Source organism: Methylophaga sp. F-2 (genome assembly GCF_056859315.1).
On sequence record NZ_JBSXOF010000019.1, the window covers coordinates 343,764 to 459,106 of the forward strand.

Annotated in this window: 107 protein-coding genes, 1 tRNA gene and 1 pseudogene (2 of these 109 cut by a window edge); 28 read left to right on the top strand and 81 right to left on the bottom strand. The window is 42.4% G+C overall.

The window, feature by feature from the left end:
• The 6 genes and pseudogenes from AC13DA_RS11025 to AC13DA_RS11050 form a co-directional block, all read right to left on the bottom strand.
• On the bottom strand, positions 1-443 hold the 5' portion of the coding sequence (locus AC13DA_RS11025; RefSeq protein WP_284451153.1) for a sulfite exporter TauE/SafE family protein. The gene continues 364 nt to the left of window position 1, outside the view; only the first 443 of its 807 coding nucleotides appear in the window; the start codon lies at positions 441-443; the stop codon falls past the left edge of the window.
• Positions 444-446: 3 nt separating this feature from the next.
• Positions 447-1,598: an FAD-dependent oxidoreductase gene (locus AC13DA_RS11030; protein WP_284451308.1), complete on the bottom strand. Its 1,152-nt coding sequence runs from the start codon at positions 1,596-1,598 to the stop codon at positions 447-449.
• Positions 1,599-1,616: 18 nt separating this feature from the next.
• Positions 1,617-1,787 (bottom strand): annotated as a pseudogene (locus tag AC13DA_RS11035) (rubredoxin); the annotation flags it as partial.
• Positions 1,784-2,920, bottom strand: a complete 1,137-nt coding sequence (locus AC13DA_RS11040; protein ID WP_284451152.1) for an acyl-CoA dehydrogenase family protein — start codon at positions 2,918-2,920, stop codon at positions 1,784-1,786. The pseudogene AC13DA_RS11035 and the gene AC13DA_RS11040, both read right to left, overlap by 4 nt.
• Positions 2,921-2,955: 35 nt before the next feature.
• Positions 2,956-3,507: an OsmC family protein gene (locus AC13DA_RS11045; protein WP_284451151.1), complete on the bottom strand. Its 552-nt coding sequence runs from the start codon at positions 3,505-3,507 to the stop codon at positions 2,956-2,958.
• Between the two features lie 485 nt (positions 3,508-3,992).
• Complete coding sequence (locus AC13DA_RS11050) at positions 3,993-4,448, bottom strand: protein tyrosine phosphatase family protein (RefSeq protein WP_284451150.1); 456 nt, start codon at positions 4,446-4,448, stop codon at positions 3,993-3,995.
• Between the two features lie 224 nt (positions 4,449-4,672).
• Between AC13DA_RS11050 and AC13DA_RS11055 the strand changes: the two genes are divergently transcribed.
• Positions 4,673-5,611 carry an amidohydrolase family protein gene (locus AC13DA_RS11055; protein WP_284451149.1) on the top strand — a complete coding sequence of 313 codons (939 nt, stop codon included), beginning with the start codon at positions 4,673-4,675 and terminating at the stop codon, positions 5,609-5,611.
• Here AC13DA_RS11055 and AC13DA_RS11060 read toward each other — a convergent pair.
• The 3 genes from AC13DA_RS11060 to AC13DA_RS11070 are packed head-to-tail and all read right to left on the bottom strand — an operon-like array spanning position 5,608 to position 8,195.
• A complete protein-coding gene (locus AC13DA_RS11060) occupies positions 5,608-6,153 on the bottom strand; it encodes a DUF3750 domain-containing protein (protein ID WP_482945947.1) in 546 nt (181 codons plus the stop codon). The genes AC13DA_RS11055 and AC13DA_RS11060 overlap by 4 nt on opposite strands.
• A gap of 6 nt (positions 6,154-6,159) precedes the next feature.
• The gene (locus AC13DA_RS11065; RefSeq protein ID WP_284451147.1) at positions 6,160-7,533 is read right to left on the bottom strand and encodes an ATP-binding protein; all 1,374 of its coding nucleotides are present in this window, start codon (positions 7,531-7,533) and stop codon (positions 6,160-6,162) included.
• On the bottom strand, positions 7,533-8,195 hold the full coding sequence (locus AC13DA_RS11070; protein WP_007145076.1) for a response regulator: 663 nt from the start codon (positions 8,193-8,195) through the stop codon (positions 7,533-7,535). Before AC13DA_RS11070 ends, AC13DA_RS11065 begins: the two co-directional genes overlap by 1 nt.
• 187 nt (positions 8,196-8,382) lie before the next feature.
• Here AC13DA_RS11070 and AC13DA_RS11075 point away from each other — a divergent pair, with 187 nt between their 5' ends.
• The 3 genes from AC13DA_RS11075 to AC13DA_RS11085 are packed head-to-tail and all read left to right on the top strand — an operon-like array spanning position 8,383 to position 14,129.
• The gene (locus AC13DA_RS11075; RefSeq protein WP_284451146.1) at positions 8,383-9,537 is read left to right on the top strand and encodes an efflux RND transporter periplasmic adaptor subunit; all 1,155 of its coding nucleotides are present in this window, start codon (positions 8,383-8,385) and stop codon (positions 9,535-9,537) included.
• A gap of 12 nt (positions 9,538-9,549) precedes the next feature.
• Entirely contained in the window at positions 9,550-12,720 is a 3,171-nt protein-coding gene (locus AC13DA_RS11080) for an efflux RND transporter permease subunit (RefSeq protein ID WP_284451145.1), read from the top strand.
• Positions 12,717-14,129, top strand: a complete 1,413-nt coding sequence (locus AC13DA_RS11085; protein ID WP_284451144.1) for an efflux transporter outer membrane subunit — start codon at positions 12,717-12,719, stop codon at positions 14,127-14,129. Before AC13DA_RS11080 ends, AC13DA_RS11085 begins: the two co-directional genes overlap by 4 nt.
• A 66-nt stretch (positions 14,130-14,195) precedes the next feature.
• Here AC13DA_RS11085 and AC13DA_RS11090 read toward each other — a convergent pair whose 3' ends face one another.
• Genes AC13DA_RS11090 through AC13DA_RS11105 form a run of 4 tightly spaced genes read right to left on the bottom strand, consistent with a single transcriptional unit; the run spans position 14,196 to position 17,451 of the window.
• On the bottom strand, positions 14,196-14,420 hold the full coding sequence (locus tag AC13DA_RS11090) for a cysteine-rich CWC family protein (protein ID WP_284451143.1): 225 nt from the start codon (positions 14,418-14,420) through the stop codon (positions 14,196-14,198).
• Positions 14,410-15,498, bottom strand: a complete 1,089-nt coding sequence (locus tag AC13DA_RS11095) for an EAL domain-containing protein (protein WP_284451142.1) — start codon at positions 15,496-15,498, stop codon at positions 14,410-14,412. The genes AC13DA_RS11090 and AC13DA_RS11095 overlap by 11 nt, the downstream gene beginning before the upstream one ends.
• A complete protein-coding gene (locus tag AC13DA_RS11100) occupies positions 15,480-16,487 on the bottom strand; it encodes a response regulator (RefSeq protein WP_284451141.1) in 1,008 nt (335 codons plus the stop codon). Before AC13DA_RS11100 ends, AC13DA_RS11095 begins: the two co-directional genes overlap by 19 nt.
• Positions 16,488-16,530: 43 nt before the next feature.
• Complete coding sequence (locus tag AC13DA_RS11105; RefSeq protein WP_284451140.1) at positions 16,531-17,451, bottom strand: GGDEF domain-containing response regulator; 921 nt, start codon at positions 17,449-17,451, stop codon at positions 16,531-16,533.
• 191 nt (positions 17,452-17,642) lie between these two features.
• On the opposite strand from AC13DA_RS11105, the gene AC13DA_RS11110 reads away from it, so the two are divergent.
• Together AC13DA_RS11110 and AC13DA_RS11115 are read left to right on the top strand one after the other, a co-directional pair.
• Complete coding sequence (locus tag AC13DA_RS11110; RefSeq protein ID WP_284451139.1) at positions 17,643-18,947, top strand: ABC transporter substrate-binding protein; 1,305 nt, start codon at positions 17,643-17,645, stop codon at positions 18,945-18,947.
• Complete coding sequence (locus AC13DA_RS11115; protein WP_284451138.1) at positions 18,944-21,679, top strand: ATP-binding protein; 2,736 nt, start codon at positions 18,944-18,946, stop codon at positions 21,677-21,679. Before AC13DA_RS11110 ends, AC13DA_RS11115 begins: the two co-directional genes overlap by 4 nt.
• Here AC13DA_RS11115 and AC13DA_RS11120 read toward each other — a convergent pair.
• The 13 genes from AC13DA_RS11120 to AC13DA_RS11180 all read right to left on the bottom strand — a co-directional run bounded on the left by AC13DA_RS11120 (position 21,676) and on the right by AC13DA_RS11180 (position 37,447).
• Positions 21,676-23,445: an ATP-binding response regulator gene (locus tag AC13DA_RS11120; RefSeq protein ID WP_284451137.1), complete on the bottom strand. Its 1,770-nt coding sequence runs from the start codon at positions 23,443-23,445 to the stop codon at positions 21,676-21,678. The two genes, AC13DA_RS11115 and AC13DA_RS11120, sit on opposite strands and share 4 nt — an antisense overlap.
• Positions 23,445-24,062, bottom strand: a complete 618-nt coding sequence (locus tag AC13DA_RS11125; RefSeq protein WP_284451136.1) for a response regulator transcription factor — start codon at positions 24,060-24,062, stop codon at positions 23,445-23,447. Before AC13DA_RS11125 ends, AC13DA_RS11120 begins: the two co-directional genes overlap by 1 nt.
• A gap of 121 nt (positions 24,063-24,183) precedes the next feature.
• Positions 24,184-24,351 (bottom strand): hypothetical protein, encoded by a 168-nt coding sequence (locus AC13DA_RS11130; RefSeq protein WP_284451135.1) that lies wholly within the window; start codon positions 24,349-24,351, stop codon positions 24,184-24,186.
• Between the two features lie 176 nt (positions 24,352-24,527).
• Entirely contained in the window at positions 24,528-24,824 is a 297-nt protein-coding gene (locus AC13DA_RS11135; protein ID WP_273180390.1) for an EF-hand domain-containing protein, read from the bottom strand.
• Positions 24,825-24,908: 84 nt separating this feature from the next.
• The gene (locus AC13DA_RS11140; RefSeq protein WP_482945948.1) at positions 24,909-26,057 is read right to left on the bottom strand and encodes a cysteine desulfurase family protein; all 1,149 of its coding nucleotides are present in this window, start codon (positions 26,055-26,057) and stop codon (positions 24,909-24,911) included.
• 238 nt (positions 26,058-26,295) lie between these two features.
• On the bottom strand, positions 26,296-27,717 hold the full coding sequence (locus AC13DA_RS11145) for an efflux transporter outer membrane subunit (RefSeq protein WP_482945949.1): 1,422 nt from the start codon (positions 27,715-27,717) through the stop codon (positions 26,296-26,298).
• A 10-nt stretch (positions 27,718-27,727) separates the two neighbouring features.
• Positions 27,728-30,913 carry an efflux RND transporter permease subunit gene (locus AC13DA_RS11150; RefSeq protein ID WP_284451132.1) on the bottom strand — a complete coding sequence of 1,062 codons (3,186 nt, stop codon included), beginning with the start codon at positions 30,911-30,913 and terminating at the stop codon, positions 27,728-27,730.
• Between the two features lie 28 nt (positions 30,914-30,941).
• A complete protein-coding gene (locus AC13DA_RS11155) occupies positions 30,942-32,099 on the bottom strand; it encodes an efflux RND transporter periplasmic adaptor subunit (RefSeq protein ID WP_284451131.1) in 1,158 nt (385 codons plus the stop codon).
• A gap of 180 nt (positions 32,100-32,279) precedes the next feature.
• On the bottom strand, positions 32,280-32,891 hold the full coding sequence (locus AC13DA_RS11160; RefSeq protein ID WP_284451130.1) for a TetR/AcrR family transcriptional regulator: 612 nt from the start codon (positions 32,889-32,891) through the stop codon (positions 32,280-32,282).
• A gap of 76 nt (positions 32,892-32,967) precedes the next feature.
• Complete coding sequence (locus AC13DA_RS11165; RefSeq protein ID WP_284451129.1) at positions 32,968-34,998, bottom strand: molybdopterin-containing oxidoreductase family protein; 2,031 nt, start codon at positions 34,996-34,998, stop codon at positions 32,968-32,970.
• A 164-nt stretch (positions 34,999-35,162) separates the two neighbouring features.
• Positions 35,163-35,357, bottom strand: coding sequence for a hypothetical protein (locus tag AC13DA_RS11170; protein ID WP_007145096.1), 195 nt, complete (start codon positions 35,355-35,357; stop codon positions 35,163-35,165).
• A gap of 140 nt (positions 35,358-35,497) precedes the next feature.
• On the bottom strand, positions 35,498-36,529 hold the full coding sequence (locus AC13DA_RS11175; RefSeq protein WP_284451128.1) for an AraC family transcriptional regulator: 1,032 nt from the start codon (positions 36,527-36,529) through the stop codon (positions 35,498-35,500).
• Between the two features lie 3 nt (positions 36,530-36,532).
• Positions 36,533-37,447 (bottom strand): GGDEF domain-containing protein, encoded by a 915-nt coding sequence (locus AC13DA_RS11180; RefSeq protein ID WP_284451127.1) that lies wholly within the window; start codon positions 37,445-37,447, stop codon positions 36,533-36,535.
• Between the two features lie 371 nt (positions 37,448-37,818).
• Between AC13DA_RS11180 and AC13DA_RS11185 the strand changes: the two genes are divergently transcribed.
• The 9 genes from AC13DA_RS11185 (at position 37,819) to AC13DA_RS11225 (ending at position 48,443) form a co-directional block, all read left to right on the top strand.
• Positions 37,819-39,660, top strand: coding sequence for a TonB-dependent receptor (locus AC13DA_RS11185; protein ID WP_284451126.1), 1,842 nt, complete (start codon positions 37,819-37,821; stop codon positions 39,658-39,660).
• A gap of 5 nt (positions 39,661-39,665) precedes the next feature.
• Positions 39,666-40,316, top strand: coding sequence for a TonB-dependent receptor domain-containing protein (locus AC13DA_RS11190; RefSeq protein WP_284451125.1), 651 nt, complete (start codon positions 39,666-39,668; stop codon positions 40,314-40,316).
• Between the two features lie 27 nt (positions 40,317-40,343).
• Complete coding sequence (locus AC13DA_RS11195) at positions 40,344-42,266, top strand: phytase (RefSeq protein WP_284451124.1); 1,923 nt, start codon at positions 40,344-40,346, stop codon at positions 42,264-42,266.
• A gap of 10 nt (positions 42,267-42,276) precedes the next feature.
• The gene (gene tolQ / locus AC13DA_RS11200) at positions 42,277-42,978 is read left to right on the top strand and encodes a protein TolQ (protein WP_007145101.1); all 702 of its coding nucleotides are present in this window, start codon (positions 42,277-42,279) and stop codon (positions 42,976-42,978) included.
• A gap of 7 nt (positions 42,979-42,985) precedes the next feature.
• A complete protein-coding gene (gene tolR, locus AC13DA_RS11205; RefSeq protein WP_284451123.1) occupies positions 42,986-43,435 on the top strand; it encodes a protein TolR in 450 nt (149 codons plus the stop codon).
• Entirely contained in the window at positions 43,428-44,255 is an 828-nt protein-coding gene (locus tag AC13DA_RS11210; protein ID WP_284451122.1) for an energy transducer TonB, read from the top strand. The genes tolR and AC13DA_RS11210 overlap by 8 nt, the downstream gene beginning before the upstream one ends.
• A gap of 16 nt (positions 44,256-44,271) precedes the next feature.
• Entirely contained in the window at positions 44,272-46,248 is a 1,977-nt protein-coding gene (locus AC13DA_RS11215; RefSeq protein ID WP_289245435.1) for a PhoX family protein, read from the top strand.
• 209 nt (positions 46,249-46,457) lie between these two features.
• Positions 46,458-47,504 carry an NAD(P)-dependent alcohol dehydrogenase gene (locus tag AC13DA_RS11220; RefSeq protein WP_007145105.1) on the top strand — a complete coding sequence of 349 codons (1,047 nt, stop codon included), beginning with the start codon at positions 46,458-46,460 and terminating at the stop codon, positions 47,502-47,504.
• 54 nt (positions 47,505-47,558) lie between these two features.
• Positions 47,559-48,443, top strand: a complete 885-nt coding sequence (locus AC13DA_RS11225) for an AraC family transcriptional regulator (protein WP_284450821.1) — start codon at positions 47,559-47,561, stop codon at positions 48,441-48,443.
• A 300-nt stretch (positions 48,444-48,743) separates the two neighbouring features.
• On the opposite strand, the gene AC13DA_RS11230 is transcribed toward AC13DA_RS11225, so the two are convergent.
• From AC13DA_RS11230 to AC13DA_RS11240, 3 genes are all read right to left on the bottom strand, one after another.
• On the bottom strand, positions 48,744-49,931 hold the full coding sequence (locus AC13DA_RS11230; protein WP_284450820.1) for a YbfB/YjiJ family MFS transporter: 1,188 nt from the start codon (positions 49,929-49,931) through the stop codon (positions 48,744-48,746).
• Between the two features lie 136 nt (positions 49,932-50,067).
• Complete coding sequence (locus AC13DA_RS11235) at positions 50,068-50,574, bottom strand: SRPBCC family protein (RefSeq protein ID WP_273180365.1); 507 nt, start codon at positions 50,572-50,574, stop codon at positions 50,068-50,070.
• Positions 50,575-50,664: 90 nt separating this feature from the next.
• Positions 50,665-52,848 (bottom strand): CHASE domain-containing protein, encoded by a 2,184-nt coding sequence (locus tag AC13DA_RS11240; protein WP_284450818.1) that lies wholly within the window; start codon positions 52,846-52,848, stop codon positions 50,665-50,667.
• Positions 52,849-52,938: 90 nt separating this feature from the next.
• Here AC13DA_RS11240 and AC13DA_RS11245 point away from each other — a divergent pair, with 90 nt between their 5' ends.
• Complete coding sequence (locus AC13DA_RS11245) at positions 52,939-53,544, top strand: response regulator transcription factor (RefSeq protein WP_273180361.1); 606 nt, start codon at positions 52,939-52,941, stop codon at positions 53,542-53,544.
• Positions 53,545-53,575: 31 nt separating this feature from the next.
• Here the strand turns inward: AC13DA_RS11245 and AC13DA_RS11250 are convergent, their stop codons facing one another.
• The 11 genes from AC13DA_RS11250 to AC13DA_RS11300 form a co-directional block, all read right to left on the bottom strand.
• The gene (locus AC13DA_RS11250) at positions 53,576-53,764 is read right to left on the bottom strand and encodes a hypothetical protein (protein ID WP_273180360.1); all 189 of its coding nucleotides are present in this window, start codon (positions 53,762-53,764) and stop codon (positions 53,576-53,578) included.
• Positions 53,765-53,781: 17 nt separating this feature from the next.
• Entirely contained in the window at positions 53,782-55,197 is a 1,416-nt protein-coding gene (gene ccoN, locus AC13DA_RS11255; protein ID WP_273180359.1) for a cytochrome-c oxidase, cbb3-type subunit I, read from the bottom strand.
• 27 nt (positions 55,198-55,224) lie between these two features.
• Positions 55,225-55,746, bottom strand: coding sequence for a DUF934 domain-containing protein (locus AC13DA_RS11260; RefSeq protein WP_273180358.1), 522 nt, complete (start codon positions 55,744-55,746; stop codon positions 55,225-55,227).
• Positions 55,746-57,410: a nitrite/sulfite reductase gene (locus AC13DA_RS11265; RefSeq protein ID WP_284450817.1), complete on the bottom strand. Its 1,665-nt coding sequence runs from the start codon at positions 57,408-57,410 to the stop codon at positions 55,746-55,748. The genes AC13DA_RS11260 and AC13DA_RS11265 overlap by 1 nt, the downstream gene beginning before the upstream one ends.
• A 29-nt stretch (positions 57,411-57,439) precedes the next feature.
• A complete protein-coding gene (gene ccoG / locus AC13DA_RS11270; protein WP_284450816.1) occupies positions 57,440-58,858 on the bottom strand; it encodes a cytochrome c oxidase accessory protein CcoG in 1,419 nt (472 codons plus the stop codon).
• Between the two features lie 50 nt (positions 58,859-58,908).
• Entirely contained in the window at positions 58,909-60,306 is a 1,398-nt protein-coding gene (locus tag AC13DA_RS11275) for an aminotransferase-like domain-containing protein (RefSeq protein ID WP_473798278.1), read from the bottom strand.
• 188 nt (positions 60,307-60,494) lie between these two features.
• Positions 60,495-60,797, bottom strand: coding sequence for a DUF1840 domain-containing protein (locus AC13DA_RS11280; RefSeq protein ID WP_284450814.1), 303 nt, complete (start codon positions 60,795-60,797; stop codon positions 60,495-60,497).
• 102 nt (positions 60,798-60,899) lie between these two features.
• A complete protein-coding gene (locus tag AC13DA_RS11285; protein WP_284450813.1) occupies positions 60,900-63,128 on the bottom strand; it encodes an EAL domain-containing protein in 2,229 nt (742 codons plus the stop codon).
• A complete protein-coding gene (locus tag AC13DA_RS11290) occupies positions 63,125-63,463 on the bottom strand; it encodes a type 2 periplasmic-binding domain-containing protein (RefSeq protein WP_273180350.1) in 339 nt (112 codons plus the stop codon). Before AC13DA_RS11290 ends, AC13DA_RS11285 begins: the two co-directional genes overlap by 4 nt.
• 408 nt (positions 63,464-63,871) lie before the next feature.
• Entirely contained in the window at positions 63,872-65,248 is a 1,377-nt protein-coding gene (gene trkA, locus AC13DA_RS11295) for a Trk system potassium transporter TrkA (protein WP_284450812.1), read from the bottom strand.
• 16 nt (positions 65,249-65,264) lie between these two features.
• On the bottom strand, positions 65,265-66,710 hold the full coding sequence (locus AC13DA_RS11300) for a TrkH family potassium uptake protein (RefSeq protein ID WP_284450811.1): 1,446 nt from the start codon (positions 66,708-66,710) through the stop codon (positions 65,265-65,267).
• A 157-nt stretch (positions 66,711-66,867) separates the two neighbouring features.
• Between AC13DA_RS11300 and AC13DA_RS11305 the strand changes: the two genes are divergently transcribed.
• The 5 genes from AC13DA_RS11305 (at position 66,868) to AC13DA_RS11325 (ending at position 72,774) form a co-directional block, all read left to right on the top strand.
• Positions 66,868-68,343 carry a sensor histidine kinase gene (locus AC13DA_RS11305; RefSeq protein ID WP_284450810.1) on the top strand — a complete coding sequence of 492 codons (1,476 nt, stop codon included), beginning with the start codon at positions 66,868-66,870 and terminating at the stop codon, positions 68,341-68,343.
• Positions 68,343-69,032 (top strand): response regulator, encoded by a 690-nt coding sequence (locus tag AC13DA_RS11310; RefSeq protein WP_273180346.1) that lies wholly within the window; start codon positions 68,343-68,345, stop codon positions 69,030-69,032. Before AC13DA_RS11305 ends, AC13DA_RS11310 begins: the two co-directional genes overlap by 1 nt.
• A gap of 79 nt (positions 69,033-69,111) precedes the next feature.
• Positions 69,112-70,518: a D-alanyl-D-alanine carboxypeptidase/D-alanyl-D-alanine endopeptidase gene (gene dacB, locus AC13DA_RS11315; protein WP_284450809.1), complete on the top strand. Its 1,407-nt coding sequence runs from the start codon at positions 69,112-69,114 to the stop codon at positions 70,516-70,518.
• Between the two features lie 81 nt (positions 70,519-70,599).
• Complete coding sequence (gene ettA / locus AC13DA_RS11320) at positions 70,600-72,258, top strand: energy-dependent translational throttle protein EttA (protein WP_284450808.1); 1,659 nt, start codon at positions 70,600-70,602, stop codon at positions 72,256-72,258.
• Positions 72,259-72,393: 135 nt separating this feature from the next.
• Positions 72,394-72,774: a hypothetical protein gene (locus AC13DA_RS11325; RefSeq protein WP_284450807.1), complete on the top strand. Its 381-nt coding sequence runs from the start codon at positions 72,394-72,396 to the stop codon at positions 72,772-72,774.
• Here AC13DA_RS11325 and AC13DA_RS11330 read toward each other — a convergent pair.
• On the bottom strand, positions 72,771-73,076 hold the full coding sequence (locus AC13DA_RS11330; protein ID WP_007145130.1) for a hypothetical protein: 306 nt from the start codon (positions 73,074-73,076) through the stop codon (positions 72,771-72,773). The two genes, AC13DA_RS11325 and AC13DA_RS11330, sit on opposite strands and share 4 nt — an antisense overlap.
• Before the next feature lie 120 nt (positions 73,077-73,196).
• Between AC13DA_RS11330 and AC13DA_RS11335 the strand changes: the two genes are divergently transcribed.
• A complete protein-coding gene (locus tag AC13DA_RS11335) occupies positions 73,197-73,571 on the top strand; it encodes a sirohydrochlorin chelatase (protein WP_007145131.1) in 375 nt (124 codons plus the stop codon).
• Between the two features lie 166 nt (positions 73,572-73,737).
• Entirely contained in the window at positions 73,738-74,112 is a 375-nt protein-coding gene (locus AC13DA_RS11340) for an Hpt domain-containing protein (protein WP_007145132.1), read from the top strand.
• Here the strand turns inward: AC13DA_RS11340 and AC13DA_RS11345 are convergent.
• The 26 genes from AC13DA_RS11345 to AC13DA_RS11470 all read right to left on the bottom strand — a co-directional run bounded on the left by AC13DA_RS11345 (position 74,109) and on the right by AC13DA_RS11470 (position 97,725).
• Positions 74,109-74,888, bottom strand: coding sequence for a TatD family hydrolase (locus tag AC13DA_RS11345; protein ID WP_007145133.1), 780 nt, complete (start codon positions 74,886-74,888; stop codon positions 74,109-74,111). The genes AC13DA_RS11340 and AC13DA_RS11345 overlap by 4 nt on opposite strands.
• Positions 74,889-74,934: 46 nt before the next feature.
• Positions 74,935-75,288, bottom strand: a complete 354-nt coding sequence (locus AC13DA_RS11350) for a PilZ domain-containing protein (protein WP_007145134.1) — start codon at positions 75,286-75,288, stop codon at positions 74,935-74,937.
• A gap of 12 nt (positions 75,289-75,300) precedes the next feature.
• Entirely contained in the window at positions 75,301-76,263 is a 963-nt protein-coding gene (locus AC13DA_RS11355) for a DNA replication protein (protein WP_284450806.1), read from the bottom strand.
• A 2-nt stretch (positions 76,264-76,265) separates the two neighbouring features.
• Entirely contained in the window at positions 76,266-76,895 is a 630-nt protein-coding gene (gene tmk / locus AC13DA_RS11360; protein ID WP_273180334.1) for a dTMP kinase, read from the bottom strand.
• Positions 76,892-77,902, bottom strand: a complete 1,011-nt coding sequence (gene mltG, locus AC13DA_RS11365; RefSeq protein ID WP_284450805.1) for an endolytic transglycosylase MltG — start codon at positions 77,900-77,902, stop codon at positions 76,892-76,894. Before mltG ends, tmk begins: the two co-directional genes overlap by 4 nt.
• Complete coding sequence (pabC, locus tag AC13DA_RS11370) at positions 77,892-78,722, bottom strand: aminodeoxychorismate lyase (RefSeq protein WP_284450804.1); 831 nt, start codon at positions 78,720-78,722, stop codon at positions 77,892-77,894. Before pabC ends, mltG begins: the two co-directional genes overlap by 11 nt.
• 13 nt (positions 78,723-78,735) lie before the next feature.
• Positions 78,736-79,977: a beta-ketoacyl-ACP synthase II gene (fabF, locus tag AC13DA_RS11375; RefSeq protein WP_273180328.1), complete on the bottom strand. Its 1,242-nt coding sequence runs from the start codon at positions 79,975-79,977 to the stop codon at positions 78,736-78,738.
• A gap of 93 nt (positions 79,978-80,070) precedes the next feature.
• Positions 80,071-80,307: an acyl carrier protein gene (gene acpP / locus AC13DA_RS11380; protein ID WP_007145140.1), complete on the bottom strand. Its 237-nt coding sequence runs from the start codon at positions 80,305-80,307 to the stop codon at positions 80,071-80,073.
• Between the two features lie 141 nt (positions 80,308-80,448).
• Positions 80,449-81,192: a 3-oxoacyl-ACP reductase FabG gene (gene fabG, locus AC13DA_RS11385; RefSeq protein ID WP_284450803.1), complete on the bottom strand. Its 744-nt coding sequence runs from the start codon at positions 81,190-81,192 to the stop codon at positions 80,449-80,451.
• A 1-nt stretch (position 81,193) separates the two neighbouring features.
• Positions 81,194-82,129, bottom strand: coding sequence for an ACP S-malonyltransferase (gene fabD, locus AC13DA_RS11390; protein ID WP_284450802.1), 936 nt, complete (start codon positions 82,127-82,129; stop codon positions 81,194-81,196).
• Positions 82,130-82,147: 18 nt separating this feature from the next.
• Entirely contained in the window at positions 82,148-83,107 is a 960-nt protein-coding gene (locus tag AC13DA_RS11395) for a beta-ketoacyl-ACP synthase III (protein WP_284450801.1), read from the bottom strand.
• Positions 83,104-84,123 (bottom strand): phosphate acyltransferase PlsX, encoded by a 1,020-nt coding sequence (plsX, locus tag AC13DA_RS11400; RefSeq protein WP_284450800.1) that lies wholly within the window; start codon positions 84,121-84,123, stop codon positions 83,104-83,106. The genes AC13DA_RS11395 and plsX overlap by 4 nt, the downstream gene beginning before the upstream one ends.
• Positions 84,124-84,136: 13 nt before the next feature.
• A complete protein-coding gene (gene rpmF / locus AC13DA_RS11405; protein ID WP_007145145.1) occupies positions 84,137-84,316 on the bottom strand; it encodes a 50S ribosomal protein L32 in 180 nt (59 codons plus the stop codon).
• Positions 84,317-84,351: 35 nt separating this feature from the next.
• Positions 84,352-84,915, bottom strand: coding sequence for a YceD family protein (locus AC13DA_RS11410; RefSeq protein WP_273180321.1), 564 nt, complete (start codon positions 84,913-84,915; stop codon positions 84,352-84,354).
• A gap of 27 nt (positions 84,916-84,942) precedes the next feature.
• Complete coding sequence (purF, locus tag AC13DA_RS11415) at positions 84,943-86,448, bottom strand: amidophosphoribosyltransferase (protein WP_284450799.1); 1,506 nt, start codon at positions 86,446-86,448, stop codon at positions 84,943-84,945.
• Positions 86,449-86,467: 19 nt separating this feature from the next.
• Positions 86,468-86,959: a CvpA family protein gene (locus tag AC13DA_RS11420; RefSeq protein WP_007145148.1), complete on the bottom strand. Its 492-nt coding sequence runs from the start codon at positions 86,957-86,959 to the stop codon at positions 86,468-86,470.
• A gap of 108 nt (positions 86,960-87,067) precedes the next feature.
• On the bottom strand, positions 87,068-87,715 hold the full coding sequence (locus tag AC13DA_RS11425; protein WP_482945950.1) for an SPOR domain-containing protein: 648 nt from the start codon (positions 87,713-87,715) through the stop codon (positions 87,068-87,070).
• A 15-nt stretch (positions 87,716-87,730) separates the two neighbouring features.
• The gene (gene lon, locus AC13DA_RS11430; RefSeq protein ID WP_284450797.1) at positions 87,731-90,151 is read right to left on the bottom strand and encodes an endopeptidase La; all 2,421 of its coding nucleotides are present in this window, start codon (positions 90,149-90,151) and stop codon (positions 87,731-87,733) included.
• 138 nt (positions 90,152-90,289) lie between these two features.
• Positions 90,290-91,561, bottom strand: a complete 1,272-nt coding sequence (clpX, locus tag AC13DA_RS11435; protein WP_284450796.1) for an ATP-dependent protease ATP-binding subunit ClpX — start codon at positions 91,559-91,561, stop codon at positions 90,290-90,292.
• Positions 91,562-91,610: 49 nt separating this feature from the next.
• Positions 91,611-92,243 carry an ATP-dependent Clp endopeptidase proteolytic subunit ClpP gene (gene clpP, locus AC13DA_RS11440; RefSeq protein ID WP_007145152.1) on the bottom strand — a complete coding sequence of 211 codons (633 nt, stop codon included), beginning with the start codon at positions 92,241-92,243 and terminating at the stop codon, positions 91,611-91,613.
• Between the two features lie 88 nt (positions 92,244-92,331).
• Positions 92,332-93,633 (bottom strand): trigger factor, encoded by a 1,302-nt coding sequence (gene tig / locus AC13DA_RS11445; RefSeq protein WP_284450795.1) that lies wholly within the window; start codon positions 93,631-93,633, stop codon positions 92,332-92,334.
• Positions 93,634-93,694: 61 nt separating this feature from the next.
• Positions 93,695-93,779, bottom strand: a tRNA-Leu gene (locus AC13DA_RS11450).
• A 70-nt stretch (positions 93,780-93,849) separates the two neighbouring features.
• Positions 93,850-95,283 (bottom strand): HDOD domain-containing protein, encoded by a 1,434-nt coding sequence (locus tag AC13DA_RS11455; protein WP_007145154.1) that lies wholly within the window; start codon positions 95,281-95,283, stop codon positions 93,850-93,852.
• Between the two features lie 6 nt (positions 95,284-95,289).
• Positions 95,290-96,198, bottom strand: a complete 909-nt coding sequence (locus AC13DA_RS11460) for a 5'-nucleotidase (protein WP_007145155.1) — start codon at positions 96,196-96,198, stop codon at positions 95,290-95,292.
• Positions 96,198-96,722 (bottom strand): nuclease-related domain-containing protein, encoded by a 525-nt coding sequence (locus AC13DA_RS11465; protein WP_273182924.1) that lies wholly within the window; start codon positions 96,720-96,722, stop codon positions 96,198-96,200. The genes AC13DA_RS11460 and AC13DA_RS11465 overlap by 1 nt, the downstream gene beginning before the upstream one ends.
• 139 nt (positions 96,723-96,861) lie before the next feature.
• Positions 96,862-97,725, bottom strand: a complete 864-nt coding sequence (locus AC13DA_RS11470; protein ID WP_284450793.1) for a cation diffusion facilitator family transporter — start codon at positions 97,723-97,725, stop codon at positions 96,862-96,864.
• A 117-nt stretch (positions 97,726-97,842) separates the two neighbouring features.
• Here AC13DA_RS11470 and AC13DA_RS11475 point away from each other — a divergent pair, with 117 nt between their 5' ends.
• Entirely contained in the window at positions 97,843-99,477 is a 1,635-nt protein-coding gene (locus tag AC13DA_RS11475) for an alpha-D-glucose phosphate-specific phosphoglucomutase (RefSeq protein ID WP_284450792.1), read from the top strand.
• A gap of 23 nt (positions 99,478-99,500) precedes the next feature.
• A complete protein-coding gene (locus AC13DA_RS11480; RefSeq protein WP_284450791.1) occupies positions 99,501-100,091 on the top strand; it encodes a Maf family protein in 591 nt (196 codons plus the stop codon).
• Positions 100,092-100,096: 5 nt separating this feature from the next.
• Here AC13DA_RS11480 and AC13DA_RS11485 read toward each other — a convergent pair whose 3' ends face one another.
• Positions 100,097-100,507 (bottom strand): hypothetical protein, encoded by a 411-nt coding sequence (locus tag AC13DA_RS11485; protein WP_007145160.1) that lies wholly within the window; start codon positions 100,505-100,507, stop codon positions 100,097-100,099.
• 189 nt (positions 100,508-100,696) lie between these two features.
• Here AC13DA_RS11485 and AC13DA_RS11490 point away from each other — a divergent pair, with 189 nt between their 5' ends.
• Together AC13DA_RS11490 and murU are read left to right on the top strand one after the other, a co-directional pair.
• Entirely contained in the window at positions 100,697-101,689 is a 993-nt protein-coding gene (locus AC13DA_RS11490) for an aminoglycoside phosphotransferase family protein (protein WP_284450790.1), read from the top strand.
• Entirely contained in the window at positions 101,686-102,357 is a 672-nt protein-coding gene (murU, locus tag AC13DA_RS11495; RefSeq protein ID WP_007145162.1) for an N-acetylmuramate alpha-1-phosphate uridylyltransferase MurU, read from the top strand. The genes AC13DA_RS11490 and murU overlap by 4 nt, the downstream gene beginning before the upstream one ends.
• Before the next feature lie 21 nt (positions 102,358-102,378).
• Here murU and argF read toward each other — a convergent pair whose 3' ends face one another.
• The 10 genes from argF to AC13DA_RS11545 all read right to left on the bottom strand — a co-directional run bounded on the left by argF (position 102,379) and on the right by AC13DA_RS11545 (position 111,991).
• Complete coding sequence (gene argF / locus AC13DA_RS11500) at positions 102,379-103,275, bottom strand: ornithine carbamoyltransferase (protein ID WP_284450789.1); 897 nt, start codon at positions 103,273-103,275, stop codon at positions 102,379-102,381.
• Between the two features lie 2 nt (positions 103,276-103,277).
• The gene (locus tag AC13DA_RS11505) at positions 103,278-104,477 is read right to left on the bottom strand and encodes an aspartate aminotransferase family protein (RefSeq protein ID WP_007145164.1); all 1,200 of its coding nucleotides are present in this window, start codon (positions 104,475-104,477) and stop codon (positions 103,278-103,280) included.
• A gap of 156 nt (positions 104,478-104,633) precedes the next feature.
• Positions 104,634-105,215 (bottom strand): superoxide dismutase [Fe], encoded by a 582-nt coding sequence (gene sodB, locus AC13DA_RS11510; protein WP_284450788.1) that lies wholly within the window; start codon positions 105,213-105,215, stop codon positions 104,634-104,636.
• Between the two features lie 98 nt (positions 105,216-105,313).
• Positions 105,314-105,784 carry a ribosomal protein S18-alanine N-acetyltransferase gene (gene rimI, locus AC13DA_RS11515; RefSeq protein ID WP_007145166.1) on the bottom strand — a complete coding sequence of 157 codons (471 nt, stop codon included), beginning with the start codon at positions 105,782-105,784 and terminating at the stop codon, positions 105,314-105,316.
• 12 nt (positions 105,785-105,796) lie between these two features.
• A complete protein-coding gene (locus AC13DA_RS11520; protein WP_284450787.1) occupies positions 105,797-106,258 on the bottom strand; it encodes a DNA polymerase III subunit psi in 462 nt (153 codons plus the stop codon).
• Positions 106,258-107,790: a 2-isopropylmalate synthase gene (locus AC13DA_RS11525; protein WP_482945951.1), complete on the bottom strand. Its 1,533-nt coding sequence runs from the start codon at positions 107,788-107,790 to the stop codon at positions 106,258-106,260. Before AC13DA_RS11525 ends, AC13DA_RS11520 begins: the two co-directional genes overlap by 1 nt.
• Before the next feature lie 37 nt (positions 107,791-107,827).
• Positions 107,828-108,577, bottom strand: a complete 750-nt coding sequence (pssA, locus tag AC13DA_RS11530) for a CDP-diacylglycerol--serine O-phosphatidyltransferase (RefSeq protein WP_007145169.1) — start codon at positions 108,575-108,577, stop codon at positions 107,828-107,830.
• Between the two features lie 112 nt (positions 108,578-108,689).
• Positions 108,690-109,703: a ketol-acid reductoisomerase gene (ilvC, locus tag AC13DA_RS11535; RefSeq protein ID WP_040576429.1), complete on the bottom strand. Its 1,014-nt coding sequence runs from the start codon at positions 109,701-109,703 to the stop codon at positions 108,690-108,692.
• A gap of 48 nt (positions 109,704-109,751) precedes the next feature.
• Positions 109,752-110,246 (bottom strand): acetolactate synthase small subunit, encoded by a 495-nt coding sequence (ilvN, locus tag AC13DA_RS11540; RefSeq protein ID WP_007145171.1) that lies wholly within the window; start codon positions 110,244-110,246, stop codon positions 109,752-109,754.
• 2 nt (positions 110,247-110,248) lie between these two features.
• On the bottom strand, positions 110,249-111,991 hold the full coding sequence (locus AC13DA_RS11545; RefSeq protein WP_284450785.1) for an acetolactate synthase 3 large subunit: 1,743 nt from the start codon (positions 111,989-111,991) through the stop codon (positions 110,249-110,251).
• A 164-nt stretch (positions 111,992-112,155) separates the two neighbouring features.
• Here AC13DA_RS11545 and pyrC point away from each other — a divergent pair, with 164 nt between their 5' ends.
• Positions 112,156-113,205 (top strand): dihydroorotase, encoded by a 1,050-nt coding sequence (gene pyrC, locus AC13DA_RS11550; RefSeq protein WP_284450784.1) that lies wholly within the window; start codon positions 112,156-112,158, stop codon positions 113,203-113,205.
• A 1-nt stretch (position 113,206) separates the two neighbouring features.
• Here pyrC and AC13DA_RS11555 read toward each other — a convergent pair whose 3' ends face one another.
• The 3 genes from AC13DA_RS11555 to AC13DA_RS11565 all read right to left on the bottom strand — a co-directional run.
• Positions 113,207-114,163 (bottom strand): sensor domain-containing diguanylate cyclase, encoded by a 957-nt coding sequence (locus AC13DA_RS11555; RefSeq protein WP_007145174.1) that lies wholly within the window; start codon positions 114,161-114,163, stop codon positions 113,207-113,209.
• A gap of 152 nt (positions 114,164-114,315) precedes the next feature.
• Positions 114,316-115,026, bottom strand: a complete 711-nt coding sequence (purC, locus tag AC13DA_RS11560) for a phosphoribosylaminoimidazolesuccinocarboxamide synthase (protein ID WP_273182901.1) — start codon at positions 115,024-115,026, stop codon at positions 114,316-114,318.
• A 10-nt stretch (positions 115,027-115,036) separates the two neighbouring features.
• A protein-coding gene (locus tag AC13DA_RS11565) for an MBL fold metallo-hydrolase (protein WP_284450783.1) crosses the window boundary here: on the bottom strand, positions 115,037-115,343 show its 3' end. The gene runs 461 nt beyond the window's last position; the window shows 307 of its 768 coding nt (coding positions 462-768); the start codon falls outside the window, past its right edge; its stop codon occupies positions 115,037-115,039.

A 115,343-nucleotide genomic window follows, 5' to 3' on the forward strand; every position in this document is an offset into this window, starting at 1 on the left:
CTAAAGCAACGGTAATTCCAGTTAAATCGTCCAGTAAGTCTGTTTACGGTGCAGCGTTTCATCGCTTGTTGACTGTGAGCATCTGCTGATTGAAACCGCATTTGTACTAATACTCTGCTGGAAATAAACAACATGACGGCACTGAACATCAGCATCAGCAATGGCACAGGCAAAATCGATGATAACCAGATGCCTACTGGTGCAAGCGCAATACCTAATGAGCCCATCAAAAAGGCTGCCTTATAACGAACAAGCCCTTGCCTGAAACCATCTATGGAACCGATGAATGCGGATAGAGCAATCGCCAGTAACGAAATCGGTATCGCTTGTGAGGGGCTGAAGTGAAGGCCGATAACCAGTGCTGGAATGGCTAAAATTCCACCACCGGCTCCGGTTAGCCCTAAAGCTAATCCCACACCTACACCATAAAGCATTGCATCCATTGATCAGGCTGCTTTTCTAACGGCGCCAACACGCAGTGTGGATTGAGTAACATCCCCCACGACTTGTTCCATGTGTAAAAAATCTTGATTATCTTCAATCACTTTCCACTCGCCTTCTTCTGTCGGCAAGCCGTTGAGTTCTATAGGTAACGATTTGATTTTTAATCGAATCGGCGGTGTTCTGTGCTCATAGGATTCTGTTTCCATACCTAAAATATCGTGAGCAATCGCATTCGCTTGCCTTAAAATGGGTTCAATAAAACGACAAGGCACCCCTTCAAAGCTCACACAATCGCCTAAGGCATACACCTGTGGCGCACTGGTTTGTAATGTGGATTTATCTACTTTTATGCCGTTTTCAAAAACAATTCCGGCATGGTCCGCTAGTCTTCTGTCCGTGACGAGGCCTGTGGCAGCAATCACATGGTCAACTTCAATTTTCTGACCTTCTTCAGTGGTGATTAACTTCTGTCCATCAGTTGTCTCAGTAAGGGCTGATACTAAGGTGTTTCCGAGATATTGAATTCCTAGTTGTTTCTGTTTTTCCTGTAGTCGTAAACAGGCAACATCTGGTAACAATGAAGACAAAGGATGAGGCTGAATATCGATTAGAGTGACGTTATGGCCAGCTTGAGCAAAATCTTCTGCCAGTTCACAGCCGATCATACCTGCCCCAACAATAGCGATTTTTTGTGATTTTTCAGACAGCTTCTCACGAAGCCCGCTCCAGCCTGCCAGATCGTTGATTCTCCAACATAGGTGTTCTGGTAAGACACTTGGTAAGGCCGGTCTCGCACCTTGAGCTAAAATCAGATGGGTGTATTTGATCGTGCCACGAGTCGTTCTGATTTGATGAGATACCGTGCTTAATCCGACAACAAATGTGTCACTGTATAATCGAATACCTAACCTGCTCGCTGCATCAGCAGCAGTTTCCCGAATCAAGTCTTTTTTCTTAAGACCTCGGCTGATAGCAATAGATAATTCGGGTTTGTGATAGATATTGGCACTGCAACCACTGATCATGGTTATTGGGATATCGCTATCTAAAGTCCGAATCGCTTTAACTGCTGACCAGCCAGCCATGCCTGCACCAACTACAACAACGCCTTCTTGCTGTGGGCCTGCTGGTGGTTGAACACTGACATGACTGATGTCTTGTTTTACAAAGGGTTCAAAATCGGTTTTAGTGACACCACATAATGGACATTCCCAATCATCAGGAATATCTTCAAAGCGTGTACCAGGGGCTAAGCCACTATCAGGATCACCGAGTTCTTCGTCATATATTAAACCGCATACACGGCAAATATATTGACGCCATGGACTTTCACTATTACTCATTTTGGCATGTCCTCACTCATCAAACGATTCATCTCCCAGCGTAGGTGTTTCATGGCGGGTGTAACGATGGCAACAAAGTGGGCTTCTCGAATAAGGCGCTGTGGCGCCGCCGACATTAAATAGCCTTTCGCGCCCTGGTGCATCAGGGAAGATTGTGAGGCTTTTAAGGCAAGCTCTGCTCCATAGCAACGAGCATCTAATACATCGAGTAGAAAATCTTTACTTCCCTCGTAAGGGGTTTTTGCTAATTTGACGACAGACTCTGATAGCTCATTTAATTCTGCATCAAGCTCATCTGCGCCATGCTGTAGGAATTGGTTAACGTGGCCTAATGTCGTTTCAACAGCTCTGATTTCATCAATACTGCGTTGAATCACACCGGTTGCCATACCTGCCTGTAACAAAATAAAGGCCCCTTTGATTTTTGAAATAAAAGGGGCTGCAGGGTCAGCAATAAGATTGTCATCACCCACAAAATAGTTATCTAAGGTCACAGACCAGGTACTGGTGCCTTCCATACCTGAAAATTCAGGACAGGCTCTGAGTGACACTGAATCATCAATATCCAGTAAAAACATGATTTCGTGAGAGCGAGATCCGTCTGCTTTGTTCACTGCCGCTATCGCACCACAATATTGACCATGTTTGATGTGGCTTACCCATGGCAAGGTGCCAGAGACGTGATAACCACCAGGGACGGGTTTGGCATTGAGTAGCATTGACTCGATACCGGATAATGATTTCATTGGATTTGATAAGGCTGTACCACCAAAGGTGTTGCCATTGGTGTGATCTGGCAACCGTGCTAATAGCGCAGGATTACCAGATTGTTCCATATACAGGCCACACACATCATGACACCAGGTCAAAAAGCCCGTAGAACCGCAGCTTCTGGCGATTTCTTGCATAGCCAAGATGGCGATATCAAACCGATTGCCATGCATATCCAGATGCGCCGCAAACGCACCAGCTCGACCAAGCTTGCCCATGATATCTAGGGGATAGTGTCCTTGATCAATACGATTAGCGGCTTTGGACAATTCCTGTTTTGACACATGACCAACATCCGTGATGATCTGATGTGAGTCTTGCCATAGCATCGAATCTGACATAGCTGTTGCAGTATTATTCATATCCCCTCCGATTTATAAATTAACGTTAAGCTGAATTAATCAACTAAACCGATAGTGAACGGGATAGGATTACGCATGGTGTTTGCTACTGGAGAGTAGAAGTTCGCATGTTGTACAATGCTATCCAGCTCTTCTCTGCTCGCATCGCCTTCTACATCGACTCTGACACGAATAGCTTGGAAACCCATTTCATTAGGTTGTTTCTCAGCACCACCCGCACCCCAGGCTGCTGGATTACCGATATCACCTTCGAGGAAGATTTCCAGTTTTGAAAGCTTGACGTTTCTCCATGTTGCAACGGCTGTAATACCTACTGCCAGACAACCGCCTAAACCAGACAGAACAATTTCACCTGGTGCTGGTGCTGTGTCTTCACCAAATAGATGAAGTGGCTCATCAACAACCACTTCGTGACCGCTGACATGACTTACAGTACGATATTGTCCATCTGTAATGGTGTGCACCTTATTTGTGGTACCCGCTTGTGGGTTGTTTCTGCCACGCTCAGAGAAGGCAACCAAGCCGTCACGGTCAATAGGACGCAGATATGTTTTTACTGTGGTTTGTTCGCTTTCTGCAGATTTCATTTTTTTCTCCAATTTAGTTTGTTCAATAGGCATTGAGTTATGCGCTATTACTAACATTGCGATATGCATGCCAGAACTCAAAAACAATTGAAGAAAAGTTTTAATTCAATATAAATCAAATAGATAAACGTGTTTCATCATGTAGCTATCTGCATTGGCAATAGAGGTGTTTATTGCTTATGGTCGACATTGTCAGACAATGATTATCTTTGTCTTTACATTTCCAAATTAAGTGAAATAGTAAAAAAATATTAATTGCGCAATAGGTTAACGTGAATGAAATGGGGATAAATTAGGCGATTATCCATAACAATGATGAGAGAGATTTAAAACTATATCATTGAATTGTTTAGGTTTGTTGGAGTGAAAATAATGCTTCTGACTGAAGAGATGAGGGTTACTCACGGAGGTAACTTCTGCATATTAATTGCAGAAAATACTAGCGTTACGTGATGTCGAATCTGAGTTTTTCAGTTTTTTTGATGCTATAGATTCTTGCAAAGGCCCGTTTCTGACTGCTGCATAAAGTCAGCCCATACCGTATTTGGTTTCCATGAGGGTAATAATGCCGCGCTCGCTTGCTGCTTTGATTGCCGCTTTACTATAAGAAGGTAAAGATACAAAAAAGCTGACGCCCGGTAGTTCAATGCACAGTGAACCCAGATTTTTCTATCCGAAAGTCCGGCCATGACATTAAAGAATTGGATTAAATGGGTCTGTTTTGGCTCATCAAAGGGTATGGGAATATGGACATAGCTCATGCCTAAGCCGGTGACAATATGGCCTTCATCTGCAATAGCTGAACTGGAATCGGGCATCGCCAGATTGATAATGACTTGATAGCCTTGCTCTGCAATTTGCTCAAACTCATTGACTGCAGGTTGCCCTGAACTGGCAATAGTCGTTGTTACGGCTAAGTAGTTTTTAATGTTGGTCTGCACAGCACTGGTGCTCCATGTTTTATCGTGAGGGTAAGCCTATCATGGCTTATTATCAGGAAACACTATCAGTATATCTATGGCATTATGCCTGCCAGAAGAGCCATGTGAACTCTTGGCTAAAATTACACTCTGAATACCTTTAATAATAAAAATACACTTAACAATGAAGTTAAAAACAGGACTCGCTTTTTCTTTACTGCTGACCAGTCAGCTTGTAACAGCACGTGATTACATCGACGCACATTTACTATGTCGACTTTTTCCAGGAAACAGATGGTATGCCGGCCTTACTCAAGGCAATGGATGAAATCGATATTACGCAAGCAGTGATTATGGGGATTCCCGTTGCTAAGACCTGGGATGAAAATGAACCCAAGAAACCACGCTATTATGCAGGTGATGATGCCCCAATCTATTGGTATAGCGGCACCGATCTTGAATTACATGCTGCTATAGAATCACTCAACCCCGAACAACAAAAACGTTTTATTCCCTTTTTGTCTGGTTTTAATCCGGATGATAAAAATGCGGTGAATCATATACGCCGTGCTTTGGAGCTCAATCCGGGATTCTGGCAAGGCATTGGTGAAGTATTCACCCGTCATGATGATCTGACGGCATTGATTCACGGCAGTGCTCCCCGTGCCAATAGCGAAGCAATGATGAAAGTCTATAAGCTGGCTGCTGAGTATGATTTACCAGTATTACTCCACAGCAATATCACCTCAAAACGTGAGCGTAACCCTCTGTATTTAGAAGAGTTAGAGGATGCTTTAAAAAAGAATCCTGAAGTGAAGTTTATCTGGGCTCATGCTGGCACCAGTAAAGAGTTACATCGTCATCAGGAGGAGCTGGACTTTATCCGCCCCCTTCTGCGAGAGCTATTAGATAAATACGATAATCTGACCATTGATTTGTCGTGGACGATGATTGAACCCTATTTGTTAAATGAAAAAGGTCAGCCTCGTGCTAAATGGCTGGCGTTATTAGAACAATACCCAAGCCGCTTTGTGATTGGCAGTGATGTGGTCGGTAGCTTTGATAACCTGGGCAAAATTATGCATGGCTTTGATCCGGTATTGGATGCCTTACCTGATAATGTCGCTCAAGCCATTGCTCATGATAATTTTTTAGCCTTATTACCTAAAAAGACAGCTGATTAATCTGCGTAACCACTACCGATAGCCCGAAACGGCATTTTTAAGCCCAGTTCTTTGACTTGCAAACCCACCCAGGCTGGGAAGGTATTGCTGTTAGGACCAGGAAATAACGTATAGTCATTGGCCCATGGATAATGCGATACCGCCGTTTTGATTTTGGGGATCAACTCTTCGGCTTTCTGCCCATGCAGGGATAATATTTTTTCCGGTCTGGCACCATACCAATAGGTGTCGGGTGTAGTGGTTTGATATTCCCTTAATGCTGGTAACCCGCGCTTTACACGCCAGCCAACTACTTCATAGACCGTATAACTTGCTGCATTTTCTGGCTTCACCGCAATCCAGGTATGTACGGCAAACCAGCCGCGCCAGCTAAAGGCATCCGCGGCATAGACTTCAATAATGGCTTGTTTCTGTGTCGCCGGATCGGCTGCAATACCAGCTGATTCACGGCTGGCTGTTCGCCAATCTTTTGTTGTACAGCCGCTCAGTGAAAACACTGAAACCAACAAAATACACATTGTTTTTAAGTTGTTATTCATCATAAATAGCTAGTTGAGTGTTTGAGCTGAGTTGAACTCATGGCTGGAATATGGCAATGAAATATCGACACGTAATCCTGCTTTTGTATTAATGATGGTCAATTTACCATTGAGGATATCAATGACGGCCTTGGTAATACTTAATCCTAAGCCGAAATTACCTTTTTTCTTGTCATGAACAAAGCGGTTGGTCACATTGGGTAATAAGTCAGGATTGATGCCCCCTGCTTCATCGGTTATCTGCCAGGTGACAAAGTCTGGATGTTCGGTCACCAGAATAGACACCGATTGTTCCGCTGAAGAAAATTGAATGGCATTTTTGATTACGTTTCTAATTGCAACCGCTACCAACTCCTGTGGTAGCAACAAGTCTTGTTCACTATGAATAATTTTGTGAATCTGGATCTGATTTTCTTGAATCATACCCTGCAATGGCATTAGCGCTTTTGCGGTAATGTCACTCGCTGTGCTGCTGACAGTAATGGACGCCATTTGCTCAGCATCCAGTCTTGCGAGCATTAATAACTGATCCAGCAATTCCGTTAGCTGTTTGACGGCCAGGTTCGCTTGCTTGAGATTATTATCAACAGTTTCACCTTGTTTGAGCATGGCCACTTGAAGCTGTGTAGTAATACCCGCCAGTGGTGTTCTCAGCTCATGAGCTGCATCTGCGGTAAAACGGCGCTCGCTCTCCAGCACCGCTTTGACTCTGGCGAGTAAGGCGTTAAAGCCGGCAATCACACCTTTAACTTCACTCGGCACATCCTCAATTTCTATTGGCGTTAAACTGTTACCCGTGTGTTTATCAAAATGATCCTGTAGCTGTGTCATCGGTTTAAAGACACGCTGGATAATAAAATACAGGGAGATAATTAAGGTCAGAACAGCCAGAATCCAGGGAATAAGTACTCCAATTAATACAATATTGAAGAGCTGACGGCGTTTATCCAGCTTCTCAGCAGTGGTCACTGAAATACCATGTTCGGTCAGTTTGAATACACGCCAGATGGTGCCATTGTCACGAATAAAGCTATAACCATCTTTCACGGAAGTCAGCACGTCCTGATTACCGTCTTCTGTGCTAATAATTAATTCACCATCGATGCGTGTGACATTACATACAATAACCTCAGTATTATCTTTATTTTGTTCAATCTGTTGTATGAGTTCATTAGTCAGTGACGATGACGGTTTTTCATTTTTCACATCATATTGGTGAACAATATGAGATAGCATTTTTGCTGAAGCAGCCAGGCGGTCATCCAAAATCTCTTTCACATCACTTTTGATGGTGTGATACATAAACGGACCGATAGCCAGACATAAAATACCCGTGACCAGTAGTACTGAGATTAATAACTTATTTCTTAAGCTGCCTTTCATTATTTATCAACGGCCAAAAAGTAGCCTAAGCGACGTTCAGTACATATCAGATCGGTACCGAGTTTCTTGCGAAGATTATGTATATGCACGGCGACAGCATTACTTGCCACACCTTCAGCCCAGCCATAGAGTCTGTCCTGAAGCTGGTCTGTATTAACAACTTTACCTGGTTGGTGCATTAAGGCTTCCAGCACAATCAATTCACTTTTGGATAATTTCACAGGCAGACCGTTAGCTTTAACTTCGCCCTTGGTCGGGTTATAGCTGATATGGGCAAAGGTGATAACGTTGTCTGCCCGCCCAGCGATGCGACGGGTGATGGATTGCAGCCGTGCCACCAACTCATCAAAGTCAAAAGGTTTAGTGAGGTAGTCATCCGCCCCGGCTGATAATCCAGTCACTCTGTCTGGTATGGCGTCACGTGCCGTGAGGATAAGCACAGGAATCAATATCTTATTCTGACGCCAGTTGGTGAGTAATGTCATACCATCGTAATCTGGCAGTGATAGATCAAGAATCACCACATCGTAATCGACATGTTGAATGGCCTGATTGGCGGTATTAGCGTCTGTCACCCAGTCAGTGCTGTGACCGAGCGTTTCCAGACCTTGTTTAATGCCATCACCGACAATGTCATTGTCTTCAACCAGTAAAATATACATAGATGATTCCTAAGAATTACACACTTATTATGGTTAATAACATTAAGTGAACATTAAGATCAGCCTAATGTAGGGCTAACAATAGCCACTTAGACTTGATGAAAATTACACATCAAGGTGTATATATTCGCCTTTTGTTGCTTAAGCAAACAACCTGATTGAATTTATTTATATAGAGATGTTTATCATGCGAGCCATTCCTTTAACACTGCTTTCTGCTTTTTCCCTGATGCTGGTTGCCTGCTCTGAGCCAGAGAGTCAGGCACCACAACAGCAAGCCAAGCCTGCTGAAGTCGATGTTGCCATTCCGCTTCAACACAAACTGACGGATTGGGATGAGTTTACAGGTCGCTTTGAAGCCATTAGCAACGTCAATTTACGGGCCCGTGTCACTGGCTACCTTATTGAGAAAAAGTTTAAAGATGGTCAGCAAGTCAAAAAAGGCGACGTGTTGTACGTGATTGACCCTCGCCCATTTCGTTACGAGCTAAAACAAATTCAGGCACAGTATGAACTCGCCAAAAAGGAATTGGATCGTGCCCATCTATTGCGTGAGTCCAATGCAATTTCACAAGAAGAAGTCGATAGACGTTTCCAAGAGCTTCAGATTACCGAAGCCTCATTAAACAATGCCAAGCTACAGTTAGGCTTTACTGAAGTGACCTCACCAATAGACGGTAAAATTAGTGATAGCTATGTTGATGTTGGCAATATGGTCGAAGAGAATCAGACGATTTTGACTCGCATCGTCAGTACGAATCCTATTCACTTCCGCTTTGAAGGCTCTCAAGGCGATTTATTGAAATACCTTCGTCTTGATCGTGCAGGCCAACGCCCCAGCAGTGATTCCAGCCCTAATCCTATTTATATCAAATTAATGGATGAAGATAAGTTTTACCACGAAGGCAAAATGCACTTTGTTGATAACGTGGTGGACAACGCAACCGGGACGATTCAAGCAACGGCGACAGTTAATAATGATGAAGGCATCATTTATCCGGGTTTGTTCGGTCGTGCTCGATTATTAGGTCGTGCAAATTATGATGCGATTTTAGTCCCTGAGAATGCCATCAATACTGATCAAGATAAAAAGTTCATCTATCTCGTCGATGACAACAATGCTATTGAACGTCGTTATGTCAGTGTCGGTAACCTACTTGAAAACGACTTAATCGTCGTCAGCAAAGGCTTATCTGGTGGTGAAAAAGTAGTGGTAAATGGCATTCAACGCATCAGAGCAAGTGGACAGGAAGTCACACCTAACATGACTCAGCTCGAGTGGAAACCGATAGAGGTGCTTGGTAAACAAGCTGAGACAAATACTAAGACTGAATCAAATTAGGACTTATCTACCGTGAACTTTCCAAAATTCTTTATCGATCGGCCTATTTTTGCATCAGTTCTGTCGATTATCGTTGTCATTATTGGCTATATGGCCTATTTAACATTGCCGATTGAGCAATATCCACAGGTCGCCCCACCCACTATTCAGGTGTCGGCAACCTATCCAGGTGCAACGGCTGAAACGGTAGCACAAACGGTGGCAACACCTATTGAGCAGGAAGTGAATGGTGTCGAGGGAATGCTGTATATGTATTCTCAAGCGGCAGCTGATGGCAGCATGACGCTAACCATCACTTTTGAACTTGGAACTGATTTAGATACTGCACAGGTATTAGTACAAAACCGTGTTGCTATTGCAGAGCCTAAGCTACCTGAGAGTGTCCGTAGTCTGGGGGTCACCACATCAAAGAACACCCCGGATCTGATGATCGTGGTTAACCTGTCATCCCCTGATGGTACTTATGATCAAAACTATTTAGCCAATTACGGTGTGTTGAATATACGTGATCGTTTACGTCGTATTAATGGGGTCGGTGAAGTTCGCGTTTTTGGTGCGTCTGACTATGCAATGCGTATTTGGCTTAAACCCGATTTATTACAGTCATATGATATTGCGGCGGGTGATGTTATCTCTGCTATTCGTAGCCAAAATGTTCAAGTGGCTAGTGGGACTTTGAACCGTGCTCCCCAACCCGATCAGAAATATTATGAATATATTATTCAGACTCAGGGCCGTTTAGAAACACCAGAAGAATTCGGTGAAGTCATTGTTAAAGCAAGTGATGATGGTCGTATTGTTCGCTTACGTGACGTAGCAAGAATTGAATTGGGTGCACAGGAGTATGTAACGAAAGGCTATTTGGGTGAAAAACAGGCGGTAGCACTACCTATCTTCCAACGCCCAGGCACCAACGCTATCGAAACGGCTAATCAAATCAAAGCCGAAATGAAAGATATCGCTGCGGATTTTCCACCCGGTATGACCTATGAGTTTGCCTATAACCCCACTGAGTTCATTGAGCAGTCGGTTGATGCCGTAAAAATGACCGTGTATGAAGCCGTATTTCTGGTGGTCATCGTCATCCTTGTGTTCTTGCAAACCTGGCGTGCCGCCATTATTCCGATTGTGGCTATCCCGGTTTCTCTAATCGGTACGTTTGCTGTGATGTCAGCCATAGGATTTTCACTCAACAATCTGACGTTGTTTGGCTTAGTCCTGGCTATCGGTATTGTGGTCGATGATGCGATTGTTATTGTGGAAAACATGGAGCGTAATCTACGTAATGGTTTATCACCAAGAGAAGCCGCTCGAAAGACAATGGATGAAGTCGGCTCAGCATTGATTGCTATGGGGCTTGTACTTGTAGCCGTGTTTTTACCGACGCTGTTCCTAGAAGGTATTTCCGGTAAGTTCTATCAAGCATTTGGTATTACGATTGCTGTAGCAACCATGATTTCTGTGGCTGTGTCACTCACATTATCACCTGCACTAGCCGCTATTCTGATGAAAACGCATGATAATGATGCGCATGAAAAACCAGTGAAATGGTACCGTTCGCCAGTCAAAGCTTTTTTCCATGGCTTTAATCGTGGCATGGAAGGATTATCAAGTCGTTATGGATGGTTAGTAGGTAAAACAATCCGTATGGGCCTGATTATGTTAGTTATTTATGCGGGCCTGATGACATTAACTGCCTTCCAATTTAACAAAGTGCCAACAGGCTTTATCCCTTCACAAGACCAGGGCTCTTTAATTGTGGCCATTACCTTGCCTGAAGGCGCTTCCATGAATGAGACCGATGAAGTCGTTCAGCAAGTCACTAAAAAAATGCTGACGGTGCCGGGCTTAGCCAATACTGTTGGATTTACAGGTTTTTCTGGTGCGACACGAACTTTGCAATCGAACGCTGCGGTTATATTCACGCCGCTCGATCCATTCGAAGATCGTATTGCCAATGGCATTGAGTATAAGACGATATTGAGCGACATGCGTGCTATCGCTGCAAGTTTTAAAAATGCACAGATTGCTGTATTTGAGCGGCCACCTGTACCGGGCATTGGCAGTGCCGGTGGTTTCAAAATGATGTTGCAGGACCGTGGTGGTAGAGGACTTAAAGTACTTGAGCAAGCGGCTACCGATATGGCAGCGGCAGCGAATAGTCCTGATAGTCCTGCCACAACATCGGTATTTTCATTTTTTAATACCAACAATCCACAGATTTATCTGGATATCGACCGAAATAAAGCAGAGCGGCTGAATGTACCTGTTGCTAATGTATTTGAAGCTTTAGAGGTCTTTATTGGCTCAGTTTATGTTAATGATTTCAATTATTTAGGAAGAACATTTAGAGTCACCGCACAAGCTGATGCAGAAGATAGATTAACAGTGGAAGATGCTTTGAGGCTGCGAGTTAGAAGTACGAATGGTGACATGGTACCACTGGGATCCTTTGCAACAGTACGTGATACCTCTGGACCAGCACGTGCACCTCGATACAATTTATATCCTGCTGCCAGCCTGATGGGGAGTGGTCCCGTTGGATACAGTAGTGGTCAAACCTTAGATGCAATGGAAGATTTGGCAGCTAAAATCTTACCCGATGGTATCGGTTATGAGTGGACTGAAATTGCCTATCAGGAAAAATCCACCGGTGATACCGCTGTGTTGGCTTTCTTGTTAGCCGTGGTATTTGTCTTCTTATTACTGGCAGCACAGTACGAAAGTTGGGCTCTGCCCTTCTCCATTATTCTCATTGTGCCAATGTGTCTGTTATCGGCCATAACCGGGGTTTACATGGCCAATATGGATAACAATATTCTCACGCAAATAGGTTTGGTCGTTCTGGTCGGTTTAGCCTCAAAGAATGCTATTTTAATTGTCGAGTTTGCCAGAGAATTGGAACGTCAAGGGCGGTCTGTCTGGGATGCGGCTGTTGAAGCAGCCAGATTGCGTCTGCGTCCAATCCTGATGACCTCATTTGCTTTCATTCTTGGGGTTGTGCCCATGGCCATTGCTCAAGGAGCAGGTGCTGAGATGCGACAAGCATTAGGTATAGCTGTGTTTTCGGGCATGTTGGGTGTAACCTTCTTCGGCCTGATATTCACTCCGGTCTTTTATGTGATTTGTCGACGTGTCGCATTGCACTTCAAACCTGAGAAAACGACAGGAGAAACATCATGAATAAACTGATGCTCTGTACATTAATTAGCCTGTCCATTAGCGGCTGTGCTCAATTTCGTGATTATCAGTCCCCCACGACGGATAGTTCAGTTGAAACCACCCAACTGAGCGATGACAGCTACCAATTTGCTACGGCACAGCAACCGATTGCTGACTGGTGGACTTCCTTTCAGGATCCCCAACTCAGTCAATTGGTTGAAGAAGCTTTATCACATAACCTTGATGTACGTATCGCACTGGCAAACTTGCAAGCAGCTCGGGCTTTATCCAGAGCGGTTGGCTCAGATAGATACCCAACTGTTGAAGCAAATGGTGGCTATAGCCGTAACCTGTATTCTGAAGAAGCACAAAATTCAACAACTCGTGCGGCTGATCTCTATGAAGCGGGATTTGATGCCAATTGGGAATTAGATATTTTCGGTCGTGTCAGTTACGGCATTCAGTCTCAGCTTGCTCAGGAACAAGCTATCGCCGCTGATTTACAACAGATGTATGTCAGTGTGGCTGCTGAAGTCGCCAGACAGTATTTTGTATTGCGTGGCGCTCAATATCGGCTGGATATTGCTCAGCGCAATGCTGAAAACCAAAATGAAACCTTTGAATTAACAGAAAAAATACTCAATGCTGGTGGCGCCAGCGCCCTGGACGTGAGTCGGGCCAGAACACAGTTAAGCCTGACGCGTTCAACTATTCCACCGCTGAGAGCGCAGATAGACTCAACCATCAACAGTCTGTCCGTTCTCACAGGACAAGTGCCAGATGCTTTGCGTAGCAACTTGTCTCAAACCAAAACATTGCCATCTTTGCCGCTCAGCGTGGCAGTGGGTGATGCTCAACAACTACTTAACAGACGCCCAGATATCCGCTCAGCCGAACGTTCATTGGCAGCCAGCGTTGCTGATTATAATCTAAGGGTGGCGGACTTATTTCCTAAAGTAAGTATTCTCGGCTCATTAGGTTTTATTTCGACAAATCTTAGTAGCTTTGGTACATCGGCGCTTGCGGGTTCAATTGGTCCATCGATCAGTTGGCAAGTCTTTGACCGCGATCGCCTCAAAGCTTACGTAGACCAGGCTGATGCCCAAACGGATGCGGCCTTGGCAAGATATGAAAAAACAGTGTTATCCGCGCTTGAAGAAATTCAATCCGCCATGAGTGACTTCTCAAATGAAGAACAACGGCGTGCTGAACTACAACAAGCTGCTGCTTCGGCAAAGCAATCTGCCACCATGGCCAGAAATCGTTTTGATAGTGGCTATGATAATTTTCTTGATGTGTTGGATGCTGAGCGAACACTGCTCGAAGCTGAAGATACGCTGGCAAACAGCGAAATTACCTCAGGTCTTAATTTAGTAGCCATTTACAAAGCGTTAGGTGGTGGCTGGCAGGTAAAACCTCAGCAGCCGTAGTATAAAAAGGGCGTCCGAAAACTGCGCCCTCTTCCTTTTATTTTATTTATGTAAGCGAATGTATTGCTACTGATTCTGGGCTTCTCCTGCTTGCTTTGCTACGCATTGCTGACAGATGCAGGCTTTACCTTTGTGATTGGCGGGCACACTATCTAACAAGCTCTGGCTAAATACCCTGTCCGGCTGATGGCACCAACAATCAGTCGGATTGACAGGCGCTGATATATTTCCACAGGCATTAGGACCACCACATAACGGACATAACAGAGAATCAGAGGGTTCAGCTGTCATCTGTCACTAATTTCAACCACTCATCATGTGGCATAGGTTTGTAAAAGTAATAGCCCTGAATTAAGTCACATGACTTTGAACGAAGATAATTTGCTTGTGTGATTGTTTCCACACCTTCTGCGACAACCTTAAGTTTCATGGCTTTAGCCATTGATATCACCGTATCAACAATCGGGTATTCCCCTTCTTCAGAATTGATTTTATCAATAAATGATTTATCAATTTTTAACTCATTTATGGGTAATTGACTCAGATAACTTAAGTTAGATTGACCTGTGCCAAAGTCATCAATCGCAATCCCAAACCCGGCTGTTTTTAATGCATAGATCACAGACGTTAGCAGATTAATATTCTCAGCCATCACTGACTCTGTCACCTCAAATATAATCTGTTGTGTGGGAACATTATACTGCTTACATATGGCCTCGAAGGTTTCAACCAATTTGGTATCAGCGAGCTGTCGAATACTGAGATTAACCGATATTTTTTTATGAAAATCAGGAACGCACTGTCGAATTGATTTGAGCATTTCACAGGTCTGTTTCAGTACAAAATATCCGATATCTACTATCACACCTGTACTTTCCGCCACGCCAATAAAATCCAACAGATTGAGGGGCTCTGAATTCACATTATCCCAGCGTAATAATGCTTCTGCTGAATCTACCTCATCCGATGCATTGATTTTGGGTTGATAGACTACGCTGAGCTTAGAGTAATCCAGTCCACTCAACATGGACTGTGCCAGTGCAGCGACTTTTACTGTTCTTCCATAGTTGGTATTTTCTACGAAAATAAGCTCACCGGATTTGCCAGCTTGTTTATAATTTTTCAGGGCATCTTCCAGCATGGGTAGCATGGCACCATTTTTTACGATGTCACTTTCAAAGAGAGACATCACCGCACTGATAGACAATTTATGCTTGAGTTGCTGACTGAGCGAATCTAATAAAATAGAAAATGCATCATGAACAGACTCTTTTACATTAGCGTAGTTGATTTTTTCGATAGGTTGGATTGATTTGATGATAAATAAATCACCACCCACACGATATATTCTTACGGGTAGATCTTGCATCGCTTGGACGCCACATCTATCAATAACTGATTACAATGGCCGTGACCATAAACGGCGTTGAGTTCGTTAAATCTATCAATATCAAGCAAACAGCCGAGATAACGCGCTTTGTTGCTTTTTTTACCATAGATTTTTTCTAGATCAAGTTCTAGTGCTTCTCTTGAATATAAGCCTGTTAGAGAATCATATAGCGCTGCTTTTAGTAAACGAGCCTGTGTTAATTTTTTTTCGAACTGATCACGGATAACATATAGGAAGTGATAATCCTGTTCATTTTTATGTAAAGACACCCCCACTTCGACTTCGATAATTTGACCGTTTCGTTTTCGCAACTCCATTTGTTTGAATATCGGGGTGAAATCATTCTGGTCCGTTGCAGCTGATGCCTCTTTGTGATGTGCAAGCTGCTCGACTGGAATAATCTCTCGGATATTTTTATTCGTTAAATTGTTGTAATCAAACAAAGACTGACTGTAGTTGTTGGCCAGTTCAATATTGCCTTCAACATCTGTGATGATAACTGCTTCGGTCAGCATACTTAACAGATGCACAAACTGATTTTTTAGTTGTTCCAGTTGAGACTGTGTTTTCGATTGAACGATGTTAGTGATGTTGCTGCGATTGTTGAGTATTGAACCAATCTTCTTTTCAAGTAGATGTTCATTCACTGGTTTACTAATGAAATCTATCGCACCACTGGATAAGGATTTAAAGTGATTATCAATCTCGCCATGAGAGGTGACTATGATAACGTTAATATGCCTCAGCTGATCGTTGTGACTGAGTTCATTTAAAACATCGAAACCATCAATATCAGGTAGTCCAATATCTAATAAGATGATATCTGGAATAATATCTTTGGCTGTGGCTATTGCGCTTGCGCCTGAGTTAGCAACATAGATATCACCCAGGCTTTTTAGAACGGTTGATAATTCCAGAATAATAATGGGATCATCATCAACAATCAGAATTTTTCTTTCTAGACTCATGCTGTTTACTCGTCCTTAAAAGTCACACAGATCAGCTGTATGTTTATTTGTTATTGTCAACATCAAAATAAGGGGCCACTTTAAAGTTGTTTCTCCCTTGGTTTTTGACTTCATACAACAGATCATCCGCCTTTTTTATAAATTCATTGATATTGTGTTTTGCGTCTCGCTTATTGATAACCACGCAACCAAAACTCATCGTCACATTGATGAATATACCGTTATAACTGTATTGGGAAGAAGAAATAGCCTGTCGCATTCTGGTCAGGATAATGGTCGCTTCAGTTTCAGTAGCTTCACAATAGACTAAGAACTCTTCACCACCAAACCTGGCAGCTGTCTCAAAAGGCCGAATACTATTACGCATACGGTTAGAGACATCGATTAATACGCGATCACCAATTTGGTGACCATAGGTATCATTAATATTTTTAAAGAAATCAATATCAGCAATAATCAGACAATGACTAACCGGTTTATCTGATCTCGCTAATCTGGCAAGGTGAATTTCACATGCTTTGATAGCAGCTCGTCTGTTTAATAAGCCAGTAAGTTCATCGGTATCGGCCAGTGACAAAAGCTTCTTTTGCATAGCAACAATACGTGCACCCACTTTAAGCCGGGCGATAAATACAGCACCGTGAATGGGCTTTTCAATAAAATCGTCCGCCCCCACCTCCAATGCTGTTTGTTCAATTTGCCCCAGAGAATTGGAGGTCACCATGATGATATATGGGGTAATCGTTAAATTCAGTGCTCTGATTTTCTGACACAATTCTAGACCGTTAACTTCTGGCATCATCCAGTCAACAACAATAATTTCTGGTGTCGTATCTCTGTTGGAGGTAATTTCAAGCGCTTTGGTGGCGTTATTCGTTGTGATGGCATTCATCCCTGCCTTTTCCACAAAGCTAATAGTAATCAAACAGTCAATATCATTATCGTCCACAATTAATACGTGCATGTACCTTTGTTTCCATGGCAGTTACAATTCTTATCAAGTCTCTACTTCTGTAGCTTAACTATCAAGGCTTGATGTTCATTTTTTTATGAATTGGTATAGGATAATGTTGTACCAATATTAATTTCTCATTAGACCGTCACACGTGTCGATACAATAAAAATATACGTCTATTAAGGCTCAAGGGAAATGTAATGACTAATCCAGAAATGTCCATCAATCCAACAGAGGAAACCATCTCGGCTGATAGACGTTCTTTTATAAAAAAGTCTGGCTTATTAGCAGGTATGTCGGTGTTATCAAGCAAAGCCCCCTTTGTATTTGCCAGAACAAAACCAACCTTACGCGTGATGGGTACGCATGTCACTTTACAAGAACAAATCCGCCAGAAGGCGATGGCCGATCTCGGTATTAATATTGTTTTTGAGCCTGGTGGCGAAGCAGAGCTTATTCAAAAAGCCTCTACACAACCCGGTTCATTCGACATTTATGAACAATGGACAGATAGCATTCGTCAACTTTGGCAGGCTTCAGCGATTCAGCCTATTGATACTGAAAGACTAACCTATTGGGATGAAATAAACGCCTTATCAAAAACAGGAAAAATCACTCCTGAAGCAAAGATTGGTCTGGGTGATGCGCCCCATAAAATTTTAAACGTACAAGATGATGGCAGTCTGGGACAAACGTTCACGGGTAAGATTAGTTTTGTGCCCTATGTACATAACGTCGATTCATTTGGCTATAACACCAGTGAAGTAAAAAAAGGCATTCCTTATGAAACTGAGAGTTGGGCCTGGTTATTAGACGAACAATATCGCGGTAAAGTCGCCATTGTTAACTCTCCTACGATTGGTATATTTGATTTAGCACTGGCGGCAGATAGCAAGGGTTTAATTCATTTTAATGATATGAGTGATATGAGCCAGGCGGAGATTGATGGATTGTTTTCTATTTTACTGGATTATAAAAAACAGCATCATTTTGCTGGTTTCTGGAATTCAGTGCCTCAGTCAATTGACTATATGCGTCATCGACGAGTGCATTTGGAAAGTATGTTTTCTCCGGCGGTTTCCGCGCTTAATGGTGAAGGTATTCCGGTCATCTATGCGGCTCCAAGAGAAGGCTACCGTGCTTGGCATGGCGTGATGTGTTTATCCAGTGAGTGTCAAGGCCATGTTAAAGATGCAGCTTATGATTATATGAACTGGTGGCTAAGTGGTTGGGCTGGTGCCTATGTTGCCCGACAAGGGTATTACATTTCAAATCCTGAACGCTCAAGGCCATTATTAGATGATAATGAATGGGCTTACTGGTATGAAGGTAAAGAGACCCGTTCCCCTCTAAAAGGAACAGATGGCAGGGTTTCGGTACATGCTGGTGATATTCGTACAGGAGGTTCATATACTAAAAGGTTAAGCAATATCGCTATCTGGAACACCGTAATGCCAAATTACGATTATTCGCTACAAAAATGGTATGAGTTTTTACTGGCATGAGTAAATGGCATCAATCTACACTCATGAGCCAGCTACCGATACGCAAGCGTGTCTTTATTGGGTTTGCTAGCCTCGCGTTGATTTGTTTGTTTATTGTCATCGTCAATTTATTTTCACTGACAAACGTTGAAAAATTATTCAATGACTACACAAAGTCTATTTCTTATACGCGACTGATGTCGGAAGTCGAAGCAGATATTATTGAGCTGAATCGAAAAATATTAGTGTTTCGTATCACTGATAATCAGTCATCCATTACAGATATTCAACGGCTATTAAAAAGCTTAAAGACAAGTATCCAGAGTCTTTCTGCTTCATCAGAATCTAGTCAAGACTCAGCATTGATTTATCCAAAATTTATAGCATCACTCGAAAATCTCTATGAGAAAACGGCTAAATTGAATGATGAACGCATGGTGTTAAAACAGCTACACACTCAGTTAGAGCAACATTTCAGCAATGTATACGACATGCTGGATACCATGACAAAACAACATAAAAAGTCTCAAGAAGTGATTTTATTGTATGACATTCGCTCTTCGATCGCTTTTGCTCAAAATCAAACCATTCAGTATTTTCAAAGCCGAACCAATAAAACACGTTTGAATTTCATCGACAGATTTAATCAAACAAAGGCAGATATCGGAGCCTTTTCAGAGAGGCAAACAGTCCCTGAAAAAGAAAAACGATTAATCATTAATCTTAATAAACAACTTGATACCATCAAAAACACCTTCTTTCGCACCATTCAGGCAGACCGTAATTTTGTTTTTCTGGTTAATGTTGTCATCGCCGGGGAAGCCTCAGAATTAAAAAGCCTGTCAGTGCAATTAAAAGATTACTCACTTGATAGGCAAACGACGCTTTTTAGCAGCACAAATACTAATCTGAAACTTTATAAGTTTATTGCATTCATCGGTTCTTTTTTTCTAATGGTTATTGCCATTATGATTTCCAGTAGAGTCAGTCGTGCAATCACGGTTCCTATCTCTAATATCAGCAATACATTTGAAGATATCAGTTCTGGCCGAGAAACATTGGCTATTCCAGGTATTGATCGACAAGATGAAATAGGTAAGCTAGCCCGTTCAGCAACGTTATTTAAACAAAGTGCAGATGAGACAAAACGCCTTTTAAAAGAAACGAAAGAGTTAGCAGAAAAGTTAAGTTTAAGAGAGGTTGAACTTGAATTATCTGCAAAACAGGCAAATGCAGCTGCCGATGCAAAAAGTGCATTTCTGGCGAATATGAGTCATGAAATAAGAACGCCAATGAACGGTATTCTGGGCATGATTAATCTGCTAGGCGATACGAATCTCACTGAAAAGCAACAGCAGTTTGCCCACAATATCAAAACCAGTGCCGAATCACTGATGCGAATCATTAATGATATTCTGGATTATTCAAAAATTGAGTCTGGCAAACTTTCCATTGAAGAAACGTCATTTAATCTTGAAAAACTGATTTCAGATATTGGCAGAGTAGTCGAACCCAACGCACATAATAAAGGCCTCCAGGTACTTTGCCCTGCCAATGCGATTGAAAATGTCCTGATTATTTCTGACCCTATTCGGCTGAGACAGATCTTGCTTAACCTGTTATCAAATGCCATCAAATTTACCGAACAAGGTTCAGTGGAACTCAATGTCGATATCACAGCAATAGATGACAACAGTTTTAGCATTGATTTTTCTGTAAAAGATACAGGTATTGGCATATCTGAAAATGAGCTGACAAGTCTGTTTGAGCGATTCAGCCAGATTGATTCAGCTTCAACCAGAAAAGCGGGTGGCACAGGTCTGGGCTTAGCTATTAGTGCGGAACTGGTCAGTATGCTGGGTGGAAAGCTGGCCGTTGAATCTACTGTAGGTGAAGGCAGTCACTTCTATTTCACCATTAATGTAAAAAAAGATCTGGTATTACCGCCACGTGTATTGATATCTAAATTCACACAGTTTTTCGTTTATACCAGCAATGAAAAATTAAGCCGTTATCTGGAAAGCTTATTTTCTAGATGGGGAAGTCATTTACACAGCACCTCATCATTATTACTGATTGAAACAACGGTTCGAGAACAAGACACCGACGTAGTGCTATTAGTTGATAGCGCCATGTTAAATCACATTAACGAAAACAAACTGAAACAACTGAAATCAAAAAATATTAAAATTATTTTGTTAGCATCTTTGGCGGATGACTTGAGTCGTTCGCTGATAAGTGATCTGTCAGATAAAACGGTTATCAAACCTATCAGTGCATCAGAGTTATTTAATGCGAGTCGGTTGTTATCAGAACAATTTATCGAGCAACACGAACTCAATACGACTAATCAGTCTGACACTTCATCACTGCCATCCTTTCCATCAAGTGTCGTTCTTCTGGTCGAAGATGATGAAATTAACCAGATGGTAGCGAGTGGCATCTTAGCAAAATATGCCATCACCGCTGATATTGCTGAAAATGGTGAAGTCGCTTTAAATAAACTACGTGAAAAGCACTACGATATTGTGTTTATGGATTGTATGATGCCAGTCATGGATGGTTTTACCGCCACACAGCAACTCCGTGAAGGTAAGGCAGGAGATATTAATCTCTCCACCCCAGTCATTGCTCTCACAGCTGATGTGATGGAAGGGGTAAAAGAAAAATGTCTCTCAGCAGGCATGTCTGACTATATAACAAAACCGATCATGCCCAATACCCTGTTAGATATACTCAAAAAATGGCTTTAACGCTGGAGAACCTTTTCCATTAATAAACGTAATTGAACTGGTTTGATAGGTTTCTGTAGCCGTAAAAAACCATGGTGTTTAATCTCATTAATCACAGTCTCACTGGTATCGCCGGTGATAATAATGGCAGATGTTTTTCCTATAATAGATTCAATATAAGAAACAAAGGCGCAACCGTTGTAATCACCAGGCATTCTGTAGTCGACCAGCATAAAATCGGGTTTTTCACCGTCTTTAATGGCTTCAATCGCCATTGCTGTCGATGTAAAAGCACGACAATCACATCCCCAGCTATTGAGTAACGCGGTCATCGCCTCAACGATACTGAGCTCATTATCAACAATCATGACGTTAAGATTTTCTAGTTTGTTTTGACGTGATGATAATTTAGGTGTTGTTGAACCTTCAGCGTTATTTTGTTCATTACTCAAAGGCAGACATAAAATAACTTCCGTACCTTTGTTAACCTGCGAATGTATCTGGATTGGGTGTTCAAGCAGGTTCATAATTCTCCGTACTATCGCCAGGCCCAGACCTAAGCCCTTTTGCCGATTTCTTTCTGGATTATGCAATTGAACAAACTCATCAAAAATATCATTAAGCGATGATTTAGGAATGCCAATGCCCGTGTCAGCTATATGTAACTGGATATGCGTTTTATCTTTTTCAGAAATGAATACTTCCACTCCTCCCTGCTTTGTATAACGTATGGCATTCACCAGAAGATTGGTGATGACCCGTTCCAGCAGCAGTGGGTCACTAAATACCGTGTAAGGCGTTTTATCGATATGAAGACTGAGCTGGTATCTGCTTGCATCATGCTGAAACGGCGGTTCTATTTTTTCTAACAAGCTACTGATATCGAAGCTGACTCTATTGGCATGAACGATATCGGCATCTAAACGAGACATGTCCAATAATACGTCCAATAACTCATTTAGCGATTGAAGGCCCTGTTGAATATTCCCTATATCTTGTTGTTGAGATGGTGATGTCAGTTTCTGGCTGAGAAGCTCTGTAAATAAATTAACCGCGTGTAAAGGCTGACGAAGATCATGACTGGCGGAAGCTAAAAAACGGGATTTATCACGATTGGCTTTATCAGCGACTTCTTTTTGTTCTTGTAAATCTTTAATAAGATCCAGATTCTCATATTGTAATTTCAATGACTGGATAATGACTTTGTAAAGGTTCAGACAAAAAGCAAATGTGGCGGCCAAATAAACAATAGCACCAAATCCCATCCAGTTATAAAAACGCTCATCCTGAAACAGCATAATCAAACTGAGAGGTAACATGGTAGGCAGAGAAAATGCAGCATAAGCAACCGGTCTTGCCGAGAGCGAAGCCAAGCTGCCTGCCAGCATGCACACTAATGTCAAAATAACAAAGGCGATATTAGAAATTTGTGCTGCATCAAAGAATAAAATGCCTGCACTCCCCCAAATGCAACCAGATAGACATGCCAATAGAACTTGGATCTTACCGTAATGAAATATCGTTTCCGTATCTGCGTGAGTTGTATCTAAACTTTGATAATGCCACCACCTCACTATAATTAATAAATACAGCACACTAAACCAGCCAATAGCGCTGAGCGAATAGGCTGTATTCTGCATTACCAATGTCATGGGTATCGCACCAAGCGCATTACCGATAAGGGTGGCTGGACAATTACGATGAGCAATCAGAATTTTTTCAATATCTATCTTTTGTTGATATCGCCCTAGATCAGTAGATGATTGTTGGTTAGTAAATCGAAACATTAATCCAAACCGAGTTGGTGGGCTTTTTTACCGGCTTCGCTACGGCTTTGTGTGCCCAGTGCTTGAAAGATAGCACTAACGTGTGATTTCACGGTTGGCATACTTATCGAGAGCTGTTCAGCAATGGCTTGATTTGAGAATCCCTGCCTCATCAGCCTTAATACTTCAAGCTGACGCTGGGTAAGATTGTGCTGACTCGCCCACTGTTCTGCTTTTGGTTTTAGCTTGTCCATATCGCTGTCTGGAAACACTTTCTGACCCAACATCACTTGCTCGATGGTCTGAAGAATGGTCTCTCCTGATGACGACTTAGGAATAAAACTCATGGCACCGAGGTTAAAGGCAGTATCAATATCTATCGGATCAGACGATGCTGAGACAATAATAATCGGCACCAAAGATGATGAATCCGATAAAGACTGTAATAACTGAAAGCCATCCATGATCGGCAAACGTAGATCAATCAAGGCCACGTCATATTGTCCCGAACTTAATTTATCAAAAGCCGCTTTACCGTTATTGACAGTATCAATGATATCGATGTTATCTGACTTACTGAGTAAGGCTGTTAAGCCATCTAAAAATAACTGATGGTCATCGACCAGTAATAGTTTCACGTCTGAGCCTACCTTTTATTATTGTTATGGGTCATTATTCATAAAATTGAAAAATCAGCCTAGTTTAAATGAAAAAAAGCCGTCATTAACGACGGCTTTTTCCTCGTGTTTCACATTGATTTTAACGTTGGCTCATACGACGACGTATACCAATGAATCCCAGCAGTGCTGGTGCAAACAAGAAAATGGCTGCTGGTACGGGTACGGCACTGACACTTTCAGTAATCACCAGGTTGGCAAAGGTATCACCGAAAATCACGTCAAAATCAAACCCACTCATCAGCGGCATACAGATCTCAGATTTAAAAGTTGAAACCAAGTTTGGCAGATTAAATAACACACCGATCATAATGAAATGGGGTTATAGCGACTATCAGCCAAAAGTATGATTTTGTGAGAAAAATAAAATAAGCAATAAAAAAGGGAGTCAATGACTCCCTTCTAAATATGGTGTGATAAAAGAAATTAACTTTCTTTCTTATCTTTGCAGGATGGGCGTTTATCGCCCTTATGTTTTTTATGGGCGGCTTTGGCTTCTTCCTTGGTCACCTGACCATCACCATTCGCATCCATTTTTTCAAAGCGTTTCAATGCTGCCGCTGTGGCTTCCTCTTTTGTAATAACGCCATCACCATTGGTGTCGATATGAGCGAAATATCCTTTTTTATCATGTTTAGCCATATCGTCAGTTGATGCTGGTTCAGCGAATGTCACTGTGCTCATTGCCATCGCGGCTAATACCGAAAAAAGTGCTGTTTTCATCATTAATCCCTCTTGTATTGGTTGGGATTTTTAGATTACGCCGGTCAAAGTTAACAAATGGTTATCACAATAAAAAAATCGAAATTATTTTTCGATAGCCGCTTTTATATAGTCGATGGCCTTTGTTATTTGTTGTTCATCTGAAAAACGTCCGAGACTGATGCGTAAGGATGATCCGGCTTCTTGATCTGTCAGACCAATCGCTTTTAATACATGTGAAAGCAAGACCATTTCACTGTTACAGGCAGAGCCCGTGGAGGCACAGACATTCGGTTGGAGTTTTTCTAATAGCTTATTCGCATCACAACCGATGAATTGCACATTGATATTGCCGGGGTGACACTGACTTTGTGTGCCATTCAATTTAAATGGGATATGTGTCGCTTCCAGTTGTTGTAGAAACAAACGTTTCAAATGCGTTAATTGTTCACGGTGAGTTGTTGCTTCTTGTTTTGTGATACGCATAGCTTCAGCAAAACCAACACAGAGTGGCGTGGCTAGCGTGCCTGAACGCATTCCAAACTGTTGCCCTCCTCCCTGAATAAATGGAGGTAATTCTGCCTGCAGATCATTTTTGATAAATATCGCGCCAATACCTTTTGGGCCATACACTTTATGTGCAGACAAACTCAGCATATCGACATTCCAGTCTTTCACGTCAATATCCATCGCTTCCGGGGCTTGAGCCGCATCACAATGAAACAATGCACCTGCTGCGTGTGCCATTTCAGCAAAGGTTTTGACATTCTGAATGGTGCCAATTTCATTATTGACCGCCATAATGCAGACCAGCAATGTCTGATCAGACAATAATGATTGATAAGCGTCTACATTAATCAGCCCCGTGCTATCGACTGGAATTTCTTTAACTTTGTAACCTAGTTTTGCGGCATAAAAATAGGCGGCATTTTTAATACATTTGTGTTCAATTTCACTGATAAGAATGTCTCGACGCTCGGTGGTATTGCCAAATATCACACTGGCAATCGCCTGATTGTTCGACTCAGTCGCACCCGAAGTAAAAATAACCTCTTCACTTGAGGCATTAATGCACTTTTCAATCGTGCTACGCGCAGTCTCAACCGCTGCCGCAGATTGCTGACCAAGCACATGTGCCGTAGAGTGTGGATTGGCAAAAATCTCATGATTGTACGGTGCCATCGCGCTAACAACGCGAGGCTCTATCGGCGTGGTCGCCTGATAGTCTAGGTAAATTGAACTACCGATTTGCATTGACTGCTCCAAACAAGATCAAACTTACTGTTTGAGGTAAGTTATGACTAGAACATAAGCATGCTATTTATGCTGCCTAGTACATTATCAGAATAAGAATGTGATTAATTATAGGTGTTAAATCCCGAATATAAATACTGAATGTTAAAAATGTTCTGGAATCATTCCATATACTCAGTCATAACACCTATTTAGATTTAGAGCTGACAAAATAGTTATTCATCATATTTAATGACGACTATTTATCAATTCTCCAGCCTTTACCAAGCGATTTATAAATACTGATTAACTTTACTGCAGACTGTGTTTCGCTGACGGCAAGCGAATCTTCCGAATTGAGTCGTGTTCGTTGACTGTCCAATACCGGTAAGAAGTCAGTATCCCCTAGCTCAAAACGCTGTGTGGCAATTGACTCGGCCTGCGTTGAGGTCCGTGCGGCATCTTGAAGGCGTTCGCGACGCTGTTCTTCACGGGCAAAATCACTTATGGCGGTTTTTGTTTCTTCAAGTGCCTTCAGCACTGTCAACTGGTAATTAGCCAATGCTGCCTGACTCTTGGCATCATTTTGTTTGATGCGTGCTTGAATACGACCAGTATCAAAAACACCCCAACTTAAACTGGGACCAATGGCACTGGCAATGGCGGAACTGCTACCGAAGGTAGATAAATTCGTCGCGATAAATCCCAGTGAACCGACAATATTTACCGCTGGAAACTGATCCGCTACCGCCAAATTATAGTTTGCTGTGGCGGCTGTCAGTCGCTTCTCAGCAGCTATAATATCGGGGCGTTCTCGAAGCAATTCAGCGGCATTTCCTATATTCACAGCCATCGGCAAACTGGGGATCGGCTTGCTCGTAGCAAGTTGCTCGCTTAGGCGCTCAGGATTCTGTCCTGTTAATACCGATAAACGATTAATGGCTGCTGTTGCTGTTGCTTCACGCGACGGAATTTCTGCCAGTGTCAATGATAGCTGTGTTTCAGCTTGTGCAATGTCCAGGCGACTTGCTATACCACCCCGTGTCAGATTTTTTGTCAGCTCAAGCGTATCTTGTTGCACATCAGCATTTCGTTCAGCGATGTTGACTCTGTATTGTGCTCCACGTAATTCAATATAGGTTTTTGCCACTTCGGCCGCTATCGACACTTGCAGACTTTTTAGCTCCTCTTGCAACGCATCACTTTCGGCATCACTGGCTTTTATCCTGTTACTCACACGGTCAAACAGATCCAGTTCCCAACTAGCGTCAAAGCCAAGACTATAACTATTGTTACTTCGCTTTCCAGAAGACAGCGTAGCTGTCTCTTCACTACGCCTTTCACGATTGTAATCAGCATTCAGATCAGCGGAAGGCAACCTGTCATAGCCCACTTCTGTCGCTATTGCTCGTGCTGCCATTAAATTAGCGTAACCAATTTTAATATCTAGATTATTTTGCAGCGCTTTTTCAACCAACTCGCTTAACTGTTGGTCATCGAAATGTTGCCACCAAGTAACGATAGGTTCAGCATGGGTCATTCGTGCATTTCCGTCACTCGTCGATAGCAGATTATTGGAGGCTAAATCCGCTGCTGCTTGCGGTTTATCATTTGTACGGAAACTTGCTGAGCAAGCCGTTACGCTGACGAGCAACATCATGGTAGTTATTTTCTTTAACATTGTGTGCCCCTTATTCCTGACTCACAGGCATGGTTTCAGCCTGTTTATTTTTGCTCAACTTATCGGCTAATTGACGCATCACCACGTAAAACACCGGGGTAAAGATCAGACTAAAAATAGTGACACCGAGCATGCCAAAAAAGACCGATGTTCCCAATGCGTTTCTCAGTTCAGCCCCCGCACCGGTAGCCGTCATCAGTGGAACAACACCTAAAATGAAAGCAAATGACGTCATCAAAATAGGACGTAATCGTTGTTTCGCCGCCATCACCGCCGCTTCAACCGGAGTATTACCCTCTAATTCGTGTTGACGTGAAAACTCAACGATCAAGATGGCATTTTTGGCTGCCAAACCTATCAACACCACTAAGCCAATTTGCGAGAAGATATTGGCATCCATGCCAACCAGCATCAGCCCACCTAATGCCGATAGAAGTGTCATTGGTACAATCAACATGACGGCAATGGGTAAAGACCAGCTTTCATACTGTGAAGCCAGGACCAAAAAGGCAAAGATGGCACCCAACACAAACAACATGACGCCGCCCTTAGCAATTTGCTGTTGATATGACAGATCTGTCCATTCAATGCCAAAGCCTGATGGCAAGGTATCATCCGCAATTTTCTGCACCAGTTTTAAGCTGTCAGCTGAACTGATACCCGGTTTTGCCGCGCCTATAATTTCAGCTGTGTTAAACAGGTTATAACGCGGTACACGATCAGGAGCTGTTTGTGGGCGAATAGTACCCAATGTGCCAAGCGATACCATCTGACCATCCGCTGAACGTGTTTTAAGATTAGCAATTTGTTCAGGATCTAATCGATAGTGACTGTCCGCTTGTGCCCTGACTTGAAATGTTCTCCCCATCAGATTGAAATCATTGACATAAACACTGCCAAGATAAACTTCCAATGTTTCAAAGACATTAGATATAGGCACATTCAGCATCTCCGCCTGATCTCTATCCAGGTCAAAGAAAAATTCAGGTGCACCAGCACTGTATGGTGAAAAGCCGAATAACATATCAGGGCTGGAATTAATCGCTTTTAGCAGAGCTTTATTCGCATTATTAAGCGCTTCGCTGCCTTGGTCTTCATAATCTTGTAGACGCAATGAGAAACCACCACTCGAACCAATACCTCTAACGGTCGGAGGTGGAATCACCGTAATTTGAGCATCAACAATTTTGTTAAGACGAGCCTGAAGATCAGTCATAATACTATTCAGATCTCGACCTGATTTAAGCCGCTCCTCATAAGGATAAAACTGTGCAAACACGGTTGATGATGAGCTTTTATTGGTGCCCGTAGGCCCATCAAAACCGGCAAAGGTATGAGCATATTGTATGCCGGGCACCTTAACGGCTTCTTCAGCTACCCTCAGTGTAACTTCAGTAGTACGAGACAGGGATGAACCCGGTGGCAACTGCACTGGCACGATTAAATACCCTTGATCGGAAGCAGGTACAAAACCTTTGGGAATGATGGCCGCCACATAAAAAGCCGCCACAATTAATCCGGCATAAACCAGCATCACCCACGGACGAAGAGAAATCAACTTATTGGCCAGGGTGGCATAGCTTTCCGACATCCGCTCAAAGCCAGAATTAAAGCCATTTATCCCTCTAGACAATATGCCCGGTTTTGTTGGTTTTTTATCTGGGTTAGTCGCTAATAAGATGCCCGATAAAGCTGGTGTTAACGTCAGTGAATTAAATAAGGAAATAAGCGTTGCCACCGCCACAGCAACACCGAACTGTCGATAAAATTGACCTGAGAAACCTTCAATAAGCATGGTCGGTATAAAGACGGATACCAGTACCAGTGAAGTGGCAATCAACGCTAGAGACACCTCTTTCATGGTGACTCTTGAAGCCTGTTTAGCCGACATACCTTCATGGATACGTCTTTCGACGTTTTCCACCACAATGATGGCATCGTCGACCACGATCCCCACAGCCAGAACGATACCAAACAACGTTAATAGATTAATTGAGTAACCTAATACCGTCAGCGCCAAAAAGGTGCCCACTAAAGAGACTGGAATGGCAACAACGGGAATAATGGTCGCCCGTGGTTTTTGTAAAAACACTAACACCACCAATACAACCAAGATTAAGGCTTCGTAAATGGTATGGACTAAGTTATCAATTGCTTTAACCACAAAGAAATCCGTTGGGTTATAGGTGATGATATATTCCATGCCACTGGGGAAATCTTTTGAAAGATCAGCCATCATGGCTTTAACTTTCTCTGAGGTTTCAATAGCGTTGGTACCGGGTTGTTGTGTCAGCAACATCACCACAATCGGATCGCCATTTAGGAAGGCATTTGTGGTGTATTCCTGAGCGCCAATTTCAATTCTGGCAACATCGTTCAGCTTGACGATTCGAGCATCATCTCCGCGTTTAATGATGATATTTTCAAACTGAGAAATTTCTTCTAACCGCCCTTGTAATGTAATAATCGGTTGAAAAGCACGATCAGTATCAACGGGCGGTTGAGCAAGCTGACCACCTGCTACTTGAATGTTTTGCTCACGAATTGCATCAACAACCTCACCTGCTGTCAGGTTCAGATTTGACATGCGATCTGGATCAAGCCAGATACGCATGGTGTAGTCGCGTTGACCCAACATATTAATTGAGCCTACGCCAGGCAAACGGATCAGTCGGTCACGAATATTTTGAAGGGTGTAGTTAGACAAAAATAATTGGTCACGGCTCTGATCGGGTGAACGCATGTGGACGGCCATAAGAAAATCAGGCGAATTCTTACGTACAGATATCCCTGTTCTGCGCACTTCTTCAGGTAAACGTGGCTCTGCTAAGGCAACCCGGTTTTGCACCAAGACTTGTGCCATATCAATGTCGGTACCAATTTCAAAGGTGACGGTCAGATTCATCCGTCCATCATTTGTTGCTTGTGAATACATGTAGAGCATACCGTCTACGCCATTGACCTCTTGTTCAATAGGTGTGGAGACGGTTTTAGCAATCGTTTCTGCACTAGCGCCCGGATAAGTAGCGGTAACAGTAACCGTGGGTGGCACCACTTCCGGAAATAGCGAGATCGGTAAACGCAGCATCGCTACGATACCCATAATTAAAATGGCGACGGACAAAGACACCGCAAAGATGGGTCTATCAACAAAAAAGGCGCCAAAGCTTTTATTGTCGTTATGTTGTTCTGACATAGAGGGATTTCTCTTGAAAAGTCGTTAATTAAGGGTTCAGAGCAAGCTCAGATTGAATAGCTACTTTGCTGCCGACCGCGACGTGATGAAGACCACCACTAATGACTCGCTCATCGCCGTTTAGCCCTTTCCGGATAACACGCAATCCATTCGCTATAGGGCCAACTTCTACGTGTCGACTTTCGACAATATCCTCATCATTGACGACATAGACGACATAATCGGTTTGCTCTAACACCAGGGCTTTTTCAGGAATAAGGATTGTCTGTGGGTTTTGCTGCTTAGCCAGTTCAACTCGTGCAAACAAGCCAGGTGTGAACTTGCCTTGATTATTATCAACGACAGCACGTAATCGAATTGATCCCGTTTGTTGGTCAATGCTATTGGACACAAAATTGATTTTGGCATCATATTTTGTGTCCGTATCGCCTTGAATCGATAACCTGACTGACGATGAATGGACGTCATTGAAGCTCTTTGTTTCGTTATTTGTCAGGTTTAGAAAGGTATTCTGGTCAACATCAAAGATCACATAGATCGGATCAAGTGACACGATATTGGTCAGAGGGCTGGCATTTTCATCATCACCTCGAATCAAGTTACCTACATCGACATTATGTTGGTCAATTTTGCCGGTGATTGGGGCGGTAATCTGTGTGAAATCTAAATCCAGCTCAGCTCTGGCTAGGCGTGATTTGGCAGCCGATAATTGTGCTTCTGCCTGTTTTACCCTGGCTTTATCTTCGTCCACACGTTGTTTAGAAACGGCATGTGTTTTGTACAGTTCAATAGAGCGCGTGGAATCCGTTTTAGCCAAGGCTAGTGTAGCTTCTCGTTCTTCAACGGTGGCTTTAGCAATGGATACTTCGGCTTTAAATGGACGAGGATCAATAGAAAATAACAAATCCCCCTTGTTGACGATATCACCATCTTTGAAGTGGATTTTTTCTAAATAGCCAGAAACACGTGAACGAATATCCACATTGTTTACAGCGACAAATCGCCCTGCATACTGTTGCCATTCAGTAATATTTTCAATGGCAGGATGGCTGACGATTACGGCTGGAAACTGCTGATTTTGTGTGACTTCTTGTTGTTTATCGGCATAGGCAAAGTGATAGGCACTGAATGAACCAAGGCCAATCAAAGCTACCGCTATGCCGATAGAAATAGTATTTCGTTTCATCCTCATCCCTACTCTTTAATAATTGAATCTGTATATGTAATGGTCATCTGCTCTACAAAGTAATTGACTGGTTGGTTTGTAAATTAATTTGAGTTGACCGGTTGGTTTGTTTAAATAACTAAATAAAACCGCAATTAAGCGGTCAATGGATATGGCTATTTGTAACAGTTCGCCAGTGAATTAGTGCATGTCTTTAACATTCAAAATACGAAACACACCGTTTTTTAGATCACGTTTTAATGGTTCAAGCGAGTTATGTATTCTCGCCAGAATAACTTGTCCCGTTATATAACAATAAAGCTCAGCAGCTAAGCATTCTATATCAGTAGATTTTGGCAACTGACCTTGCGCTACCATATCGCGAATAGCTGATGCGTAGTAATCTTCATAGCGCTTCAAGATACTATCTACTTTTTCGCGTATATCTTGATCCTGCCCTGCCATTTCACTACCCAAGGTGGCGTAAGGGCAACCGCAAACCTGTTGATAGGTTATTGAGATGTCAGACTGTTTTTCAATAATATGTTCAACGAGTCCTTCAAAGCGTTTTATCGGTGGTACTGCCTGCGAGAAAATTCTTTCGTAGTCTTGTTTCGAGTTCTCGAAATGATCTTCCATTGACGCCAAAGCTAAGTCAGCTTTCGACTTAAAATAGTGATAAAAGCTGCCTTTTTTTACCTCTGCTGCTTTGCAGATATCATCCACACTGACCGAACCATAACTATTTTTCCATATGAGTTCTGATGCTGTGCTGATTAATTTTTGCTTTGTATCTGTAGCTGGACGTCCCATACAACACCGTTGTTAAATTACGTTTGCATTAAAACAATAGTTGACTGATTAGTCAACTATTGTTGTTTTATATTTTTTAGGAAACAAGCTCCACTTCAATACTATGTACAGCACTGCTTTGGCCAATGTCGGTCTTTGCCCCGTCGTTGAGGATATTAATATTGGCACCTGTTTTTTCTAACGACGGCCAGCGTCCTTTTGGTAATAACGCTACTCCTCGCGGTATCCGGTCACTCGCAACAACGATAACCTCAAGCTCACCATAGTGATTCTTCAGTGTAATTTTTTGCCCTGAAACCAGTTGTCTATCTGCGAGTTCTTGCGGGTGAATGCTGACACTGGCTTTACCTATTTTCATTGCAATTTTGTCGTCATTGCCATAGCTGAAATTCATCAGAAAAGGATCAGCCGGCGATAAAAGGCGTAAATAATGCGTTTTTGGTGGTTGATCAGCGATGGCTACAGGGCTTTTGTTTAAACCAGCTGCCAGCCAGTTATCTGATGCGACGTCAATTTTGCCACTGGCTGTTGGAAAAACACCATCAGAATAATGAATAAGTGGCTGTTCAGACCAAGGCATACTGCCTTTCTTTCTTAGCTCATCGAAACTGATAGGCATGTTAAGTTGTTGAAAGATTTGCTCAATCAAACTTTGGTCTGACTCGAATAGCTCCTCATCGGTAAATCCCATCGCCGCAGCTAATCGACGAAATATTTCCTGATTAGGCAGACTCTCAGCAATAGGTTCGATAACTTTGTTTATGGCCGATACGTCATAGTGAAAGTAAGGTAATAAGACATCATCAAACTCAAGAAATGAGGATGCTGGCAAGATATAGTCAGCAAAGGCAGTCGTGTCGGTATGGAACAGATCAATGGCAACATGAAATAAATCATCACGGCTTAGTGCCTGATGTAACGCCTTTTGCTGAGGATTAGAGGCAGCAATATTATTATTCCAGGAAAACAAAGCCTTGCTCTTGTCTGAATTAGCTAATCTCTCTGCGAGATCCATATGGCTAATCGCTTGTGTAGCCGAAGAGTTCAATGCCGCACCACTGAGCCAATCAAGGTTAATTTGACGAGCCTCAGCCCCGTTAATATACAAAAATCCGCTACCGGGTTTGCCAATATTACCGGTACCGGCAATTAATAAACTGGCAGAACGCATGATATTACCTGCGTGTGTCTGCCGCTGTAATGCTTGTCCCAACCACAACATTGATCGTCCCAAGCCAAACCACTCTGCAGCTGTTTCGATATCAGTTACTGCCACACCGGTAATAGCTGCAGCGACTTCAGGCGTGGTTTTGTCAATTTCATCGATGATTTGATCCCAACCTAGCACCGAATTGGTAATAAATGTCTGGTCCAAATCGTCGTTGCGTGCAAGAACATGCAGTAAGGCAAAAGCGAGCACGGCATCTGCTCCTGGCCTGAGTTGCAGATGTAAATCGGCGAAATCAGCCGTCTCATGGCGAATAGGATCTATGACGATGACTTTGGCATGCTGCTTAACATCAGGTAGCCAGCGTTTATGCACATGCGGCGCACTGGCAGAAGGATTGGCTCCCCAAATGATAAGACAATCGGTATCCTTTGCTGTGCGCGGGTCAAAGCCATTCATTGACTGACCAAACATTAAGCTTAACGTCTCATGTCCGGCTTTGTTACAGACCGTGTCCGGATCAACTTCTGTTGCGCCGATACGGTTAAAAAATCGTAAAGGAAAATTTCCGGCAATAAGAGAGCAAATTCCAGTGTAATGAGTATGTAAAATTGATTGGCCACCGTACTCTTCGATAATAGAGTGAAGCCGCTGCGAAATGTCAGTTAAGGCCTCATCCCAACTCACCTCTTGGTATGAGTGAGTGCCTTTAGCTTCCGTGCGTCGTAATGGATGGCTTAAACGTTTTTTAGGGTCAATCCAGACACCGTTATAGACAAAGGCACATTTAGCACAAAGTGCGCCATGCGTCATTTCATGATCGCTATCGCCTAAAACACGGTTAATTTTGCCGTCAATAACAATGGCTGAAATACCGCAACTGTCATAACAGTCTCGTGGACAGGAGGTCTTGATGGTAGTTTGTTCAGAACGACGCATTTTGTATTTCTCCGATTACCTGATTCAGTAATTAAAGACGTCGTTGTCTGCTTGGTTTAGATAGATATTACAGTAGAAAATGAATCGTTTGTTATCGCACAAAAAAAAACTGTTACCGATGAGGAGTGAAATCGGTAACAGTTAGAAGATTCATCATTAGCAATTTATTTTTTTGTTATTTCTTGGTGCTTATTGATATCTGTATGATTCCTTGTTTGCTCTTGGCTATCAATAAGACTCGTACTGGTGACACTATCTAGTTTTTTTGACTCAAAGCCTTTGTTATCGGCAACGGCAACTGAGGCTGAGCTGGCTATACTTAGGGCACTGATAGAGAGAAAGGTATTTAATCTGTTCATAGGATGACTCCTTAAATTGACTGAGCTAACGCTTAGCTACAGTTCTGTTATAAACCTACGAAACTGAATTCTTGCTGAACGAGATTAAGGCAGGCTTAAGTAATTAAGCCATAAAACAAAATTGTGTTAACCACTTCAAATTATTGTGCAAATAACAGATACGGTGAAATACCGGTCCAACGTTTGAAAGCCCGGCGAAAATTATTCATATCATTAAAGCAGAGATATTCTGCAATTTGCTGACTATTCATTTTTTTGACTTCATACAGATAAATCGCTGTATGTTTTCTGACTAGATCAATTTGTTGCTGAAAGCTGGTGTGGTGTTTTTTTAATTTACGCTTCATTGAAGCCGGACTGATTCCAAAGGCAAATGACACCTTATCCAGATTGAGCGGTTCATTGATATGTAATTGAATATAGTCATAGAGCTGGTCAAGAAAACTGTACTGATTATATTCCTCTGCTAACTGCCTGTTACTCTCTTTTAGCGCACCGTGTATGCCGAGTTTAAAGGCGTTAGGCCACGGCTTATCCAAGAACTGTTTCGGTAACCGTAAGCGATTCATCTGCTGATTAAAGCTGAGGTTTTGTCCAAAATTCACCCAGTATTGCTCAATATAATCTGGCTCAGCATAAGTGAACTCATACTGCCAGGGCATTTTTTCTCCAGCTAACCAAGCCACCATAGAGACAAACGCAGTGATATGGGATTCGATAATAAAGGTCTCTTGTTCATGACTTCCTGTACTGTCCAGCCAGAATAAAAATATCTCTTCATCATTTTCATAATGACGAGGGGTATATAAGGGCGACAAAATTGAATGGTAGTCACAAAGAATTTCAATGGCCTGACGCAAGTTAGTCACTTGTTGCAAAGCCTGGCTTACCGCGCCATAAAAACCAGGCAATAAGCGCTGACCCAATAAAAAACTGATATCGTCAGCATCAATTAATTTTTGACAATTTTTTATTAATGTCAGGTATTGATCTGGACTGATACGCTTTTCTGCCAGTGCAAAGTCGTCTAACTGCAATCGCGCGCCCTTTAATAATTGATATGCCGAAATATCACGCGATAATGCCAACTCTGCTAATAATGCAGGTTGATAATGGCTAGCGATGCAGGGCGTATCAATTTCATACCCTGTTGTTTTAACCAGTTTTGTCATGAGTTAACTAGCCGCGACCACACGTTGCTTATCTTGGCTTAGTTGTAAATTTAAGCGTTTAATCAGCGAGTCAGAGTCATCTGTTTTTGCCATGGTGATAGCACAAGTGGCGCTTAGGTAAACACGTTGATGATGCGCTTTAGTTCGATAAGCAAAACTGGCTACTGCATTTTGAAGATCCAGACTGAGCTGCTTTGCATCTGCTTCATTGGTATTGTGAAGCAAGACAATAAAACGATCTCCCGCCAGGCGGCAGATTAAATCTTCATCACGAAGGTTCAGTAATAATAATTGGCAGACCAGCTGCAATATATGGTCACCCTCTTCCACCCCGTACAAACGATTAATCACATTAAAGTCATCCAAATCAATCGCTATCAGGGCTAAAGGTTGCTGCTGTTTTTTACTTTCATTGAGAGAGAGTTTGAGCTGCTTTTTGAGATATGCCGCACCACCAATAGGGATAAGCTTGTCAAATAAACGATGCTCACGGAAATAACGTTCACGTTTTACCATTTGGGCACTGATGGCAATTTCTTCCTGATGCCAGTGATAAATGCCAAAGCTTAACAGCACTAAAGCAAGTGGAATCGGCATACTCTCCAACCAGTTATGCCAGATTAATGTCGAAGGCATATGGATAAACTCATCCATGAAATCCATGCTCCACGAAAAGGCGATAGCACATAAACCCAGAGCTAGTAGTTGTGTCACCCTTCCCGCCGGTCGACTACGAAGCAATAACGCCAGCCAGAATAAGGCCAGAATCACCATTCCACCTTCAGACATAACATCAAGCCAATTTATCGCTGATATGACCTTCACTTCCCCCCATGTTCGCATGATAACGAAACCAGTAATGAAGGCCAGCGCCAGTCCGTAAAAATAGGATGTGTGTAAAAAAGGTCTTTTTTTCATTGGTTTAACCGAACTCTGACTGCAGTAATTAACTGAATGTCGGCGACACTACGCGAAAAAAATGACAGACTTATGACAAAGTTAGCAGTCAAATCAGCTCACAAAAATTGTCTTATTTTTTCATTTTTTTACATTACCCGTTGCACAAAATACTATTTACATCATTGTTTTTATTTAACTTATTTGTTTACAAGCTTGCAGTATTGAGCATCAGTTTATTTTGTAAATCATAAGTCATATCAGCTCAACATCAAATAAACGCAAATGATAAGTTATTGATTTTAAATATTTTAAATTTTCACTGTCATCTAACTGTCATTTAGCCTTCATACACTTGCCGCCATCAAACCACTATGACGACAAGGGTAGTTATGAAAACAATAGACAAAACCATTGAACGACCGAGCTTTAAACTCAGCCTGATTGCACTCGGAATTGCCAGCTTTATCAGCAGTGCTCATGCAGAAGAGGATATTAATCTGGAAACAGTCCGTGTCGTAGGGCAGGCAGTACAGATTGATGAAGCGCTCAAAGAGCAACGTAACTCAAACAGCATTGAGAGTGTTGTACATGCTGACGGTATCGGCCAGTTACCCGATGACAATGCAGCAGAAGCATTAGAGCGTCTGCCTGGCGTATCGGTAGAGAATGATCAGGGCGAAGGTCGGTTTGTCACGGTACGCGGACTGGCACCTGAACTTAATGCTGTCAATATTAATGGCACCAATGTCCCTTCGCCAGAAAGTGGCACACGTGCGGTGGCATTGGATGTATTACCCAGTGAGTTAGTGCAGTCATTATCGGTCGTTAAAACACTGACCCCCGATATGGACGCCAACTCATTGGGTGGCACCATCAATGTAGAGAGTTTATCGGCTTTTGATCATGATGGTTTGTTCTACACCCTGTCTACTGAAGGCAGTTACGATGACAATATTGATAAAACCAGCCCTAAAGGATCCGGGGCGGTGAGTAATATTTTCAGTATCGGTGATGGTGTTGATAACTTTGGTGTCGCCGCCGCATTGAGCTGGCAAAAACGAAAGTTTGGTTCTGATAATGTGGAAACCGGTGGCAAATGGGACTTCACTGACAAAGCTCGTTTAGAAGAACTTGAACAACGTGATTATGAAATTGAACGTGAGCGCTTAGGTTTAGGCGTTAACTTCGATTACAAAGCTGACATTTACACAAATTATTACTTACGTACCTTATTTAGCCGTTTCACTGATACCGAAACTCGTAACGCAGCGGGTATGGAGTTTGACAGTCCACAGCTACCGAGTGAATCAGGTACCGGCGCGACAGGCTATCGTGAATTAAAAGACCGTAAAGAAACACAAGAGATCCAATCCTATGTATTGGGTGGAGAAAAAATTATTGGCTTGTGGACGATTGATGGTCAGATAGGTTACAGCCGCGCCAGTGAGGATACGCCGGGTCATATTGCTGGTGCTAAGTTTGAGGGTGGCTTTGATAACGTCGGATTTACGGACACCTCAAAACCACGCTTATTTGCAGGTTCTGATTACTACGACCCCAGTAGTTTTTCACTGGATAAAATCGAATGGGAAGAACAAAAAACCACCGATACCGAAAAAAATCTAAAGTTTGATCTTGCCCGTGATTTCACTATTCACAACTATGCCTCACAAGTGAAATTCGGTGGCAAGCTATCACGTCGCGAGAAAGATAATGACACCAATGCCTGGGAGTTTAAAAACTTTGGCTCTAACGATACTGGTTTAGGTGCGTTTGCCGGCAGTAATGTTGATTATTCATTAAATAATTACGGGCCGGGCATCAGTAGCTCCGCTATCAAGAATTTGCTGTCAAAGCTGAATTTTGACAGCAATATTAATACAGAAGAAACACGTATTAATGACTACGTTATGAACGAAGATATTAATGCGGCCTATGTGATGAATACCTTGGATCTGGATAACTGGACTCTCATCGCGGGTATGCGCTATGAGCAAACTGACTTTGAGGCCAAAGGAACCGGTATTCGCGATGATGTATTCCAGGAAATCTCCAGCAAAAATAATTATCACCACTGGTTGCCTGGCCTTCATGCACGTTATTACATCGATGATAAAACCCAAGTAAGAGCTGCGTGGACCAATAGTGTTGTTAGACCCACATTTGAAGCGCTCGCTCCTGGTTTTTCTATTGAAAGTGGTAACAAAGCCGTTTTGGCGATCCAACGCTAGATCCAATGACAGCTAAAAACTTTGATTTAGGCATCGAACATTACATGGGTCGTGCTGGTGCAATCTCTGCCTATGGTTTCTATAAAGATATTTCTGATTTTGTTTATGAAACGGATATAGCAGGCTCAGGTGCATTCCAGAATTTCAAAGAAGCTAAAACATTCAAAAATGGTGATACCGCGAAAGTCTATGGTTTAGAACTGGCTTATAGCCAAAAGTTAAGCTGGCTACCCTCACCATGGGATGGCTTATTAGTGGGCGCTAATTTCACACTCAGTCATTCTGAAGCGGATATCGAAGGTCAGAATACCAAACGCAGCATTGATTTACCCGGTCAATCAAAACGGGTCGGTAATTTCATGCTCGGTTGGGAAAACGAAAAAGTCAGCATGCGTTTATCTGCTAACTATAAATCGTCTTATCTGAAAGAAGTCGCCGCTGTCAGTGATAAAAACCATGACGCGTATGTAGATGATCAGGTGTTCCTTGATTTTAGCAGCAGCTACTTTATCAGCAAAAATGCTCAAATCAGCCTGGAAGCGAAAAACCTGACCGATGAACACTACTACGTTTATACCGGTAGTAAAGCATACAACAATCAATATGAAGAATACGGTCCAAGTATAAAAATTGGATTTACTTTAACTAACTTCTAAAACATATTGATAAATATAGAATATAAAATGAAAAATTTAACATTAAAACCGAAATTATTAGCATCATTAATGATGATGTCTTTACCCCTTTCTGTGATTGCTGATGACACGCTGAAAGCTATCAATGCAGAAGGTAATTCACATATTGAGTCAGCACAGCTGGTTAGTAAAACCGGTATTCCCAAGGCTGACCGTCTGGTGTCTTACAAACACAAAGGTATTGCGCTTGAAAACAATCAAGGCAAAACACTTAGTTTATTAAAAGGTCACTTTGGCAGCATAGATCATCGACAGTTGAAGCAAGGATTGCTATTGGCAACCGTAGATCTGGATCGCCAACAAGCCATGCTGACTGTTCTCAATAGCGCCTCTGAAAAGTGGACAGCAACAACCTATCTGCCTAAACCCGCCTTTAAAATTGAAGGTGTTTGCCTGTATCAGGATGAAGCACAAAATGGGTTCTTGTTTCTGGTTGGTGAACAGGGACAAGGAGAGCAATGGTTGGTAGCTGATGCTACCTCCCCCATTGCTCTCCCTCAATTAATTCGCCATCTGAGCACACCACCTGATAGTGAATACTGCCAGGTAGATGACGCTCAGTCACGGCTGTATATCAATGAAGAAAAGGTAGGCATCTGGGCTTATGATGCCCATCCAGAAGCAGAATTGAGCCGTTTCCCCGTAGCGATGGCCCACCCTTTTGGACAGCTGACAAAAAGTGCTGTTGGCATGGCAATTGTACCCGGTGGCTTGTTAGTTCTCGATGCAAAAGCCAACGTGTTACACACTTATATCGATAACAAAGAAAGCTGGCAACATCAGTCCGAATTTGCTCTGCACAATGTGCTAGAGCCTGAGGGTATCAGTGCAAGAGTGGACGGTGAGCAGTTAGAGATTGCGATCAAACACGATGCTGGAATTGCTTTTTATACCTTACCATGGACGTATACATCGCTGACATCGCCCCCGCCTATCCCGCTGGTTAAACCAGCAATACAAACCGATGCTGTACCAAGCTTAGGCGATGCGGCTGATGATCCTGCTATCTGGGTCAACAAAGCCAATCCTGAACAAAGTCTGGTATTAGGTACGGATAAACAAGGCGGTTTAGTTGTTTATGATTTAAAAGGCAAAACCCAGCAATTTTTGCCTGTTGGACGACTGAATAATGTCGATGTCCGTCATGGTTTTCATTTCAATGGTAAACAGATTGATTTAGCGGTTGCCAGCAATCGTGATCATAACTCACTGCATGTGTTTGCCATCGATCCAGCAAGTCGACTTGTCACTGAAATGGGTGAAGTTAGCACCACGGCACAGGATATTTATGGCCTGTGTATGTATAAAAATAAACAAGGTGATATCTACACCATTGTGAATGATAAAGACGGCCGATTTTTCCAATATCAGATGCAGGACAAACAAGGCAAGATTGCCGGTGAACTGGTCCGTGAATTTAAAGTTGCCACGCAACCTGAAGGCTGTGTGGCCGATGATAAACATGATCGTTTATTTATTGGTGAAGAAAACAGAGCAGTCTGGACACTTGATGCCCGTGCCGATCAATCTACGGTGATGACTCAGGTCATGCCTGTCGGTGAACATCTGAAAGACGATATCGAAGGAATCAGTTTGTATCAGAACGACAAACAGGATTATCTGGTGATATCCAGTCAGGGCAATGATAGCTATGTTGTGCTTGATGCTCTGCCACCCTTCACTTATCGCGGTGTATTTCGTATTGGCTTTAATACAGCAGCCGGCATTGATGGTGTTTCAGAAACAGATGGTCTGGATGTCAGTAGCGTCAATTTTGGCCAACCATGGCAGCAAGGCATGTTAGTTGTTCAGGATGGACGCAATCGCATGCCATTGGAAAATCAAAATTTCAAATATGTGCCCTGGTCAGAGATTGCTGATCAACTCGGCCTGTCTAAACTGAGCAAATAAGGAGTCAATCATGGAAACTGCAATGCATGAAATGACTATTTGGGGTCTGGTCAGTGATGCCAGCGTTTTAGTGAAAATTGTGATGCTGATTTTAGTACTGGCATCGATGGTAAGCTGGTACTTGATCCTGTGGCGTTCAAATGTATTAAGTCGTCTGGAGAAACAAAATAAGCTGTTTCAGCAGCAATTCAGACAAACGGCGGATATGACGTCATTACCTGAAGCAACAACAAAAGCGACTTTACACAAAGCGATTCCAGCCATATTTCAGGCTGGCTGGCAGGAGTATGAGAAATATCAGCATATCGCCACTATGCCGCAGGATGAAAAGGTAGAAAATGTAGAACGTGCCATGCTGGTGAATATTGGCGAGCAGGAAGCCGAACTTGAAAAAGGTCTTTCTTACCTGGCTACCATTGGTTCAGTCAGCCCCTACATCGGCTTGTTCGGTACGGTCTGGGGCATTATGAACTCGTTTATTGGCCTGTCCCAGGTTGAACAAGCGACATTAAACACCGTGGCCCCGGGTATTGCTGAAGCCCTGATTGCCACCGCTATCGGCTTATTTGCAGCGATCCCGGCAGTGGTTGCTTATAACCAGCTGAGTAAACGCGCCGGGGCTATCAGTACGCTTTATTATCATTTTGGTAATGAGTTCATCACCCGATTACAGCGAGTGATGCACCGAGCACCATTGGCAAAGGCTGCGTGAGGTCGTCATGCTAAGAAAACCGGTTGCTAAACATGCCTTGAAGGCAGAAATGAATGTGGTGCCTTATATCGATGTGATGCTGGTGTTGTTAGTGATTTTTATGGTCACAGCTCCGCTACTGGTACAAGGCGTTAAACTTGAATTACCTAAGGTTGCAGCGGAAGCGTTACCCACTGATAGTCAGAAAACGATTCTGACTTTATCGGTGGTTGCTGATGGCAGTTATTACTGGAATGTAGGTTCAGAAGTCGATATTCAATCCCGCTCAGATCAAGCAGTCAGCTTGGATGAGATGGTCGAAAAAATAGAGCAAATTAAACAGCAGAATGACAAGCTGCTATTTTTTATCCGTGGTGATAAAGCCACGGATTACGCTTCAGTTGTAAAAGCGATTGCCGCATTACAGCAAGTGGGTATCGATGATGTGGGCCTGATTACGGAGTCGCCCGATGCCTGAGTTAGCTATGCGTGATCCACTTTATCTAAGTAAACCGTTTACTGCCTCTGAGATAAACAAATCTGCATTAATTGAAGTAGGTTTGTTTCATATTGCCATTGCCGCATTATTATTTCACTCATGGACACCGGTGACTCAGCATGAACCGGTCGTTAAAACAGTGAATATCCGCATGGTCGAACTTCCTCAGCCGGTAAAAAAAGCCGTGATCGAAGAGGTAAAGCCGGTGGTTATACCTGAACCTGTTATCGAGCCAAAAGTTAAACCTAAACAAAGTATTGTTGAAAATGAACTGGCCTTTAAACGCGTTGAAAACCCCATAGCCAAACCGATAGAAAAAACCGCACCAAAAACACCTGTAAAAAAGAAAATAGAAAAGCAAATAAAACCACTCAAAGACAAGCCGGTTCCGCCTGTCAGCCAACCGACAAAGCAAGAAAAACCTGCAGAAAAGTTGCCTGAAAGCCCAGTACTGGCAAGTAGTAATGAGCAAAATGTGCCACAAAAAACACAAAGTAATCTATCCGAGCTAGCAACTGAAACATTTTCTGTGGAACACTATAAACCGATTGAAAAACAGGTACCGGATTATCCCAGAACTGCTTTGCGTAAAGGTCTGGAAGGTGATTGCACTGTTCGATATACCGTAAACAAACAAGGCCGTGTTGAGTCTCCCGAGGTATTGGCTGACTGCCATCCGATGTTTGAACGGCCATCATTAGCTGCTGCCAAAACCTTTCGTTACGCGCCTCGTATGGTTAATGGAAAAGCGGTACCTGTACCGAATGTTCGTAACACCTTTGAATACCGTATTCATTAAAAGAAGATAACTCGCCATGACACAGCCAACACACTCAGATTTTCATCAACGCCTGGCATCTTATGATGATGAGATTATTAACAGCACCGAGCAAAAAAGCCTGGATAAAATGGCGTTATCACGCCGTGATGTTTTAAAAGGCAGTTTAAATGCCGCCGTTATAGGCTTTCTAGGACTGAGCATGGGTAGTCGTTTTGCCTTTGCCGGTGAAAATGCCATCCCCCCAGCCCCATATATTGGTTTTCAGCCTATTCAGCCACGTACCGATCCCTTATTTGATGAAGTCGTGGTCGCGGATGGCTATCAGGCAAAAGCCTTCTTCTCCTGGGGTGATCCGGTGGAAACAGGAGCAACAAAATGGAAAGCCGATGCCAGTAATACCTGGCAGGAACAGCTGAAACAGGCTGGTGATAACCATGATGGCATGCACTTTTTTGCCTTTCCCGACAACAATAATCGTGGCTTGATGGTGATCAATCATGAATACATTAATCCCACCATCCATACCGATGGATTGATTTATGATGGCAATGGCAAACGTTTGCCCGACGATGTCAAAAAAGAACAAGCGGCTCACGGTGTCAGTGTCATTGAAGTGAAAAAAGACAGTCACGGTGAATGGCAACGCGTTTACCCCTCACTCTATAACCGCCGTATCTCAACATTAACACCGATGCAGGCCAGCGGTCCCTTAGCCGGTCATGACCTATTCAAAACAGTCGCTGATCCTGATGGCAATGAAATTATCGGCACCTTGAATAATTGCTCGAATGGTTTCACTCCGTGGGGTACCTATCTGGCCTGTGAAGAAAACTGGCATAACTATTTCTTCAATCACGACAAAACAGATTACCAGTCTCGTGTCTCTCATCACCGTTATGGCATTTCTAATGACAAAAACGACAATTATTATGGCTGGAGCACGATTGATGCGCGTTTTGATGCAACACCGGATGCTTCACTGCCCCATCAGGGTTACGTCAACGAGCCTAATCGTTTTGGTTGGGTCGTCGAAATTGATCCTTTTGATCCGCAAAGCAAACCCATTAAACGCACAGCCTTTGGTCGTTTCTGCCGCGAGTGTGTAGCACCTTCACTGGCAGATAATGGTCAGTTGGCGTTTTACTCTGGTGACGATACTCGTGGTGAATATGTCTATAAATTCGTACCGTCTCAACGCTTTGATAAAACCCAGATGCACAATAATAAAGACATATTGGATGAAGGCACATTGTATGTGGGGCGTTTTAACGATGATGGCACGGGTCGTTGGTTACCATTGGTACATGGTAATGAAGGGCTAACAGCAGAAAATGGTTTCCCCAGCCAGGCTGAAGTTTTAGTTAATGCTCGGGCTGCGGCTGATCTATTAGGTGCAACACCCATGGACCGTCCGGAATGGGCCACAGTGAATCCGCACAATCTGGATGTCTATGTGTCACTGACCAACAACAATAAACGCGGCAAAGAATTTGCTGTTAATGCCGCCAACCCACGTCCTGATAATCGTCATGGTCAGATAATCAAAATCATGGAGGAGCAAGCCAATCCGGCAGCTACCTCATTCAACTGGTCATTATTCGTTATTGCAGGTGAGAAGCCAGACGCCACTGATGCTGAAGGTCACAAAGTAGCCGATCATTTAGTCGGTAATATTCAAGGAGATATTTTCTCCTCACCTGATGGTTTAGGCTTTGATCAGGATGGCCGTTTGTGGATTATGACTGACTATGATGACGACGATCCGTTCATGGCAAACATGGGCTGTAATCAGGTGTTATGTGCCAACCCGCAAACGCAGGAAATCAAACGCTTTTTAGTTGGACCGAGAGGCTGTGAACTGACCGGGATTACCTGGAGTCCTGATTACAAAGCGATGTGGGTTAATATCCAGCATCCAGGATTAAGCTACCCGGCTTCTGATGGTAAAACACGCCCACGCTCAACAACGGTGCTGATTACTAAAAATGATGGTGGTGTTATCGGCAGCTAAACGTCCATTTCTGGAACGTTGTGGATGTGACTGAGTCACTATAGATACACAGGTAAGTTACCCCGTGTTTATTACTGGGATGACTAAAACGATAGCATTTAATTTACGTAGAAACACACATAAAGGCTGTAGTATTAGGCAAGTGGTTTCTCATCGTTCCGTCTATAGTATTTTCACCTCTAATTCTTTTATCTAAGGGAGTTACATCTATGAAAACTGTTGGTTACGCAGCTCATTCCTCCGATACCCCGCTCGCCCCATATCACTTTGAACGTAGAGAATTACGCGATAATGATGTAGCAATGGAAATCCTCTATTGCGGTGTGTGTCACTCCGATTTACACGTTGCCAGAAATGATTGGGGTGGGTCTTCATACCCTGTTGTGCCAGGTCATGAAATAGTCGGCCGTGTGACTGCCGTTGGCAGCAATGTCAGCAAATATAACGTCGGTGATCATGTCGCTGTTGGCTGTATGGTCGATAGCTGTCAGGAATGTGATGAATGCCATAACGACCATGAACAATACTGTCGTAATACTTTTACACTGACATATGGTTCACCAGACCGTATTACTAATGATATGACACAAGGTGGTTACTCCAAACACATCGTTGTTCGTGAAGAATTTGTATTACGCCTGCCAGAAAATCTGGATCTGGCTAAAGCCGCGCCATTATTATGTGCAGGTATCACTACTTATTCACCTTTGAGAGAATGGAATGTCGGACCTGGTAGCCGTGTAGGTGTCGTTGGCATGGGCGGTTTAGGTCATATGGCCATTAAACTCGCTGTTGGTTTAGGTGCTGATGTGACAGTCATCAGTACATCACCGAAAAAAGAAGCCGATGCGCAAGAACTGGGCGCTCATAATTTCCTGGTATCTAAAGATGAAGACGCAATGGCGGCTGCCGCTTCCAGTTTTGATCTGATTATCGATACCGTGCCAGTAAATCATGATCTTAATCCTTACATCCCACTATTAGATAATGATGCCACTCTGGTTATGGTCGGTCAGATTGGTCCTATTGAAGGGCCAAACACAGCGCCGATGGTTTTCGGTCGCCGCCGCATTGCGGGCTCATTAATTGGTGGTATCAAAGAAACTCAGGAAATGCTGGATTTCTGTGGTCGAATGAACATTCTGCCTGAATGTGAAATGATCAAAATGGATGAAATTAATACCGCCTTTGAGCGAATGGAACGTTCTGATGTGCGTTACCGTTTTGTCATCGATATGGCATCATTAACGGCCTAATCCTATACGGGCAGTCAGTTTCTGGCTGCCCTTTTCCTTGTTTAGATAGACCTGATGAATACAAAACCTTTGGCTGAATTACTTAGCCGTTATGCTCCACACGATGGCTTGTTTGATTTACCTATCGCAGGTGTCCGCGTTTTTCGTGTATCTAAAATTGACGAAGTCGCTGTTCGTGGTAATAGCCAGCCCGGTATCTGCATTATTGCTCAAGGCGCTAAACGCGCCATTATCGGAAGTGATGTTTACGAGTATGACGATTCCAGCATGGCCGTTTATTCGACCGAAGTGCCGGTCTCAGCCAAGATTATTCAGGCCAGTGAAGATGAACCCTACTTGTGTTTGATTATCGATATGGATCAGCAAAAGCTGGCCGAAACGGCACTAAAGGTGTTTCCCTACGGTTTGCCTAAAACCGCACACACCAAACCGATTTTTATTGGTCAGGCTAATCCGCATATTATCGAAGCAGCTACCCGTTTAATTGGTTTATCAGCTCAAACAGAAGTATCAACCTTGCTGGTTCCGTTAGTGATGGAAGAAATTTATATCCGCCTGTTACAAAGTCATATCGGCAAACTGGTCGTGCAGATTGCGACTACAGGTTCCCATCTGCAAAAAGTCTCGGCTGCCATTTCCTGGTTGCAGGAAAACTTTACTCAACCAATGAAAGTCGATGAACTGGCTGAGCGCGTGAATATGAGCATATCGTCATTCCATCATCACTTTAAGGCAATAACGTCGATGAGCCCATTACAGTTTCAGAAAGAGTTACGTCTGTATGAGGCAAAACATCTGATGCTGTCAAAAATGATGGATGTCAGCACCGCTTGTATGCACGTAGGTTATTCCAGCGTGTCACAATTTAGTCGGGAATACAGCCGCTTTTTTGGTCAGCCTCCCAGTAAAGATATTCAACTTCACTCGATGGCTATCTGAAATAACACAAGCTTTAGCTGTAGAGTAAAAAGGCGGAAAGCACTCACAAGTGGACGACATAAATTTAGAATAAAAAATTGAATGTACTTTTGTGAGTGCTCTCCATTGCGAGCGATTGAGTTTAGATAAAATTAACTTAACTCACAACAAGTGATCCGCTGCTATTTTGAATTAATGCACAAAATAAATTTATCATGGCCCAATCTATCCACATTATTTATCACCCTATTTCTTAGCGACCAAAGACGTCGTTAGCAGACTATCGGGCCTGTTACTAAAACATTTCACGACGGTTTTTGATTAATCCAGGTTCACGGTGACAAATTTTTCACGCTTGACGGCAATAAGAAAAACCATTCCAGCCACCATAATCATCGCGGTCAACATCAAAGCAAGATTGTAATTACCATTATGGCTGGCCAGATAGCCCGCTGCGGCTGGAGCTATGATTTGGGCGATACCGTAACAAATTGTTAAACGCGCCATGGCTTTTGCCGGGTTTTTTGGAAACTTGTGACCGATAAAGGTCAGCATCAAACTTACAATGCCTGTGAAGGTACAACCAAAGATTGCGGCAGCAATCAGGTTGGCTAGTAATGAATCTGAAAATACCGGGATCAGAATCGCCACCGTCTGTAGAACATAAGTGAGCAATAAGGTATTGATCTCCCCTGCTTTATTGGCCACTTTATCCCACAAAAAACAGGCAGGTGCCGCCGCAAGTCCTAGCACCACCCAAATCCAGTCACCCTTACCGGCTAACTGCGGCATATTTTCAAGTATAGCGACGATAAAGGTGGCACTGACTACATAACCGACTCCAGCACAGGCATAAGCCAAGATAAGTTTTATCATCCAGCTGCGGGGTGGCTCAGCTAGCGTTTGCGAGGCTTTGTGTTGTGTTGAAAGTGGTGGTGGTATCCATAACCAGGCAGGTATAAAAAATACGATGCCAAACAGTCCCATCAGGATCCATTGACTATCCCAGGCAAAAAAGTGGTTCATCAACACTACGGCTGTTCCCGGTATCGCTATACCGAGGCCAAGCCCCATAAAATGTAATCCAAGTTCTGGTTTTAACTGGTGATGCTTCAGCCAGCTCAATACAAAGCCTGAGGATAATATGACGCCAGCAGTTCCACTCACTCCAGCAATGAATCGTAATACAACCCAGCCATACAACTCGGTAGTCATGCCCATTGCGATGGTGGACAGCACGGCAACTAACAAACAACACTGGTAAAAACGAAACTTAAATGACAGGTTATTGGTGAATGACACCAATAACACCCCCATCAGATAACCAATATAATTGAAGGTGGCCAACCAACCGCTATTGACCAGTGATAAATCTGTCTGCTTAAGCATCAATGGTAGAAATGGTGTGTAGGTAAAACGAGCGATGCCCACTGTCAAAATCACTGCGCAAATACCAGCCGTGATGACTTTTATTCGCTGAACTTGTATCACTGATGGTATCTGCGTCATGTACATTTCATTAAAATGAATAAACAGCGTGCATGGTATCACTTGCTGAGGTCATCATGACTAGCTAGAAAAAATAAAGACGCTGGGAGGCAATAGCTTCCCAGCGTCTTAAACAAAGCAAAACGGACTTATGGAATTATTGAGCAAAATCTTTTTGTAATTGGTTTAAGCCACCTTCATAAACGCCTGTTATTGCGTCAATCGCGGCTTGATCATCAGCACCATTCGCATCAAACGATGAACTCCAGCGAACATTCGCTTTACCCTCGCCTGCACTGCTAACAGTAATCGTCGACTCATAGTTTTTGACAGGAAGTGGTGAAGCCATAATCGCATAAGAATAGCTGGTATCAGCATCTGAATAGGCCGTTAGTTTCTCTGTGATAGTTGCGCCATTTCCCAGGCTTAATAGACGTTCAGCACCCGGCTGGTTATTTTGGCCGGTCTTGATTTCACTCATCACCACAACTGGATGCCAGACATCCAGACCATTAAAGTTACCTACCATTTTCCATACTGTGGCAGGATTAGCATTCACGGTAATCTGCTTATCAACCGATAAAGCACCTGCTGCAAGGCTGGATAAACTGGTCAACATGATTGCCGCAGTCAATGCGGTTTTTAAAACTGTGCGTGTAGTCATTCTCTCTTCCTTCTTATATTTTTGAGGAAGTATGATTATTTCAGCCAATACGATTTAACACTATTCTCCTGATGGACTAGTCCGATCGAACTAAGTAACGTTATTTCGTAACCACAGATATAAAGATTCAGGCTTAACAGGTTTGATAAGAACATCAAACATAGTGGCTTGCCTAATGGTTTGTTCCCGTTCCATAGAAGCTGTCACCATCAATGTGGGGATGGTTTGTTTGTAGAAATTGCTTATCAACCGGCTCAACTCAATCCCATTGTCTCCAGCTAAATAATAATCAGCCAAAATGACATCTGGCTTTAGAGGTGATGCCTGTAGATATTTCTGCAGAGTGGCTTTATCTGCAAAGCTCTGACAGTCACAATCCCAGCTTTCCAGCAGCTGTTGCATACCATATCGAGTGTCAGCATCATCCTCAATTAACCAGATAGTGAGGTGCAATGGTTCAAATGACGCAGGTTGCATTACGCTGCTGTTCATAGCAACGGCATTGTCAGCATATGGCACATCAATGTAAAACAGGCTGCCTTTACCTGCTATTGAATCAAAAGCAAAATTTAAATTGAGGCTTTTCGCTGTTTTACTCACAATCGACAAACCCAGTCCTAAGCCTTTATCCACCATTTTACGGGCTTCTTCCTCCCTATAAAAAGCCTGATAAATATGCTGTTGTGCCTGCGGTTTGATGCCAATACCTGAGTCGAGCACACAAATACGGATAAATTGAATATGGCGTCGGCATCCAATAATGACGCGACCTTTGGCTGTATAGCGAATCGCATTACTCAGCAGGTTTCTCAGCATGCGTTCAAGTAAGTTAGCGTCTGTTTTAATGACTGCTGAGCTATAGATATAGTGAAATTCAAGCCCTTTATCTTCTGCCACCACCTCAAATTCAACAAATAACTTATCTAACAGCTTGCTGACAGGAAAAACATCAGTCTGGATAGTGAGTTTACCTGCATCCAACTGACTCAAGTCCAGCAAAGCACCAAACATGGTATTCATATTATCAACAGCAGAATGGATTTTTCCTGACAGTACTTTTTGTTGTTCGCTACTCTGACTTTGAGCTAATAACTCCGTTAGCAATCCGATGGTATGAAGCGGTTGTCTGAGATCATGGCTGGCAGCACGTAATAAGTTGGACTTGGCTTCATTAGCTTCGTCAGCCAATTGTTTTAACTGTTTCTGTATATCCAACTGCTGATGGGTGCCAGCAAGATGGCTGCTCATCTCTGTTAATTGCTGGGTTCTTAATAAAGCCAGAAAGAGATAAACAGACAGTAAACTAGTGATTAATGTGCCGGCAATCAGACCAACATAAGGAATAAGTGACTCTGAAGCCCGGTGTGAACTGACATCAGGAAAAACACTGATAAGCCATTGTTTATCAGCTACTTGCAATGGAAACGTCCAGTGCAAATCTTTACTTTTTCTTAACTGAGTAACACTGGATAATGTCGTATTTTTGTTATAAAGCAATTGTTGGCTGTTTGTACTACCATCGTATAAAGCCAAGCCGACATCATCATTATCAAACACATCGCCAAACAGCCCTTTAAAGTCATACAAGCCGACCACATAACCTAATAGGTTTTGCTCTTGGTCAAATAAGGGGTGAAATGCCTGAAAGCCATATAAGTGTTGTTGTTGATAAAAAATGGAAACACGATCGGTAATGGCTGTTTTGTGTGTATTGCTTGCTTTACTCATTACATGTTGACGGGTAGCCACTGCAGCTAAATTAAGGCCATATCGCAGATCAGTGCCTAAGGGAGGATAGACTGCCCGCACAGGAAAGTAGACGGTATGTTCATTAACGGGTTTCGGCATGCCATGTCCAGTAACCTCATAAACGTGATAATCGCTTATCCCCTCGGCACGAACGTGTTCCTCAAAAACAGCTAGTGCTTGCTCAGTCACTTTAGGCACCCAGGCTAAACCACGTGTGCCGGCATGGTAATGTGTTTCCGTATCAAATATACGTTCTAGCTGAGCAGTACTGATGTCCCCCTTGGCTTGGTATAAATCAGCGACATTTCCCAGTGAGTCGAGTGAAATATCAATATTGGTTTGGATTTGTTCGATATGAGACCTTACATTTTTTTCTGTTTCCAGAAACAGTCGTTGTTGGGTGATTTTTTGCAGCTCTAGAAAACCGAGCAATGAAAATGACAGACCACATAACATGACCACCACTGCCCAAATTGCAATAGTTCGGGCGCGTTTTGGTAAGAACCACTTTTGATGCGTATTCATGGCAATGTGATTAGGTCATATCAAGGAGACAACAAAATAAGGTCATGCGATACTTTGCCATAGAACAAAAAGGAATGATAAATAAACATCATGAAATTGCTGATTGCTGATGACCATGAGCTTTATCGTGACGCCTTAGTCATGCTGATAACGCAACATTTTTCCGAATATAGCTGTACTGAGGCGACGAGTTTTGATGAGTTGATTCAACGAATACAAACTGAACAAGACTGGTCAGCGTTCATTGTTGATTTACACATGCCCGGCCTGAATTTCGTTGCAGGTATTAAACAGATTAAGACACATTTTCCAGACGTTCCCCTAATTGTCATTACCTCTTCAGATAATCCTGAAGACACTCAGAGCGCGATGGCTGCAGGTGCTTTAGGTTACATCCTTAAATCAATGAAAAATGAGGAAATTATCCAAGCTTTAACCTTGATATTAAACCATGGCATTTCGATTCACCCGGCCATCCCCAGTGAAGCCGTTTCAAACAACACCTTTGACTTTACACCTCGTCAGCAAGAAGTATTTGCCATGATGTCAAAAGGTGCTTCAAATAAACGTATTGCCTTGGATATGGGCTTAAGTGAAAGTACCGTTAAAATTCATGTCCGCGCTATTTTGAATACACTTCAAGTCTCAAACCGAACTGAAGCGGTATTGAAAGCTAAACAATATTTAGATACATAAAAAAAGCCCCACATCCAGTGGGGCTCTTATTTCAGCTGTCGTCATGCATTAAATGATGTCGGTGAGACTCAAGTTCTGCTTTATACCTGGGATGAAAAACCCGGTAATACGTTATGCCTATCGCAATCGCTAATAAAACGCTCATACAGGTTGCCAACCAGTCTGAAGCCGTCATTGCAGCAATATCCATTGCAAAAAATTCACCAATAAACCATTTCATTATTGACTCCTTATCGCTTATGAAGTGGCTGACTGAATAACAGGTTTATTTTGTCTAACCGCTTGACGAATAGTGACCGTCACGTTGAACAGCATAACAACAGCACCAAGGAAAAAGACCAAACCACCCACAGCACGCATGGCGTAATAAGGATGCATCTGTGCGACTGATTCCACAAAGGTATACGCTAAATTGCCGTAATCATCATAAGCACGCCACATCAAACCTTGCATAATGCCTGACACCCACATAGCTGTGATGTAGATAACGGTACCGATGGTCGCCATCCAGAAATGGGTGTTTACCAGTTTGGTTGAATACAAAGGCACTCGCCATAGTTTTTCGACCATATGATAGATAGCACCGATAGATACCATGGCAACCCAACCCAGTGCTCCCGCATGAACGTGCCCAATCGTCCAGTCTGTATAGTGAGATAAGGCATTAACCGTTTTAGACGACATAACTGGGCCTTCAAATGTCGACATGGCATAAAAAGCCAATGACACAATCAGGAACCGTAAAATATAGTCTGTACGCAGTTTGTCCCAGGCACCACTTAAGGTAAACATGCCGTTAATCGCTCCACCCCATGAAGGAATAATCATGGCCAGGGAAATAGCCGCACCCAGTGATCCAGTCCAGTCAGGTAACGCGGTGTATTGAAGATGGTGAGCTCCTAACCAGACGTAACCAAACACCAACGCCCAGAAGTGAATAACCGACAAACGATAAGAATAAATCGGACGATTAGCCTGTTTAGGTACAAAGTAATACATGATGGCAAGAAAGCCTGCTGTCAGGAAAAAGCCAACGGCATTGTGGCCCCACCACCATTGAATCATCGCATCCTGAACACCGGCAAAAATAGAATAGGATTTCCATAGTTCCACTGGAATAGACAGGCTATTGACGACATGTAAATAAATAATCGCAATCATCATCGCCAGATAAAACCAGTTAGCCACATAGATATGTGAGATACGACGAATGGCGATAGTCATAATAAAGTTAAAAGTAAAAGCCAACCAGACAACTGTGATTAATACGTCCAGAGGCCACTCCATCTCAGCATATTCTTTTGACTGGGTATAACCCAATGGCAGCGTGATAAACATGCCGATAATGACAACATTCCAGCCCCAGAAAGTGAACCAGGCCAGTTTATTACTCCATAAAGCGACACTGCATGTGCGTTGAACAACATAATAGGCTGTCGCCATTAATGTGCTGCCGGCAAAAGCAAAAATCACCGTATTGGTATGAACAGGCCGCAGCCGTCCAAAACTCAGGTAAGGATTATCAAAATTTAATACCGGCCAGGCAAGCTCAGAGGCGATCCATACACCTACACCAGTGCCGATCACCAAATAAATGCACGCCATGACCGTAAAAAACTTCACAATATCGTAATTATAGGGTTTTGTTTCCATTTTATACCTCTCTGTGTTTTGCCCTATTCAGCGAATATCCTGGCGTCGTCTAAACAGAGGTTCAGGATTTAATACTGAACCAGCGTACATCGTGCTAATACCAGAAATGCCCTTAATCGCATCAAACACATCTTTATCCTCTCTGACAGCAAAACTATCGAAACCACAACGATGCATATGGCTGAGTTGATCCCGTAATACATCACCTGTCGCTCGCAACTCTCCCTTCCACTTCAGTCGTGTTCGTAACTCTACTGCCTGGCTATAGGCCCGACCATCAGTAAATTTAGGAAAATCGAGTGCGATAAGCTCCAGCTGTTCCAGCCAGGGTGATAAGGTATAAATATCGGCATCATTCTGCAGCCACACGGCTTTTGCTCTGTTAGCTGGCTGATGTTCAACAGACTCGACCCACAGGCTAAACGGTAAGATCAATTTTTCATGCTCGGAATGTTGATCAATATCTTCCAATTCTTTGATCAAAATCCAATTATCATGCTCGATAATCAGAGGCTGCTCGGTATCACGAAGGCAAATAATATTTTTCATTAATTCATCTCCGCTGTTTGGTAAACACGTTCTTTGAAAGGCGGGATTCCAATACGATCAACTGTGTCACTGAAGCTCTCATCCTGCTCTCTGTATTCAAGAAAGACATTGATAAGCGTGTCGATAACATCTGGCACATCATCCGCCAGAAATGATGGCCCAATCACTTTGCCCAAACGTGCATTTTTGCCTTGATCACCGCCGATGGTAATTTGATACCACTCCACACCATTCTTATCGACACCCAAAATGCCAATATTGCCAATATGGTGATGGGCACAGGCGTTCATGCAACCAGAAATATTCAAACTCAGTGAGCCAATATCATGTAGATAATCTAAATCTGAAAAGCGTTGCTGTATTGCCGCAGCAATTGGGATAGATTTTGCGTTTGCCAGCGAGCAGTAATCAGCACCCGGGCAGGTAATCATGTCTGTTAGCAGGCCAATATTAGGTGCAGCGAGATTTTCTGACTGAAGAGCAGTCCATAAAACAAAGAGATCGGCTTTTTTTATTGAAGGTAGTACCAGATTCTGCTCATGGGTGACCCGAATTTCTGCAAAGCCATATTGTTCTGCCATATCAGCAACAGCACGCATTTGATGTGATGTCACGTCGCCTGGCGGTGTTGCAGGGCCAGGTTTGGTCGAAATCACAACTGAAGCATAATCTGAGTGTTTATGTTCATGTGTATTCCGTTTAATCCAATTGGCAAAGGCATTATTTTCACTCAGTAGATATACATATTCTTTGCTATCTGTTGCCTCATAAGATTCAATACCGAATTGCTTGGCAACACGCTGAAACTCATCTTGCGTTAACTGAGCTGGTCCCCCTTTCAGGTTCTGCCATTCCTTTTCCACTTCAGCGGCAAAAGCTTCTATACCGAGACTCTTCACCAAAATCTTGATGCGGGCTTTATATTTATTATCACGTCGGCCATGACGGTTATACACACGCAGTACGGCTTCCAGATAGGTCAGCATTTCCTGCCATGGCAGATCGGTTTTTAATAACTCACTGATGATCGGTGTACGACCTAGCCCACCACCGGCCATCACTTTAACTTTGATTTGTTCATCATCAGCATCACGATAAAGATATAGACCTATATCATGCGTTCTTACTGCAGCACGGTCTTCGGTTGAGGAAGACACAGCAATTTTAAATTTGCGTGGTAAAAACAGGAATTCAGGATTAATCGTCGACCACTGACGAATAATTTCTGCGTATGGCCTTGGATCAACCACTTCGTCAGCTGAAACACCCGCAAACGCTTCCGTGGTGACATTTCTGACACAGTTGCCTGAAGTCTGAATAGCATGCATTTCGACATCAGCCAGTTTCTGCAGGATATCAGGCACTTGCTCTAGCGTTATCCAGTTGAACTGAATGTTTTGACGTGTAGTGAAATGGCCATACCCCTTATCAAACTGATCGGCAATATCCGCTAGAGTGCGTAGTTGATTTGCAGACAAAGTGCCGTAAGGAATCGCCACACGTAGCATGTAAGCATGCTTTTGTAAGTAGAGACCATTTTGTAATCTCAGTGGCATAAACTCTTCATCAGACAACGCGCCATTGATATATCTATTCACTTGATCACGGAATTGTCTGACACGCTCTAAAACGAGCGCTTTATCATAAGAATCATACTGATACATAACTAACCTTTTGTAATATCTAACCTAAATTAAGGGGCAATAAACACCGCTTTATAACGGTTACTGATGGCTGAATTCCCCTCACTCGTGGCGACAAAGTGAAATTCATGCAAGCCAGATGAGGTCGTATCCGAAGGTAATCTGACTAAGGCTGTGACAGGGACGATTTTACCTGGCTGTATCGTAATGCCCTGCTCTAAACCATCTACGCTAGCTGACGGCAGCCCCTCAATGTGATAGTTCACAACGAGTGGCTGATCTGTTTTATTCAGCAGTTTTAAGGTGTATTTATTTTGAATGTCACCGTTACTCATTTGTATATACAAAGGTCTTCTTTCGTGAACCACATTAAATTCCGTAGGTTCAAAATGAGTAAAGCCATAGCCGACACCAATAATAGAAAAAGCCATGATCAAACTGTAAACAATGACTCGAGGACGTTTCCAAAGGCTGACTTTAGTTTGACCTTGGTGAAGCTCTTTATGAGATGCGTAACGAATCAGGCCTCTTGGCTCATTGATTTTATCCATGATGCTGTCACAGGCATCAATACATAAACCACATGTGATACAGCCTTCTTGCTGACCTTTTCTTATATCAATACCAGTGGGACATACAGCAACACACAATTTACAATCGATACATGAGCCTTTATTAGCCTCTTGTACACCAGAGCGTGATAACTTACCTCTTGGTTCACCGCGAACAGCATCATAAGCAGGTAAAACCGTTTCCTGGTCATACATCACCCCCTGCAGACGTGCATAAGGACATAACCAGAAACAGACTTGTTCACGCATAAAGCCAGCAAACCAGTATGTGAAAAAGGTAAATATGCCCATGGCTACCCAAACTGGTGTGGCGGCATGAAGAGAGAAAATATCACCCCATAACTGATAGGCATCGGTAAACCAGGCTGAAAATGAGATGCCAGTGAGGATGGCAATCGCTAACCACACGACATGTTTGCCGAGCTTTCGAATCGCTTTATTTGCCGTCAAGGGAGCTGCGTTAAATTTACGCTGTTTCTGTGGCGTATTGCCTTCAAACTGGCTTTCGATAAAGGTAAATACGTCGGTCCATACGGTCTGGAAACAGAAATAACCACAAAAGACACGACCAGCAATACTGGTTGCAGCAGCCAATAATATGGCGAAGAACAATAGCGTTAAAGACAGGACCCAGATATCCTGTGGGTATAAAGTTAAACCAAATAAATGAAATTGTTGTTTAGGAATATCAAGTAAAACAGCCTGATGACCATCCCAACGCAAGTAAGGGCCGAGAAAGTAGATTAGCCAGACAGACATGCCGAAGTTTTTTAAAGTCCTGAACCGGCCTTTCATTCGCTTGGCAATGACATTCTCACCCTCACCGGTATGTACTTCCCAGTCGGATAAGGCATCATAAACTTCAACCTTAATGGGTATTTCTGATAGTTTGCTCATCACAGGAACTCCTCTGTGGCTAAATGCTGAAAACGAGTATGTTTTTGTTGTTATACGATGGTTTTTGAACGAATTAATCCTGGCCGGTATAAATCCGACAACAGCGTTAACCCTTGTTTTAATGACTCATAGTCACTGCTGGCCCCGAGTGAAATTCGAACGGCCTGACTACGACTTCGGAACATGACAAATGCCGTTGAAGGCACAATAGAAACCCCTATCCTGCTTGCTTGTTCGGCAAAATCTAATGCTTTGTATCCATGTGGCATTCTCAACCAAAGATGCGGTGAGGCAGGATGAGAGGCAATATCACTTTGCTGAAAAATTGACTGAGCTAATGACTGTCTTCTGATATTTTCAGTCTTAATCGCCTGAGTGATCTCATCAATTTTGTGGTGCCTGATCCAGTGTGAGACAACGGCCGTCATCAATGGTGGTGCCATTAAATGACTGATTCGCATTTCTTCTGTCAGACCCAAGGCATCATTAATGTTGGGTGAGGCGATATAAGCAACACGTAAAGATGGGCTGAGACATTTTGAAATTGTGGCAATATGCCAGGTGCGATCTCTTGCCATGTTGTAGAGTGACGGCAGTTTTTCATCGATGAACTGGTAATAAGGATCATCTTCAATAACAGTCATATCATATTGATTTGCTAAGGAAATTAACGACTCTCTACGCTGTACAGACAAGGTCGCTGTGGTGGGATTATCAATATTGGGGATGACATACAAAACATCGATTGTTTGTTTCGCACATTGTAGTTGTAACTGTTCTGGAATGATTCCCTGCTCATCCATACTGATACCGACAACGTCCAGTTGTAACTGCTCGGCCATTGCTCTCAATCCAGGATAGGAAAACTCTGGAGCAGCTATGGTTTTGGCGCCTTTACGTTTGAGATAACTCAACAAACAAAACAAAGCGCTGTGAGCACCACTTGAAATCAAGAGTTGATCGCTATTTAAACCTGTAAGTTTCGATGATAGCCATTGCTGACCTGCTTCACGATCATCCGGATGACCGGCTGTTTCCTGATAGCAGAGGTGATGTGATGCAGAAATACCGGATAGACTAAGCTCGCTGATAGCTTCGGAAATTTTTTTCTCAAGATTCAGTCCGCTCGGAATGGGCGGGTTGTTCATGCTTAAATCCAGCGGTTTGCCTTCAATAAGCTGAGATGAGTTGTAATGAGAGAAAGTGGTTTGAGCGATGAAGCAGCCATTTCCCCTCTGGGTTTCAACCAGACCTCTTCTGGCGGCTTCATTAATCGCTCTTGTGACCGTCGTCAAATCGACAGAGAGTGCATCAGCCATTTGTCTCTGTGCTGGCAAACGATCACCGGGTTTCAATAAGCGATTTTTTATATCCGCTTCAATGGCATCCACGATACCAATGTATTTAACCCGGGCATTTGTATCAATTCTTGGTGACCACATAGACATTCTCTACCCCACTGCCATTTGCCGTACAATTTGGAGTAGATGCTATGCTTCACCATCTTTGTATGCAATAAAAACATACAAAATAAGTTATTGTATGGGTTGTTATTTTTTTAATTACATACAATCAGGCCTTTTTGATGGAATTTGAATGTTGTGCTTGCGCAAAAAAGCGTGTTTAACGCTTACACTTATTCCCACATCACATCAGCGTTGGCATTAACTGCTGCCTGTAGAAGCTCAATCAACGGCAAAGCACGTTTTGTAATGGGGATATGAGAGTTCTCTTCATCATCACTATCATCGTCTTGCCCATCCCTCGCTTTAGCTTCGCTGACGGCTTGTTGTAAACGCTGTAGATAAGCTGATACATCCTCAGCGACAATAGCCCCTGGAACCGTACCGCTATGCCCCATAAGTTTCAGTAAATGAATGGCAACATCGCCAAACATGGTGATATCGGCATACGGTTTAGTTTTAAATGTGACAATCATGAGATCTCCCGTCGTCTGTTGCACAATAAGCAACATGTTACGTTGAATTAAGAGGTGATGTATAAAAGATTGTGAGGCGGGTGTGTCTATCAGCCAGGCACTTTATTCATAAATATAGCGAATTTCATTTGCAGGCAAAGGTGCACAGAAATAATAGCCTTGCAGCACCACTTCATAGTCATTATCTTTAAAGAAGGCAAGCTGTTCTTCAGTTTCGACACCTTCTACAACGACTTCTAATTTGAGTTGTTTTGCCATCGCAATAATTGCGGTGACAATGGCAGCATCATTCTCATCGTTCACGAGATCATCAATAAACGATTTATCAATTTTTAACGCATGGATAGGAAATTTTTTGATGTAACTGAGTGATGAGTAACCGGTACCGAAATCATCAATGAATATTTTTACACCAATATTTTTGAGTTTTTCTAATATGGCGAAACTCTCATTTAGATGATGCATCATCAGGTTTTCTGTAATTTCGACTTCAAGGTATTCGGCCGGTAACTGATAACGGTCTAGAGAGGCCTCGATAAGTTCAAAAAGCTTATTTGGTTTCCCTGTATGTAAAAACTGTCTAGCAGATAAGTTCACTGAGATGTGTGCAGGAAAGCCTGAATCCAACCACTGTTTGGCTTGTTCGCAGGCTTTATCAATCACCCACTCTCCTATAGAGACAATCAGACCGCTTTTCTCAGCAATAGGAATAAATATTGACGGAGAAATATCTCCATGTTCAACACTATGCCAACGAAGCAATGCTTCGAATCCCACCGTATCACCGGTGACAATGTCTATTTTGGGTTGGTAATAGAGTTCTAGTTCATTATCAACAATGGCACGACGAAGACGGTTTTCTAACTCAAAATGATTTTGTACAGAGCTATTCATATCATCGCTAAAGAAATGATATTGGTTTTTACCGAGTGCTTTAGCATGACGAAGTGCGTTATCCGCATCAGATAACGCCTGATCGACACTCTCTATACCATCGTTAAAAAAGGCGATACCGATACTGATAGATACATATACTTCGTGCTCATCAATAATGAAAGGCGCGTGAAAACTACTGATAATATTTTCTGCAATATTCGCAGCATCAACGGGCTCGTTAATGTAGGTCATCAGCACGACAAACTCATCACCGGCAAAGCGCGTTAAAGTGTCGTTTTTACTCAAACTTTCAGGTAATCGTTTAGCCACTGCTGATAAAAGCTCATCACCTACCAAGTGTCCTAATGAGTCGTTGACCCTTTTAAAGTCATCTAAATCAATGAATAACAGTGCTTGAGAGTGTTTTTTCTGTGCAGCGAGCTTGACTGCTTGCTGGAGCCTATCTGTTAATAATGAACGATTCGGCAAGCCAGTTAACGCATCAAAATAAGCTAAATAATCTAAATCATGTCTTGCCTTTTCAACTTGCTCTAGTTTTTGTGCGTTATCCAGTGCTAGAGACAAAGTATGAGCAAAACTTAAGGCAAATAATTCATCATTTTTATCAAATTGCTGACCTGATAGCTTTTCGCTTAGCAGAATATAACCAAAGGTATGAGTGTCACGTCTAATAGGAACAAGTAAAACTGAAGAGAGATTATGCTGCCCTTCTTGGCATTCGGCACATAATTCATTCAGTAGTTGTGGTTTATTTGGCAGGATATTTTTGTGTAATGACAAACATTGATGAAAAACGGATAACTGTTCCGCAGTAAAGCCAATACCTGTTGTGTCAGTAATTGAATAATTGTTATCAATAAGCTGAACCGATGCAGAATGGCATTGAACAATTTTGGCTAGCGCTTTGATACCTTGGAATTTCACTTCTGGCTCAGCAGAAATGGTCGCTAGACAAGCTAATAAGTCACGAGAACGATCATGAAGTTCTTCTAGACGGTTTGACCATGAAAGCAACTGTTGATGCTCTTCTTCAATCTGTTCAAGTGAAGTATGAGATTCTTTGAGGAGATGCTGTTTTCTATTGACGATTCGTTCAAATATTCCTGAACGTGTGATAACGCCAGTAAAACGATCATCTTCAATAACCGGTAATAAATCCTGACCATTGATATCTAACATGGCCAGACTTTGTTCTATTGGTGTTTCAGGCGTGACAAAAATGTTAGATGTTCTGTTACACAAATCAGCGAATATCCAGTCAGGATGTTTTGATACTTCCTGAAGTGTCACCAGACCACAAAACTTGCCACTATGAGGAGATTCACTAAAAACGGCGAAGATCGTATTTTTATCAATCTTTCTTGGTCGTTCTTCATCCAGTACGTACTGAATCGAATCCGTTTCTAAACAATCCTTTGCAAATAGCGTATTCATTTTATTCTTGATAAATGCACATCAATACTAAGTTCGATATGAAGTACTTCGTCTGAACCTAGGAGTGATTTTGTATGAGTCAGAACAAAATCCATTAATTGCTCTTTGCTGATTCTCCTTAATAAGGACTGGCGAATCAAGATATCACCAATGACATCATCATCTACTTCGATATGTTCGTAAGGAGTCTTTACCAGCAGATCCAAAGCCCGTTTCATTGCAATACAACCTATTGGTGCATCTTTGCCCATAACAAGCATATCTTTCAGGGGAGGCATTTTATATTCACTGATTCTAGCTGAAATATAGGAACCTGACTCTGAGCTTAATGACATCCTTTTCCTCTTCTTAATAAAGGTTAATAATTGATGAGACTTATTTATCGAGACTTACAACTCAAACCTATTAAAAACAGATTTATTTATTAATTGCAAATAATCGTAAAAGCAAAAATATGCATAATGCATACGCATTTCAAATCGAAATTTTTAAATTTTGATTTAAGCTATTGAAAGTAATTCTATAGTCGGTGATTTTATTGTGCTGTCATAACAAGACTGCGTTTAAGAAGACGGTAAATCATCATAATATAAACCTTACATTGCAACTGCTCACCGCCGCGCCATCTCTCAACTGTTTTTTAAAAGACATTAAAATTCTACCGTTAAAAAATGAATAACAGACCTAGGAATTTTTCCTTTGATCGTAGAATACGTGAAACAGTTGGCACAAATTCAGGCTGGCTACATTAAATAATTAAAGTCGACCTGGAATAACTTCTCAACAGCCATGATATCGCGCTGGTTAGATATAAAGATGATCAAGTGATCATCTGGTGCAATCACTAATGACTTATCTGAGAACAATACTTCACCTTCACGCAAAATTGCTGCCACAGAAGCACTGGATGGCAGTTTGATTTGCTCGATATGCCGGCCAACTACTTTTGATGTATTAAAATCACCATGAGCGATAACTTCTATAGCTTCAGCGGCCCCTTGTCTAAGTGAGTGTACTGTCACCACATCACCTTTACGAATATGTGTCAGCAGACTGCCAATAGTGATTTGTGCCGGCGAAATAGCCAAATCGATACTGGTGCCTCTGACCAGCTCGACATGACTCGCCTTGCCGATGATCGAAATGACTTTCCGTGCTCCCATGCGTTTGGCGAGCATGGCAGAAAGTATATTGACTTCATCATCATTGGTGACGGCACAGAATACATCTATCTTGCTGATATTCTCTTCTTTTAATAAGTTGGCATCGCCCGCATCACCATGCAAAACAACTGTCTTTTTTAAATCCTCAGCGATAAAGCGTGCACGCTTGGCGTCAGACTCAACAATTTTTATTTTGTGATTAGATTCAATTCGTTTGGCAAGTTGACGACCGATATTACCGCCGCCGGCAATCAGGATACGTTCATAGGTTTTGTATGCATGACGAAATACTTTAACCAGTTTAGAAATATGATGAGTCAGTGCTAAAAAGAAAATCTCATCACCGGGCTGTAATGCCACTTTGCCTGTGGCCTGAATAACGTCGTTATTTCTGAAAATAGCAGCAACTCGCATTTTTATATCCGGCAAAATATCAAGTAACTTGCTGATGGGCTGGCCCGCCATCGGGCTTTCATCACTGACTTCTACCGCAACAAGTTGTGCCTTGCCATCAAAAAATTCCACTACCTGTAATACTTCCGGTTGTTCAATTAAGCGTTGAAGATAAGCAGTAACTAATTGTTCCGGACTGATAATGACGTCAATAGCGAAGGCTTCAGGTGAAAATAAGGCGGGATATTCAACATAATCAGACGCACGAATTCGTGCCAGTTTTTTGGGGGTTTTAAATAAAGCACTGGCTACCTGACAAGCGACCATATTAATTTCGTCATTCTGCGTGACGGCGATTAACATGTCGGCATCTTCAATGCCTGCTGTTACTAATGTTTCCGGAGATGAGGCATGTCCATTAACCGCACGGATGTCCAGGCGATCCTGAATACGTTCGAGTAAGTAACTGTCAGTATCAACGACAGTGACATCATTACCTTCATTCACCAGACTCTCAGCCGTTGAGCTACCAACCTGGCCCGCACCCAAAATAATAATTTTCATCGTTTTTCCTCTGCTTTTAATGACGCCAATAAGCGGGAATAAATAAAATCAGCAAGGTAAAGATTTCCAATCGACCTGCTAACATTCCGAAGACCCCGAGCCACTTCACCACGTCATTCACACTGACAAAGTTAACGGCGACCTCACCCAGACCCGGTCCCAATAGATTAATGGTAGCGACCACGGCCCCAAATGCACTTTCCAGGTCTAATCCTGCCGCCATCATCGCAACGGTCAGGAACAGCGAAGTGACGATATACAACACATAAAAACCCCAGACTGAATACAACACCTCTTCTGAGACGGCTCTTTCACCTTGTTTGACAACGACAACAGCTCGGGGGTGGGCCAGATGAAATAACTGTCTTAAGCCCAGCTTGGCTAATAACATCACCCGCATCACTTTTACGCCACCCGCTGTCGAACCAGCACAGCCACCGGTAAATGACAAAATCACCATAATCAATGGAATATGCAATGGCCAGCTGGCAAAGGTAGCGGTGCCAAATCCAGTACTGGTCAGTACCGAGGCAACCTGAAAAGCCGCATAACGCAGAGACTCTGCAACAGAGCCATAAGCATTTGACAGGTAAAGACTGGCTGCAACAAATAAGCTGGCAAATAAAAACACTAGACCATAGGTTCTGACTTCAGGATCTTTGGCATAAGGGGAAAGTAGTTTTTTCCTGAAAACAATGAAATGCACAGCAAAGTTAACGCCACCTGCCAGCATAAATACAATCGCGATCAGTTCAATAAGCGGGCTGTTATAAAAACCAAGGCTGTCATCATGAGTTGAGAAACCACCGGTTGCTACAGTAGTAAAAGCATGGCCAACCGCATCAAAAACAGTCATCCCAGCTAAGTAATAAGCAACACCACACAGGCTTGTCAGAATCAGGTAAATAATCCATAAAGAACGTGCTGTTTCAGCAATTCTGGGGGTGAGCTTTTCATCCTTTGCAACCCCGGATGTTTCCGCGCGATAAAGCTGCATGCCACCGACACCGAGTAACGGCATAATCGCTACCGCAAGTACAATAATCCCCATGCCACCAAGCCATTGTATTTGCTGTCTGTGATACAAAATTGACTGGGGTAATTGATCCAGGCCAGTAATAACCGTTGCCCCGGTTGTAGTAAAACCGGATATTGATTCAAATACGGCATCGGTCAAATCCAGATGTAAACCAAAAAGAAACGGTAAGGCACCGACCAATCCTAATAGAATCCAAAACAGTGTCACCACGAGAAAACCATCCCGAACCGAAAGCTCTTGTCGCTGATTTTGGTTCAGCAGCCACAATACCAGTCCAATAGCGATGACAGATAACATGGATAGCAAGAAGACATTCAGTTCGCCATCCTGGTAATAGAGCGATACTATGATGGATGGCACGAAGTTCAGACTATAGAACATCAATAAGATACCAAATAGTCTTAGAATGGCTCGCCAATGCATAGATTAACTATCCTCAATTTGTATGACTAACTGTGAAAAGAAACGACAGCAATGAAAAATAAACATTACTTAAGCGCTTCTGAACTGCATTATGCCTTGCAGTATTAATCACATTGTAAAAATAATATAAAAATCACCTAAACAATCGATAGATAACGTGTTCAATATAACTAAAACGACTTCTCTGCTGACAGGATATTGGCTTGCTACATTAACTGTTATCGGTATTAGTCTTATCACAGAGTTGTTGACGCCCTGGTTACCTCATACCAGCTTATTACTGCTGTTTATGGCTGGCATTGTATTTATTTCTGCCAAAACAGCATTGGGGCCGGCCATCTTTGCCAGTGCACTGAGTTTTACCGTGTTCAACTTCTTTTTTACCGAACCATTTTTTACGCTTGATATCACTCACCGCCATGATTTTGCGACCTTACTTTTATTTATCTCTGTCAGTTTGATTACCGGAAATTTGGCCTCGAAAATGCGTCTGGCAATTGCAGACTCAAAACAGGCACTAGATCGTCAGCATCGTTTTTTTTCTTTTAGTCAGAAAATGACATCTGCCGCCACAAGTCAGGAGGTGATGAGCAGGTTGAAACATGCCATTGTTCAAACAACATCCACACCTTTTTGTTTTATTAACAGACATCAACAACAGTTCATCTGCACCCCATCGACATTATCAGTACCCGATGATGCAATACTCGAGAGCATCTGGCGGCATGAGAATACGTATTTGCAGCAGATAAAAGGTCAGTTTTTCAGTTTAAGATCGGCCGATAAAACACTGGCACTTATCTATGTGACCAAACAATTATCTGAATCGCAATCTGCTGCCCTCCATACCTTTTCCAATCTGGCGGCATTGGCCTTAGAGCGAACTTTACTGGCTGAAGATTTAGAAAAAACCCGGCTGATATCTGAAACAGAACAATTACGCTCTGCACTATTGTCTTCCGTTTCACATGACCTTAGGACTCCGCTTTCCTCCATCATTGGCTCAGCTTCAAGCTTACTTGAATATCAAGAAAAACTGTCTCAACAGGATCAACGGCAACTGCTGACCACCATTCTTGATGAGTCACAACGACTGGATCGACATATTCAGAACTTATTAGATATGACACGATTTGGCCAGGGCAAAGTCACATTAAAACGTGACTGGGTCGATATTAAAGACATCACCGCAGGTGCTTTATATCGGCTTCGTGATGAATTGGATAAGCGACATATTGAAATCGATATCCAGGACAATATGCCTATCATCTGGGTACATGGTCTGCTCATTGAACAAGCACTAGTGAATATTCTCGATAATGCGGCGAGAGTAACGCCGATCGGGGGACAAATCCATTTAGCAGCCAGACTAACAACAAGCTGCATTGAAATCGATATTTCTGATAACGGTCCGGGTATTGCCGATCAAGAAAAAGAAAAAATCTTTGATATGTTTTACAGCGTAGCCCATGGTGATTCCCAAACCAAAACAGGCACAGGATTGGGTTTGGCTATATCGAAAGGGATGATTGCCGCACATGGCGGTAATATTAACGTGTTAGATAATCCATCTGGTGGCACAATCATGCATGTCACCCTGCCCAAACATCCTGTCGTCTATGGCCCGGAATAATGAACATCGCAGCCAAAACTATTCTTATCATTGAAGATGAAGCCCAGATCAGACAGTTCCTCAGAATCAGTCTGGAAGCACAATCACACACAGTTGTTATAGCAACAAATGCTTCAGAAGGACTTGAGTTAGCAAGCAAGCAGCCTGTTGACCTCATCATTCTCGACTTAGGTTTGCCAGACAGAGATGGTCAACAAGTCATCAAAGAACTGAGAAAGCGTTCTCAAATCCCTATCATCGTTTTATCAGTCAGAGCCAGCGAAGATGAAAAAGTCAGGGCACTTGATGCGGGTGCCAATGATTACGTTACCAAACCTTTTGGTATCAGTGAATTAATGGCAAGGGTTCGCGCACTGATTCGGATTAATGATAATCAACCCAGCACTCAAGCCAGAATACAGTTTGATAATTTAACAATTGATACTCAAAGCCATGAAGTCTGGTTAGACAATGAAGCTATCCATTTGTCTCGTAAGGAGTTTGAACTGTTGTATCAGCTCACAGTAACGCCGGGACGGATTCTTACGCATCAGCAATTACTTAAAATTATTTGGGGAGAGCACTTTGTCAGTGAAACGCATTATCTGCGAATTCTGGTGGGTCATCTTCGCCAAAAACTGAATGATGATCCTATGCAGCCCCGTTTTATTATTACCGTGCAAGGGATTGGTTATCGATTCAAATACTAAACTATTTATTCCCTTCCCCACTTGAATATCTGCACCGACAGCGCTCACAATGCGTCATTCACTCTATCAGGATATCTGCATGCTCAAACGTCTAGTCACATTACCTGCCTTGCTTGTGTTGTTCAGCAGCTTTAGCCTGTCTGCAGCGACGCTAACGGTTGATGGCTTAGCCAATAAAAACACACCTAAAGCGACCGATGTTGCCTTTCAGCTAATTGATATGAAGACAGGGAAAACACTGGTAGCTCAACGCGCTGATCAATTACAGCCTCCCGCCAGTTTGCAGAAATTAGTGACCGCATTAGCAGCAAAACTGTACCTTAAAGATGACTTTCGTTTTGTTACACGTCTTGAACGTCATAAGGATGATGTGATTGTTCGGTTTAGTGGCGATCCTGACTTCAGCTCTGATGATTTAGATGCCTTATTTCAATCACTTCGCTCCAGCCAATCCGTTATCAAAGGCAATATTTATATCAATGGATCGATATTTGATGATTATGAGCGTGCTATCGGATTGCCCTGGGACAATCTGGGTGTTTGTTACAGCGCCCCCTCAAGCAGTATTTCTATGGATAAAAACTGTGCTACTGGCAATTTATACATCAAACCAGGTGCCAGCAAACCCTCGGTTTTATTGTCAGCAAAAAAACCGATTCATATCGATACCTCCACATTACAAATCATCAAAACCAAACCGACCAGCGATGACTATTGTCAGATGAAGTTATTAGCTGACAATAAAAATCACTATCAGATTGGTGGCTGTATCCATGAATCCTACCTGCCGATTAAATTAAAATTCGCCCTGCAAAATACCACTGCTTATGCAAAAGCCAATATTGAAGATGCATTAAAAAAAGCAGGTATACAGCTTAAGGGGAAGATAGTCAGGGATGACAATAAAACCGGAACCGTGATTACTGAACATCAATCAGCGTCTTTAGACACTCTGGTCAGAGATATGCTTAAACATTCCGATAATCTTATTGCTGACAATATCTTAAAAACCATAGGTCATGTGTTTTATAAACAGGCAGGCAGCTATGAAAATGGCATCGCCGCGTTACAACACATCCTCAAACAACAAGCGAATATCGATTTAAGTCATGCAATGCTAGTCGATGGTTCAGGTTTATCGAGAAACAACAGACTGTCCGTAGAACAATTGATACAAGTCGTGTCGTATATTTTCAAACATCCCGAGTTAGGCTTAATAAACGACCTTCCGGTATCGGGTGAAAGTGGTACGCTAGCGTTTCGCAGCAGTGTTAATAAACCACCATTAAAAGGTCAGATACAAGCAAAAACCGGCACACTGTATGGCACGTACAATCTGGCAGGAAAGATTCGTACAAAGAGTAATCACGATTTATTGTTTGTACAGATTGTCACCAATTTTCATCCTGCCGATGAAAAACAGTCTCGTTGGCCAGTAATGAAATTTGAAAAGTCGCTATATGAGTCGATTTATCAACGTTTCTAATGGAGTCACCTCTCGCAATTTAAGGCCGAAATAGGTAGAATTTTCGGCTTCTTATCACGTCAAATTCTTGGAAAGTTAACCATGGCTCAGTACGTATATAGTATGAATCGGGTGGGCAAAATTGTTCCGCCAAAACGAGAAATACTGAAAGATATTTCTTTATCCTTTTTCCCTGGTGCAAAAATTGGGGTGCTTGGTCTTAATGGCTCGGGTAAATCAAGTTTACTCCGGATTATGGCTGGCATCGATCAAGACTATATTGGTGAAGCACGCCCAATGCCGGAACTGAATATCGGCTACTTACCTCAAGAACCAGAGCTTGATGATAGTAAAACTGTTCGTGAGGTCGTTGAAGAAGCGGTCTCTGACGTCAAAGGCGCACTGGATGAACTTGATGCTATTTATGCTGCTTATGCCGATCCAGATGCTGACTTTGATGCACTAGCCAAAAAACAAGCAGAACTTGAAAATCTGATTCAGGCAAAAGACGGTCATAATCTTGAAAATGCTCTAGAGCGTGCCGCTGATGCCTTACGTCTTCCAGCATGGGAGACGCCTGTGTCAGTCTTATCTGGTGGTGAACGTCGCCGTGTCGCATTATGCCGTTTATTACTGGATCATCCTGATATGCTGCTGCTTGATGAGCCGACCAACCATTTAGATGCAGAATCTATTGCCTGGATTGAACGCTTCTTACAAGAATATCCAGGTACTGTGGTTGCTATCACCCATGATCGCTACTTCCTTGATAATGCGGCTGGCTGGATTCTGGAACTGGATCGCGGTCGTGGTATTCCTTACGAGGGTAACTATTCTTCCTGGCTTGAGCAGAAAGACCAACGTTTACAACAAGAAGCAAAAGAAGAAGCTTCCCATCAAAAAGCGATTAAAGCGGAACTGGAATGGGTTAAACAAGGTGCTAAAGGTCGTCAGACTAAATCTAAAGCCCGTTTGAAATCATTTGAAGAAATGAATTCACGTGAATTCCAAAAACGTAATGAAACACAGGAAATCTATATTCCACCTGGTCCACGTCTCGGCGATAAAGTTATCGAACTGAAAAATGTCACGAAGTCGTATGGCGATAAGTTGTTATTTGAAGACCTGAGCTTATCCATTCCAGCAGGGGCTATCGTCGGTATTATCGGCCCTAACGGTGCGGGTAAGTCTACCTTATTCCGTATGATTTCAGGTGAAGAACAGCCTGATTCTGGAGAGATAGAAATCGGCAGCACTGTTGAGTTGGCTTATGTGAATCAGTCACGTGAGCTGGATGGTAAAAAAACAGTATTTGAAGAAATTTCTGATGGTGCTGACATTATCACTGTCGGCAATTATCAAACTCCATCACGTGCTTATTGTGGCCGTTTCAACTTTAAAGGCTCGGATCAGCAGAAATTCGTCAAAGACTTATCGGGCGGTGAACGTAACCGATTGCATATGGCAAAACTGCTCAAGTCTGGTGGCAATGTGTTATTACTCGACGAACCGACCAACGATCTTGATGTGGAAACCTTACGGGCACTTGAAGAAGCCATTCTGGCCTTCCCAGGCTCTGCGGTGGTGATATCGCATGATCGCTGGTTCCTGGATCGCATCTGCACACATATCATTGCCTATGAAGGTGATTCATCTGTCGTCTTCTTTGAAGGTAACTACAGTGAATACGCGGAAGATTACGCAAAACGTTTTGGTAAAGATCATCAACCAGAGCGTATCAAGTACCGTCGGATAGGTTAAAAAATAAACTGCCCGTGTCGGTGTAATACACGGGCAGTATTCTGGCTATTGAATTATAAAATGACAGAATCTTTTTTCATGATGCGTATGTCTAAGTGATGAGATGATAAGTAACATAACTGTGATACCCACGCTATGAAAAAAGCCCAAATAGCCCGCTTAAAATTGCGCTGTCCAATCACGCTGGGTCGCCAGCATGAAATCAATATACCGTCAGGCTGGTTTGATCTTGTCTTCACCATGTGTGCAGCTATTGAAAATGAAGCACAAGCTATCAACAAAAAACATCGTCAACGTATGTTCTTACCGAGAATCGTTTTTATTGAAGAACATCAGGGAAGAATCATTTGTGACGTGATTAATGGCACCAAAGATATTAGTGAGATTATTAAACAGGCACAAATGCGCTCTGCAAAATCCTGCATGACCTGTGGTGACGAAGGTAGTCAGTTCCGCTTAGGCAGAAATCTTGTCACCCGCTGCCATAAGCATCGTTCAAGTGAAATGCACTATTAATGATCTTTATGCTGTAAGCAATTATCATAAACCGCTTGTTCTACCTGCTCTTCTGTTTGTGACTCAGGAAACGTAAATGCGAGGTTTATCGCCAAATCAATCATTCTGAAAAACTCTGTATGCATAAACTCTGGAGGTGTCGCTTGTTGCATCTCCCCCATGGTTTTGCCCTCTAAACGTTGTGCAAAATAATCTCCAGTTAAACTCGAAATCTGCAAGCATTGTTTATCAGGCTCGTCTTCAGCTACAACAGCTGCAGAATATAAAACTAGCAATAATAATGTCTTGATATAGTGTTTCATCACACCCTCTCTGTACGAACAACATGAGTACTAGGACTTCTAAGTAACGAATTAATTTCTTCACAGAAATTTTTAACCCGCTTATTGATAATATGTTCGAATTAAATATCAGGAAATAAAATGAAAGCATTACTAATCATTGCTCACGGCAGCCGCAGGCATCAATCAAATGATGAAGTGACAAATATTGCTAAGCAAATCAGAACATGTGAAGAGCATGATTTTGATATCGTAGAATCTGCCTTTCTTGAGTTAGCGGAGACCTTAATTCCAACTGGTATAGAGCGCTGTATAAAATCCGGTGCAAAAGAAATTATCGTAGTGCCCTATTTTCTGAATTCTGGTACTCATGTGACTAAAGACATTCCTGAAATAATCTCTGCTCAGAAGTCACTTTATCCGGACATCAACATTACACTGACTCGGCATCTAGGTGCTTCACCTGTCATGCTCGACTTAATCTTGCAGACAGCATCAGATACCGTGATAAATTAAGATGTCAGCCAAGTTCATCCAATATAGTACTCTTGCAACGCCGTTAATAATGCATCGTAATGCGGGCTACGCTGAATAACCTAAGATGGTATATTAATATCATCAAAGGATATCTGTTTTAACCATAATAAATCATCTAAACAAGCTCAAAATAAAAGGGATGACAATGGAGAGAGAGCGGTTTAATACAGTATGGGATCGTGATGGAAGTCTGAAACGACTACTAGGGGATGAAGCACTTCTGCAAAAAATGTTAGTCATGTTCCAGCAAAGTAACACGCAAACTCTAAGCGATATTTCGCTCGCTATAGAAAAAGATGACTATCAAGCTGTTAAAGGCCTTGCTCATAAATTGAAAGGAAGTGCATCCGCTATTGGCGCTCCCAGAGTTGTCGAAGATTGCGTGATCATTGAAAGTGCAGCTGAGCATGAGAATAACGAGACTATCAGACAGACTTTCACACAGTTGCAGCACGATATAAATGGAATACTGGCGGTTATCGACAGTTACCTAAAGACGACTCCATCATCCCCCACCTAAACAGAGGCTATTGCTGAAGGGAAAAGCTGCTTAAAGTTACGACTTGTTACTTGCGCAATGTTCTCAACACTATCACCTCTCAGTTCGGCGAGAAACTCAGCGACATGTTTTACAAAAACAGGTTTATTAGTTTTGCCACGATGAGGAACAGGTGCCAGATATGGTGCATCTGTTTCAATTAAAATTCTGTCTAAAGGTAATTTTTTGGCGACTTCTTGCAGGTCCTTTGCACTTTTAAACGTTACAATGCCCGACAAAGAGATATAGAAACCAATATCTAAAGCGCGTTGAGCCGTTTCCCAATTTTCAGTGAAACAATGGATGATGCCACCGGCATCACGGGCATTTTCATTTTCGAGAATCGTCATCGTATCTTCACGCGCTTCACGTGTATGAATGATTAACGGTTTTTGGGTTTGTTTCGCCGCTTCGATATGAACTCTGAATCGATCGCGTTGCCATTCCAGATCACCTTCACTTCTGAAGTAATCTAAACCCGTCTCGCCAATGGCAATCACTTTGGGGTGATTCGCTTCAGCAATTAAAGCATCGACGCTATATTGCTCATCAGCCTCAACATTTGGGTGAATGCCTACACTAGCACTGACATTAGGGAAATTTTCAGCAATATGTTTAACATCAAGGGAGCTTTTTTTGTCTATGGCAATGCACAGAATATGATCAATACCTTGACTCTCTGCTTCACTGACTATGGCATCAATGCCACCCTCTTCATCTGCCAATAAGTTAAGGTGACAATGTGAATCAATATACATAAAACAATAACAACTTAAATAAGGAAAGGAATCGGATAACAGCCAATTACATAGTGTAAGTGGCTTTATCAGACTTAAGTTTATCTACTAAATAATTCTCAATTTTGCCTCTGACAACAGAAGCACTTCCATCAATATCACTGAAATGCACACCAATACCTGCAGCCTGGTTTCCTTGGGCTCCTCGCGGAGTAATCCAGACAATCGTGCCGGCAACAGGTAATTTTTCTCCTTCATCCATCAGTGATAACAGGATAAACACCTCTTCTCCCAACTGATAACTCTTTGTTGTCGGGATAAATAGCCCACCATTTTTCACATAGGGCATGTAAGAATGGTAAAGCATATTTTGATCGGTAATTTTCAGTGACAAAATGCCTTTTCTTGGATTAGAAGCCATCGTATTACCTGTTTATTGCTGATGTTGTTGAATCTGACTAGCATGCTGCATAATCGACACCATCAAATCTTCCATCAGTAAGGTTTTATTTAGATTATTCTGTGAAGATAGTAACTTCATTGTATGGATGATGCAATCTGAAATCCCCCAGTAATGCTTGATTAATGAAGGCTCAGGCATTTCTTGTTTATCCAATAGTGATACTAGCTTGGTTTGTATCATTGCCTGTAGCTGATGTAATACAGACATCAGATCAAAAGACTGCCACTGAGCAGAGAGTTGCACTGGATTAGCCTTGCATCGCATTAATGCTGCCATGCCACTAAATACACTCTTGCTCTGTTCAATGCCTTCTTCACCAATTGTAAGCGCGGCCAAAGGTGCTCCGTGTGCCAGGTTAAGCAATGTAGTTAAATCTTGTTCAGATAAGTCTCTGTGTTGTTTGAGCCAGTCTATAGCGATACTACGATCAGGCGTTGACACAGAAATTGTCTGGCATCGACTTTTAATCGTGATGGGTAACTTTCGCATCGATGCAGCAACCAGAATCAGTGTGGTATTTTCTTGGGGCTCTTCAAGCAGCTTTAACAGACTGTTAAAAGCATTTGTATTCATCTGGTCAGCATTTTTGATGATGACAGTTTTCGCCGACGAAATTTTTGGCATCAACGATTGAACATCTTTCAACTGACGGATTTGATCTACTTTAATTTGTTTACCTGCTTCTTCAGGTGCAACAACGCTATGATCCGGATGACTTTCTGCTGCATATAGCTGACAGCTATGACAGATACCACAGCTATCAAAGTCTTCAGTAACGCTTAAACACAAAAGACTTTTTGTCAGTTCACTAGCAAGTAAATCGTTATCTAGTCCGTGTATGCCATGAATAAGAATGGCATGTGGAATACGTTTCGCCTGATAAAGTGAAACAATATGCTGCCAGGGTGTTTGATGCCAGGGATAGAGTGACATGGTCATACTGATTGAAGTAGCTTGTTTAATGATATAGACACTTGCTGCTGAATATTATCAATAGACTGGCTGGCATCAATAATTTGAATTCGCTCTGGTTCATTCACCGCTCTATCCAGGTAGCATTGACGAATTTTCTCAAAAAAGTCTGTCTTTTCTTGTTCAAAACGGTCTTTTTCTAAAAGACGTTGGTTAACCCGCTGCTGACCAATCTGAACAGGTAAATCAAATAATAAGGTTAAATCTGTTTTTAGCCCATCCAAGGTCCAATCAGACAAAGACGATATACGTTGTTCATGAATACCTCGCCCGCCTCCCTGATAAGCAAAAGTCGCATCAACAAAACGGTCACAAACAACCCACTTTCCAGCCGCCAGAGCAGGTAAAATTACCTGCTTGATATGTTCAGCACGTGCAGCAAACATGAGTAATAATTCTGTATCGTCACTCATGCCGTCTTTTCTTGGTCGCAACAATAATTCACGAATTTCTTCGCCTAAGGGTGTCCCACCAGGCTCACGTGTAACGATAACTGATTTATTGAAATTCTCAAGGTAGCTTTTGATGAACTGGATTTGTGTAGATTTCCCTGCACCTTCGATACCTTCAACGCTAATAAATTTACCTGTCATTTTTTTAATTGATACTTTCTTACGGCTTTATTGTGATCGGCCAGATTAGATGAAAAAATATGTCTGCCATCTGTCCCTGTCGCCACGAAATACAAACTATCTCCACTTGCGGGATGGAGGGCGGCATTAATAGATTCCCTACTCGGTAAACAAATAGGCGTGGGCGGTAAACCACTGCGTGTATATGTGTTATAAAGTGTATCCGTTGTCAGATCTTTTTTACGTAGATTACCGTCGAAATTTTTTCTGATACCGTAAATCACCGTTGGGTCAGTTTGCAAACGCATCCCTTTTTGTAAACGACGGACAAACACTCCGGCAATTTCAGGTCGCTCATCTGCTACAGCCGTTTCTTTTTCAATAATAGATGCCATGATTAAGGCTTCGTATGGTGATGTATAGGGTAAGTCTTTTGCACGATATTCCCATGCATTATCCAATACCTCATGCATTTGTTTGTTAGCGCGTGCTAAAAATTCAATATCTGTTGTATCTGTTGGAAAATGATACGTTTCAGGCAAAAACCAGCCTTCACCGTCTTGATCAGCTTGCCCTAATGCTGTCATTACAGCGGCCACATCCGGATTTTCTAAGGTATGTTTTATTTTAGCGTTAGCTGAGACCATATCCACCAGAGATTGTGCTGTCATACCCTCTACAATGGTCATTGAATTCATAATAACCTTGCCTGACACTAATCTGTTAAGTACATCCGGTAAGGTATCGTCAGGTAAAAGTTGATATTCGCCCGCCTTGATTCTGCTTGCTGACTCGTTAGCCCGTCCGTATAACTGCAGATAAATGGGAGAAACTGAGGTGATATTACGCTCATACAACTCCTCACTGATTCGTTTCAGGTTGCTGCCTGGTGTAACAATAAACTGAACGGGTTCCGAAATATTCAACGGTGTTGTCATGAAGCGATTATATTGGACAACAATATAGGTACATATGCCAGCGGCAATAAGCGCTGGAAGTAGCGTTTTGAGTAACAAATTATTTTTCATATAAGCTTTCAGCAGTATCCAATGCCTTTTGAATTCTTTTTGTTATATCCCCATGGGACCATTGTTTATTTGTGCCATGCAGAGCTGTCACTGGCCATACCCTGATCAGGCTATTCGTGACAAACACTTCATCCGCTTGATAGAGATCATCCAATGTTAATGTGACTATCTCATGAGGTATATCTAAAGTACAGGCTAGTGCCAATATGCGCTCACGCATGACTCCTTCGATACCACAGCTATTCAGATTTGGAGTTAATAAACAGCCATTACTGACCAGGAATACATTGCTCATTGTTCCTTCAATGAGTTCATCGTCATAGTTCAGCATTAATCCTTCAGCAATATCTGCTGAATCCCATTCATTTCTGGCAATCACCTGCTCCAAACGGTTTAAATGTTTGATTCCTGCTAATAATGGATTTTTTGCCAAACGCGTCGAACACAGTTGGACAGTAATACCTGATTGATGATTGAGCGGATAATCTGGCAAAGGGTGAAAAGAGATGATGCGTTGAGGTGTTGAGTCTTTAGGTGGTTTATACCCTCGTCCGCCAGAGCCTCGAGTGAGGATAATTTTAATAACACCTTCACCGGATATTTGATTGCAAACAATAAGCAACTCTCGTTCTAATGCTGCTATATCATTAAAGTCTATCTGCAGACGTTTACAACCTCGCAACAAACGCTCTGTATGTTCTTTGAGGTATTCTAGCCTACCATGTCGAAATGGTATCGTTTCGAACAGACCGTCGCCATACTGAAGGCCACGGTCTGCTACTGATAGCATTGTTTCCGGTTGACCATTTATCAGAATCACCGGCTTACTCAGCTTAACTTAACTTTTTAAATATAACAGTACCGTTAGTGCCGCCAAATCCAAATGAATTTGACATTGCCACGTCAATTTTCATTTGTCTTGCCGTATTGGGTACATAATCTAGATCACATGTTTCATCCTGATTATCGAGATTGATAGTAGGTGGTGCAATCTGATCTCGGATAGATAAGAGGCTGAACACAGCTTCTACACCGCCTGCTGCACCAAGCAAATGGCCAATCATTGATTTGGTCGAGCTGATCGCAACATTATTAGCAGCATCACCCATCGCTTTTTTGATGGCTTGGGTTTCAGCAGCATCGCCTGCTGGTGTTGATGTACCGTGCGCATTAATATAGTCGACTTCATCCGCATTAATGCCTGCGTCTTTCATCGCGTTTACCATACAACGAGCCGCACCTTCACCGCCTTCAGATGGCGATGTCATGTGATAAGCATCGCTACTCATGCCAGATCCAACTAACTCTGCATAAATTGTGGCGCCACGTTTTACGGCATGTTCATATTCTTCCAGCACAATCACACCGGCACCATCACCAAGAACAAAACCGTCACGGTCTTTATCCCATGGACGACTAGCAGCAGCCGGGTCATCATTGCGCGTAGATAAAGCGCGTGCAGCAGCAAATCCACCTAACCCTGTTTTAGATGTGGCCATTTCAGCACCACCGGCAATCATCACGTCGGCATCACCGTATTGAATCATACGACCAGCCGCTGAAATGCAGTGTGTTCCTGTTGAACACGCTGTCACGATGGCTGTATTAGGACCTTTCATACCGTACATGATCGATAAATTACCTGAAATCATATTGATAATGTTACTCGGTACGAAAAATGGGGAAATCTTACGAGGTCCACCACTTAAATAACTGTCGTAACCAGACTCAATGCCGGGTAAACCGCCGATACCTGAACCAATGGCTACACCAATTCGTTCAGCATTCTCATCAGTCACCACTAAACCAGAATCTTCAATCGCTTCTTTAGCTGCGGCAATACCATAATGGATAAAGGTATCCATTTTTTTAGCATCTTTTTTAGGAATTACGGTTGTGACATCAAAGTTTTTGACACTTGCACCGAAGCGAACACTAAACTCTGAGACATCAAACAAGGTCAGCGGTGCAACACCACTTTTACCTGCAACAATATTTTCCCAGCTTTCTTTTACCGTTAGTCCAACTGGAGTAACAGCACCAAGGCCAGTAACGACAACGCGTCTTTTAGACATCAGGTTTTCCCCTCAAACCTACAGGTATACATGACATAGCCGCCTAGCATGCTTTCACACACTAGACGGCTATCATAAGCGCTTTTGATTATATTAAGACTGGTGTGCGTTAATATAAGAAACAGCTTCTTTAACTGTAGTGATTTTCTCAGCTTCTTCGTCTGGGATTTCACATTCGAAAGCTTCTTCCAAAGCCATAACCAACTCTACTGTATCCAGAGAGTCTGCGCCCAGGTCGTCGATAAATGAAGCATCCGCAGTTACTTCATCAGCGTTGACACCTAATTGTTCAACAACAATTTCTTTTACGCGAGCTTCGATATCACTCATAACTAATATTTCCTTTGGTGGTTAATACATCAAACAATGTGCAGGCATTTTATAGTGCCTGCACCATTGAGACAAGCTAAATGGCGATCACCTTGCTTGACTCAAAAATAAAATTCTTAATTAATAATCACTTAGTGATCATTAACTCATATACATGCCACCGTTGACATGTAATGTTTCTCCCGTAACATAACCGGCATTCATACTCGCCAGATAGCTCACAGCAGCAGCAATCTCTTCTGGTGCACCCAAACGTTTTACAGGCACTTGTTCAAGCAGTGCCGTTTTATGTGCTTCTGGTAAAGAACTGGTCATATCCGTATCAATAAAGCCTGGTGCGACTGTATTGACAGTGATACCTCGAGTACCCACTTCACGAGCCAAAGACTTACTAAAACCAATGACCCCAGCTTTTGCTGCAGCGTAGTTAGTTTGTCCAGCATTACCCATTGCACCAACGACTGAGGTAATGGTAATGATTCGTCCCCAACGAGCTTTAGTCATCGCTCTAAGGCAACGTTTACTCAGCTTAAATATTGGTGTCAGATTGGTGTTGATAATGTCATCCCACTCTTCATCTTTCATACGCATTAATAAATTATCACGCGTAATACCCGCATTATTCACCAGAATTTCTGGTGCGCCAAATTCATTTTCTATGGTAGAGACCACATTATCAATGGCATCGGCATCAGTAACATTAAGAACGATACCACGCCCATTAATGTTCGCCTCTTTAAGAAAATCAGTGATTGTTGCAGCACCGCTTTCAGAGGTTGCTGTACCAATCACTGTAGCGCCTTGCTCACCTAAACTAAGTGCAATAGCTTTACCAATACCACGTGTCGCTCCAGTCACCAGAGCAATTTTTCCATCTAAGCTCATTCTATTCTCCTAATGCTTGCTGAGTTTTTTCAAGCGTCGCTATATCAAATAAAGGTAATGCGGTAAGAGACTTATCAATACGTTTAGTCAAACCAGCTAAAACTTTACCTGGTCCACATTCCACAATGTGATCTACATTTTGCGCGGCAAGCCACTGAATAGTTTCGACCCAGCGAACCGGGCTATATAATTGTTGCGCCAGCAATGATTTAATAGCATCTACATCGACAGCAGATGTCACACTCGCATTATGAATAACGGGTGTTGTGGGCATGCGGATGTCTATTTCATTGAGTTTATTAGCTAACTGCTCTGCGGCTGGCTGCATAAGTGCACAATGTGATGGCACGCTTACTGGCAATATCAGAGCACGTTTAGCGCCTTTATCAGATGCTATTTCAGTTGCTTTTTTAACCGCTTCGGCAGAACCTGCGATAACGACCTGTCCAGGCGAATTAAAATTTACTGCCTCGACAACGCCTGCGGCTGATGCTTCATTACACACCTCGCGTACCACATCATCATCCAACCCCAGTATAGCGGCCATCGCCCCTTCGCCAGCAGGCACAGCTTGTTGCATATATTGGCCACGTAATTCAACCAGCTTGACTGCATCAGTAAAATCGATTGCATCGGCGGCGACAAGCGCTGTATATTCACCGAGACTATGACCAGCAAAATACACCGGTTTTATATCTGAAACTGATTGCCAGACACGCCACATAGCAATACCAGCAGTCAACATTATTGGCTGAGTACGATCAGTTTGATTTAAGAGTTCTTCAGGACCATTAGATACCAAGTTCCAGACGTCATAAGCTAAGGCATCTGAAGCTTCTTGGAATGTTTGTTTTACGATGCTGTATTCTGCTGCGATCTCAGCGAGCATACCTACAGATTGAGATCCCTGACCGGGAAAGACAAAAGCTGATTTCATTCATTACCCCTGAATATATCAGTATTGAATAAGCGCTGAACCCCATGTAAATCCGCCACCAAAGGCTTCAAACAATAAAGTTTCACCACGTTTTATACGACCGTCACGAACAGCAACGTCGAGGGCTAAGGGAATAGATGCCGCTGAGGTATTGCCATGTTTATCAACCGTGACAACCACTCTATCCATCGACATCTGTAACTTTCTTGCTGTAGCAGCAATAATACGAATGTTAGCCTGATGAGGAATAAGCCAGTCAACAGCAGTTTTATCCAGCTGATTGGCTTCCAATGTTTCATCAACAATGCTGCTAAGGGTTTTTACTGCAACCTTAAAGACTTCATTACCTTGCATATCGATATAAGCAGAATCATCAGTAGCATCCGAACCTGGGCCTGCTGGCACCTGTAATAAACTGCTGAAACTGCCATCGGAGTGAATATGCGTAGAAATAATGCCAGGTTGTTGTGATGCCTGAAGAACGACTGCTCCAGCACCATCCCCAAATAATACACAAGTATTTCTATCTGACCAGTCAATAATACGCGAGATGGTTTCTGCACCGACCACTAGAACATTTTTCACACCACCTGCTTTAATGAATTTATCAGCAATGGTCAGTGCATATACAAATCCAGTACAAACAGCTTGTACATCAAATGCCGGACAACCAGCAATATCAAGTTTCGCTTGCAATAATGAGGCTGTACTTGGAAATATTTGGGTAGGTGTGGTAGTTGCAACGATAATGAGATCAATATCATTATTCGTAATACCGGCAGCTTCAATGGCTTTAACAGAGGCTTGGTATGCAAGATCTGTTGTTGTTTCATTCTCGGCAGCAATATGACGTTCTTTTATTCCCGTCCGTTCAGTAATCCATTGGTCACTGGTTTCAACCATAGACTCAAGATCATGATTGCTGAGTACTTTTTCTGGCAAATAACTACCAGTACCCGCGATACGAGAATACATCACAATACTTGTCCTTCCAGCAACACTTCCAGGTGTTTAGTTATATTTTTCGGCACATCCTTGGCGGCTTCGATAATCGCTATATTTATAGCGTTAGCGAAAGCAAACTCATCGGCACCACCGTGACTTTTAATCACAATACCTTGCAAACCAATCAGGTTTGCACCGTTATAGGCACGGGGATCTAACTCATTACGGAAATGTTTTAATACAGGTGAAGCAATTAAACCAGCTAATTTAGTGAGCCAATTACGGGAAAATGATTGCCGTAAATAATGACGAATCATATGAACGACACCTTCACTGGTTTTTAGAGCAACGTTACCGACAAAACCGTCACAAACAAGCACATCGGCTTCACCATGGTATAAACCATCACCTTCAACATAACCGATGTAATTAAGATCAGTCTGCTCTAACAAGCGTGATGCTTCTTTGACGCGTTCGTTACCTTTTATCTCTTCAGAACCGATATTGAGCAAACCGACTTTAGGTTTGTCTTTACCATCCACAAGTTCAGCGAGAACAGAGCCCATTAAAGCAAACTGGACTAAATGTGCAGCACTCGAATCAACATTTGCCCCCAAATCCAGCACATAGGTATGTCCTTTCATTGTTGGTAAAGCTGAAACGATAGCGGGTCTTTCGATACCCGGTAGTGTTTTTAGTACAAATCTGGCTGTTGCCATCAATGCACCAGTATTACCCGCACTTACGCAAGCGGCTGCGCGCCCCTCTTTAACCAAGTTAATCGCCACACGCATAGAAGAATCTTTCTTCCCGCGTAATGCTTGCGATGGTGACTCATCCATCTCCACTTGCTGTGAAGCATGATGAACAATTAAGCGGGGTTCGTTATCTACATTATTTTTTTGCAGGTGAGAATGAATTATTTGTTCATCACCGACAAGAATTAATGTGACATCCGGATGTTTTTTTAATGCTGATATGGCAGCGGGGATCACGACTTGAGGTCCGTGATCCCCGCCCATTGCATCAATTGATATCGTCAGGCTCAATTGTTTTTATGCCTTATTCGCTTTTATCCGCAACAACTTTACGACCACGGTAATAGCCATCAGCTGACACATGATGACGACGGTGTAATTCACCTGAAGTTGAATCAACAGATAATGTTGTTTCGGTTAAGGCATCATGTGAACGACGCATTCCACGACGTGATGCACTTTTTTTGTTTTGTTGAACAGCCATGACTAAAAACTCCTAAGCCTTTTAAAAATTCAAAATTATTTTTTTGATTTCAATGCAGATAATACTGCGAACGGAGATGCCTGTTTTTCAGGTTTCTCCCCTACCTCTTCGTCCCCAGATTGCCATACCTCTTTCGGCAAACAATCAAAATCATGTTTAGGCACTAGGGGAAGTGCCAAAATTAACTCATCTTCCACAACATCAGCAGGGTTCACAAACTCCGATTCATCAATTATCCAAGGCTCGTATTGCTCAGATAATTTACTGACTAAGCGTTCATGTTTTACCAAACCCAACAATGTTTCTATTGTTATTGGGTAAAGCAGCTCTCCCATACAACGCTCACATGTCATCGACAACTCGGTGACAAACTGACCCTGCATATAGGGAGTCCCGATTTGATCAATATCAAATCGCATCTTGACCTTAACCGTACCCGCATCATTGAAGAGAGAGGGTTTCAAACGTGACAAAGATGTCAGTTCAATTTCCCCTTCAAGCTCTCGCCCATTATGAGCAAAACGAAACGGATCTATTTCTTTTGGCAATTGCTGGTGCATAATCGACGGGATTATATAAGAAATATCGAAAAACAGCAAAGTGGATACGTATATGGCTTCATAATCTTAGTTGTTATGTAGCTCAATTACAGCATTACTTTTATCAGATGTCTGTTTACTGAGGTCATTTCGCATCGCATCGATGTAATATAGATAATTGGCATCAATATCTCCCGTGATGTACTCCCCATCAAAACAAGAGGTATCAAAGCGTTCAACATCGCTCTTTTTATTAATAGCTGAGACCAGATCTGGCAGATCCTGATAAACAAGCCAATCTACGCCAAGTTCCTTGGAAATTTCTTCGATACTTCTGTCATGGGCCACAAACTCATTTGCAGATGGCATATCGATACCATAGACATTCGGGAAACGAACCGGTGGGGCTGCTGAAGCCAGATAGACTTTATTAGCGCCCGCATCTCTTGCCATCTGAACAATTTGCTGTGATGTTGTGCCACGAACAATAGAGTCATCAACTAACAGTACATTTTTCCCTCTAAACTCCAAATCAATCGCATTTAATTTTTGACGGACAGATTTTTTACGCATAGTTTGACCAGGCATAATAAACGTTCTGCCTATATAGCGATTTTTGATAAAACCTTCTCTATACACCACGCCTAGATCGTATGATAACTGCAATGCAGCGCTACGGCTTGTATCTGGAATCGGGATAACCACATCAATATCATGATCCGGAAACTCACGTTTAATTTTATGGGCCAGTTTTGTCCCCATACGCATCCGACTTTTGTGAACAGAGATGCCATCCATCATAGAATCAGGTCTGGCAAAATAAACATATTCAAAAATACATGGTGATTTGATGGGATTATCAGCACACTGTTGAGAATAAAAGTTGCCTTTTGTATCAATAAAAACACATTCACCTGGCTCAATATCACGGACTAATTCATAGTCCAGGATATCAACAGCGACACTCTCAGAAGCCACAACATATTCAGTCCCCTGCGCTGTTTCACGTTTGCCAATGACAGCTGGGCGAATACCGTATGGATCACGAAATGCCATGACACCAACACCAGAAATCATCGCAACAGCGGCATAAGCGCCTTTACAACGACGATGCACTTGAGCAACGGCTTTGAAAATGTCTTCAGGCAGTGGTGTCAGCTTAGAACTATTTTGTAATTCATGAGCCAGCACATTGAGTAGCACTTCAGAATCAGAATCAGTGTTGAGATGACGACGGTCCGTCTGGAACAATTCGTCTTTCAATACTTTTGTATTGGTTAGATTGCCATTATGTGCCAGAGCAATACCAAAGGGTGAGTTAACATAAAATGGTTGTGACTCAGCTGAGGTTGAACAACCTGCAGTAGGATAGCGAATATGACCAATCCCCATCTTGCCTTTAAGACGAATCATATGACGGGTGTGGAAAACATCTTTAACGAGTCCATTATCCTTACGTAGGAAAAACTTGCCATCATCGTCGCAAGTCATAATTCCAGCAGCATCCTGTCCTCGATGTTGCAGTACGGTCAATCCATCATATAAGGCCTGGTTAACCTCAGAATGACCCACAATACCAATAATTCCGCACATAGTTTGCCCTGTCAGGAAGTTAATTGTAGTTGATATGTTGAGCGATATCTGCTGGTAACAGATCACGCACCCAAACCGCTAGTTTGATGAAATGCTCTAGCAAGATAGAGTTTTGCCACCAACTGTCTGCTGGCATTGGTGTCGCACCAGCAGCTAGAACCAAGATAGTGACAATGGCAACACCTCGTATCAAACCAAAGATAATACCCAAAGCACGGTCAGTACCGGTAAGCCCGGTTTTTTCAACAACTTGAGATATTAGGTGATTGACCATAGCGCCAAGAATCAATGTCACTGCAAATAAGACAAAAAAAGCCAGAAATAATCGTATGGATGGTGTCGATATATAGTCAGCTAATAAGGTAGACAGATTCGAGTAAAAAAGTATGGCTACCCAGAAAGCTAAAATCCAACTAGCTAATGAAAGCACTTCTTTCATAAAGCCCCGGACGATACTGATAGCGGCCGACAAAAAAATCAGACCTATTATCAGATAGTCAACCCAAACCATAGTTACCCCGCAACGAGCTGCGATCTAAACCGTGAATTTTAACAGATTAACCAACAACAACCCAGTATTTTTACAGTTATATTTCATTGTCTGTTTTAGACACAAAGATTAAGGTTGATATTGCAAAATTTGCGTAGATAACTTGAGTTTCTCGCTGAGCATTTTTGCTGTTTTTTCTAATTTATCGCGATCTGCCACAGGCTGTAGACGAACACGGTAAATCGGGTTTTTATCCGTTTTCACAATTTCAATTAATGGATTGTATCCCATGGACTCCAGTTCTTTTGATAATGCATCTGCATTATCACGTACGCCAAAGCTGGCTAATTGTAAAACCCATAAAATCTCATTTTTTTGTTCTGCAGCCTTTTCTGGAGCTGGAGCTGGAGCTGGAGCTGGAGCTGGAGCTGGAGCTGGAGCTGGAGCTGGAGCTGGAGCTGGAGCTGGAGCTGGAGCTGGAGCTGGAGCTGGAGCTGGAGCAGTATGTTCCTTTTCAGTCAGCTTTTCATTGTCTTTATTTACTGATGTGTCATCTGACTGCGTAGTCGGTGCAACCTCCTGAGATGTCACGGGCGGTTCAACACGTTCCGGTTCATCATCTAAAGGCTCAATGATGGAATCAAAAGGAATTGGCTTATCCACGATATCGTCGATATCATTCTTTGCAACAGAAGCTAATAATAACCAAGCAATAACACCGATAACAAAGAGTAATAAGGCAGCCCCTATCAAGCGTTGCTTTTGTACCAGTGTCATTGCTTGCTCCAGTGATTAATGATGATTGGGTGAGTTTACCTCATGATACTTATTTTTATCAGAGGCAATAACTCCCGTTTCGTTATTGGCTGAAGGCATATGCTGTAAGGCAACATCGAGCACTTCATAGATCCATTTAACAGGAATGATAGTTAAACCTTGTTTAACATTTTCAGGAATTTCCTTCAAATCCTTAACGTTATCGTGAGGAATTAATACTGTATCTATTCCACCTCGATGAGCAGCTAACAGTTTTTCTTTTAGTCCACCAATGGCTAATACTTCACCACGCAGCGTAATTTCACCCGTCATAGCTACATTCGCTTTGACAGGAATGCCAGTGATAGCCGAGACTAATGCGGTACACATACCAATACCAGCACTTGGACCATCTTTCGGTGTAGCACCTTCAGGTACGTGGATATGAAGATCATGTGTTTGAAGAAAATCTTCACTAATGCCCCACTCTGTTGAACGAGACCGAACAACCGTTGTAGCCGCCTGGATAGATTCCTGCATAACATCACCTAATTTACCGGTATAAGCAGACTTACCTTTGCCTGGCATAATAGCTGATTCAATCGTTAATAGCTCACCACCGACTTCAGTCCAGGCTAATCCGGTTACCTGACCGACACGATCACTTTCTTCAGCCACACCATATTGATAGTGATATACACCTAAGTATGTTTCGATATTATCGGCCGTCACGATAACTTTTTCGTTTGGCTGCTCAGTAATAATTTGTTTCACTAATTTACGGCAGATTTTTGAAATTTCACGTTGTAAATTACGTACGCCAGCCTCCCGGGTATAACGTCGAATAATTTCCATAACGGCATCTTCCTGAATATCAATTTCCTCAGCTTTAAGACCATTGTCTTTAATCGCTTTAGGTAAAAGATACTTCATGGCGATATTGAGTTTTTCATCTTCTGTGTAGCCCGCAAGACGAATAATCTCCATACGATCACGTAATGCATCGGGGATATTCAATGTATTTGCAGTACAGACAAACATAACGTCGGATAAATCATATTCAACTTCTAAATAATGATCGGCGAACGTTGAATTTTGCTCAGGATCAAGCACTTCAAGTAATGCTGATGCAGGGTCACCGCGAAAGTCTTGAGCCATTTTGTCTATTTCATCAAGCAGAAATAAAGGATTTTTTACTTCTGTTTTACAAATGTTCTGTATGACTTTACCAGGCATAGAACCTATATATGTACGGCGATGACCACGAATCTCAGCCTCATCTCTTACACCACCTAAGGCCATTCGGGTGAACTTACGATTAGTCGCCCGCGCGATAGATTGTGCAATCGATGTTTTACCCACACCAGGAGGACCGACCAAGCAAAGAATGGGACCTTTTGATTTTTTTACACGTTTCTGGACTGCAAGGTATTCAACGATACGCTCTTTGACTTTTTCAAGACCGTAATGGTCTTCATCCAAGACCTCTTCAGCCTTGTGCAAATCCAAAGTCACTCTTGAGCGTTTTTTCCAAGGCACTTCCAGTAACGATTCAATATAGTTTCTAACTACAGTCGCTTCTGCAGACATTGGCGACATCATGCGAAGCTTTTTCAATTCTGATTCCGCTTTTGCACGTGCTTCGGCCGGCATGCCGGCTTTTTCGATATTCGCAGCAAGCTCATCCGTCTCGTTTGCAGATTCGTCTATTTCGCCTAACTCTTTCTGAACGGCTTTGAGCTGTTCGTTTAAATAGTATTCGCGCTGGCTTTTTTCCATTTGTTTTTTAACACGGTTGCGAATACGTTTTTCAATCTGCTGAATATCAATCTCGCCTTCAAGGAAAGCCATTAACTTCTCAACGCGCGCTTTTACATCACTCATCTCAAGTAACATTTGCTTATCTTCAAGCTTCAGTGTCATATGAGCAGCAACGGTATCAGACATACGCGACACGTCCTCGATACTCGAAAGCGATGAAATCACCTCAGGTGGAATCTTTTTATTTAATTTGACGTATTGTTCAAATTGACCCAATAACGTTCGCATGAGAACATCGGCTTCACGGTCATCTTCGATATCATCAATAAATGGTGCCACTTCGGCTTCTGTATGCGTATCATGATTATGGAAATAAACCACATTTGCACGCTGTACACCTTCGACCAATACTTTAACCGTACCGTCAGGCAGTTTCAGTAGTTGTAAGATATTTGCCAGTGTTCCTGTTTCATATAAACCATCAGAGTCAGGCGTATCTTCTGATGAATCTTTTTGTGCAACCAACAGGATTTGTTTACTTTCATCCGTTGCCGACTCAAGGGCTTTGATAGATTTATCTCTACCAACAAAAAGTGGTATCACCATATAGGGATACACGACAACGTCACGTAAAGGTAAAACAGGAACAACCTTTATGTTGTTATCGTTTGAAGTGGTAGTTAGTTCATTTTCCATTAAGGCAAACCTCTTACATGTGTCTGTAGACACCCAATTTAGGACATGAATTCAATATGGGGTCAGACAATAAAAAATCAAGCATACAGAAATCGTATGCTTGATTTAATGTGCAGATACAACGGTATAGTTAACTGATTATTTATCGCCAGAGGCCATATCAGTGCTTTGATCTTCGTAAATCAAAATAGGTGAATTCTCACCAGTAATCACACTTTCATCAATCACTACTTTGGATACGTTATCTGCTGACGGTAACTCAAACATAGTATCCAACAACACATTTTCAATGATAGATCGTAAACCACGAGCGCCTGTTTTTCTCTCCATAGCTTTTCTGGCGATAGCTCTTAATGCATCATCTCTGAACTCAAGTTCAGCATTTTCCATATTGAATAATTGTTGATACTGCTTAGTTAGTGCATTTTTAGGTTCAGTTAGAATCTGAACCAATGCTTTTTCGTCTAGCTCATCCAATGTAGCAACTACCGGTAGGCGACCAACAAACTCTGGAATAAGACCATATTGAATAAGATCTTCAGGCTCGACCGTCCGTAATGACTCACTCAATGGCTTATTGTCATCCACACTTTTTACTTCAGCAGAGAAGCCAATACCCCCTTTTTGGGTTCGATTTCTGATAACTTTATCCAAACCAGCAAAAGCACCACCGCAGATAAATAAAATTTTACTTGTATCTACCTGTAAGAACTCTTGTTGAGGATGTTTGCGACCGCCTTGTGGTGGTACAGAGGCAATCGTTCCCTCAATCAATTTCAGCAATGCCTGTTGAACACCTTCACCACTCACATCGCGAGTAATTGATGGGTTGTCTGATTTGCGAGAAATTTTATCTATCTCATCAATATAGACGATGCCTGTCTCTGCTTTATCAACGTCATAATCACATTTTTGCAGTAGCTTCTGGATGATATTTTCAACATCTTCCCCTACATAACCGGCCTCTGTAAGCGTGGTTGCATCAGCCATAGTAAAAGGCACATTTAACTGTCTGGCTAATGTCTCAGCTAACAACGTTTTACCGCTACCGGTAGGCCCGATTAAAAGAATATTGCTTTTAGACAGTTCTACGTCGTTATCTTTATTAGCCGTACGAAGACGTTTGTAATGGTTATAAACCGCAACAGAAAGGTAACGCTTAGCGCGTTCCTGTCCGATCACGTAATTATCTAGTGCATCATTAATTTCGCGAGGTGTAGGTAATTTACTTTCGGCTTCTTCAGTCGCCATTTCCTGCATTTCTTCACGAATAATGTCGTTGCATAGATCGACGCATTCGTCACAAACAAATACAGATGGACCAGCGATTAATTTTTTTACTTCATGCTGACTTTTTCCACAAAAAGAGCAATAAAGTAATTTATCATCGTTATTTTTGTCGTCGCTCATATTTTTACTACCTTACGCGTCATCTATAAATTTTATCGGCCGAGATTGCTTATTCTGTAGGTCGGCTTGTTAATACTGAGTCGATTAAACCATATTCGACAGCTTGTTCACCGTTCATGAAGTTATCACGGTCAGTATCTTTACGAATTGCTTCTATATCTTGACCAGTATGCTTGGCAAGAATTCCGTTTAAACGATCACGAATACTCAAAATTTCTTTTGCGTGAATATCAAAATCAGAAGCTTGTCCCTGGAAACCACCTAATGGCTGGTGCACCATGATACGTGAATTAGGCAGACAATAACGCTTTCCTTCTGCACCACCGGCTAAAAGAACCGCGCCCATACTGGCGGCCTGACCAATACACAATGTGCTGACATTAGGTTTAATAAACTGCATGGTATCGTAAATAGCTAAACCAGCCGTTACTGCACCACCAGGTGAATTGATATATAGATGAATGTCTTTATCAGGATTTTCTGATTCAAGGAATAACAACTGGGCAACTACCAGGTTAGCCATTTGATCTTCAACAGGGCCGACTAAAAATATGACACGTTCTTTTAATAAACGAGAAAAAATATCATACGAGCGTTCACCACGAGATGTTTGCTCAACGACGATAGGCACCAGTGCGTTTTGAATCATACTGGTTTCTTCACCAGAAAATTTATTTGTCATAACCATCCTAATTTCAAGGTCCCAATAAAAAAACAGCCCATACCCATTTCACATGAGTACGGGCTGCATTCAATATCAGCGTTGTTAATTAGTTAGATACTGCATTAACGACGTCTGAGAATGTCGATGTACTCTCTTCTACTTTAACATGGTCATAAATCCATTCAACTACCATGTCCTCTACAACTGTCATTTGAATTTCTGACAGTCTTTCTTGATTGTTCATGTAGAAGGTAACAACTTCTTCTGGATCTTCGTAGCTAGCCGCAATCGCGTCAATAGCTTCTTTTACGCGATCTTCCTCAGGACGAATTTCGTTATCAGAAATAATCTTACCAATCAAAAGGCTTAACTTAACGCGCTTTTCTGCATTTTCTTTAAAATTGTCAGGATTGAAAGGCAAACCTTCAACATTTACGCCCTGATTGCGGAGATTGTTTTTTGCTTGCTCAACAAGATATTGTGCTTCACGTTCAACAGGGGCTGACGGTAAAGCAATTTCATTGTTTTTGGCCAATGAATCCATCGCTTTACGTTTGTTCAGTGTTTTTAATGCTGATTTCAGTTCACGTTCCATATTGGCACGCACTTCTTTTTTCAGTGCAGCGATGCCATCTTCGACACCACACAGTTCAGCAAATTCTTTATCCAGTTTAGGTAATTTTTTCTTAGCAACTTGTTTGACGGTAACAGCAAATTTAGCTTCTTTACCTTGTAAGCGCTCTGCACGGTAATCTTCAGGGAAAGTTAATGTAACTTCAACTTCCTGATCGGCTTTTTTACCAATTAATTGTTCTTCGAACTCAGGCAACATACGTCCTTCGCCTAATTCGAGTAACACATCCTGACCTTTGCCGCCCTGGAATTCTTCACCGTCGATGGTACCAACGAAATCAATGGTAATGCCATCGCCTTCTTTCGCACCACGTTTTAGTGGTTCCCAAGACATACGTTGTTCACGTAACGTTTCCAACATACGGTCAACATCTTCATCAGTCACTTCAGCAACTGTTTTTTCCAGTGTAATGTCATCAAGTTTGACACTTTCTACTTCTGGGAAAACTTCGTAGTTAAGGGTATAGATAAAGTTACTGCCTTTTTCATCCATACTATCGATATGTGGAGGACTAGCTGGATTAACACCTTCTTGGGTGAAGGCTTCACGCATGCTTTCCTGAACAAGAGAGTCAATAACTTCACGACGTGCAGATGGTCCGTGTGTTTTAGCGACCATGTTCATCGGTACTTTGCCGGGACGGAAACCCGCCATTTTCACATTAGGTCTAATTGACTTAAGGCGTTCCTGTACTGCTTGCTCGATATTGGCATCTTCGACTGTGACGGTCATACGGCGACCAAGTTCGCTCACGTTTTCTACAGTAACTTGCATTCTCTAACCTCAAACATGGGGATTTAGGCATGGCGGTTTCGCCATCCGCCTATTGTAGTAATGGTACGAGAGGAGAGACTCGAACTCTCACAGGTTACCCTACTGGAACCTAAATCCAGCGCGTCTACCAATTCCGCCACTCTCGCATAATCATTTATCAGACATGCCTGATGCCTGAAAGAAGTCGGCTATTATAGCGATAACATTTCGATAAAACTAGCCTTGAATCGCTAAAAAACTAATTCCCATGTTCGTTTGCTGGCAAAACTGCTGAAATGCAATGAATTCTTGCTGAGAAATATCTCGCTTGCTCGAACTTCGATCGGCCATAAACAAGCCAATAACTTTATTTTTTACCACTACAGGCATGAGCAAATACGATGACCCTTCTAGCATGGCTCTGATTTGTTTGGAAATATTGTCTTCGTTACTTTTCTCTAGAAATAAAGACTGACGCTGCTCTACTACTCTTTTAAATACCTGATTGGAAGCCAAATCAATAATTAACTGCTGTTTAAGCTCATCGACCTGTTTTCCTAGCCCTGTTTTGCAGGTTAACTTTGTTCGTGTTTCATTCAGCAACATGAACACAGCCCGATCCATACCCAAACCGCGCGTGAGTCCTTCAAGCGTCATTTCCAGAACAATACTGATTGATGGTAGCGGCAGCTCTTGTAGTACCTGTGTCATCTCTTGTGACACTCTCATTAGATAGTCAAAATCGGGAGCAGAAAAATCATTCAGAACATCAGGAATATCAAGCTTTGGTAAGGCTTCAGCTTCATCGATATGGTCGGGTAACAGAATTGCCCTGCTGATTTGTTCGCTTCCGTATAGCACTGTCAGCTCTTTCGATTTGTTCACATTAGATAGAACTAATTTTTTTGCTTTTTCAACTGACACATCACAAATTTGAGCCACACGCTTAGATACTGTTTCTAGCTCTACCTGCTTCCATCCCTGCTGTGCTGTTGTTGCAATATCAACAGCCAGAGAAATAACCTTGGTATTTTTTGCCGACAAGCGATTATTCAAATAGTCATTAAGTAACTCGCCTAATGACCAATCATGACAGAGGGTTTTTGTTAAGTCAGTCAGTCTGAAGCCCAACACTTTCAGCTCTGCCTTGGTTGACTCTATTCCTTCATGCATTTCATTCAACAGTGTCAGGCTTTCTTCACCAGCAAATGCCCAAAATGCCATATAGCCAAGACGTGAAAGTAAGGTCGCAACAAAAATATCTTCGGCGTCGTCTAACTTCAACTGTTTTGCAAACTCTTGTGCTTGAGTAGCTGCATGAAATGCAAAAGCCATTTCTTGAATCAACTGGGCGCGTTGTTCACCTACTCTCAGATTATCAATGAGCGCCATTGACAGTGTAATGACTTTTATTTGATCAAACCCCATGACCATTACTGCACGAGAAACAGTGCTGATGCTGTGTCTGGTTGGATTGAAATGAACGGTATTGGCTGCCTTCAAAACCCGACTGGTTAAAGAGGCATCCTGAAGAATAATATTAGCCACATCTGATGCTGAACTTTTACCACTATGTAATGCCTTGGTGACATTCGCCACAGTGCCAGCAAAGATTGGCATATCCTCTTCACTGAGTTGTTTTATCCAATCAGATATCGATGCATTGACCACTAGAGGTTAATCCTGCGCTTTTTTTTGATTTGCAACACCATGCGGAACATGTCCGGTAGCAACATGTTCCACAGCGGATTGACAATGCTTTTCCTGGTCATCAAAAAAGATATCCGCACCGAATGATTTCAAAAACGGGCCTTTATCCATTCCTCCCAGGAATATAGCTTCGTCAATTCGTATATCCCATGCTCTTAGAGTACGAATAACACGTTCATGTGCAGGCGCAGAACGCGCTGTGACTAATGCTGTTCTGATAGGTGATGCATTCTCACCGTATTCAGTCTGAATCTGATTCAGTGCCATCAAGAAATCTTTAAATGGTCCACCGGGTAAGGGTTCACGCGCGGTCTGCTGCTCATTTTCAGTGAAAGCTTTCAAGCCTTTTTCTTTGAAAATACGTTCCGAATCATCAGAAAAAAGAACAGCGTCACCATCAAATGCGATTCTAAGCTGATCACTGTCATTATTACTTCTGATATGTGATGGCAGAATAGTGGCGGCAGCAATACCGGCTTCCAACGCCATACCCACGTCTTCAGGACTGGTTGATAAAAATAGATGTGCGTTAAAAGGCGCTACATATCTGTACGGACTGCTACCTGATGTAAATACCGCACGAGTAATAGCTAATTTATGATGCTGTATGGAATTAAAAACGCGTAGTCCAGTATCGGCAGAATTACGTGATAACAGAATAATTTCAACTTTAGGCGTATTGGGATTGTTATCATTCAATGCCAATAATTTACGCACTAAACTAAAGGCACCGCCAGGTGACAGAGGCACATCTTCATTTTCGATTTGATAGTTACAATAAGCCTCTGTGCCTTGTTCTTCATAGATTCTATGACTTTCATCCAAATCGAATAAAGCCCGAGATGAAATAGCAAGAACAAGTGGTTTGGTTTCCATTATATTTTGACATCCCTCAACAATGATTGGCCGTCAGTACGAGCAATTCTGATAATTCGCTCCCATGCAATCTCTCCAAGTTGATTTACACTTGGTTCCTTAGCAAGCCCCTGCAAATCTTCATCTAAGGTTCTGATAACAGAGACTTCGCTGGGTTTACCTTTAGGAAAGTTACTATTTTCAGAAAAGACTATACGGCAAAAGATTGGGACTTTCGGTGCTAATAACTGTAACGCATGTTTAGTGTTGTAGATCCGATGTAGTGGATTGGTGAACTTGAAGCTTCTACCGTCGATAATTTGTGTCCATTGATCTATGTGATCGGCACCAAATAAATGTCCTGACATCGGATATGTTTCAATAATCAATAACCCTTGCTCAATCAGCAGTAAGCGTTCAATTTCTATCGCCCCACCTAAACCATCAGGAATAATAATAGATTTTGCTTCTTGCTTTTTTATTGATTGTAATGAACGTTCCAGCTTTCTTGAATAACGTGAGCGTTTTCTTTTACGTTTAATCACAAACACTAAAGCTAGTAGAACACACACCGCGATAGCGATGGTTATTTGAGTGGATAAATCGAAGGTAATAATTGTACTGGCCTCAATATTGTTGTGTGCTAATTATACGAAATCGTCACCGTATTGTATTCACTTTATGTTATGACTTTAGCGGTAAATGAGTAATCGGATCTTCATGGATAATCACTTCTGCATCATCGAATAAGTCAGCTATCTGATGCTCAAGTTTATCGGCAATCTCATGTGCTTCTCTTAATGTCAGTCTTTCATCCAGCTCCAAATGAAGCTGTACAAAGACCGTTGTGCCTGAACGCCGGGTCCGTAAATCGTGTAATCCCCTTGCTTGAGGATGATTCAATATCAATGCACTAATTTTTTCCCGCTCTTCATCCGGCAATTCATGATCCATGAGTAAATCAATCGATTCTTTCACAATGCCCCAAGCACTGTGCAAAATAAACAATGCTATGGCGATAGCAATGATAGGGTCAGATAAGTACCAGCCATTCATGCTAAGCACTAATGCCAGGATGACACCGCCATTGACCAACAAATCTGTTTTGTAATGAAGGGCATCCGCTTTAATTGCGGTTGAGTCCGTCTTTCTGATGACATAATTCTGGAATGTCATTAATGCTAATGTAGCTACAATAGAAAACAGCATTACAGCTAGGCTCACCGTCATCCCCTGCTCCATTGCCTCGGGTTTGAACAGACGATTTATAGCCTGAAGTAGCAGGATGCCAGCAGACCCTGCGATAAACATTGATTGACCCAGACCAGCGAGTGATTCTGCCTTGCCGTGACCAAAACGATGTTCTCTATCTGCTGGTTGTAATGCGTGATGTACGGCAATCATATTTAAAATAGATGCCAAAACATCCAAACTAGAATCGACTAATGTGGCTAATACACTGACCGAATCAGTCAGGAACCAGGCAAATAACTTGGCTATTATCAAAGTGATGGCTGTCGCCACAGAAGCGTATGTTGCCATCCGCATCAAATGCGCTTTATCAATGTGTTGAGGCTTATTCATGGACTTAGTATAGTGGATTACATTCAAATAGCGTGAGTCTAGCAATAATGCTGCTCAATTGTTTCATTCAGGAAAGTTTTTATGCCAATTTCGACGATAAATACCACACCTTTTGAAGGCCAAAAACCAGGCACTTCTGGTTTACGCAAGAAAGTAAGTGTATTTAAACAACCCCACTATCTGGAAAACTTTATTCAATCGACTTTTAACGCGCTGGGTGATTGTGAAGGTAAAACCCTCGTTGTCGGTGGCGATGGCCGTTATTATAACCAAACAGCCATACAGATAATTCTGAAAATGGCAGCAGCCAATGGTTTTGCTCATGTCTGGGTTGGTCAAAATGGTATTCTGTCGACACCTGCTGCATCATGCGTTATCAGAAAATATCAGGCTTTTGGTGGCTTGATTTTATCTGCCAGTCATAACCCCGCGGGTATTGATGGTGATTTCGGCATAAAATTTAACACGAGTAATGGCGGTCCAGCGCCAGAATCAATTACCAATCAAATCTATCAACAAACAGCTGAAATCAGCCAATACAAAATATCCAATGCAGCAGATATCGCTCTTCATAAATTAGGCACGCAGAGTTTAGGAGAGATGAGTGTTGAAGTGATTGATTCAGTAGTCGATTACACAGAATTGATGGCAACTATTTTTGATTTCCGTGCCATACAAGCACTACTAACTTCCAGCAACTTTTCTATGCGCTTCGATGCCATGCATGCGGTCACCGGTCCTTATGCAATTGAGATTTTAGAAAAACGTCTAGGCGCCCCTGCCGGCACAGTGATAAATGGTATTCCATTACCTGACTTTGGTGGTGGTCACCCTGATCCGAATCTGACTTATGCCGAACAACTCGTTACAGAATTATTTTCTGATGATGCGCCTGATTTTGGCGCCGCTTCGGATGGCGATGGTGATCGTAATATGATCCTGGGTAAACAGTTTTTTGTCACCCCATCTGATAGCTTGGCGATTCTCGCTGCGAATGCACAGTACATCCCTGCTTATAAATCTGGTATTGCGGGTATAGCTCGCTCAATGCCAACCAGCCAGGCCGCCGATCGCGTTGCTGAAAAACTGGGTATCGAATCACATGAAACGCCGACCGGCTGGAAGTTCTTTGGTAACTTATTAGACGCAAATCGCGTCACTCTCTGCGGCGAGGAAAGCTTTGGCACAGGCTCGAATCATATTCGTGAAAAAGATGGCTTGTGGGCAGTCCTTTTCTGGCTAAATATTTTAGCGGTTAAACATCAGTCCGTCGCTGAGCTGGTTAATCTACATTGGCAACAATTTGGGCGGAATTATTACACTCGACATGATTACGAGGGTGTTCCTACTGAACAAGCAGAAGCGTTAATTCAACATCTGCAAACTCAGCTCCCAAGCTTGCCAAAGAAACAGTTCGGAGAGCGAGTTGTCAGCTATGCGGATAACTTTAGTTATCATGACCCTATCGACAACAGTATCGCTGAAAAACAAGGCATTCGTATTGGCTTTGAAGGTGGTGACAGAATTATTTACAGATTGTCAGGTACCGGAACAGAAGGCGCCACATTACGCGTATATATCGAATCTTATGAAGACAGGCCTGATAGCTTAAATCAAGATACACAGACAGCCTTATCTGAACTTATCGAGCTGGCAAACCAGTTAGCCAATATAGCTGTGCTAACAGGTAGAACAGTGCCCACAGTTATTACCTAAACTTAATAACATTGAAAAATATCATGCAGACATTAATACTGGGCTCCAGCTCACCGTTCAGAGCTGAAGTTTTAAAAAAGCTGGGGATAGACTTTATACAACACGCACCCGATATAGATGAATCTGTACTTGAAGAGGAAACTGCCCCATCACTGGTTGAACGCTTAGCAAAGCAAAAAGCCTTAGCCATTGCTAAAGACTACCCTGAAGCACTCATTATTGGTTCTGATCAGGTTGCAGTGATAGATGGAAAAATCTTAGGTAAACCCGGCAATCATGAAACGGCTGTAAAACAACTTTTATCTGCTTCAGGTAAGGCTGTCACCTTCTATACAGGCTTGGCCTTGTATAACGCTCAAAGCCTAACGATGCATCACTTAGTAGAACCTTTTACTGTTCATTTCAGATCACTGTCTGAAAAGCAGATTCACTTTTATCTGGAACAAGAAAAGCCCTATCAGTGTGCTGGCAGTTTTAAATCCGAAGGCTTAGGCATTGCTTTATTTACTAAATTAGAGGGTGATGACCCAAATAGTCTGATTGGTTTGCCTCTGATAAAACTCATTGAGTTGTTGAACAAGGAAGGCATTGATGTTCTTCAACTCAATGAGTAAAACATTTATTCGTTTGCTGATTGCTCTTTCAGTTTTTCGGCATTAGCCATAGCAGCAGCTTGTGCTGCGTAATTGTTCATTGTTTTTGTCATAAGCTGACGAGCGGCTTTTGAACGCATTGACTTAGCCATACCTTCAACTAAACTGCTTTCAACGCCGTTGGACGTTAAATGCGTTTTCAGTTCATCAAGGTGGTTTTCACAACTTTGCATAACTGCTTCAGCTGCTTTTTGTGGGTTTTCAGCTGTATGATTCGAATGCAAGTGTCCTTGCATCATGCATTTATTGTAGTCTGTGAGGATAGAATACATTTTCGTTTGTGCTGCTTCTGGCATATCAGCAGGTGTGACATACTCTTGAGCGATAACAGCTGAAGATGCACTTAATAAAAGTGCCGATATTAAAAATTTTTTCATTGCGACTCCATTGTAGCTAAAGCATTATTTAACACCCATCAGATTGACTGATGAGTTAGGAAATAATTCCCGATAATACGCCAGATATAAATAATATTCACACCACTCTTTTCATAGAGTCGCAATGATTTCATCACAAACTAAATTTATAAATAAAGAACAAAGACTTAGATTTTGAGTAAAAATTACATGAAAAACGCGATCAACGATGCCAGACTCAATCAACTGACTACCTGGGTAGAAAAACTATTTCCTGATGATCATTTAAATATCACGGTAGCATCCAGTGATGCTAGTTTCAGAAGATATTTCCGCTTGAAACAAAATGAGAGCTCCTACATCGTGATGGATGCACCGCCTGAGCATGAAGATATAAGCAGCTTTATCAAAATTGATGAGTTTCTTGCACAATATGATGTCGCAGTGCCACATATCTATGCCAAAGATGAAGATAATGGCTATTTACTGCTCAGTGATTTTGGCGATACTTCCTTTTTAAAGTCATTAACATCTGCCAATGCCGATAATCTCTATCGGAAAGCCATTAATGAGTTAATTTCTATGCAAAAAACTCATCCGGCAAACACATCATTGCCTGATTATGATGAGACAAAACTACGGGATGAAATGTCACTATTCCCTGATTGGTTTCTGAGTCGACATTTAGACTTAAAAGTCCCGAAAATACTCACCGCTGTCTATGATTTTCTTATTGATGAAATACAACAGCAACCTAGCTGCTTTGTTCATCGTGATTACCACAGCCGAAACCTAATGGTCTGTGCCGACAATACCCTCGGTATTATCGATTTTCAGGATGCGGTGGTCGGCCCAATTACCTATGATTTGGTGTCATTATTGAAAGATTGTTACATTCAGTGGCCAGCTGAACAGCAGCAGAACTGGCTAAACTACTACAAAGAACAAGCAATAAATAACAAACTGATTACACAATCCCAAGGTAAGGATCTACAGCGTTGGTTTGATTTGACCGGATTGCAGCGACACCTTAAAGTGCTTGGCATCTTTTGCCGCCTCAACTATCGTGATGGTAAAGCTAATTACCTTAATGACTTACCTCTTACGCTTCACTATGTACTGGAAGTCTGCGAGCGATACAAAGAACTTGAGGCTTTATATGAGTTTCTTACCTTTACCCCCGAAATTATGGCAATAAAATGAAAGCAATGATTTTAGCTGCAGGCCGAGGTGAACGCTTGCGACCTTTAACAGATCACACTCCCAAACCGCTTGTATATGCTGGAAATAAGCGTCTGATTGAATACCTCATTGATAATTTAGTATCTGCAGGTATTCAGGAAATCGTGATTAATTATGCTCACCTGGGTGAACAGTTTCCTGCTGTTCTTGGCAATGGTGAGAATTACGGTTGTCGCATCGTTTATTCACCCGAAACCGCTGGCAGCTTGGAAACAGCTGGCGGTATAACTCAAGCATTAAGTCTGCTGGGAGACGAACCATTCATTGTGGTCAATGGCGATATCTGGACGGACTTTGACTTTTCTGCGCTAATAAGACATGCGCTAGCAGCTGATACTGACTGTCATCTAATTATGGTAAACAATCCTGATCATAATGCTGATGGGGACTTTGCAATCCAAGCGGATAATTTAGTCAGCCTTGATGGCAAGAGTAAATTTACTTTTAGTGGTATTGGCCTCTACCATCCTCGACTTTTCCAACACCTGAAAGTCGAACGCAAAGCGCTTAGGCCATTGTTTGAAAAAGCGATAAAAAATAAACGGATGACCGCAGAGTTATACGATGGCCGCTGGTCTGATATAGGTACGCTAGAGCGTCTGGAAGCATTAAAGCAAGAGCTAAATTAACTAAGCTCTTGCTGTAATTGCTTATGCACATAAAAATTCTAATAAAGCCTTTTGTGCATGTAATCGATTTTCAGCTTCATCCCATACAACACTTTGTTCACCATCAATGACATCGGCGGTGACTTCTTCGCCACGATGTGCAGGTAAGCAGTGCATAAACAAAGCGTCTTTTGCTGCCAGTTTCATGATGTCATTATTGACCTGAAACTCAGCAAAAGCTTCTTCACGTTTACGTTGTTCTTCTTCCTGTCCCATGCTGGCCCAAACATCAGTTACAACAAGATCCGCATCTTTTGCCGCCTCTGCTGGATTATTGAATAACGCAATTGTGGCATCTACCGACGACACAATATCCGCTTTCGGTTCATAACCTACCGGCGTGGCTATATGCAGCTCAAAGCCAAATTGTTGCGCAGCATTGATATATGAATGGCACATATTATTGCCATCCCCAATCCAGACCACTTTCTTACCTTTAATTGAACCACGATGCTCTTGATAAGTCTGCATATCGGCTAATAACTGACATGGATGAAAATCGTCGGTCAGAGCATTGATTACCGGAACAGAAGAGTATTTTGCAAATGTTTCAATCTTGGCATGTTCAAAGGTACGGATCATTACCGCATCCACCATAGATGAAATTACACGTGCAGAATCTTCTACAGGTTCACCACGGCCAAGTTGAGTATCATCAGGTGATAAAAATATTGAGCCACCACCAAACTGTATCATGGCTGATTCAAAGGAAACCCGGGTACGTGTAGATGACTTTTCAAAAATCATCGCCAGGACTTTATTCTTCAAAGGCTGGTAAATTTCACCTTTATGCTGCATTTTTTTGAGCTCAGATGCACGATTAATTAATGCTTCTAACTCATCAGCACTCAAGTCTTTTAAAGTTAAAAAATGTCTCATGTTTAGGCTACACTCTCAACCTGTTGCGAAGACAAAAACTCGAGTACGAGTTTACTCACCTTATCTACGATCATTTGGGACTCCTCAACATTGAGGATTAATGGTGGTAATAAGCGAATAACAGATTCTGCTGTGACATTAATCAACAGACCTTCTGCTAGTGCTTTTTTAACCAACTCAGCACAAGGCATTGATAACTCGATACCAAACATCATCCCATGTGCACGCACATCTTTCACGCCAGCTTTGCCAAGCAGTCTTTGCTGAAAACCTTCCAGCATTTGTTTTCCAAGCACGTTGACGTGTCCCAATATGCCATCTTCTTCGATCGTGTTTAATACGCTTAATGCTGCACTACAGGCTAACGGATTGCCACCAAATGTCGAACCATGATTACCTGCTTGTAAAATACCAACAGCATTACCAGCAACAAGACAAGCGCCAATTGGCATACCATTACCCAGCCCTTTCGCCAAGGTCATCACATCAGGTACGAGCTCTGCATTATGTTGATAAGCAAACCATTTACCCGTTCTGGCAATACCTGTCTGCACTTCATCCAGCATCATCAGTAATTTGCGTTGTGTACAGATGGCACGAACACCAGCTAAATATTCACTGTCAGGTATTTTAATTCCGCCTTCACCTTGTACAGGTTCAAGTAACACTGCCACAGCTTCAGGCCAGTGACCAATCGCCATGCGTAAAGCATCAAGATCATTGTATGGAACACGGACAAAGCCAGGCACTAAAGGATCAAATCCTACCTGCACCTTAGCATTACCTGTGGCAGTCAACGTCGCCATTGTACGACCATGGAAACTGCCATCCATTACAATCACTACAGGCTTATCTATACCTTTACTGTGGCCATATTTGCGAGCAATCTTAATTGCAGCTTCATTGGCTTCTGCACCTGAATTACAAAAAAACACCTGATCCATTCCAGACAAGGCCGTTAGCTTATCAGCCAGTTTTTCTTGCAAAGCAATATGGTACATATTGGAAGTATGTACTAATGTTTCCGCCTGGTGCTGAATAGCTCGCGTCACAGCAGGATGGCAATGCCCCAAATTACATACAGCAATACCGCTTAACGCATCAAGATAGCGTTTTCCATCTGTATCAGTTAACCAAGCGCCTTTACCTTCACTAAAAGTGACGTCTAGACGTCCGTATGTGGGCATGACCGATTCTGTCATGGCTTGTACTCCTTGCCCTGACGGCATTAAAAAAAACGGCTTTTTAAAGCCAATAAACGAAAAATGGCAGTTTCAAATGAAACTGCCATTTATCAAAAATCGTGTATTTTATAATGTTATAAAGTAATAAACAAATTTACTCTACAACACGATTAACTAGCCAGCAAAGTTTGCTGATACGAAGTCCCAGTTAACCAAGCCCCAGAAAGCTTCCAGATATTTAGGGCGTGCATTACGGAAGTCAATGTAATAAGCATGTTCCCAAACGTCAACAGTCAATAAAGGTTTTTGACCATCTGTTAACGGGCAGCCAGCATTACTTGTGTTAACGATAGCAATACTGCCATCAGCATTTTTGACTAACCAAGTCCAGCCTGAACCAAAGTTTGTCGCCGCTGATTTGCTGAATGCTTCTTTAAATTCATCAAAAGAACCAAATGTGCTGTCGATAGCAGCAGCTAAATCGCCATCTGGAGCACCTTTTGCATTTGGTGTCATGCAGTTCCAGTAGAAAGTATGGTTCCAAACTTGCGCGGCATTATTAAAGATACCACCAGAAGCTTTAGTGATGATTTCTTCTAATGACTTACCTTCAAATTCAGTACCCGGTACCAAGTTATTCAAGTTAGTCACATAAGTTTGGTGATGTTTACCATAATGATATTCAAGCGTTTCTGCTGAAATTGTTGGTTCTAATGCATCCTTAGCATAGGGAAGTGGTGGCAATTCATAAGCCATGTTTTTATCTCCTAATATGTGAAAAATAACCGAGTAATTGAGTCAATTATTCTAAAAGAGCACTCATATGATATCAAGTGCCGTGGTATTGAGTTTACTTATATATCACCGAAAATCGATAACATAGATAAATCCAAACCCATCAATATTGCATTCTCTCTACCATTTTCTGCCGGGTAATAAGCTCTGCGGACTGACATTTCATTAAAACCTAGCTGTTCATAGAGATTTTGTGCTTTCTTGTTTGACTCTCTAACTTCTAAAACCACAATCGAAGCGGATCGGGCTTTGGAAAAATCAATGATATGCTCAAGTATAAATCGACCATATCCTTGTCGTTGCATATCTGGTCTGACACAAAGGTTAAGCAGATGAGCTTCGTCCAGGACTAACTGCACAATGGCATAACCCAAAATCACATCATAAGCATCAGAATAGACCCATGCATAATGTCCGGCATCAAGACTATCGGAAAAGTTCTTGAGCGTCCACGGAAACTGATTTGCTGAGCATTCGATATTATGAACAACCTGCAAGTCCTGATCCGTCATAACTCTTGGGGAGACCATATTTTTTATCCGTTAATTAAAAGCGGTGCGATAATGTTTTAATCGTTGCCAGGCAACGGCTTTTAAAGAGGGTTGACTTTGCATGGCTGCTAAAGATGGTAACTGAACGCATTCAATATCATCAGGTAAGCTGTGTTCAGTCTGAGTCATAGTAATAATTGTTTTACTATGAAAATTATCTTGGTGCATGAGTCCCAAGTCTGACGACTCAATCATTAGTTGTTGCCTAGTATCTAAGCTGACGGCTTTAAGAATACTGGATAATAATCGACGTTCAACTGTGTCTAATTGTGTAGTTTCAACAACAATAAGCAGTTCGACATCATCAGGAATTTGCAGAGACTGACTCTGCAAATTATCTGATGATAGTGACTCATTAGCCTTTATTATTTCAGTATTATTGCTCTGACGTGGTGTCCAGACAGGTATGCCCATTTCAGACAATACTGAGTATTGATATTGCGTTAATGCCATTAGACTTGAGGATGAGCTCGGTCAACAGGGCTTAATATTTTATTTAATGCATTGAGATAAGCTTTTGCTGAAGCAATGACAATATCCGTATCTGCACCCTGACCACTTACAATTCGTCCGCCTTTCTCAAGACGAACACTGACCTCACCTTGCGCATCGGTTCCCGTTGTAATGCTATTAACCGAATACAGTTGAAGCTCTGTTTGACTCTGTACAATAGACTCTATGGCTTTATATGCCGCATCAACAGGTCCCCCGCCACTCATTTGAGTCTGTACTTCTCTACCATCGACTGACAATGTCACTGTAGCAAAAGGCGTTTCGCCAGTTTCACTACACACCTTCATTGAGATTAAACTCACACGTTCATCCGCAGTGGCCACTGTGTCACTCACTAAGGCTTGGATATCTTCATCAAAAACTTCATGTTTTTTATCTGCCAACTCTTTAAAGCGTGTAAATGCGGCATTCAAGTCAGTTTCAGATGATAATTCAATGCCTAACTCCTGAAGGCGACTTCGGAAGGCGTTTCGGCCTGAATGTTTACCAAGCACCATTCTGTTAGTATTCCAGCCAACATCTTCAGCACGCATAATTTCGTAGGTTTCACGGTTTTTCAGTACACCGTCCTGATGTATACCTGACTCATGAGCAAAGGCATTGGCACCCACAATCGCTTTATTTGGCTGAACAACAAAACCGGTAATACCAGACACTAACCGTGAGGCAGACAAGATATGTTGGGTATCAATATCGGTATCGCACGGGAACATATCCTGACGTGTTCTTACCGCCATCACAATTTCTTCTAAAGCGGCATTACCAGCGCGTTCACCTAAACCATTGATAGTACACTCAACCTGTCTTGCTCCATTCATGACCGCCGATAGAGAGTTGGCAACAGCCAGACCCAGATCATTATGGCAATGAACAGAAAATATGGCTTTATCCGCGTTGGGAATACGTTCACGTAAGGTTGAAATTAATGAACCAAACTGATGGGGCAAGTTATAACCGACCGTATCAGGAATGTTCAAAGTCGATGCACCCGCATCGATGACTGCCTCAAGAATTCGACACAGAAAATCAGTTTCACTACGACCAGCATCTTCTGGAGAAAACTCGACATCGTCTGTATATTGTCTGGCTCGTTTTACTGCACGAACTGCGTTTTCAATTACCTGATCAGGCTCCATCCGCAGTTTCATTTTCATATGGATAGGTGATGTTGCAATGAAGGTATGGATGCGCGACGCATTAGCTACTTTAAGTGCTTCACCTGCTCTGTCGATATCGGCATCTAATGCTCTGGATAGTCCACAAATACGACTATCCTTAACGGCCTTAGCAACGGCTTGAACTGCTTCAAAGTCACCGGTGCTGGCAATGGGAAACCCAGCCTCGATAACATCTACCCTCATGCGCTCAAGCGCTTTAGCAATACGGACTTTTTCATCCTTTGTCATCGATGCGCCCGGGCTCTGCTCACCGTCGCGTAAAGTTGTATCAAAAATTATTAGCTTATCAGTCATAAATGTGTGAACCAGATTATCAATAGTATTGTTTATTTTATTCTTCTTTTGCTTGAGCGCGTTCTGAACGATGCTGGCGCAGCTTCAACAAAGTAAAAACAGGGCCAGATAAGCCATAAATTAAGAATACGCTAAATAAGATTGTCGGTGGGTCTATAGCAACCAGTGCAAAAATTAGTACGAGTACCAGCATCACTACAAAAGGCACCCTATTTCTTAAATCAAGCTCTTTGAAGCTATGGTAACGCATCGAACTGACCATCAGAATAGCTGCACCAAAGGTGATAGGAATGGTGAAAATAGCAATCATATTCTCACTGAAGTCATTACTTGTACCGGCCCACACCCAACCTGCGATAATTGCCGCAGCAGCGGGGCTTGGCAGGCCCTGAAAATAACGTTTATCTTGCGTTCCTATCTGAGTATTAAATCTAGCCAGTCTTAATGCACCACAGGCAGCATAGATAAACGCTACCATCCAGCCAAACTTGCCCATCCCATTCAACGACCATTGAAAGATGACTAATGCCGGTGCCATACCGAACGACACCATATCCGCTAAACTATCGTACTCCGCGCCAAAAGCACTTTGGGTATTAGTCATACGTGCAATACGGCCATCAAGCCCATCCATGATCATCGCGATAAAGATAGCGATAGCCGCTGTTTCAAAGTCACCACGAATGCCTGCGACAATGGCGTAAAACCCTGCAAACAGCCCAGCTGTTGTAAATAAATTCGGTAGTAAATAGATACCGCGATTTTGAGGCTTTTCGCTATTAATCATAAATACAGGCTCCTGTTGATTAGTCGTTACATTATGACAGTTCAGACGCACAAACAAAACGGGGGCGATTGTTTTCACAACCGCCCCCGTTGATTTTCAATCTATTAATTGATTAGTTTTTAGACTTATCAACAATTTTTTGAATCCAAGGCATCATAGAACGCAGTTTTGCACCGGTTTGTTCAATTGGATGCTCAGCATTAATACGACGCATTGCTGTCATTTCAGGATAACCCGTCTGACCTTCCTGAATGAATTGTTTAGCGTATTTGCCTTCCTGAATATTCTTCAGAGCTTCACGCATTGCCCAACGACTTTCTTCGTTGATAACACGAGGACCGGTTACGTATTCACCATATTCAGCATTATTCGAGATTGAATAATTCATATTGGCGATACCACCTTCATACATCAGATCGACAATCAGTTTTAACTCATGCAGACATTCGAAGTAAGCCATTTCAGGTGCATAACCTGCTTCGGTTAATGTTTCGAAACCGGCTTTAACTAATTCAACGGCACCACCGCATAAAACAGCTTGTTCACCAAATAAATCGGTTTCTGTTTCATCACGGAAAGTCGTTTCGATAATACCTGTGCGGCCACCACCAACACCAGATGCATATGACAGTGCGATATCTTTTGCACGGCCTGAAGCGTCTTGTTCGATAGCGATTAAGTCAGGAATACCACCGCCTTTCACAAATTCACTACGCACTGTATGACCAGGCGCTTTTGGTGCAATCATGATAACGTCAAGATCTTCACGCGGAAGAATTTGGTTATATAGAATCGCAAAACCATGAGCAAAGGCTAAAACAGCACCTTTTTTCAGATTAGGTTCGATTTCTTGTTTGTATAGCTGAGATTGGAACTCATCAGGTGTCAGAATCATGACCAGATCAGCACCTTTCACTGCTTCACCGACGTTATCAGAAACTGTCAGACCAGCAGCTTGTGCTTTAGCAATAGATGAAGAACCGGCACGTAAAGCAACTGTGACATCCACACCTGAATCTTTCAGGTTACATGCGTGGGCATGGCCTTGTGAACCATAACCAACGATGGTGACTTTCATCCCCTGGATGATTGATAAGTCACAATCTTTATCGTAATAAATGTTCAAACTCATGATTGAATTCCTTAGATTTTCTTGAACGAATATAAATTCAGTTTACAGGTGCAAGCTTTTCTCGCCGCGAGCAATACCTGTGACACCAGAACGGACAGTTTCAATAATTTTATGTTCAGCAAGTGCTTCGATAAATGAATCCAGCTTGCTGACAGCCCCTGTCAATTCAATGGTATACGTTGATGAGGTCACATCAATAATATGTCCCCGAAAAATATCACAAAGACGTTTAACGTCTTCTCTTTGAGCCATGGTTGCTGCTTTGACTTTAATCAGCATCATTTCACGCTCAATGTGAGGCCCTTCAGTTAAGTCCATTAGTTTTACAACATCGATCAGTTTGTTTAGTTGTTTCACAATCTGCTCGATGATACGGTCTGTGCCGTTAGTCACAATCGTCATACGTGACAAAGATGGATCTTCTGTTGGTGCAACCGTGAGTGACTCAATATTGTATGCCCGTGCAGAAAAAAGACCCGCCACACGCGACAAAGCCCCTGCTTCGTTTTCGATCAGGATAGAAATAATATGGCGCATGGTTATGACAGCTCCCTTTCAGACTCTTGAGCAGGCGCACTGTATGGTGACATATGCATGTCATTGTGTGCCTTACCTTGAGCAATCATCGGATATACGTTTTCTGTTTGATCGGTAACGATATCAAAGAAAACCAAACGATCTTTCATAGCAAAACCGCGTTCGAGTTCTGCCCTGAGATCTTCGGGTTTTTCAATGCGAATACCGACATGACCATAACTTTCCGTTAACTTCACAAAGTCTGGTAATGATTCCATATAAGAGTGCGAATAACGATTTTCATAGAAAAATTCCTGCCACTGACGAACCATACCTAAGTAACGATTATTCAGAGCAACAATTTTGATTGGCAGCCCATACTGCAGACAGGTCGATAATTCCTGAATACACATTTGGATACTGCCTTCACCGGTAACACAAACAACCGTGTCATCAGGATAAGCTAGCTGAACACCCATGGCAGCAGGTAAACCAAATCCCATGGTTCCCAGACCACCGGAATTAATCCAGCGATTGGGTTTATCAAAACCATAATATTGCGCTGCCCACATCTGATGCTGACCAACATCTGAAGTCACATAAGCATCACCACTGGTAATGTCATGAACCATCTCTATTACCGATTGCGGCTTGATTTTATCGCTATTACGGTCATAGCTCATACATTGTTTAGCACGCCAGCCATTAATGATTTTCCACCACTCTTCAATGGCTTTTTTCTGTGGCTTTTTACTGCTATTTGTCAACAAGTGGTTCATTTCCTGAAGCACGTCAGGAACACTACCCACAATAGGAATATCTACCGTGATCGTCTTAGAAATAGACGAAGGATCGATATCAATATGTACGATCTGCGCGTGGGGGCAAAACTCAGCAATTTTTCCGGTTACCCTGTCATCAAAGCGAGCACCAATAGCAATTAGCACATCACAATCATGCATCGCCATATTCGCTTCATAAGTGCCATGCATCCCAAGCATACCGAGGAATTGTTTATCCGTTGCAGGATAAGCACCTAGCCCCATTAAGGTACTGGTAATAGGGAATCCAAGATGACGAACGAATTTTCGCAACTCCTCTGAGCCGTTACCTAATACAACACCACCCCCCGTGTATATCATGGGTTTTTTGGCAGATAACATCAGATCAACAGCGCGTTTGATTTGACCGGTATGGCCTTTCACTGTTGGCTGATAAGAACGCATCACTACTTTTTCTGGGTAGTGATAAGGCACTTTTATAGACGGATCCGTAATGTCTTTAGGAACATCGACAACAACAGGACCGGGCCGACCAGTCGAAGCAACATAAAATGCTTTTTTAACTGTCTCAGCGAGATCATTGATATCTTTAACTAAAAAGTTGTGCTTAACGCACGGGCGTGTAATCCCAACTGCATCAACTTCCTGAAAAGCATCACTACCAATAACAGCAGTGCTAACTTGACCGGTGATGACCACCATTGGAATGGAATCCATATATGCCGTTGCAATACCAGTGACAGCATTTGTAGCACCAGGACCAGATGTGACTAAGACCACACCAGGTTTACCTGTAGCCCGAGCGTAGCCATCTGCAGCATGTGTTGCAGCTTGCTCATGTCGAACCAGAATGTGTTTGACATCTTCCTGATTATATAGCGCGTCATAGATATGCAGCACTGCACCACCAGGATACCCGAAAAGGTATTCAACACCTTCGTCTTTGAGACATTGAACTAATATCTCGGCACCACTTAATTCCACGTGTTCCCCTTATATGTATGCCGTTCTTTTTAGTGAGCTAAAAAATTGTAAACGTGTAAAGTTACTTGTAATGCTTGATAAGGTCAAGAATAAGGTCTGTCGCCTCTCAGCGAAGAAAAGATCTATTTATCCTTAATGCATTTGCTGTGGCATAATTCGCCGCTATGACACAATTAAATCAAAACCAAATAACGTTAACCCGACCAGACGACTGGCACTTACACTTGCGCGACGATCTGGCTCTTCAGCGCACAGTTGTTGATACCGCCAGGATATTCGGACGAGCCATCGTCATGCCAAATCTGCGACCACCAGTCATCAGTACCGCCTTAGCACTCGACTATAAAAACAGAATAGTTAAAAACATACCTGCAGATAGTCAGTTTGAACCGTTGATGACATTGTATCTCACCGATAACACCTCTGCCGATGAAATTTATCGCGCTAAAGAAAGCGGCGTTGTTCATGCTGTAAAACTCTATCCGGCGGGTGCAACAACAAATTCAGATGCTGGTGTCACCGATCTAAAATATTGCTATAACGCCTTAGACGCTATGCAGAAAATAGGCATGCCATTACTTGTTCATGGTGAAGTAACGTCAGCTGATATTGATGTATTTGACCGTGAAAAAGTATTTATTGATCAAGTATTAATTCCGCTGATTAATGACTTTCCTGAGTTAAGAATCGTGTTTGAACACATCACAACCTCAAATGCTGCGGAATTTGTAGCGACAGCAAGCGACAATATAGCTGCCACCATAACGCCACATCATCTTTTATTAAATCGAAATGACCTTTTAGTAGGTGGCATTCATCCTCATCATTATTGTTTACCGGTATTGAAGAGAAATACCCATCAACAAGCATTGATACAAGCTGCTACCAGTGGCAGTAAAAAATTCTTTTTAGGCACTGATAGTGCACCGCATCCACGGTCAGGCAAAGAAACGAGCTGCGGATGTGCAGGGATTTATAGCGCACATGCCGCTATCGAATTGTATGCAGAAGCGTTTGAAGCCGCACAGGCACTGGATAAATTAGAAGCTTTTGCCAGTTTTAATGGACCCGATTTTTATCGTCTGCCAAGAAACGAAGATAAGATAAGCTTAGTCAAAGAAAGTTGGGATGTACCAGATACGTTAAGTTTTGCTGACAGCTCATTGGTACCAATGCGAGCAGGCAAGCAAATACACTGGAAGGTCGTTAGTTAAACTAACGACTTTTCTTGCGCTTATACATCAGCGCATCGCCTTCAGAAAGTAGATCATTTATTGTCACGTGTTTTGCCGGGTCAAAGAGTACAATCCCGTATGAAAAAGTAATGTCATACCCCAGCGCTTGCTGCTCATTACAGCGTTCAATTTGCTGAGAAAATCGTTTCATCACTTGATCGACAGCTTTTTTGTCTGCATCAACTAATAGAATGACAAACTCATCTCCGCCCATTCTGGCCACTATGTCTGAATCTCTGCCGACGTCATCTAAAACGCTTGCGAACTGCTGAAGCGCTCTATCACCCTCGGCATGACCAAATTTATCATTGATGGGTTTAAATTCATTAAGGTCAAGAAAAACTAAAGCTACGGGCAGCGCACCCCGTTTACAGATATTCAAGGATTTTTCAGCCGACATATTAAATCCTCGTCGGTTTAATATGCCTGTAAGTTCATCCATCGTAGCCAATTCAACCGCTTGAATTTCGTGCTCAACAATGGTGGCCAAGTCTCTCAATAACTGTCGGTCTTCCTCTGTGAAAGCTCTTGGCTTAACATCTTTGATACACAAGGTACCTAACTTACTGCCATCCAAGTAACGAATGGGGTAACCAGCATAAAAACGTATGTGCTTTTGACCTATCAATAAAGGGTTGTCGACAAAACGTTCATCTTGATGCGTATCCTCAACAACAAAGGCCCCCTCTCCTAAAATGGCATGACCGCAGAAAGACAGATCTCGGGGAGTTTCGGTTATATCCAAGCCCTGACAGGACTTAAACCATTGACGATTTTTATCAACAATGCTGACAAGTGCGACGGGAACATCAAACAATTTAACAGCGATTCTTGTTAGTCGATCAAAACGTTCATCTGGTGCAGAATCAAGAATCGTCAGCGAATTCAGTGTCGCTAATCTTTCCTGTTCGTTCTCAGGTAAATCTGGTGTTTTCATTTAAAACTCCAGTTTTAGAAATGCAAAAACATCATAAATCACAATACATATTGTGTATATGAGCAATCTTTTATTCACCCGTTAGAGCAAGGTATGTATGTGAAAAAAAGGCTCATTTCGCAATTAACGAAATGAGCCTTAATAACTTGAACCTATAATTTAACGCCTATACGCTGTGCTACTTCTTCATAGGCTTCGATTACGCCACCCAAACCTTGTCTGAAACGATCTTTATCCAGTTTTTTACGTGTTTCTGCATCCCACAGACGGCAACCATCTGGACTAAACTCATCACCTAAATAAATCTCGCCTTTGAACAAACCGAACTCCAGCTTATAGTCGACCAAGATCATCCCAGCATCAGCAAATAATTTCTGCAAATATTCATTAACTTTAAACGTTAACTCTTTCATTTTGCTTATATCTTCAGCTTTTGCCCATCCGAATGTTTCGATGTGATATTCGTTAATCATCGGATCATGTAATGCATCATTTTTCAGGAAAAATTCAAATACCGGTGGATTGAGTTCAAGTCCATCTTCGACGCCAAGGCGACGAACCAGACTACCTGAAGCCACATTACGTACGACACATTCCACAGGCACCATTTTCATGTTTTTAACCAATGATTCGGTGTCGTTCAGCAACGCTTCAAAATGCGTCGGAATACCTTTATCTGCCAGATATTGCATGATGAAAGCATTGAATTTGTTATTAACCATGCCTTTGCGGTTTAACTGTTCAACTTTTTCACCATCAAATGCCGAGGTGTCATCACGAAAGCTCAGAACGACATAATCTTCATTATCCGTAGCAAAAACACTTTTGGCTTTACCAGAATACAATTCTTGTTTCTTTTGCATCAGCTATCTCTTAGCGGTTAGTTATTTCACGCCAGTCAAAACCGGCCTCTTGGTCTGCAATGCCAATCCAGTCATGTTCACATGCCAGTGCATCAGCGAGCAATGGCACAACAAGTGACGGACAATTATTTTTTTCAGAAATATGCATTGCCATAATATGCTGCAAGTTCGTGGTGTCAATTTTCTCAAGTAATGAGGCGGATTGCACGTTATTTAAATGACCCAGCCTGCCACCAACTCGACGTTTAAGATGTTCGGGGTATTCCCCCTGCTCGAGCATCATCATATCGTGATTAGCTTCTAACAATAATCCATCA

What these genes read in the sequence shown, in the direction of transcription:
- AC13DA_RS11040 (WP_284451152.1), bottom strand. Translation starts at nt 2,920, where the DNA reads ATGAATAATACTGCAACAGCTATGTCAGATTCGATGCTATGGCAAGAC.
- AC13DA_RS11045 (WP_284451151.1), bottom strand. Translation starts at nt 3,507, where the DNA reads ATGAAATCTGCAGAAAGCGAACAAACCACAGTAAAAACATATCTGCGT.
- AC13DA_RS11060 (WP_482945947.1), bottom strand. Translation starts at nt 6,153, where the DNA reads ATGATGAATAACAACTTAAAAACAATGTGTATTTTGTTGGTTTCAGTG.
- AC13DA_RS11065 (WP_284451147.1), bottom strand. Translation starts at nt 7,533, where the DNA reads ATGAAAGGCAGCTTAAGAAATAAGTTATTAATCTCAGTACTACTGGTC.
- AC13DA_RS11070 (WP_007145076.1), bottom strand. Translation starts at nt 8,195, where the DNA reads ATGTATATTTTACTGGTTGAAGACAATGACATTGTCGGTGATGGCATT.
- AC13DA_RS11075 (WP_284451146.1), top strand. Translation starts at nt 8,383, where the DNA reads ATGCGAGCCATTCCTTTAACACTGCTTTCTGCTTTTTCCCTGATGCTG.
- AC13DA_RS11085 (WP_284451144.1), top strand. Translation starts at nt 12,717, where the DNA reads ATGAATAAACTGATGCTCTGTACATTAATTAGCCTGTCCATTAGCGGC.
- AC13DA_RS11090 (WP_284451143.1), bottom strand. Translation starts at nt 14,420, where the DNA reads ATGACAGCTGAACCCTCTGATTCTCTGTTATGTCCGTTATGTGGTGGT.
- AC13DA_RS11095 (WP_284451142.1), bottom strand. Translation starts at nt 15,498, where the DNA reads ATGCAAGATCTACCCGTAAGAATATATCGTGTGGGTGGTGATTTATTT.
- AC13DA_RS11100 (WP_284451141.1), bottom strand. Translation starts at nt 16,487, where the DNA reads ATGAGTCTAGAAAGAAAAATTCTGATTGTTGATGATGATCCCATTATT.
- AC13DA_RS11105 (WP_284451140.1), bottom strand. Translation starts at nt 17,451, where the DNA reads ATGCACGTATTAATTGTGGACGATAATGATATTGACTGTTTGATTACT.
- AC13DA_RS11110 (WP_284451139.1), top strand. Translation starts at nt 17,643, where the DNA reads ATGACTAATCCAGAAATGTCCATCAATCCAACAGAGGAAACCATCTCG.
- AC13DA_RS11115 (WP_284451138.1), top strand. Translation starts at nt 18,944, where the DNA reads ATGAGTAAATGGCATCAATCTACACTCATGAGCCAGCTACCGATACGC.
- AC13DA_RS11120 (WP_284451137.1), bottom strand. Translation starts at nt 23,445, where the DNA reads ATGTTTCGATTTACTAACCAACAATCATCTACTGATCTAGGGCGATAT.
- AC13DA_RS11130 (WP_284451135.1), bottom strand. Translation starts at nt 24,351, where the DNA reads ATGCCGCTGATGAGTGGGTTTGATTTTGACGTGATTTTCGGTGATACC.
- AC13DA_RS11135 (WP_273180390.1), bottom strand. Translation starts at nt 24,824, where the DNA reads ATGAAAACAGCACTTTTTTCGGTATTAGCCGCGATGGCAATGAGCACA.
- AC13DA_RS11140 (WP_482945948.1), bottom strand. Translation starts at nt 26,057, where the DNA reads ATGCAAATCGGTAGTTCAATTTACCTAGACTATCAGGCGACCACGCCG.
- AC13DA_RS11145 (WP_482945949.1), bottom strand. Translation starts at nt 27,717, where the DNA reads ATGTTAAAGAAAATAACTACCATGATGTTGCTCGTCAGCGTAACGGCT.
- AC13DA_RS11150 (WP_284451132.1), bottom strand. Translation starts at nt 30,913, where the DNA reads ATGTCAGAACAACATAACGACAATAAAAGCTTTGGCGCCTTTTTTGTT.
- AC13DA_RS11155 (WP_284451131.1), bottom strand. Translation starts at nt 32,099, where the DNA reads ATGAAACGAAATACTATTTCTATCGGCATAGCGGTAGCTTTGATTGGC.
- AC13DA_RS11160 (WP_284451130.1), bottom strand. Translation starts at nt 32,891, where the DNA reads ATGGGACGTCCAGCTACAGATACAAAGCAAAAATTAATCAGCACAGCA.
- AC13DA_RS11165 (WP_284451129.1), bottom strand. Translation starts at nt 34,998, where the DNA reads ATGCGTCGTTCTGAACAAACTACCATCAAGACCTCCTGTCCACGAGAC.
- AC13DA_RS11170 (WP_007145096.1), bottom strand. Translation starts at nt 35,357, where the DNA reads ATGAACAGATTAAATACCTTTCTCTCTATCAGTGCCCTAAGTATAGCC.
- AC13DA_RS11175 (WP_284451128.1), bottom strand. Translation starts at nt 36,529, where the DNA reads ATGACAAAACTGGTTAAAACAACAGGGTATGAAATTGATACGCCCTGC.
- AC13DA_RS11180 (WP_284451127.1), bottom strand. Translation starts at nt 37,447, where the DNA reads ATGAAAAAAAGACCTTTTTTACACACATCCTATTTTTACGGACTGGCG.
- AC13DA_RS11185 (WP_284451126.1), top strand. Translation starts at nt 37,819, where the DNA reads ATGAAAACAATAGACAAAACCATTGAACGACCGAGCTTTAAACTCAGC.
- AC13DA_RS11190 (WP_284451125.1), top strand. Translation starts at nt 39,666, where the DNA reads ATGACAGCTAAAAACTTTGATTTAGGCATCGAACATTACATGGGTCGT.
- AC13DA_RS11195 (WP_284451124.1), top strand. Translation starts at nt 40,344, where the DNA reads ATGAAAAATTTAACATTAAAACCGAAATTATTAGCATCATTAATGATG.
- tolQ (WP_007145101.1), top strand. Translation starts at nt 42,277, where the DNA reads ATGGAAACTGCAATGCATGAAATGACTATTTGGGGTCTGGTCAGTGAT.
- tolR (WP_284451123.1), top strand. Translation starts at nt 42,986, where the DNA reads ATGCTAAGAAAACCGGTTGCTAAACATGCCTTGAAGGCAGAAATGAAT.
- AC13DA_RS11210 (WP_284451122.1), top strand. Translation starts at nt 43,428, where the DNA reads ATGCCTGAGTTAGCTATGCGTGATCCACTTTATCTAAGTAAACCGTTT.
- AC13DA_RS11215 (WP_289245435.1), top strand. Translation starts at nt 44,272, where the DNA reads ATGACACAGCCAACACACTCAGATTTTCATCAACGCCTGGCATCTTAT.
- AC13DA_RS11220 (WP_007145105.1), top strand. Translation starts at nt 46,458, where the DNA reads ATGAAAACTGTTGGTTACGCAGCTCATTCCTCCGATACCCCGCTCGCC.
- AC13DA_RS11225 (WP_284450821.1), top strand. Translation starts at nt 47,559, where the DNA reads ATGAATACAAAACCTTTGGCTGAATTACTTAGCCGTTATGCTCCACAC.
- AC13DA_RS11230 (WP_284450820.1), bottom strand. Translation starts at nt 49,931, where the DNA reads ATGACGCAGATACCATCAGTGATACAAGTTCAGCGAATAAAAGTCATC.
- AC13DA_RS11235 (WP_273180365.1), bottom strand. Translation starts at nt 50,574, where the DNA reads ATGACTACACGCACAGTTTTAAAAACCGCATTGACTGCGGCAATCATG.
- AC13DA_RS11240 (WP_284450818.1), bottom strand. Translation starts at nt 52,848, where the DNA reads ATGAATACGCATCAAAAGTGGTTCTTACCAAAACGCGCCCGAACTATT.
- AC13DA_RS11245 (WP_273180361.1), top strand. Translation starts at nt 52,939, where the DNA reads ATGAAATTGCTGATTGCTGATGACCATGAGCTTTATCGTGACGCCTTA.
- AC13DA_RS11250 (WP_273180360.1), bottom strand. Translation starts at nt 53,764, where the DNA reads ATGAAATGGTTTATTGGTGAATTTTTTGCAATGGATATTGCTGCAATG.
- ccoN (WP_273180359.1), bottom strand. Translation starts at nt 55,197, where the DNA reads ATGGAAACAAAACCCTATAATTACGATATTGTGAAGTTTTTTACGGTC.
- AC13DA_RS11260 (WP_273180358.1), bottom strand. Translation starts at nt 55,746, where the DNA reads ATGAAAAATATTATTTGCCTTCGTGATACCGAGCAGCCTCTGATTATC.
- AC13DA_RS11265 (WP_284450817.1), bottom strand. Translation starts at nt 57,410, where the DNA reads ATGTATCAGTATGATTCTTATGATAAAGCGCTCGTTTTAGAGCGTGTC.
- ccoG (WP_284450816.1), bottom strand. Translation starts at nt 58,858, where the DNA reads ATGAGCAAACTATCAGAAATACCCATTAAGGTTGAAGTTTATGATGCC.
- AC13DA_RS11275 (WP_473798278.1), bottom strand. Translation starts at nt 60,306, where the DNA reads ATGTCTATGTGGTCACCAAGAATTGATACAAATGCCCGGGTTAAATAC.
- AC13DA_RS11280 (WP_284450814.1), bottom strand. Translation starts at nt 60,797, where the DNA reads ATGATTGTCACATTTAAAACTAAACCGTATGCCGATATCACCATGTTT.
- AC13DA_RS11285 (WP_284450813.1), bottom strand. Translation starts at nt 63,128, where the DNA reads ATGAATACGCTATTTGCAAAGGATTGTTTAGAAACGGATTCGATTCAG.
- AC13DA_RS11290 (WP_273180350.1), bottom strand. Translation starts at nt 63,463, where the DNA reads ATGTCATTAAGCTCAGAGTCAGGTTCCTATATTTCAGCTAGAATCAGT.
- trkA (WP_284450812.1), bottom strand. Translation starts at nt 65,248, where the DNA reads ATGAAAATTATTATTTTGGGTGCGGGCCAGGTTGGTAGCTCAACGGCT.
- AC13DA_RS11300 (WP_284450811.1), bottom strand. Translation starts at nt 66,710, where the DNA reads ATGCATTGGCGAGCCATTCTAAGACTATTTGGTATCTTATTGATGTTC.
- AC13DA_RS11310 (WP_273180346.1), top strand. Translation starts at nt 68,343, where the DNA reads ATGAACATCGCAGCCAAAACTATTCTTATCATTGAAGATGAAGCCCAG.
- dacB (WP_284450809.1), top strand. Translation starts at nt 69,112, where the DNA reads ATGCTCAAACGTCTAGTCACATTACCTGCCTTGCTTGTGTTGTTCAGC.
- ettA (WP_284450808.1), top strand. Translation starts at nt 70,600, where the DNA reads ATGGCTCAGTACGTATATAGTATGAATCGGGTGGGCAAAATTGTTCCG.
- AC13DA_RS11325 (WP_284450807.1), top strand. Translation starts at nt 72,394, where the DNA reads ATGAAAAAAGCCCAAATAGCCCGCTTAAAATTGCGCTGTCCAATCACG.
- AC13DA_RS11330 (WP_007145130.1), bottom strand. Translation starts at nt 73,076, where the DNA reads ATGAAACACTATATCAAGACATTATTATTGCTAGTTTTATATTCTGCA.
- AC13DA_RS11335 (WP_007145131.1), top strand. Translation starts at nt 73,197, where the DNA reads ATGAAAGCATTACTAATCATTGCTCACGGCAGCCGCAGGCATCAATCA.
- AC13DA_RS11340 (WP_007145132.1), top strand. Translation starts at nt 73,738, where the DNA reads ATGGAGAGAGAGCGGTTTAATACAGTATGGGATCGTGATGGAAGTCTG.
- AC13DA_RS11345 (WP_007145133.1), bottom strand. Translation starts at nt 74,888, where the DNA reads ATGTATATTGATTCACATTGTCACCTTAACTTATTGGCAGATGAAGAG.
- AC13DA_RS11350 (WP_007145134.1), bottom strand. Translation starts at nt 75,288, where the DNA reads ATGGCTTCTAATCCAAGAAAAGGCATTTTGTCACTGAAAATTACCGAT.
- AC13DA_RS11355 (WP_284450806.1), bottom strand. Translation starts at nt 76,263, where the DNA reads ATGTCACTCTATCCCTGGCATCAAACACCCTGGCAGCATATTGTTTCA.
- tmk (WP_273180334.1), bottom strand. Translation starts at nt 76,895, where the DNA reads ATGACAGGTAAATTTATTAGCGTTGAAGGTATCGAAGGTGCAGGGAAA.
- mltG (WP_284450805.1), bottom strand. Translation starts at nt 77,902, where the DNA reads ATGAAAAATAATTTGTTACTCAAAACGCTACTTCCAGCGCTTATTGCC.
- fabF (WP_273180328.1), bottom strand. Translation starts at nt 79,977, where the DNA reads ATGTCTAAAAGACGCGTTGTCGTTACTGGCCTTGGTGCTGTTACTCCA.
- acpP (WP_007145140.1), bottom strand. Translation starts at nt 80,307, where the DNA reads ATGAGTGATATCGAAGCTCGCGTAAAAGAAATTGTTGTTGAACAATTA.
- fabG (WP_284450803.1), bottom strand. Translation starts at nt 81,192, where the DNA reads ATGAGCTTAGATGGAAAAATTGCTCTGGTGACTGGAGCGACACGTGGT.
- fabD (WP_284450802.1), bottom strand. Translation starts at nt 82,129, where the DNA reads ATGAAATCAGCTTTTGTCTTTCCCGGTCAGGGATCTCAATCTGTAGGT.
- rpmF (WP_007145145.1), bottom strand. Translation starts at nt 84,316, where the DNA reads ATGGCTGTTCAACAAAACAAAAAAAGTGCATCACGTCGTGGAATGCGT.
- purF (WP_284450799.1), bottom strand. Translation starts at nt 86,448, where the DNA reads ATGTGCGGAATTATTGGTATTGTGGGTCATTCTGAGGTTAACCAGGCC.
- AC13DA_RS11420 (WP_007145148.1), bottom strand. Translation starts at nt 86,959, where the DNA reads ATGGTTTGGGTTGACTATCTGATAATAGGTCTGATTTTTTTGTCGGCC.
- AC13DA_RS11425 (WP_482945950.1), bottom strand. Translation starts at nt 87,715, where the DNA reads ATGACACTGGTACAAAAGCAACGCTTGATAGGGGCTGCCTTATTACTC.
- lon (WP_284450797.1), bottom strand. Translation starts at nt 90,151, where the DNA reads ATGGAAAATGAACTAACTACCACTTCAAACGATAACAACATAAAGGTT.
- clpX (WP_284450796.1), bottom strand. Translation starts at nt 91,561, where the DNA reads ATGAGCGACGACAAAAATAACGATGATAAATTACTTTATTGCTCTTTT.
- clpP (WP_007145152.1), bottom strand. Translation starts at nt 92,243, where the DNA reads ATGACAAATAAATTTTCTGGTGAAGAAACCAGTATGATTCAAAACGCA.
- tig (WP_284450795.1), bottom strand. Translation starts at nt 93,633, where the DNA reads ATGCAAGTTACTGTAGAAAACGTGAGCGAACTTGGTCGCCGTATGACC.
- AC13DA_RS11460 (WP_007145155.1), bottom strand. Translation starts at nt 96,198, where the DNA reads ATGGAAACCAAACCACTTGTTCTTGCTATTTCATCTCGGGCTTTATTC.
- AC13DA_RS11470 (WP_284450793.1), bottom strand. Translation starts at nt 97,725, where the DNA reads ATGCGGATGGCAACATACGCTTCTGTGGCGACAGCCATCACTTTGATA.
- AC13DA_RS11475 (WP_284450792.1), top strand. Translation starts at nt 97,843, where the DNA reads ATGCCAATTTCGACGATAAATACCACACCTTTTGAAGGCCAAAAACCA.
- AC13DA_RS11480 (WP_284450791.1), top strand. Translation starts at nt 99,501, where the DNA reads ATGCAGACATTAATACTGGGCTCCAGCTCACCGTTCAGAGCTGAAGTT.
- AC13DA_RS11485 (WP_007145160.1), bottom strand. Translation starts at nt 100,507, where the DNA reads ATGAAAAAATTTTTAATATCGGCACTTTTATTAAGTGCATCTTCAGCT.
- AC13DA_RS11490 (WP_284450790.1), top strand. Translation starts at nt 100,697, where the DNA reads ATGAAAAACGCGATCAACGATGCCAGACTCAATCAACTGACTACCTGG.
- murU (WP_007145162.1), top strand. Translation starts at nt 101,686, where the DNA reads ATGAAAGCAATGATTTTAGCTGCAGGCCGAGGTGAACGCTTGCGACCT.
- argF (WP_284450789.1), bottom strand. Translation starts at nt 103,275, where the DNA reads ATGAGACATTTTTTAACTTTAAAAGACTTGAGTGCTGATGAGTTAGAA.
- AC13DA_RS11505 (WP_007145164.1), bottom strand. Translation starts at nt 104,477, where the DNA reads ATGACAGAATCGGTCATGCCCACATACGGACGTCTAGACGTCACTTTT.
- sodB (WP_284450788.1), bottom strand. Translation starts at nt 105,215, where the DNA reads ATGGCTTATGAATTGCCACCACTTCCCTATGCTAAGGATGCATTAGAA.
- rimI (WP_007145166.1), bottom strand. Translation starts at nt 105,784, where the DNA reads ATGGTCTCCCCAAGAGTTATGACGGATCAGGACTTGCAGGTTGTTCAT.
- AC13DA_RS11520 (WP_284450787.1), bottom strand. Translation starts at nt 106,258, where the DNA reads ATGGCATTAACGCAATATCAATACTCAGTATTGTCTGAAATGGGCATA.
- AC13DA_RS11525 (WP_482945951.1), bottom strand. Translation starts at nt 107,790, where the DNA reads ATGACTGATAAGCTAATAATTTTTGATACAACTTTACGCGACGGTGAG.
- pssA (WP_007145169.1), bottom strand. Translation starts at nt 108,577, where the DNA reads ATGATTAATAGCGAAAAGCCTCAAAATCGCGGTATCTATTTACTACCG.
- ilvN (WP_007145171.1), bottom strand. Translation starts at nt 110,246, where the DNA reads ATGCGCCATATTATTTCTATCCTGATCGAAAACGAAGCAGGGGCTTTG.
- pyrC (WP_284450784.1), top strand. Translation starts at nt 112,156, where the DNA reads ATGACACAATTAAATCAAAACCAAATAACGTTAACCCGACCAGACGAC.
- AC13DA_RS11555 (WP_007145174.1), bottom strand. Translation starts at nt 114,163, where the DNA reads ATGAAAACACCAGATTTACCTGAGAACGAACAGGAAAGATTAGCGACA.
- purC (WP_273182901.1), bottom strand. Translation starts at nt 115,026, where the DNA reads ATGCAAAAGAAACAAGAATTGTATTCTGGTAAAGCCAAAAGTGTTTTT.